The following is a 115,343-nucleotide window of genomic DNA, read 5'->3' as shown; positions in this document are numbered from 1 at the left end:
TTAGGTTGAAAATACCGATAATTTTTGTGGAAGTGTTTTTATTTTATCTTGAAGTGAATCTCTAAACTCAGTACACAAATTATCTCTATTCTTATGTTAGCAACCATAAAAAAATATACATTTCATCCAGTAGTACCTTTTGATTTTCAGAGGGATACCATATATGAAATTGATTTAACAAAAAATAATGCTGATTTAGAGGAATTAAATTTGTCTGATACGGCTTTATTTAGTGAGTACGTTACCGAAAAAATTAAGGAAACAAAGGCTGTATGTGCCGTTGGTGGTTACCTCGAAAATCGTTATATTTATCGTAGAAGCGAACATTTTCAGCAAAGTGGTGAAGGACGCTCTATTCATTTGGGTATTGACATTTGGGCTCCAGCAGGAACACCAGTATTTGCTCCACTAATCGGTAAAGTACATAGCTTTCAAAACAATAAAGGTTTTGGAGATTACGGTCCGACCATCATTCTTGAACATCAATTAGAAGGGAAAACTTTTTATACTTTGTACGGACATTTGAATGAAGAATGTCTTGAAGGCCTCTATGAAGGGAAAAATATTGAAGCAGGTGTACAAATAGCCCTCTTTGGAGATTTTCCTATTAATGGTGATTGGCCCCCTCATTTACATTTTCAAGTAATGACGGATATGCTGGGCTGTAAGGGCGATTTTCCGGGTGTTTGCGAGCCATCCAAAAAGGCTGAATATGCCGAAATTTGTATCGATGGTGCTCACATGTTGGGTATGAAATGATAATTATTTTTTCGATAAAGATAAAGTGGCATATTTATCTGTTTGATTATCAGTAATATAATGTTATATTATGCTAGTTTTAGTTTATTAAATATCGTCAGCACCATATAGCATGACATTTACAACCTCTTTTTAAAACAAAAAATTATCTTATGCGCATAGGCTTTTTAACGATTGATTGGATTGATTTTTTAGATATTTTATTGGTAGCATACATGCTGTATCAGATTTATAAACTGATTCAGGGAAGTATTGCTAACAAAATTTTCTTTGGTTATATTCTTATTTATGGTGTTTACTTGGTGTCTAAAGCACTAGGAATGGAATTCCTGTCTTCTATCTTAGGACAGTTCATGAATATGGGTGTGTTGGCACTATTGATTATTTTCCAACAAGAAATCCGACGCTTTTTGATGATGCTTGGTCGTTCTACTTCTTTCCGTGAAAATCCTTTGCTAAAAAGATTTTACACACCGAAAGTATCCAAAGAGAATTTCTCTACTTTACAGTCGATACTCGATGCGGTAAAAGTTATGGCAACGAATTATACAGGAGCTTTGATTGTGATTGAAAAAGAAGACGATTTGAAAAAGTTTATCGAGTCGGGCGATGTATTGGATGCGGAAGTATCAAAAAGATTATTATTGACTATTTTCCATAAAAACAGTCCTTTGCATGATGGTGCCGTTATCATCAAAGGGGGCAGACTCGCTGCGGCTCGTTGTATGCTGCCCGTTTCTGAAAGTGGTACAATTTCTCCAGCCTTAGGTTTCAGACACCGTGCTGCCTTTGGAATGAGTGAACAGACTGACGCCGCCATCATTGTAGTATCAGAAGAAAAAGCAGAAGTATCATTCGTGAATCACGGTGGTATCTTTAGAAATATGTCTATTCAGGATTTAGAAATAAAATTGAAGGATTATATTTTGAAGGAGTAGATTATAAGACGCTAGAAGCAAGACACAAGATATAAGGCATAAGAATTTTAAGTGTTTGCATGGCTGTTAAATTTTATTCTTATCCCTAGCAAGGGACTTAAGTCCCTCGCTAGGGATATTTATTTTCTATAATCTTTTCTATAATCCCGAAGGGATGAAAGGATTATAGAAAATGAAATGAAAAATGTCTAGATTCTAACCCCGAAGGGGTGACATAAATTTTTAATCTTATACATTTTCACCCGATTGTATCACCCTTTCAGGGTTCTGATTATACCAATTAATTATTTGCTATAATCCTTTCATCCCTTCGGGATTATAGTCTACAAGATAAAAGACACTAGAAGTAAGACAAAAGATTTAGTTTTAATACCTTTCTTTAAGTCTTGTGTCTTTAGTCTTTAGTCTTGTGTCTTTAGTCTATAAAACCCTTCAAAGCCATTTGATAGACAGGCAACACCCGTTTACGTGCAAAGTCATGATTGACGATAGGTGCTGGATAATCGAAAGTATTTAATTCTGGCACCCATTTTTTAATATATTCCAGTTGCTTATCAAACTTTTGTGTTTGTAACGACGGATTGAAAACCCTAAAGTAGGGTGCCGCATCGCAACCGCTCCCTGATGCCCATTGCCAACCGCCATTGTTGGCTGCAAAATCAAAATCTAATAATTTTTTAGCAAAATAAGCCTCGCCCCAACGCCAGTCGATTAGTAAATGTTTGGTCAGAAAAGAAGCTACAATCATCCTAACACGGTTGTGCATGAAGCCTGTGGCATTTAATTCACGCATACCAGCATCTACGATAGGATAGCCCGTTTTGCCTTCACACCAAAGCTCAAATTCCTTTTTATTATTTCGCCAGATAATTTTGTCATACTCTTTCCTGAAAGCTTGTCCTTGCGAAATATGAGGGAAGTGATAAAGAATATTGAAATAAAAATCTCGCCAGATTAATTCATTCAGCCATGTTTCTGATAACGATTGAGCTTTGCGTGCTAATTCACGGATGCTAACTGTACCAAACCGTAGATGAACAGATAACTTAGAAGTGCCTTCGATTGCGGGGAAATCTCGGTTCTCGGCATAGCTACGAATAATACCATCTCGCACTTGTTTACTAGGAAATTTTGCCTTGGCTGCTTGAAATCCCATCATGGCTAAGGTTGGTATTTCAAAAGGCTTTGTTTGAAGAAAATTATCAAAGTACTTCTCGGTAGGATATGACTTCAAATAAAACGTGTTTACCTTCTCTTTCCATTTACGACTATAGGGTGTAAAAACGGTATAAGGCGTTCCTGCACCCGAAAGGATTTCATTTTTCTCAAAAACGACTTGGTCTTTATAAGTACTAAAGCCAACGCCTTCGCTTGTTACAAATTCACGGACGCTCTCATCTCTTTCATGGGCATACAGTTCATAGTCATGATTGATATAAATCGTATCTACGTCATATTCATCAAGCAACACGGGAAAAACTTCTTCAGGCGTACCATATTTTACTAAAATAGTACTGCCCTTAGCCGTTAAAAATGCTTGGATTTCGGTTATCGCTTCGTGAATAAATGCTACTCTGCGGTCATGTTTATCGTCGAGTTTATCCAGAATATTTTTGTCAAAAATAAAGATTGGTAATACTGGCACACCTTTTTTAAGTGCATGGTATAACCCTGCATTATCGTGTAAGCGGAGGTCGCGACGAAACCAAAAAATCGAAATTTTAGACATTTTAATAAAGAATAAGGAAAATAAAAATTGGTTACTCTGAACTAACTATTTCAATCTGAATTTGTTCGATAGATTTATTGTATTCAAAACATAAATCAGTGTAAACTTCTACAGAAAAGCTAGAATATGGATTGAAAACCAAGTGGTTTTGTGATAATTCAGAAAAATATATTACTTATTGAAAAAAATATTGTCAAATATTATAGGCCAAAAAGAGCTATTAAAGAAGCATATACAGGTTTATTTGAAAAAATAACTAAAAGAATCAACTAAAAGTGTAATTTATTATCATATTGTATTGACAAGCCCTATCTGGAAATTGTATATTTGCAAGAATCGTATTGAAGTCATTTATCTATAGGGTGGGAGACTTTAGTATAAAACCAAGATTTTTGTTTTGATTTTATACGATAAAAGCCCTAGTAGCAATCATGTTATCAAACAAAACCGAAGATTAAAACCGTAAGAAATGACTCCAGGCGAAAAAACCGCAAACATTATTAGAATGAAATTATCTGAGTTCAGATTCGACCTCCCTAATAACCTCATTGCCTTGTACCCACCAGAGAACAGAGGTGAATCACGATTAATGGTGGTAAATAGAAAAACAAAAACTATTGAGCATCGTATGTTCACCGACATTTTGGATTATTTTGATGACGGTGATGTAATGGTTACAAACGACACTAAAGTTTTCCCTGCTCGTTTGTTCGGTCAGAAAGAAAAAACAGGTGCAAAAATTGAAGTATTTTTACTTCGTGAATTAAATAGAGAACACCGTCTTTGGGATGTATTAGTTGACCCTGCTCGTAAAATCAGAGTAGGTAATAAATTATATTTTGGTGATAGTGATTTAGTGGCAGAAGTAATTGATAATACTACTTCGCGTGGACGTACTATTCGTTTCTTGTACGATGGTGACCACAAAGCTTTGATGAAAGCGATTCACCAATTAGGCGAAACGCCACTACCAGATGAAATCCGTTTTAAACGTAAAGTAGAAGCGGCTGACGAAGAGCGTTACCAAACAATTTATGCTGAACACGTGGGTGCTGTAGCGGCTCCAACAGCAGGTTTGCACTTCAACAAAATCATCATGAAACGCTTAGAGTTGAAAGGTATCAACTTTACGCCACTTACCCTGCATGTTGGTTTAGGAACTTTCCGTCAAGTAGATGTTGAAGACTTAACAAAGCACAAAACTGATTCTGAAAATTTTAACATCACAGGAAAAACTTGTGAGGTTGTGAATGAAGGAATTGATAACAAAAAGAAAATCTGTGCAATTGGAACAACTGTTTTGAAGGCGTTAGAATCGTCTGTATCTGCGGATGGGCACTTGAAACCTATCGAAGGCTGGACAGATAAATTTATTTTCCCTCCTTACGATTTCAGAATCCCGAATGCATTATTAACTAATATGCACTTGCCAGAATCAATTTTATTGATGATGACTTCTGCTTTTGGTGGGTATGATTTGATTAAGGAAGCTTATCAAATTGCTATCAAAGAGAAATATAAATTCTTTAGTTATGGCGATGCCATGTTGATTATCTAAGATGTACTATATATAATCAGCACTTTTCAGGCGAAAGACATTAGGCAATATTCATAGCTTAGGTCTTTCGCCTGATTGTTTTATGGGTTTGTATCAATTTCATTTTTCGTAATTATTCATGAAAAAATATGCCATTATAGTAGCAGGCGGGAGTGGTAGCCGAATGAAAAGTAATTTACCCAAGCAGTTTATCGAAATAGGTGGATTACCCGTATTGATGCATACTTTAATCCGTTTTCGAGAAGCTTATTCAGATATTACCCTCATACTGGTATTGCCAGAAAGTCAGTTTGATTTTTGGCAGGAACTATGTCTAAAACACCATTTTGAAGTAGCTCACCAATTAGTAAAAGGCGGACAATCTAGATTTCAGTCAGGTAAAAATGGGTTATCGGTAATAGATACAGACGGTATCGTGGCAGTGCATGATGGTGTCCGACCATTTGTAAGTACAGACATTATCCGTGAAAGCTTTGAGGTTGCCCAAACCAAAGGAACAGCCGTAGTCAGTGTGGCTTCTAAAGATTCTGTTCGGGTAAATGGGCAAGCGATAGACCGACAGACTGTTCGATTGATACAGACACCACAAACCTTTCAGGTATCAATCATCAAAAAGGCTTTTGAAACCGAAGAGTTGAGTACCTTTACTGACGATGCGAGTGTCGTAGAATTTGCAGGCTTTGATATTAATCTCATCGAAGGGTCGTACGAAAATATCAAAATCACCACTCCCGAAGATTTGGAGTGGGCAGAAATTATTTTGAAGCGAAATGCTTAAACGCTTATCCATAAAAGAATATACCGAGGGCATTTTGACTGGCAACAGAATGATTCTCAGCAGAGCAATCACGCTGACGGAAAGCAATTTGCCTGCGGATAAAATATTGGCTCAGGAAGTACTCGAAGCTGTGTTACCCCATACGGGAAATTCAATCAGGATTGGTATTACAGGTGTGCCTGGCGTGGGCAAAAGTACTTTTATAGAGGTCTTCGGACAGTATTTGACCAAGCTACCCAAAAAAGTAGCTGTATTAGCGATTGACCCAAGTTCGCCCATTAGCAAAGGAAGTATTTTGGGGGATAAAACCCGCATGGAAAAGCTCGTGAATGACCCACTGGCTTATATCCGTCCTACCCCTACCAGTGGAGGTTTGGGGGGCGTGGCCAACAAAACCCGTGAAGCAATGTTACTTTGTGAAGCCGCAGGCTTTGAAGTAATCATTATTGAAACAGTAGGAGTGGGGCAATCAGAAACAGTAGTGCATGGCATGGTCGATTTTTTTCTATTACTCATGTTAGCTGGTGCTGGCGACGAGCTACAAGGAATCAAGAAAGGCATTATGGAAATGGCCGATTTGATAGCTATTACTAAAACAGATTCGGGCAATGAAACTCAAGCTGATTTAGCTAAAGTAGCTTATCAAAATGCCCTACATTTGTTCCCGCCTAACCAAACAGGCTGGTATCCCGAAGTACTCACCTGTTCGGCGATTACTGAAAAAGGAATGAAGGAAATATGGGAGGTTATTGAAAAGCATCGTGCACTACTTATTGGAAACGGATATTTTCAAGAGAAGCGTAGCCAGCAGAATTTGGAATGGATGTATTATTTTATAAAGAAGTCGCTAGAAGAGAAATTTTATGAACATCCTAGCGTTGACCTTTATAGGAAAGATATTCAGCAGGAGGTATGTGAAGGGAAGAAATTGCCCATTAATGCTGCCATGGAATTGCTGAATTTATTTTATCAAAATAGAAAATGAAAAACTTTTGGCATAATTTAGCCTTATCAATCCTAAAGTATAGACTTTACTACTTATCTGCCGTAATTGCCCTAGCAATTTTCATGACGGTGATGGCTGCTAAAACGCAAGTTTCTAGCGAATTGCCTAAAATTCTTCCTCAATCAGATGAACGCTTTCAGTTATACGAATCTTTCAAAAAAAGATTTGGCGAAGATGGTTCAGTGATGGTAATTGGTGTTGAAACCAACAAAATGTTTCAGTTGGCTTTTTTCCAACAATGGCAAGACTTGGCTAAAGCTATCAAAACCGTAAAGGGTATCAAAGATGTAGTATATGCCGGTAATATTCCAAGAGTCGAGAAAAATGATTCTCTGAAACGCTTTATTACCAAAAGTCTGATAGCACAGAGGGCTACTTCACAAGTTGAGGTAGATGCTGTAAAAGCCAAATTAGATAAACTGCCTTTTTATAAAGGATTCATCATCAACGAAACGGGAAATGTGCATTTGATGATGATTACTTTTGACCAAAGTGCTATTAACGATAAGAGTAGGGTAGAGGCTGTACAAAAGATAAAGAAAATTGCTGGAGAATTTGAAACTAGCCAAAATACGGAGTTACATCTCTCAGGAATGCCTTTTATCCGTACTGAAATGACGGCCCAAATTACTAACGAATTAGGTATTTTCTTGATTTTAGCAATAGTAGTAACTTCCTTGATTTTACTGGCTTTTTTCAGGAGCTTCAAAATAATGCTGGTAGCATTGGTAGTTGTTTTAATCGGAATCGTATCTGCCTTGGGGATTATTGTGATGTTTGGGTTTAAGATTTCTATCATTTCTGGATTGATTCCTCCTCTTGTAGTTGTGATTGGCGTACCCAATGCCATATTTATCGTAAACAAATATTACGAAGAATATGCCTTGCATGGTAACCAAGAGTTAGCCTTGAAAGTAACCATTGAAAAAATTGGACAAACACTTGTGTTGTCGAACCTTACTACTGCTATTGGGTTTGGTGTTTTTGCTTTTACGGGTAGTATCTTTTTAATAGAGTTTGGCATTGTAGCAGCTATCAATGTAATGTTAACTTATGCTGTTTCATTGATTTTGATTCCTGTAATATTTAGCTTTTTAGCACCGCCAGCGAACAAACATACTATTCGTTTAGAGTCTGGTAAAATATCCAAATTTTTACTTGGTATCGACCATTGGGTGAACCACCGAAGGTCGGTTATTTATTTAGTTATTATCCTAATTATCGGCGTATCAGTGTATGGCACAACCAAAATAAAATCAATAGGGTATATCGTAGATGATTTAACGAAGGATAACCCTATCTATACCGATTTAAAATTTATTGAAAAGAATTTCAAAGGAATTATGCCTTTTGAAGTAGCCATAGACACTTATGAACCTGGCAGAGTAATGAATTCCCCAGAGCTTTTGACTAAAATAAAAAGGATGGAGAAGGAGTTTGCCAAGTATCCAGAATTTACCAAACCTGTTTCTTTAGTGACGGCCGCTAAATTTATTTATCAGGGGTATCGTGGTGGTGACCCTAAATATTTTGTATTGCCAGGTATCAACGAACTAGCAAAGCTTAAAGAATACAATGCTAGCTTGTCGGGTAAACAAAATTTTGCCAAAGGCTTTATTGATTCTACAAAGCGTTATACACGTGTAAGTTTTCAGATTGCAGACTGCGGAACGGTGCGGACGAATCAAATAATTAGAGAATTACAACCTAAAATAGATAGCATCTTTAATTATAATGCCGAAACCAACGAGTTTTATAAAAAAGGAGATAAGAAAGGCTATGATGCAGAAATAACTGGTAATAGTGTGATTTATGCTTGGCAAAATGATTATTTGCAAGGTAATTTGGTAGAGAGCACCCTTCAAGCAATTTTTCTGATTTGTATCATTATGGCATTGTTGTTTAGGTCTTGGAAAATGGTTTTTATTTCAACTTTACCAAGCTTGATTCCCCTTCTGATTACAGCAGGATTGATGGGCTATTTTGATATTCACTTGAAATATTCAACTATTTTGATTTTTTCAATAGCCTTCGGTATTTCATCAGATGGAACCATTTATTTCTTGACACGCTATAAAGATGAATTGTTGAATAAAAACAGAACCGTAAAACAAGCCGTTACAGCAACCATTTTGAATACGGGTGTTTCTATGTTTTATACAGCAATCGTATTGTTTACAGGTTTTTTTATTTTTACAGCTTCAACTTTCAAAGGAACACAGTCGTTAGGAATATTAATTTCAATTACGCTGTTGATGGCGATGATTTGCAATTTAATATTACTACCAGCATTCTTGATGACACTCAATAAACGTGAAAGTAAAAAGCTATTTATGTAATAATGAGGGGTGGATATATATGTAGTGATTGTAAATATCTGATAATCAATATTTTATAGTTGTTAGCAGCGGGATTGCCTCCCCATTCTTTTAAGCGAAATAGCTGTTAAGTTCAAACCCTTCCTATTAGCTGGTGACTTAAGTCACTAGCTAATAGGAAATGATTTTGAGGATTATCTTTCCACACTTTGCGAAGCACTACACTACGGCTTGTGTGATGCAATGTTACCTTGCAAAAAATCCCGAACAATCTATCAATACCCTTTCAATAAAAAAGCTTATGCCTTACAGCTTAATGCTAATAGCTACTAATTATCTTTGCGGATGGAAAAACAAACTTCAATATATACTACTCAGTTTTGGTTACTTTGCGTTAGTAATTTTCTTTTTTCAGCGAGTTTTCAAATGATGATTCCCGAACTGCCCGATTATTTAGGTTCGATGGGTGGAAAAGAATACATCGGTTACATTATTGCATTGTTTACGCTTACAGCAGGTTTTGCCCGTCCTTTTTCTGGTAAATTGACTGATACCATCGGTAGAGTACCCGTGATGGCCTTTGGGTCATTGGTATGTTTTGTGTGTGGCGGACTATATCCCTTTGTTCATACCATTGCTGGTTTTCTACTATTGCGCTTTTTGCACGGTTTTTCTACGGGTACCAAGCCAACCGCTACCTCAGCCTATGTGGCAGATATTATTCCAGAAAATCGCCGTGGTGAAGCCCAAGGAATGCTAGGTATTTTTACAGCAACGGGGATGTCTATCGGCCCAAGTATCGGGAGTTACCTTACCAGTTGGATATCTATCAATGGAATGTTTTTTACTTCTTCAACTTTTGCTTTACTCTCTATCTTAATATTGTTGAATATGCGAGAAACGCTTCCAACGATACAAAAAAAGGCTTTTTCTTTTAAATTATTTAGGATAGGTTGGCAAGATGTGTTTGAACCAAGGGTAATTCCAGCCTTCGTTGTGATGATTTTAGTATCGTTCTCTTCGGGTGTATTGCTTACTTTGGTGCCAGACCAAACCAAACTATTGGGGATAAGCAATAAAGGGCTTTTTTTTACTGTTTATACCGTTGCTTCTTTAACAGTAAGGCTATTCTTTGCGAAATCATCGGATAAATATGGTCGGATTCCTATTTTGATGATTTCATCAACTATCTTGGTAATTTCCATGATATTGTGTGCTTTAACTAGCTCTTTTTGGATATTTATTTTATCCTCTATTTTATTTGGCTTTTCTTGGGGATTCAATACGCCCACTTTAATGGCGTGGACAGTAGATTTATCTGACGAGCTTTACAGAGGAAGAGCCGTTGCCACTACTTACATTGCCCTAGAGGCAGGTATTGGCTTAGGAGCATTATTTGCAGGACAAATTTATAAAGGCAAAGTAGAGAACATTGTTATTCCATATTTTCTTGCGGCTTTTTTTGCATTTGCATCTTTGGTATATTTATACTTTAAACAAAAAGAAAGACCTGTTTTGATAGAATCTTAGCAGTTAAGCAGTGATTAGTAAATAGTAATTGGTGATTAGCACACAAATTTTAGGTTATCATTTATTTACTACAAATGACAACATTGCTTTAATTGTATTGATTACTTAACTTAGAGTTTTTAATATTTTCTAGGGTTTAAAAATATTATTTTAGATTAAATAGGTGTAATTTTTCTGAAATTCCGCTGTTTGAGCAAAGCGAAATGGGTCGCCATTACGATTATGAATTTCTTTTCGCTCTTCCATTGCAGTTACTTTCCTTATATTGAGTTGGCACGCATAGTGTGGCACGCATAGTGTGGCACGCATAGCGAAGAAAAGATAATTAGTAGTGAATGGAAATTTTCTTTTCAGATAAAAATCAAATAAAATTCTTAAAAATATTCTAATCTGTCTAGCGTTAGCAAAAAAATGCTACCGAGACATCAGATCATTTACCAATCACTATTTACTAATCACTACTTACCATGGTTTTTGAACAATATCTCGAACAGAAAAATATAGATTCAGAAAAATTTCTTTGGGCAAATCCCGAGGATTTTCAAAGCCTGAAAGTGGTTTTTAACCAAGTAAATCCAGAGAGTTTTACAGCCCAAAAGAAGTTTTTAATTAACAAACTCCGTAGAAAATATCAGTTAAAAACCTTCTAAGTAAATACACTGACTTCGCTTAAATTAGTATCAATGAAATTTAACTGCAAATCAATAAATAGGAATATTTGTAGTATATTTATGATTATTAAAATAAAATAGTCTCACTTCATTTGCTGAAACTCCTTTCTTTTAAACTTTGCCAAGACAAAAATCTAAATCATTGTACTTTTTTAAGAATTAAAATTCATGTCTTCTGTAAAAAACTTAGAAACTTTTTTTCCAACCGAAGCTCAGATTCCAGCGGAATATAATCTCACAGAGCCGATTGAGCAACGTGAGTATTTAGTTAACGGCGAGATGCGTCAGTGGGCTGGAAAGACCCAAGATGTTTGGTCTCCTGTTTATGTTCAGACTGCCAACGGTTTAGAACAAAAAAGAATAGGTTCGTATCCTATCACCAATCCGGAAGATGCGATGGAAATCTTGGATGCTGCCGTAAAAGCTTTCGACCATGGTCGTGGCGAGTGGCCATCCATGTCTGTTGCTCACCGTATAGAATGTGTTGAGAAGTTTACGCAACAGATGATTACGAAACGTGATGAAGTTGTGAAATTATTGATGTGGGAAATCGGTAAATCTTTGGGTGACTCACAAAAAGAATTCGACCGTACCGTTCAATATATTTATGATACTATTGGTGCTTTGAAAGACATCGACCGTAATTCTTCAAGATTTATGATTGAAGAGGGAATTATCGGACAGGTTCGTCGTTCTCCACTTGGTGTTGTTTTGTGTATGGGGCCATTCAACTATCCCTTGAATGAAACTTTCACTACGTTGATTCCTGCGTTGATTATGGGAAATGTAGTAATGTTTAAGCCACCAAAACATGGTACTTTATTGCACTACCCGTTATTGGAGGCTTTCCGTACATCATTCCCTGCTGGGGTAATCAATACAATTTATGGTCGTGGAAATTCAGTAGTTCCTCAATTGATGGAATCAGGCAGAATTGATGCTTTAACCCTGATTGGTTCGTCTAAAGTAGCGGATAAATTGAAAAAAATGCACCCGAAAGTAAACCGTTTGAGAGCTATTTTAGGACTAGATGCTAAAAATGCTGCCATCGTTACTGAAAGTGCTGATTTAGAATTAGCCGTGAAAGAATGTATGTTAGGTTCATTGTCGTTCAATGGTCAGCGTTGTACAGCTTTGAAAATAATGTGGGTACACGAATCATTGGTTGATGCTTTCAACAAACGCATGTCTGAAGAAATCGGTAAGTTGAAATTAGGATTGATGTGGGAGAAAGGAGTAAACATTACGCCACTTCCTGAGCCTAACAAACCAGCTTACTTGAAAGAATTGATTGACGATGCCATTGCACACGGAGCAAAAGTTGTAAATGAAGGCGGTGGAGAATCTTTCAAATCTATTGTTTACCCTGCATTGGTATATCCTGTAAATAGAGAAATGAAAGTTTGGCATGAAGAACAATTTGGTCCTCTTGTTCCAGTAGTAGCTTTCAGTGATATTCAAGAACCAATTAATTACTTAATTGAATCGTCGCACGGTCAGCAAGTATCTATTTTCAGTAAAGATGTTCACCAGATTTCTGAATTAATGGATGTGGCTGTACACCAAGTTTCGCGTGTAAATATTAACTCACAATGTCAGCGTGGACCAGACGGTTTCCCTTTCACTGGTCGTAAAGATTCGGCAGAAGGAACACTTTCCGTAACGGCTGCTTTGCGTTCGTTCTCTATTAGAACAGTAGTTGCTACTAAAGAAACTGCTGAGAACAAAGCTATCGTCAACCAAATTGTAGAAAACCAAGAATCAACATTCCTTTCTACTCGTTTTATTTGGTAGTTTTTTAGCTGTTAGCAGTTAGCCTTGAGCTATGAGCTTATATAACTAAAAATCCTGCAAGAATTTATTTTCTTGCAGGATTTTCTGTATTTACAGTGTGAATTTACCATCGTGTTCTGTGGCACACAGAACACGGTAGAAGAAGAAATAAACGATTATGAGCAAAGTTTAAAAGTATACGTGATTTAAAAGGTGTTATTGATACTGCTTATAATAAAGTGAAATTAGCAGTAGTCAGAAATTTAAAGTCTTTGGAAGTTGATATTACAAAATCAACGAGCATATCAGTTGATGACATTGCCAATTTGTAAATTTTACATTTGGTGACTAATGTATGCTATTAGGTGTGCGGCTGGCAATAATAAAAATTGAGCTAATACAGTGCCTAATAGTCTTGATAGCATCACAAAAATTATATTAAATCGAAAAGTTGTTTCATTTATTTCTTTTCCCATATATTGGTCTGTGAGTATCGACAAATATGGGTCAATAAATACAAACATGATTATTGTAGAAAATCCATTTATTAATGCTGATAAATTACTAGCGGTACTTCTATAATCTGGATTCAAATATCCAGCATATACTGATGCAATTACACCCACAGACAGAATGGCTGTGGCAACGGTATTCAGAATAAATATTTTCCAGGGGTAATTATCTTGTTTAAAAAGTAACTTAATATTTGAATAACTTGGGGAGGTAAAATACAAGAGCGTTTTTTTGAATAGAGAGCCTTTGGACACGAAACTGACAAACATTTTACTGAAAGTTTTGACCTTATAAAACTCCATGATTGCTCTGAAAAATATTCTCTGTGTAGTTGGAGTTAAAAATATTCCTAGTAAAGTGGCGAAAGTATAAGATAATAGGATTAGTCTAAATGTAAAGGTTGTACTTCCCAAATCGCTATGGATAGTTTTTTCAACATAATTAGCTAATAACGGTGCCTGAAATCCATTGGCAGTTCTGGAAATAACATTCAGGATATTGAATAATGAAAAAGCAAGTGCAATTTTTCCTGTTCTAATGCCTGCAATCCTTGCTGCGAAGGAGAGTGTTGCTATAAGGTTTATGATGAGGTTTAAAACTATTAAAATTATAATGACGTTCATTTTTCTTTTTTAACAAAAGCTATACGGTGGTTTGAGGCACAATAATACGGGTGAGCAATTGTGTTCTGTGTGCCACAGAACACGGTGAAGACCACATTGAACTTTTCAAAAGCTGATAGCTCAAAGCTCATCGCTCAAAGCTAACAGCTAATTAAACTTCAACTCATGTTTCAAGCCAGAATACTTTCTAAGGTCTAGAGCCAAAGCACCGATTTTTAAAGAAACCTCTGCTCTTACTGGAATTTTGTTTTCATCATCCGTTACCCACATTTTTACAGATTCCTCGTCTTGAAAGAAATTGTTTTTAGGTAATTGAGGGGTGATTTTAAAAGTGCTGATTTTGCCAAACTTTGTATTGATAGTTTCTTTACCACGAAACTTCAATCGCATATTATACACTTCTCCTTCAAAAAAGAACGTAACAGGTACAGAATCACCTACATTCATTTTTGAAAAGTCAATCGTTCTGATAAAATAATAACCACTTACCACATCCTGAATATGCTTAGGCAGATTATAAGTTTTCTTCTCTTGCGAATCATCCATTTCAAACAATTTCGCAGTATTGTTATTATGGTTAAAAATTATTCTTTGCTCTTTTTTATAATTTCCTTCATGCTTGTTCATATAGAACTGCTGAGGTAAAATCATAGACGCATCAATGTAGGATGTCCAAGTATCACGTACTTTACTAATCCAATCGGTAACGCCCACAGTTCTAGCTACGATGCCAACTTTATAACAAGGTTTACCATTAGCATTTTGTAGTTTGTTATCTACATCCACAATGGCCTCAGCAGCATTCACAAAACCATAATGCACACGGTATTCTATATGTTCGCCAGTAGTAAAACTATCTTGTTCGATTACCCTTTCTTGAAATGATGATTTGAAACTCATCGCTGTAACCAAGAGAATTATTATCAAAAATACTTTTTTCATATATGCGCAGATTACTGATTATATTTTTTTTGCATGGACTTCAAAAAATGTTCGAAGTTCCCTTTATATTGTTTTTGAAAGATTAACTCAAACTCATTTTGTTTAGAATTATACGTTTTAAAACCTATAAAATAAGCATTGTTTGGCAAATCCTTCCTGTCAATTTTAGGTTTAGGTAAAGCCGTTGAATTTTTAAAGATAGTATCTTGACTTATTTCAATTTCCTCAATTAACGCATACTTTAATGAATCCTTGCGTATGTCAGAAAGTTTTTTACCTTCAAAAGTTTTATAGAGACTATCCAATTTCAAAGTGCCTCTGTTTAAGTGCTTTATATATTTGTCTCGCACCTCTTTAGATTGATTTTTCTTTTGGAATTGTGGAGACTCTTTGCCGTATTTATAAATTAAAAAACGTTTTGCCCCATAATCGCCAATGAAGTTGGCAAGATTCTCACTCGTCTCATGATCATCTTTTACAAAAATCGTTCCATGTGTCATTTCGTGAATAATCAGGCTCGCCAATTTGCCATCAGAGTAGTAAAGCATACTGCTTAAGATAGGTTCGGGTAGCCAGCCCAAGGTAGAATATGCAGCCCCTTGTCCCATCTCAGTATCGTAGCCTTGTAGTTTCCAAATATTTTCTTCGTGATAGGCAGCCGTAGAATCAAAGAAACCTTTATAAGTAAAGTTACCAATAAGCGGGAAGTTAAACATTACTGCTTCCATTTTATAACGCTCAGCCACAGTCAGTAAATATACCAAAGGTCGTCCTTGTTGGTCATACAAAGTTTGGTATACCTTTGGGTTGTCCTGTAAGCCCAAAGAATCAATGGCAAAACGCTTTATTTCACCAATCAATAAAATGCGTTTTTTTAATGAATCAGCCACATTTTTATCTTTCAGTACCTCTTCAAGCGGACGAGTATTGAAGGCAACATCCAACCCTCCTCTGGCTTGTTGGTATAGATAAACAACCCAAACTCGTTGCCAAAAAAAGACAATAACCAACACTACGATAAACAATAACCAAAAATTATATTTACGACGAATCTTTAATGCCATGAATTGTATGTTTTAATTTAATAGTGTAAACAAAGGCAAATTATTGAAAATATCTTGGAATATACAGATAGTCTACGAATTTGCCCCTTACAAAAGTATCATGATTTGAATAAATGCCTTAAAACAGCTAATCATTTTGTAACTTGCACAAAATTTCGGGAAACCAATAAAGATACAAATCAACAATGAAACAAATCATCTTCACTGAAAAAGCACCCGCAGCCATCGGGCCATATTCGCAGGCAGTACTCTCTAACGGAACTTTGTATATTTCAGGGCAAATTGCTTTTGCTTTGGCAGAAGCTGGAGCAAGTATTCAGGATGAAACACGTCAAGTAATGGAAAACCTAAAAGCTATTTTAGCTGCAGCCGATATGACTTTCGCTAATGTGGTAAAGGCTTCTATTTTTGTAAAAGACATGAATAATTTTGCAGCCATTAATGCTGTATATGGTGAATATTTTTCAGAGAATCCTCCTGCACGTGAAACTGTAGAAGTGGCACGTTTGCCAAAAGATGTAAATGTAGAGATTTCTTGTATTGCTGTAATTTAATTTTCAAAAAATGTCAAATCAAGTAAGAGTACGTTTTGCACCAAGTCCGACGGGAGCTTTGCACGTAGGTGGTGTAAGAACAGCATTATATAATTATTTACTAGCCAGAAAACTGGGTGGTAAAATGTTACTTCGTATTGAAGATACAGACCAAACTCGTTTTGTAGAAGGTGCGGAAGACTATATCATAGAAGCTCTCAAATGGGTCGGTATTACGATTGATGAAGGAATAAGTGTAGGTGGCCCACATGCCCCTTACAGACAGTCGGAACGTAAGCCTATTTATATGGATTATGCGATGCAACTCATCAATTCAGGAAAAGCTTATTATGCATTTGATTCAAGCGAGGAATTGGATGCAATGCGTCAAACTTTTGAAAGCCAAGGTTCGGCTTTTCAGTACAATGCCGCAACGCGTAGTCGATTAAAAAACTCTTTGACGTTTTCAGAAGAAGAAACACAGGCTAAAATAGCCGCAGGCGAGCCTTATGTTATTCGTTTGAAAGTACCAGCCAAAGAAGAAATTCGTTTTAAAGATATCATCCGCGACTGGGTACATGTACATTCATCAACGATGGATGATAAAGTATTGATGAAGTCGGACGGAATGCCAACGTATCACCTTGCCAACGTAGTAGATGACCACCTGATGGAAATCTCGCACGTCATTCGTGGAGAAGAATGGTTGCCTTCAGCACCTTTACATGTATTATTATACCGTGCTTTTGGTTGGGAAGATACCATGCCTTTGTTTGCCCATTTACCACTGTTGTTGAAACCTGAAGGCAATGGAAAGCTTTCAAAACGTGATGCCGATTTAGGTGGTTTCCCTATTTTCCCCTTGGAATGGAAAAACCCGGATGGCACTATTGCCAAAGGATTCAGAGAAGAAGGTTATTTGAGCGATGCTGTCGTAAACTTTTTGGCTTTCTTGGGATGGAATCCGGGTACAGAACAAGAATTGTTTTCAATGGAAGAATTGATTGAAAGCTTTAGTTTAGATAGAATCAATAAAGCAGGTGCTAAGTTCGATATTAATAAAGCTAAATGGTTCAATCAGCAATATATAAAATTGCGTTCTGATGAAACGTTAGCCAAAGAATATTTACCTAACTTTGAATCGGACAAAGCTTTGAAAATTGTAAGTTTATTCAAAGAAAGAGTTACTTTTCCACAAGAAATCACAAAAGAGGCTGAGGCATTATTCATTGCACCCGTTACTTATGACGAAGCCGTTGTAGCTTCTAAATGGAATGATGATGCTAAAAAAGGAATTACTGCCTTTAAAGATGCTTTACCAGCTTTGGATAATTTTGTTGCAAATGACATTAAACACGTTTTGCATGAAGCATTAGAAAAACTAGGCATTAAAATGGGAAAAGTAATGCAGGCTTTGCGTGTGGCTACCACAGGCGTAGGAGCAGGCCCCGACTTGATGTTATCGATGGAAATCATCGGAAAAGAAGCTGTAATTGCACGTTTAGAGAAGGCTTTGAATACCTTGTAATAATGAGTTGTGAATGGTGAGTGATGAGTAATTAATCTATTGAATGCACTAATTTTGAACCTCCAAATTTTCAAATTCAGATAATGGCAAAGAAAAAAGAAACTCCTAAAAAAGAACTTCCAAAAGTTCATAATGAACTTGATGGATTCGATATTTCAATTAATTCTTTTGGTGAAATCAATAGAAGTATTGACATTGAAAAAATCAATGAGTTTTTGAACAAACACATGGACGATAAAAAATTGAGAGGGAGAGACGAAGCTTAATCTCTCTCTATACATGATAAAGATGAACATAGATAAAGAATTATTACAAAAGATTGCTCATTTGGCTCGTTTGGAAATGCCCGAATCTGCTGAAAAGGAAATAAAGGAGTCGTTGGAGTCTGTACTAAACTGGATGTCTGAGTTAGATGAAATAGATACATCAAACGTAAAGCCATTGACCCACATGAGTTTAGAAATCAATGCTTTGCGTGAAGATAAAGTAGTTCAAAGCATTAGCCGAGAAGAAGGATTAAAAAATGCTCCAAAACAAGACGGAGAATATTTTAGAGTGCCGAAAGTGATGGAATAGTGCCTTCACAGAACAACTACAAAACGTATTTGAGGTGGTTCTTCATGTTGATATCATATATCAACATGAAGAACCACCTCAAAGCGTTAAAACCTAAGGTTTACTAATAAAAGGACTACCCTTTAAATAAAATCGATAAGGCAATTCAGCTCCTTGTGTAATGCCGATTCTGGTAGTTGTAATAATGTCAGCATTGGAATAATCGTTGACTGGAGGAAGTAATTTTAAATCACTTTCCAAAACATGCCAATCGTTCATGCCTTTATGAATGCCCATTGCCTGCACCAACTTCCCTGGACCAGAGCATAAATTCTTCAAAATAGTAGTATTACGCCTCGTTTCCATCAGTGGAATACCTTCAAGAGGCTCTAAAGCTCTTATCAATACGGCCTCGCCTATATCTTTCTTGTTTGTCGAAATATTTACACAAAAGTGCATGCCATATATTTGATATACATATACGGTACCAGGCACACCAAACATGGGGGCATTGCGAACACTCTTTTTCCGATAAGCATGACAAGCGGGGTCGTCTTGTAAATATGCTTCGGTTTCTACAATAATTCCTGCGGTTATCCCTTCTTCACTTTCATGCACTAAGCGATACCCTAAGAGACCTTTAGCAATTGTTAATGTATCTGATGTTAGTAAAAGCATTTTTGCTAAATAATATACGAATGATTGTTTGTAAGTATTTGAAAATTAAACCTTTATCACTAGCTAGGGACTTAAGTCCCTAGCTAGTGATAGGTTGAAATCTCTTATATAGTAGGGCTTGAGGGCAACATTTTAAACCTTATACCTTACCTCAAAAGTGCTTTTAAAAGTACTTATTAATCCCACTACTGGGCCTATTGCCAAAATTAAGTAAACGTATTCATCTGTAATATATTTGGTCGCAAATTGTAAAATTTGTAAACTAATAATGGTAATAGCGAAACCAATACAGTTTACAATGGTGATGGATGATGCTCGATATTCAGGATTGGTATTTTGTGAAATTAAGGCAGAAAATTGTGGTGAGTCGCCAGCTACGCTCATTCCCCAAACCAACATGATGGTAATGAATACAAAAGGGCTGACTTGTGAAAAAGAAACAGAAAAAAGACAACATATTAACGAAAATGACAAGCAACCAAAAGCCAATTTTGCACTTCCGAATTTAGCAGAAAACTCACCTGTAAGTACACAACCTATCAGTCCAGAGGCAATAATTAAGAATGACCATAATGAAATATTGAAAGAATAGCTACTATGCTGATTGTATTGCTGAATAATGATAGGTACATAAGCCCAAAAAGTATATACCTCAAACATATGCCCGAAATAACCAAATGAATAGGTTTTAAAGGAGGAGTTTTTGAAAGATGCTATAATGCTTTTCGGATTAAACCGTCCTGCCTTTTTACGAAAAGGACCATCTTTAATGAATAAAAACATTAATAAAGCCCCAGACGAAGCAATAATTGATGTGGCAATAATGACAGATTGCCAATGGATGCTAAGAGAGAAAAAAGCAATAAAATGCGGAAATGATGTGCCTAATACTAAAGACCCTACTAAATATCCTAAGGCTCTTCCCAAACCTTTGTCATACCAGTCTGCCATGATTTTCATGCCGACGGGGTAGATGCCCGCCAAGAAAAAACCGACAGCAAAACGAATGATAAGCAATTCTTTGAAACTAACAGGTATCCAGACAATCAGCAAATTAAAAAACGCTGCTAACAACGTAGAATAGACAAATACCTTTACAGGCGAAAAGCGGTCGCTGATGGTTAAAACAGCATATATAGCCGTACCAATGACAAAACCCAATTGTACTGAGGAAGTCATGCTACTCAGAAAATTGGATGTGTCTGGATATAATTTATGTAAATCTTTCAACACCGCATTGAGGGCAAACCATAAGGATGTCCCCGAAAATTGTGCGAAAACAACAACTGGAAGTAAATATTTTGGTTTCAATGTGAATAAATCTAAAGGTTTTCAATCACGGCATAGGCCCTGACAGGGAAAGTCCCCATCCCTTTTACTTTGGGAGGTGTTGCCGAAAATTTGAAAGAAGTATCTGTAGGTATTTCGCCTAAATTACACAAATGCTCTACAATCAAAATTTCGTTTTTGAGTAAAATGCTATGCACTGGGCGAGCTTTTCCAGATACATCATCGATATTATGAGAGTCGATACCGACTAATTTTACTCGTTGACTCACCAGATATTCAGCGGCATCGGCCGTTAAAAAAGGATTGCCACTATAATACTCATCAGTTTTCCATTTTTCATCCCAACGAGTATGCACTAAAACGGCTTTTCCTGTTAAGTCTAATCCTTCAAAATACGACTTATCAATACTCAATTGTTCATAGTACGGAACACTTATCAGCACAGCGTCTAATAAAGCAGTTTGTTCAATCAGGATTTGAGACAAATCTTTTCCTTCTTCATATCGATGGAAGGGTGTATCTAGGTAAGTACCGGTATTGGCTACCATTTCAATTTTACCTATCTGAAAAGATGTTCCTTCTTCGTACCAACTTTTTGATTCCTCACGCGTCCAGAAATCACAAATAACAGGTGCAGGCATACCTTTGTAAGTCACTACGCCTTCTTCAATAACATGGCTTAAATCGATAAATTTCATTTCTTTCTAGCTTTTATAATCGCAATAACTGCAATAATTACCCAAACTACATTTACAAAAACGGAAGGGTATGCTTTATGTTCAAGGGTATTAATGATAAAACAGATGGCTCCAAAAAGATTAGCCAATTGGTAATTTATGGAGGTAGACGAAATCTTGTTCAAAGCGTTTAAGGCAAATGCCCCAACGATAAGAATGGACCCAATCCAACCAATAATTTCAACAAAGATTAAGTACATCAATTTTAGGTTTTTACAAAGATACATTGATTTATGAAAGCAAGTAAATGATAATATATCATAACTGCTTAATTATGCAAATACGTTATAGATACAAGCTGTTACGCTGATATTAAGGACTGTTTTTTATGCATAATGATGGTATAATCTTAGGCTTTTTGTCTTGATTATTAGTAATAATTACCAGATGAAAACTAAGTTTTCCATAAAAATTACGACCTTTACCGAAATTTTAAAAAATAATTGATAAAATGGCACAAGCAAAGGCGGGCGATAAAGTAAACGTCCATTACACAGGAAGATTAACGGACGGAACTGTATTTGATAGTTCGGCGGGACGTGAAACTTTAGCGTTTGAATTAGGTACGGGCATGGTTATCCAAGGCTTTGATGAGGGCATCACTGGAATGACTATTGGCGAGAAAAAAACTGTTCATATTCCTGCTGAACAAGCTTATGGACCAGTGAATGCTGACTATTTAGCAGTATTCCCTAAAGCTGAACTTCCTGCTGATATTCCTTATGAAGTAGGTATGCAATTAAATATGCACCAAGATGGATCTGGACAAGTAATGCCAGTAACAGTAGTTGAAGTAACAGATATAAGTATTACTTTAGATGCTAACCATCCTTTAGCTGGGAAAGATTTGATTTTTGATATTGAATTAGTAGCAATTGGTTAATAATCATTGCTTAAATGTGAAAGAGGTCATCTGATAAAGGTGATCTCTTTTATTTTAATCAGCAAGTAGAATATTTTCCCGCAGATTATCGCAGAAAAGGTTCGCTGATTTATGGAGATTTTAATCAGCGAGAGTCAGCGTTTTTTAATCTGTGTAAATCAGCAAGTAGAATATTTTCCCGCAGATTATCGCAGAAAAGATTCGCTGATTTGTGGAGATTTTAATCAGCGAGAATCAGCGTTTTTAATCTCTGTAAATCAGCGGGTAAAAATTCTCGTTAGTTGTGCAAAAACTGTCATTGATTTTATTATTTTTGAGTTGTTTGAAAAATCTATTTCAAATCTGCATCTATTAAATAATAAAACTATATGGAAATAAATGAAATCTCTTATAAAATTAGAGGATGTATTTTTAATGTTTATAATAATCTAGGTCCTGGTTTATTAGAGTCTGCTTATGAAGCTGCTTTGAAATTTGAACTTGAAAAAGCTGGATTAGAGGTGAAATCACAAGTAGCTTTGCCTATGATTTATGAAACTATTAAAGTAGATGTTGGCTATCGATTAGATTTGTTGGTTGAGAATAGAGTAATTATAGAATTAAAATCAATTGAAAATTTATTGGATGTACATCATAAACAAGTAATTACTTACCTCAAATTATCTGGTTTGAAACTCGGGCTTCTAATAAATTTCAATACAGATGATATTTCTAAAAGTATTTTCAGAAAGGTGAATAAGTTTTAAAATCTCTTCAAATATTTTCCCGCAGATTATCACTGAAAAGATTCGAAGATTTACGGAGATTTTAATCAGCGAGCATCAGCATTTTTTAATGCTCTGTTAATCTGCGGGTAAAAAATATTCCCGCAGATTATCGCAGAAAAGATTCGCAAATTTACGGAGATTCTAATCAGCGAGCATCAGCGTTTTTTAATCTCTGTAAATCAGCGGGTAAAAAATATTTCCACAGATTATCGCAGAAAATATTCGCAGATTTACGGAGATTCTACTCAGCGAGCATCAGCGTTTTATAAATCTCTGTTAATCAGCGGGTAAAAAATATTCCCACAGATTATTGCAGAAAAGATTCGCTGATTTATGGGTATTTTTAATCAGCGAGAATCTCCGTTTTTAATCTCTATAAATCAGCGGGTAAAAAAATCACAAACTTTTCAAATGTCTTTCTAACGTTTCTGAGTCTTTTATCAATACTTCTCTCGCTTTAGACCCTTCAAATTGCCCTACAATGCCTGCTGCTTCTAATTGGTCAATTAAACGTCCAGCACGGTTGTATCCTAATTTTAACCTACGCTGAATCAACGATGTTGAGCCTTGCTGATGGGTAACAATTAAGCGAGCTGCTTCATCAAAAAATTGATCACGATTACTTGGGTCAAAATCACTTTTTTCGTTACCACCGCCGTCGCTATCACCTTCAAATTCGGGTAACATGTAGGCAGAATCATAGCCTTGCTGATTGCCGATAAATTCACAGACATCTTCCACTTCTGGCGTATCTACAAAAGCACACTGCAAACGAATAATATCTGAACCCATTGAAAGTAACATATCTCCTTGTCCTACTAATTGTTCGGCTCCACCCGTATCTAAAATCGTTCTAGAGTCAATTTTTGACGTAACTTTAAACGAAAGACGAGCAGGAAAGTTTGCTTTGATAGTACCCGTAATTACGTTTACCGATGGTCGTTGCGTAGCCACTACTAAGTGAATACCAATGGCACGGGCTAATTGGGCTAAACGAGCAATAGGTTGTTCTACATCTTTTCCAGCCGTCATCATTAAGTCGGCTAACTCATCAATAATCAAGACGATATAAGGCATAAAATAATGCCCTTTATCTGGATTGAGCCTTCTGTTGACAAACTTCACGTTGTATTCTTTCAAATTTCTACACCCTGCATCTTTCAAAAGGTTGTAGCGATTATCCATTTCAATACAAAGTGAATTCAGCGTATGAACCACCTTTTTGGTATCTGTAATGATGGCTTCGGCAGCGTTTGGCAACATTGCCAAGAAATGTCTTTCAATCTTATTGAAAAGTGTTAGTTCAACTTTCTTGGGGTCGACCAACACGAATTTTAATTGAGAGGGGTGTTTTTTGTATAGTAAAGAAGTCAAAATCATATTTAAGCCAACCGACTTTCCTTGTCCCGTAGCACCAGCCATCAGTAAGTGAGGCATTTTGGCTAAGTCGGTAATGAAAATATCATTGCTAATCGTTTTCCCTAACACAATAGGTAATTCGGCCGTTGATTTCTGGAATTTTTCAGAGCCAATCACCATTTTTACAGGCACCATCTCACGATTTTTATTAGGTACTTCAATACCAATCGTTCCTTTTCCTGGAATCGGTGCGATAATACGAATTCCTAGTGCTGCCAATGACAAGGCAATATCATCTTCAAGATTTTTGATTTTAGAAATCCTTACTCCAGCATCTGGAATAATCTCATACAACGTAACTGTTGGACCAATAGTAGCTTTGATAGAAGCAATACCAATCCCATAATTAGCCAATGTCTCCACAATTTTATCGGAATTGGCTTTCAATTCTTCTTGAGAAACATTAGGCTTACCCATGTCGTACTCTTTCATTAAATCAAGTGTTGGGTACTTGTAATGAGGCAAGTCTAACATTGGGTCGTATAAACCAAATTTTTTCAATAATTCATCATTCACCGAATCATTTACTTCCAAGACTGGTGCGTCTTCCTCTGTATCTTCAATGACTTCTGGAATGTCCTCAATATTCTCAATGGTCAAAGCCACTGGCCCTTTTACAGCATTTGCTTTTGGAATAGGTGTTTCGATAATAGGAGGAAGGTATGGACGAATATTGGCTTCATCAAAATTGTCTTCACGATTTATGACCAAATCATCTTCAGGTTCCTCGTCAGCTACTATCGTTTCAAAGCTTTCTCTAACTCTTTTGATATTCTTGGCGTCTGCAATATTATCTTTATCCTCTTCTACATTACTCACAACCGTGTCGTGTTCTTCATCAGTTGGTTTTGCTACCAAACTAGTGGTATCTACTTTGTAGTAATACACCACAAAAACAATCAGCACAAAAGTGATTACAAAAAAAGAAGCCCAACCAATAAACCCATACAAGTATTCATTGACAAAATATCCGATACCTCCGCAAAGGCTACTCCATTTTTCTTCTGCTTCTAACATAAAAACAAAAAAACCAAGGAAAGCACTTAGCCAAATCATATAGAATAATGATTGCCAAGTTAATTTCTCTAATGGAAGAATTTCTTTTTTAAAGGCAAGCTTATAGCCAGCAGTCAATAAAATAGGGACAAGCAAAAAGGCAGGCCAGCCGAAAAGTCTAAAAATTAAGAGGTATGCAAGCTTTGCACCATACAAGCCAAATGGATTTTTAGGTTGTTTTTTTAACGGCTCAATCGATGATTGAAGTGGGTCTTCCACTTCACTTTGGTCAGCATCTCCTGTGAAAAGATGTGATGAAAACGAAAAAAACATAAATACTCCTAAGAGTATAAACAGGATACCCAAAACGAAATGTAGTTGTTCGCTTTGGATTATTTTTTTTATATTAAAGTCAAACGAAATTTGCGGGGAAGGGTTTCGTTCTTTGGTTCTTTCTGTATTTTTTGGAATATTTCTTGCCATATTAAAATTGGTTCTCGGCGAGTTACAAATGGTTAAGTATTTGAGGATGGATAGTTTCGCTATTGAAGCTCAAATTTTCATAGCCATTAGCCTTATGCCAAGTAACTGTATTATTCCAAAGTTCGCAATTTTGAGGTATTTTTTGCGAAAAAAATTAAAAATGTTATTTAAAATCCTGATTAACGCTTTTTAGCCTCGTAACTCTTGGCTGATTTTATTACTTACTAAGTAATACTTTTTCGGTAACCATGCCTTTTCCTTCAGCAATTATTCTGATAAAATAAGTACCATTGCTATAATTACTTAAATCGAAAAACACATCTTCGTTCAAACTTGTACTATTTTTCCGAGAGAGTGTTTTGCCTGTAAAGTCGATGAGCTGATATTCTGCTAAATAATTATTTTTGATATAAACAAAATGATTGGTTGGGTTGGGATAAATAACCGCTGTTTTACTTTCTTCGTTGCCAGTAACCGTAAATTTAGTGGTGCCTTTCAAAAATTTTAAACCACCTGCATTGGTACCAACAATAAAGTCGGGAATAACGTCTCCGTCTAAATCACCCACTGTAATCGAAAGCATACCTCCTAATTTTAAATGGGCATACTTGCCTGTAAATTCATCTAACACACCTGAAGAATCCTCCTTAAAAAGGTCTTGGCTTTGTCCAATAATATTTTTGAAAACCTTGAAGGTTCCATCTCTATTGCCAGTAATAAGTTCAGCTTTGCCATCACCATTCAAATCTGCTACTGTCAGCGATACGTTTCCAGAAAGATAATCTGACGTAAGTCCACCGAGTTCTTCTTTTGTCAAAGTATAAATTGGACTTGTACTACTTCCTGTATTTTTATGAAATTCAATTCTACCGCTACCTTTTCCGATTAATAAATCTTTTTTGCCGTCGTTGTCTAAATCAAAAAATAAGGGCGAATCGCCATTGGATAAATTATTGATTTTAGGAAGCGAAACTATTTCAGACAGTTTTAATGAAAAAGCTTGGTTTCTTGCTGCCTTGTTTGGAATATACTGGATAGTCATTCCATTAAAAGTATTGGCCGTAAACCCAAAGTCATCCGTACCATCGCCATTCATATCAGTAACAAATGGTTTGATTTCAAATAATTGTTGCGATTTTGATAAATCCAAAAAGTCAGTTGTTTTCAGTTCAAAAGTATTGTTTCCTTTGTTCTCATAAAGGGTAATATTGGCTCTGTAGCCATTATCGCCACGATTCCCTGCATTGCCCACCAATAAATCTTTATCGCCGTCACCATCAATGTCAGCCAGAACTGGACTAGCATTTTCTCCTACATCTACCATGGTATTTTGCAAGAAATTAGCTTGTTGGAAAGTAAGGTTTAGGTTATTGTTTTGCCCATTATTTTTGTAAAACCATGCAGCATTTTGATAATCTACCGTTTGTAGCGCATTATCATAACCATTCGGAGCGGCAATAATGTCTTTGATACCATCAAAATCTACATCTTCATAAAATATAGCAGGGAAGATAGAGAAGTCAATAGGTTTTGGGTTAGGGAAAAAGTAATCGGCTTTCGTAAAGATGGTTTGATTGCTACTACCATTATTACTCAAAGCAGCTACTCTGTTGGCTGAAATGTGTCCATAAAGGGCATCTTTTAAGCCATCTCCATCTAAGTCCAATACCAATAAAGCATTTCCTGAATGTTCAACCTTTTGACCATTCGCGCCATTGTTTGTACTACCACCCACAGGAACATTCGCCCCACAGTCTTGATTGAAGCGTGCATCATCAAAATGCTCTTTGAAGAAATTTCCCCAACAATCGCCTATTCTTTTGAATTCTAAATGATTATTATCTTTGTAGTTTTCCTGACTGAAATTTTTGTGGAAGAGGAGGAAATTCCCCGAAGAATCAAAGGCTACGATGTCATAGTCGCCGTCGTTATCAATATCAACAATTGCTGGAATATCTGTTGAAGCCGTGTATAAATTTATTTTACCCGAATAACCAGTGCTATACAATGGGTCGGTGATGAGCTCCCACGCTATCTTATCGGTAGAGACATTTCTGTAAACTTTAATTCCTGCGGGTGTATAAGTAAAAATATCTTTTTTGCCGTCAGAATCATAATCTACCAATAATATCCAATGCTGAATAGCTGGGAAAGCCGTTTCGTATTCAGGAGCATATTGCCAATAATATTTACCTGTGTTGTCTTTTTTAGCAAGAAAAGTGCTGAGTTTAGAGGAGGTTCTGTCAAAAATAACTAAGTCTTCAACACCATCATTATCTAAATTGCATGTTGAAAATTGCGGAGCATTTAATCCTCCTGCGAAGGTATTAGGTAAACTTTGTCCATTTTGGACTATTTTAAAACTATTATTGTATTGAAAGGTAAAATTTTGAGCAAAGCTTTTACCAAGATTTGACAGGAATAAAAGTAAAATTAATTTTTTCATGTAATATTTGTCGAAAAATCATGAATCTCGAATTTGAGACACATACATAACGAATAAAATAATGATTTCGCTTACTGAATTATATCAAAAGTATAAAGAATGTTCTAGTGTATCTACAGATACACGTAAAATTGGCGAAGGCTCAATGTTTTTTGCTTTGAAAGGCCCAAATTTCAATGCCAATGCTTTTGCAGAACAAGCATTGGCCAAAGGAGCAAAATATGCAGTAGTGGATGATGCCCTTTATGTAAAAAACGAGCAATATCTTTTAGTAGAAGATGGATTGAAAGCATTACAACAATTGGCTAATTTTCATCGCAAACAGCTAAATATTCCCTTTATTGGATTGACGGGCTCAAACGGGAAAACGACAACTAAAGAGTTAATAAATTGCGTTTTATCAAAAAAATATTGTACTTACGCCACATTAGGGAATTTGAATAATCACATTGGCGTTCCTTTAACCATTTTGGCAATCGACGAAACGATTGAAATTGCCATTATTGAAATGGGTGCCAATAAACAAGGAGATATAAAGGAATTAGTAGGAATTGCAGAACCCACTCATGGCTTTATTACAAACATCGGCAAAGCACATTTAGAGGGCTTTGGAGGGATTGAAGGCGTGAAGAAGGGCAAAGGTGAATTGTATGATTGGCTGAGTGCTAATAATGGAACGGTTTTCGTAAATGTGGCGTCTGAACCTACCTACGATATGATTCAGCGCTATAATTTTAAAGAAACAATCGTTTATACTTCTAATAAAAACCCAACTTTTGAAAATGTCGTAAATATTCTTGAAGAAAGTCCTTTTGTAGTTTTTGAAGATTTATCAGGAAATATCTATAGGTCACACTTAACAGGTATTTATAATTTCCAAAATATTTGTGCAGCCATTAGAATCGGACAGTTTTTCAATATTGAAACTTCAATCGCCTGCCAAGCCGTTGCTGATTATGTTCCTAATAATAATCGCTCGCAATTTATTCAAAAAGGTACTAACATGGTTTTGATGGATGCTTACAATGCTAATCCTTCGTCAATGTCGGCAGCTATTACTTATTTTAATGACCTGAAAGTAGGGAAAAAGATGGTGATTTTGGGCGATATGTTCGAGCTTGGTGAAGAAGCAATTGCTGAACATGAAGCCATAGGCAAATTATTATTAGCTTGTAACTTCGATTATATCCTTTTGGCAGGGCACTTAATGGAAAATGCAGTAAGAGTATTACCGATTATGAAAGTACATTATTTCCCAGATAAATTTGGCTTACACAATTGGTTACAGGATTATCCCGTCAGTGATACTCATATCCTCGTAAAAGGTTCAAGAGGAATGGGCTTAGAAAGCGTCTTGCAATTTCTAGGATAATCATTGGTTTTTAAACAGCTTCATAGTATTCGTCTTTATTTAATCACCGATTATATTGGTAATGAAATATTTAGTGAAAATGTTGTATTATCTTTGACGGATTTTTGAAAACCAAAACATTCTTTTAAAAATTTATCGATTTCATCATGAATAACTTATCAAGCGAAGAATTAACCCCAAAGCCCAATACAAATAATATTTTAAGGGCTGTATTAGTATTGGTAGTTTTGATTGCGGGTTGCTTGGCATACATGCTTTTTGAGTCTAAGGAAACATCGGCTAACCAACAAGAGGTAATCAATACTAAAGTAATGGAACTGGCTGAAACTCGTGTAAAGCTAGATTCAATTACGACGCAATTGGAAGCTCAAATTGAAGAAGTTGAAAAACTAGGAGGGGATGTTTCAGAGTTACAGAAAGCTAAAGTCGCTTTAGAAAAAGATAAAAGTGAGTTAACGAAACGTTATGCAACTTTAGAGAACATCAAAGAAAATTATGCGGATAAGATAAAAAATTATGAGTCGATACTTATTGCTAAAGAAGCAGAACTAGTTCAGTTAAGAGACGAAAATTCAAGTCTGACTAACGAAAATTCTACCCTTAAAAACGAAAAAAATGGCTTGACGAGGAGCGTTGAGGAAGCGAGGGCTCAAAACAAAGAAGTATCTTCTATTAATAAGATTCTTACCGAAAAGGTTACTCGTGCAGCCGCACTTAGGGCAGAGTCTATCAAAATTATTGGTATAACTGAAAAAGGTAAGGAGTTTGAAGATGACAAATACAAGTCTAAAAAATTGGGTAAAATAAAAATTGCTGTTCAATTGAATAGAAATGACCTTACTGAAAAAGGTAAAAAAACTGTTTTAATCAGGATTCTTGACCCTGATGGATATACGCTTTTTGATGCAGATTTAGGCTCTGGCAATTTTGAATACAATGGACAAGATTTGGCTTTTACTATCAGAAGAGATATGACATTTGACAATGAAAATCTACATGCTGATTTTTACTTTGACCGTGGCGCACCTTATCGCCCAGGAAAATATACCGTTGAAGTCTTTACAGAAGGCTTTAAAATCGGAACAGGAGGTTTTGAAGTAAAATAGTAATAGAGAGGCTGGAAGAATTTCCAGCCTCTTTGTTCTTTAGAGGTCAACAGATAAGTTGTATGCTTTCTTTTTATCTTTCCAGTATAACGTCATCTGGTTATTTTTGAATGAAACTACTTTGAATAAATCATTTTTGATTCCCTTTGCTTTGCCTCTTATATATACAAAACCATTTTCCTGATAAAAATCTTCAACAGTAAAACTTTCAGGTAAAGATGGATTCCCTTCTACATCTGTACTATTTCTTCCTGCAAAGAAATTAGCGTTTACTATAAAGGTTTTCTTATTATTGAGAGCTGTAGTTACCTCTTCAACCTTCGGAATATTATTACTATAAACAATACCTGTAAGGGTAGTTTGAGTAGCTCTTCCTGCCTGATACTCGGTACCAAACTGGTTCCCTACAGTATTTTGGTCTAGCATATAAATTACATTTCCCCCCAATAATGCCGCTTGAATTTTTAGCTTTCTAAAGGCTCTTTCTTTTACAGTTGTAATATTCGAAAGCGTGGTGGTTCCTACAGCTTTTGCATATACTTCATCCAATTTATAAAGCCCTTTAACTTCTGATTCTAGGTGTGTTAAACTAACCTTATCAAAATCGTGTGCATAATTTACTTCATTGAGTGCTAATGACTCTTTAAAAAGCTGTACCCTGCCTGAATTAAATCTGATTTTTTGGACATTGTTTTTGTAGATAGCATTCACTAAAGTTTCGGAAGGAAAGGAATATTTGATATAATCAGGGGCGATTTCCTTTACTTCTGCAAGGATTAATCCTTCACTAGTGAAGATAGAGTCTACGGGAATTTGTTGTGCTAATGATGCATTGCTAATACAAGCAATGGCTAAAAGGTTTAAGATTTTTTTAAACATAGCTTTATTTTAATGATTCATATACAAGACAAACTAAAAACTTTTTCCCCTATTATTTATTGTATAAAAACTTTTTAATCAAGTATTTTACGCATTCTTCAAAATACGTAATCAACTATTCCTGTTGGATTATGTAGATAATATTTCTTCATATTTAATTTAAAAAGATATATTATCTAATTTTGTCGAATAAGCAGATAAATCAAAAAAGTTCTTCTGAATCATTTTTAGAATCAAGCATAAAGATGTTAATTTTGTGTTATTCTAAGAAAAAGACTCGTAAAGAGCAAAAAACGAAATTTAAAACATAAGAAATAAATGTCAACTGGAACACAACAGTACGTACCATACAAAGTAAAAGACATTGCTTTGGCAGAATGGGGTCGTAAAGAAATACGTTTGGCCGAAGCAGAAATGCCAGGTTTGATGGCACTTCGTGCAGAATACGGTGAAGCTCAACCTTTGAAAGGTGCTAGAATTGCAGGCTGTCTTCACATGACTATCCAAACGGCTGTATTAATTGAAACACTTACTGCGTTGGGTGCTGATGTTACTTGGTCATCTTGTAATATTTTCTCTACACAAGACCACGCTGCTGCCGCTATTGCTGCTGCTGGAATCCCAGTTTATGCTTGGAAAGGCATGAACGAAGAGGAATTCAACTGGTGTATTGAGCAAACACTTTTCTTCGGAGAAGACCGTCAGCCTTTGAACATGATTTTAGATGATGGTGGTGATTTAACAAACATGGTATTTGATGAATATCCTGAATTGATTGACGGTATCAAAGGTTTGTCGGAAGAAACTACTACAGGTGTTCACCGTTTGTACGAGCGTTTGAAAAATGGTACTTTATATTTACCAGCTATCAACGTAAACGACTCTGTTACTAAGTCTAAATTTGATAACAAATACGGTTGTAAAGAATCATTAGTAGATGCTATCCGTCGTGCTACTGACTTAATGTTGGCTGGTAAAGTAGCGGTTGTAGCAGGTTATGGTGATGTAGGAAAAGGTTCTGCTGAATCTTTACGTGGTGCAGGTTGTCGTGTATTAGTGACTGAAATTGACCCAATCTGTGCTTTACAAGCGGCAATGGATGGTTTTGAAGTAATACCAATGGACGAAGCTGCTACGCGTGCTAACATCTTTGTAACAGCTACTGGTAACTTACGTATCATTCGTGAGCGTCACTTTAAAGCGATGAAAGATAAAGCTATCGTTTGTAACATCGGTCACTTCGATAACGAAATCGATATGGCTTGGTTGAACGGAGCTTATGGAGATACTAAAGAGCAAATTAAACCACAAGTAGACTTATACAACATCGACGGTAAAGACGTAATCGTTTTGGCTGAAGGTCGTTTAGTAAACTTAGGTTGTGCCATGGGACACCCATCATTTGTAATGTCTAACTCTTTCTGTAACCAAACATTGGCACAGTTAGAATTATGGACAAACACAGATAAATACGAGAAGAAATTATATATCCTTCCTAAACATTTGGATGAAAAAGTAGCTCGCCTACACTTATCACACATCGGTGTAAGACTAGAAACTTTGGAAGCTGAACAAGCAGAATATATCGGCGTAACTGTTGATGGACCATACAAAGCGGAACATTATCGTTATTAAGATTTTGGTTTTGTTTTAATATTAAAGCCTCCTCATCAGATTTTTTGGTGGGGAGGCTTTCTGTTTAAGGGTTTTGAGTTTTTGTCAAGTAAGGTAATGTTTGTTTACATTTTGTTATTTTTAGCTCTGTTAAAATATCTCAAAACTAATTGTGCATTTTCAATTTCTGTTTTTCCTCCTTTTGAAAATGGAATAATGTGGTCTACTTCAGAATCTTCAATTGACAAAATACTTTGACCTGATATTGCACAGATTGGGTTTTTATCAAATAACTCTTTTTTAACTTGAAAAGAAAAAGTTCTTTGTTGATAACCATTATTCCCCATAATCTCATCAAGTTTATTTGACCAAATTTTAAATCTTTTTTTCAAAACTTCTCTATTTGAAGTTTGAATTAATATTGAATCTATAAATTCTTTATCTGAGGTCATTAGTTCGAGCATTGCCTCTCTAATAAAATTAGCATTTCTTAATATTTCATTTTTTGAATAGTTTGCAAAACAGCACATTTGAATGTCAAATAATGCCATATTAATCCTTGTTGTTGCCCAGTTCCCGTTTAATTTTTCATTTTCTACTAGAATATATCTACGAAATGCTGTTTCACCAAAAACTACTTTGACTAAATCAACACAATGATAGAATCTTTCTTCATATTCTTTTACTTTTTCAGATGAAAGAAATCTATTGTCTCTCAATTCCTTATTACAGAATTGTTTTATACTTGGTTTGTAGTTCAAATAAGTTTTTTCAGTTAAAGCGAAAAACCTTAAAATCATACCCCTATAAATCATTCTTTTTCTGTAATTATCTTTTTGAACAAGTTTATGGAAAGTATCATTATTTTCAAGCTTAGCTAATAAATTTATGTAATTTCCTCTATATACTGAATTTCTAATTTCATCTTCATTCAATGCTGTTGAACCTGTGTTTAATCTTTCGAAAATCTCAAATTTTACATCTTCATTAGATTCTTTTTTGATAACTATAGTATGTAAAGTTGTTTTTCTGATTTTATTTTGGAACTCTATATCAAGCTCTGTAAAACTTTTTTTATTAAGTTCTTTGAAAACGGAAAGACCTGTTAATTTAAATGTATGTCCATTTGGATATTTACCTGAAAGAAAACTCAAAAATGAAGTTAATCTTTGTTGTCCATCAATTACACTATATTTCCCATCTTTTCCTTCTGATAAATAAATTACAGGAATTGGAACATCCATTATTATAGATTCAATTAATTTACTTGCAATTTTTGGTGTTGTAACATATTTTCGTTGATATTCTGGTTGTAGTTCCAAATCTCCATCTTGTGACATTGACAAAAACTCTCTAATTGAAAAATCTTTAGGTTGCCAAATAATTTTGCGGTTTTCTGTTTCATCAATTATAAGCTCAAGTTCTTCATTTTCAGGTAAGCATTCGATGTCGATTAGTTCATTTTTTAATTCTAATTCAGATGTATCATTCAAGTTTTCTTGTGTCATTTGTTATTTTGATTTTATAGAGTAATATTTCAATCCATTCATAAATATAATTAAATATAAGTTTTTGGGACACTAAAAAATAATATAAATCTACTAATAATATATTTGATTAATAGCAGGCTTGTATTTTCTCCCTTGTTAGTGTTAGTTCTCCAACAAAACGTGCATGAGCAAATCATCAATTATATATTTTACCATATTTCGCAGGTCATCTAGAAAGAGAGTAAGAATATTAATATTCTTTTTTCCCCTCGGATTGTAAATCCTTTTATCTTTACTTCGACTTGGCATTCAGGAATGTCTGTTAGAATATCACAAAGAGCAAGCTTTCAACAAGATAATAAATATAAAATGAAAAAAGTAACAGGCATTGGGGGCATTTTTTTCAAATGCAAAGACCCTAACCAAATGAGGGAGTGGTATAAAACACACCTTGGGTTAAATACGAATGAGTATGGGGCAACTTTTGAGTGGAAAGATGAAGCAGACTCCACTAAAAATGGTTCTACACAATGGAGTCCTTTTGCCGAAACAACAAAATATTTTGAGCCTTCTACCAAAGACTTTATGATTAATTATAGAGTCGCTGATTTGGAGGCATTGGTAGAAGAATTAAAAAAAGAAGGAGTAACAATTCTTGACAACATAGAAACGTATGATTATGGCAAGTTTGTTCATATCCTTGACATGGAAGGAAACAAAATAGAACTGTGGGAGCCTGTTGACTAGAATTAGTACTATAGACAAAATATGCCCTTATTGGTGTTTGATATACTCACTTGTTCAATCAGTAGCAGTTCCAGACAGACGGAATGCTATTTCCCAACCTGCACAAAGCCCTGCTCGTTGGTGGGTACTCAATAAAAAACTCCGATACTCGACAATTTCAACTTTAACAATCAAAATAACAATGGAAGACGAAGACTATCCACTCTATGAACAAATTGCACTTATCTATTACTATGAGCATAAATACCCTGCTTCGATACACTTCTTTTTATTGTGCGTTCTGACTCAAAATGAAAACTCTATGGCGTGGTACGGTTTAGGAGACTCCACTTGTGCTTTGGGAATTGAAGAAAAATCAGATGAAATTTATGACTTAGGAATATCTTTTCTTAGAAAAAGTGTATCACTTGACAGGACAAATCAATATTCTTTATCAATGCTTGCAGTGATGTTTCAAGCACCTCATATTGGAAAAGAAAGAATTGAAAAAATTGCAACATTTGATGTTTCTGATTTGACAGAAATTAAAGAAAAGTATATGCTAAATCAAGAAGTTTTAAATTTAGCTTTCAAAAAATGTTCGAATGAAAATAGAATTAGGTTGGCTATTTTACTCTGCGACTTGGGAGACTTTTTTAGTTTTGAACTACTAAACGAAGTTGTCATTAATGATACAGAGGAACACGTCAGATTAGCGATTATGAAAAGGCTAGGAACTTACTCTGCAAGAACTCAATTAAAACAGACATTTGAATTTCTTGCCACAGAAGATAAATGGAAATCCTATGAGCCTTACTTCTCCAAGACCCTAAGTGAAATTGGTTCTATTTTGACTCAGTTGAATGCTCCTGATCGACCTAATTGGACTAAAAAAGTGTTCAATACTATTCATGGTGTAGTAAATGTAGAAGACGAAGAAATCGTAAATTACACTAATACAGAGAATGAAAATGCTATACCAGAAGTCAATAAACAAAAAAAAGAAGAAGTGTTCTTCAATCCAGCGGACATTGAAAATGAAATAGAAGCTATCTATGCCGAAATTTCAAGTAAACCAATTATAGAAAATGAAGTTCAAATTCAAAAAGAAAACCCTTGGTGGAAATTTTGGTAGTACAATTCGCCCTTGATTTCTTTCCCAAAATTGATAATGCCCATCCTTTATGTTTACTTCAAAATGAGGTAATACAGCAGGATGGTTTGCCATTAAATCAAACTTAATTTGTTGAGCAGTATATTAGAGAAAATCTCGTTGTACATCTTTCAGTAAAAAGCTCTCATTGATTTTCCAAACTTAGTGTATATGGTTCAGCATAATCACAAATCCATATACTTTCACTCGATGATTTTCAACCCAAAATTTGAGGCTATTCAATAATGATTTGTTTATAAGGGTTTCCTCCATAGAATTGTAGCTGTAAAGAACTATACGTAGTGATGATTCATAAGATTAAGGTTTGAAGTATTTTTGTTACTGATACCCGTCTGTTAGAGAGGTACAATTTTATTTTTGCTCTTGTTAGGCTTAGCAAAGAGTTGACTAGGCCAGCGTAGAAGAAGAATATTTGTAACTTGCCAAATATCACGATGGTTTGTTGCTGATGCTCGTTTCGTTGGAGATAATTCCAACGAAGGTACAAAATATAGTTTTTGATGAATTTCTTTGAGATTGAAAATATAGCTTTTGAAATGTTAGGTTATCCCATCAGCTATGTTGAGTTGATAGGAACATTGTTTGGCTTGATTTCGGTTTATTTTGCTTCAGTGGCAAACATTCTTACTTGGACAACTGGAATCGTAAATGAAATTTTTCTTTTCATTTTATTTTTTCAAGTCCAATTGTATGCTGATATGTTTCTTCAAGTTTATTTTTTTATCGTTACTCTTTATGGTTGGTATAAGTGGAATACGAAAGCAAATACAAACAAAATTTCAGCAATAAATTTTAGAAACCGAATAGCCATTGCTATAGTAATTATTATCGGGTCAGTATTTTTTGGGCTTGTTTTCAAAAACATTCATTTGTATTTGCCAACCTATTTTAAAATTCAGGCATCCTATCCTTTTACTGATTCCTTTATTATGGTTTCAAGTATTTTTGCAACAATACTTCTTGCAAAAAAGAAAATAGAAAATTGGTATTTGTGGATTGTAGTTGATATTGTTTGCGTTGTCCTCTATTATAAAAAGGATATTTTTTTCCTCTCGCTTGAATATTTTATTTTTCTTGGTTTAGCATCATTCGGATTTTATCACTGGAACAAACAATTAAAGCATGGTTAAGGCATTTGTATTTGGAAAGTTTTTGCCTTTCCACAAAGGACATCAAGCAATGATAAATTTTGCTTTGAGTAAGTGCGACTTGCTTACAGTTTTAGTTTGTTGTAGCGATAAAGAAAACATTACGGGTACTGTTAGAAAATCATGGATTGAAAAAACTTATACGAGTCAAACAAATATTGAAGTAAAAATACTGGACTATTTAGAAAGCGAATTGCCAAATACCTCTGAAACTTCTGAAGAAGTATCAAGAATTTGGGCAGAGGTTTTTAAAAAACAATTACCCGATTATTCCCTTCTAATTACATCAGAAGGATATGGTAATTTCGTTGCCAAGTTTATGAATATTCAACATATTACTTTTGATATAAATAGAAAGAAAATCGCTATTTCGGCTACTGCTGTGCGCAATAATTTGGTTGATAATTGGAAATACTTGCCTGAAAGTGTAAAACTAAACTTGGTAATTAAGGTGGTAATTCTTGGAACAGAATCCACAGGTAAATCAACATTAACACAAAAACTTGCAAAATATTACAGGTGTGGTGCTGTATTGGAAATTGGAAGAGATTTAATTCCTAATTCCAATGACTTTACTTTTGATGATTTACATTTAGTGGCAAACGAACATGCAAGACAAATTGACATAGCTTCCGTTGGAAGTAGTCCTCTTTTAATAATTGATACAGATATTCATACAACAAAATCGTATTCAAAATTCACCTTTGGGAAAGAGCTTTTAGTAAGCGATGAAATTTACAAAGCTAATAAAGCAAATCTCTACCTTTATCTTAATAACGATGTTGAATATTTTCAAGACGGAACAAGATTGTGTGAAACACAAAGGAATTTATTAGACCTGTCGCATAGGCAGATTTTAATTGACTATGATATTGATATTGTAGAAATAAAAGGTGACTGGGACAAAAGATTTGAAAAGGCAGTTGAACAAATAAACAAATTGATGGCAAGTAATGCAATAAAACACAGATTTAGAACAGATTTTCTAATAGCCTAAGTGTTCGATATTTTTCATAGGATGCCTCGAAATTAATCCTTCCTTTTTATCAGATTGTAAATCCTCTTATCTTTGCTTCGACTTGGTATCGCTGAGATACCTTTCAGAACATCACAATGAGCAAGTTTTAAACCCTATCAATATCATAAACATGAAACAAACGTTCCACCTTATTATTTGTATTCTCTTTACTTTCCCAATATTTGCTTCTCACCTCAAAGGTGGAAATATTCAGGTCACTCAAGTAAATAATCAAGATTTAACGTATGAAATCACTGTAACAATCTATAGTGATTTTGAAACGGGCTTCAGAGCTTATATGGATCAGAAAGATGTTTCGGTTTGCTTTGGAGATGGTAGTTCTGGAATTGCTCCGAGAGTTAATGGTAATGGAAATGGAGAGCAATTCGTTAATAATTTGGGTAAAAGTATTTATAAAATACAGCATAAATATGCTTCAAATCTTACTGCTTATCGTGTATATGTTACTCTTTTAAATAGAAGTCAATCTATCCTTAATATAAAAAATGCTATTAATGAGCCTTTTTATATTGAAACATTATTTAATACGAAAGTAATTAATTCAACGCCAACCCTTACAAATGATATAGGTGTTTTATATGCAAAAGTTAAGCAAGTATTTATTTATAATCCAAAGGCAATTGATTCGGAAGGTGATAGTTTAACTTATCGTTTAACAATGGCAAGAGCTTGTTCATACAATGATTGTAGGGTTTTTGGAGCACCCATTGAAAGTTTTAAACAACCCAATGAAGTAAACAAAGAGGGAACATTTAAAATCAACGAACTCACAGGTGATTTAACTTGGAATGCTCCCACACAAATAGGTGTTTATGTTTGTTGTTTTATAGTTGAAGAATGGAGAAAGGGGGTTAAAATAAGCATTACTGTAAGGGATATGGAAATTGTAGTAAAAGATGAAGTAGGAAATATAGCTACTATTCCTCCTTATGAAGCTGTTGGAAAACTGCCAAATATTAATGAAATAACTAATCGGTCTTTGGTTTTATCTACTGAAAATGAAGCGTTTCCAGCTATTGAACTCAAGGTTTATCCAAATCCAACCACAGAAGTATTTAGAGCCGAAGTCATTGATAATTTGCCTTCAAAAGTTGTTTTTCAACTTTTTGATAATACAGGTAAGCTTTTGCAAGAATTTAAACAAAGTAATTTAGAACAAAAACATAGTCAGGAGTTTAATATAGAGGGATTACCCGAACAAGTACTGATATTAAAAGTAAATAATGGTAAGCATTATATTACTAAAAAGGTTTTAAAAAAATAAATTAGCTATACTTTCTCCATTTTTCGAAGGGCATCTAAAACAACATAAGTGACTTAAGAGTTAAATGAAAACTATAAAAAAACAATATGACACAAGAAATTTTTTGGGAAATCATAGAGTCATCTTGGGCAGACTCTCCTAATCTTTACAAAAAAAGGGCAGATGTTTTAAAGAATAATGACGAAGAAATAATTAGAGAATTATGCATTGAACTTGAGAATACAATTCTTGAATATTATCAAAAGAGACTTCTAGTACTTGATAAAGAAGCCTTTACAAAATACATTCATATTTTAGAAGAACGACTTTATAACATTGACAGACAAGATATTCATGAATATACAGATGGCTCGGATGATGGTTTCTTATACTCTAGATGTTTTGTTATTGGTATGGGACAACAATATTATAATATGATTGACAATAACCCTTCAAAAGCAACAATGGATTTGGACGCAGAATTATTTGGATTTTCAGCATATAAAGTTTACGAAGAGAAATTTGGAGAAGAGTTTGAACGTAATTCAATTTATTGTATAGAAACATGTTCTAATGGGAAAGGATGGTTTTAACCAATAAAAACAGACGTAAATCGACTTAATATAAACCCACATGAACAAACACATTTGTACAAAATTAGCTTTTGGAATATTTACGATTGTAGGATTAATAATAAATTCCTTTGGACAAGTTAATTCAAAGCCAACAATCTCGTTTACTTTTGATGATGGGTCAATTGATGATATAGGAGCATATAAATTAGAGGTCTGGAATCAAATGCTCCTTGATAATTTGAAAAAACATGATTTGAAAGCAATTCTATTTTCGGCAGGAGGGAATAAATCAACTGCTAAGGGTAAGTATGTATTATCTTCTTGGAATAATGCTGGGCATCTCATCGCTAATCATACCATTTCTCATCCCAATTTCAATAGTAAAAATGTTAGCCTCGAAAGTTTTAAGCTTGAGCTTACCCAAAATGATGCTGTCATTAATAAGTATTCAAACTACTTGCCTTACTTTAGGTTTCCCTACCTGAAAGAAGGCAATACGCCCGAAAAGGTTAATGGCTTCAGGAAATTCTTGATAGAAAAAGGTTATAAGAATGGACACGTAACAATTGATGCTTCTGATTGGTATGTTGATAGTCGATTGGTTAAAAGACTTAAAGAAAATCCTAAGGCAGATATTGCGGGCTTTAGAGCGTTTTATAAAGAACACCTCTTAAACAGAGCAGTATTTTATGATTCGCTATCCTATCAGATGACTAATAGACATATCAATCATGTGATATTATTACACCACAATTTAGCAGGTGCCTTATTTTTGGGCGACCTAATTCAATATTTTAAGGATAAAGGTTGGGAGGTAATTGATGCAGACAAAGCCTATCAAGACGCAATTTTTGAAGTTGATGTTGACAATATTCCAGCTGGAGAAAGTTTGATTTGGGCATTAGCCAAAAAATCAGGAAAATTCAACACTGTATTAAGGTATCCTGCGGAAGATGGTGATTACGAAAAACCATTAATGGATAAACTAGGACTTTGATAAAGCTATCTAGCCAAGCAGTTGTCAAAAACTAAAAGCGTTGTAAGTATCATATTTACAACGCTTTTAGTTTTTGATGTTAAAATTGTCACTAAATTATAATCTAGCTAATAATTCAGCTTTTTTGGCTGAGAATTCTTCTTCTGTCAAGACGCCTTTCTTAAGGAGTTCTGCCAAACGATCAATCTTATTGAAGATGTCGTGGTCTTCTGATGTGGGAACTGGAGAAGTTGAGGTAGTAGAATCCTTTGTCTCACTCTTTTGTGGTGCTGGCTTTTCTTGCAATTGTTCTGTAGCCGCAGAAGTTTTTCCCTTTTTAGCGATGTCCACTCCAGAAATCAATGGTAGATTGGATATGTCAACCTTGCCTAACTGACTCGTGAATGCAACAGAGAAATCTTTACCTTGTTGTTGAGATACACCAGATATTTGATGATTTAAGGTATCGTAAACCGATAATTCACCGTTAATTTCAATCGCCAATCTACTAACAGGTGAAGGGAAAAACGCATATTTGATATTATTTTGCGAACCTGATGATGATGGTGAACCTAAGTCTGCAGGCCACCAATTACCTGAAGTAGAAAAACTATTATTTCCTGCTAGTGAATCATCAGTGGCTGTTTCTGAATCAAATACGGGAATATCTTTGTCTAAAATTAAGTTTGCTAAATCCTGACAAAGATTTTGTACAGTATTTTTTAATTTGTTGTTGAACATATCACCAACCATCGTCATACCTCCACGCATCCATTGTGCACTTCCCCCCAATTCGCTAATATTAAATTGAGCCATATTTCCACCACCATTTACAACGGCTTGCAACACGGATAATACAGTATCCTGACTAAGTCCATAACGTGATGCAATTGAATCGATATGTTGTTTGCCTTCTGGCGTAAGTTTTTTTATCGTGTTATTCATAATATTTGAGTAAATCCTCTATTTAATCTGTGTGTTTATTCATTATATACAAGTTACCAAATAAATGTGCAAGTGTGTATTTTTGTTGAAATGAGTACCATAAACTACAATAATGAGTATTAAGCACTACAGAAAAAACGTTTTGCGATGTTTGTAGGATAATATACACTATTTTGATTAGAAATAATACTGATTTTTATGGACTATTTGATAATCCGCTTATACTAGTCAGCCTTTTTTCTAGAAAATAACAACTTCTGTAATAAGCTTTTGATAAACAATTTATAGAACATTCGTATATTTGCAGCCACAAATCAAAAAGACAAATTAATGTAAGATATAATTTCTTTCGAGCGATAGAGGTTGCAAACCACCAAGTGGTGAGCTATAGTCATTCACTTTTTAAGAAGAAATTATGCTTATATTACAAAACATTTCATATATCCATCCCAACAAAGATTTACTCTTTGACAATATTAATCTTTCTGTAAACCGTCATGATAAGGTAGCTTTGATAGGCAACAATGGCACTGGTAAATCTACTTTGCTTAGCATTATTGCAGGTAAGTTGATGCCCTCTGCTGGACAATTTAATGTGGCTACAGAGCCTTATTATGTTCCCCAGATTTTCGGACAGTATAATGATTTAACGATTGCACAGGCACTAAGAATTGATGCTAAACTTGAAGCACTGAAAGAAATCCTAGAGGGAAATGTAACAGAAAATAATCTGAGCTTGCTGAACGACGATTGGACTATCGAAGAACGTTGCAGTGAGGCATTGAGCTACTGGCAATTGACCGACTTAGAATTGACCCAGAAAATGGAAACATTAAGCGGAGGACAAAAAACTAAAGTTTTCCTTGCGGGAATTGCTATCCATCAGCCCGACTTTATTTTGTTGGATGAACCCAGTAATCATTTGGATACAGCAGGCAGACAATTATTGTATGATTTTATCCGCTCTACTGCAAGCACTTTGATGATTGTAAGTCACGATAGAGAATTATTAAACCTTCTGGATGTAGTCTGCGAACTGAGTAAAAGAGGAATTACCGTTTATGGAGGTAATTACGATTTTTATGCAATGCAAAAGCAAATAGAAAATAATGCACTGAATCAGGACGTAAAAAGCAAAGAAAAGGCCTTTAGAAAAGCCAAAGAAAAAGAGCGAGAGACCTTGGAAAGGCAACAAAAGCTAGATGCTCGTGGCAAGAAGAAACAAGAGAAAGCTGGTATTGCCACCATCATGATGAATACCCTAAGAAACAACGCTGAAAAAAGCACGGCTAAAATAAAAAATGTTCATGCCGAAAAAATTGGGGGTATTTCGCAAGAACTACATGAGTTACGTTCGGCATTGCCAGGCATTGATAAAATGAAATTTGGGTTTGATAATTCCGCCTTGCATAAAGGCAAAGTATTATTCAGAGCAACCGACATTAATTTTCAGTATAATAGTCAATTGCTTTGGAAAGAGAACCTAAATATTCAAATTTCAAGTGGTGAACGAATATCGCTAAAAGGGGTAAATGGTTCGGGAAAGACAACGTTGATTAAAATAATCTTGGGCAAACTAGACCCGCAGGTAGGAGAGGTTTACAGGGCTGATAATAAATCAGTTTACATTGACCAAGATTATTCCCTCATTGATAATGCATTGAAGGTTTACGATCAAGCCCAACAATTTAACCTCACTCGATTACAGGAACACGAAATAAAAATTAGACTCAATAGATTCCTTTTTACGAAAGAATATTGGGACAAGCCTTGTAGTGCATTGAGCGGAGGGGAGAAAATGCGCTTGATGCTTTGTTGCCTAACAATTAGTAATCAGTCGCCAGACATCATTATTCTTGATGAGCCAACCAATAACCTAGATATTCAGAACATAGAGATTCTAAGGAATGCTATTAATGAATATCAGGGGACTTTGATTGTAGTATCTCATGATGATTATTTTTTGGAAGAAATAAACATAGAACGTACCGTTAAATTGTAAATCAAAACGCCCTGAGAATCTTATCATCAGGGCGTTTTAGCATATCAAAATCTCAAAAACTTCCTTTAAGCTCAGTCTTTGCTAAAGTTGCCTTCATGGCATTAATTGGTTTGACTAGCAACGAAGGTGGATTATTATGGTCAAAATTAATAGATTCATAGGTTTTCTTAGTAGTCTGTATATTCAACTGAGCAATCATTGCACCATCGTAATAGGATTTTGTACTTGGTCTTTTCAACCTTGAAATACTACTTAATTTAACTTTTTCTAGTGTTTTTAGTATTTTCTTCCACTGATTAGCCTTGGTTTTATAAGCATGCTTTTCGGCATTGATTGTTATAATAGTGCTATCGGCTGAGATAAATAAATGCTTTTGTACACCTCTTGTCTGATAGCTGAGTGCTAGCGAACGAATTGCTTCTGGTTTAAAAGTATTGAATCCTAAGATTAAAAATATAATAAGTAGCTTGTTCATGATAAGGAAAAGATGTTATAAGTTAACAAATATACTGTTAACTCATAATGTCTTTCTTAGGTAAGCTCAAATAAAATATAAGTACCATTTTTGGTTGCACCTTTCCCTTTTTCTTTAAAGCCTTTCTTTCTATAAAATTCAATGGCATTGACATTGTTTGATAAGCATTTTAATCTGATAGGTAAACCAAGTTTTTCAATTACAGCTTCCAGCAATTTACTTCCAATACCATTATTTTGATGTTTTTCGTCAATATATAAATGATGAATAAAGTTATCTTCTTTCCAAACCGAAATAAAGCCGATTACGGTGTTTTCTTCAAAAGCCACTAAGATGTATTCATCTTCGGTTTCTTCTTCAAAATCCGATAGCCTGAATGATGAAGTATCAAGCCAAGTAAAAGCGTTTTGTCGTTCTCTTAAGAATAAATATCTTAATGCATCATTATCTATTTCCCTTCTTTCTATGATTGTTAGCATTGTTCAATATGTTTTTTGAAACTTCGCACTCGTGGATAATAAATGCACCAAGGACGAAAGCTCTTTGCTACTCCACCACAATCTCATCTACAAACAACCAAGGTTTATCTCCTGCACCTGTTGAGTTGGCAGGAATTGTACCAAATGAACGGGCAATAACTTGGATATATCTCACTGTTTTTTGATTGAAAGATAATGTTACCTTCGTTACGCCTTCTTTAGCAGGAACGGCGATATTTTGTGATGAAATCTCCTCAAAATTTACGCCATCCGACGAGCCTAATATTTGTACTTGTGAAGGAATCCAAATCCAGCTAGATGGTTTATGAAAGAAACGGAAAGTAGCTTTTTGGATAGCGGTTTCTTTCCCAAAATCTAACGTTCCTCCAAAATCTAGCCCGTTCCAACCTAACCATTCTTCATCACCAAACTGACTTTCTCCGCCAAACATTCCATTGGTTAATGCCTGAGCACCTCCACGAGTGTAGCGTTTATCAGCAGGTGTTGTTAGGTTAATCAACACGCCAGTAGCTTTGTTGTAGGTAATAGTTCGGGTTATTTCATCAACCAGTTTCCCCTTCATCACTGTCGAGGCCTTCATGGTGGTGCTATTGGTAATGTTAATTGGTTCTTTGTAAATATTAGATGTCAGTGTCGGGCTACTTCCATCTAAAGTATAATAAATAGGAGCATTGCCATTATCACAACTCAGTGCCAACTGAATACTATTGTCTTGCCCTTTCAACATCTTCGTTTTTATTTCAAAGAAATGCTTGGCATAATTTACCTGACGAATATCCATGCGATTGAGGTATGAACCTAGTCGATTTAAAAAGTCATCATAATTTCTTGATGCCTTAGGCGACCAATCTACCTCTGCTAAAGCCACGGCTCTTGGAAATGTCATGTATTCAACATGCGAACTCACAGGAACTTGTTCTGTCCACAAGTTTGCTTGCCCACCCAGAATATAGCTTTCTTCTTCTTTCGTCAGACCTTCTGGGATAGGTTCAAAGCCGTAAATTTTAGGGAGATTAATAAAGCCACTAAATGCCAAAGGCTCGTTAGGGTCTTCGGATTGATAATAATCTAAATAACAATGAGACGTAGGCGAAATAATCGCATGATGCTTTAATTTAGCCGCCGTTCCTCCACTTTCTATACTTCTCCACGCCATTACAGTGGCGTTAGGTGCTAGTCCACCATCCAATATTTCGTCCCAACCAATAATTTGTCTGCCTTTTTGATTAACGTGTTGTTCGATACTTTTGATAAAATCACTTTGTAGTTCATCAATACTTTTCAGCCCTTTATCTTTCATTCTTTGCTGACAATTTGGGCATTTATGCCAAGCCGTTTTCGAAGCCTCATCGCCACCAATATGAATATATTTACTTGGGAAAATATCCATTACTTCATCCAAAATATCGTTTACAAAAGCGATAGATGATTCTTTCGGACAAAACTCCCCTTGTAATAACAATTGTTTGCCTGTGCTATCTAAGCAAGCAAATTGAGGATAAGCAACCAACGCAGCGTTTGAATGAGCAGGCACATCTATTTCTGGAATAATCGTAATGAATCGGTCAGCAGCATATTTTACGATGTCTCGCATTTCAGCTTGTGAATAAAAACCTTCATTGGTTGGCCATTGGGGCGACTTAGCAGTATGTAACAATGGATATTTCTTACTTTCAAAACGGAAAGCTTGTCCATCAGTAAGATGCCAGTGAAAGCGATTGAGCTTTAATGCTGCTAATTCATCAAGGTATTTTTTGATAAAAGTTACAGGCATAAAATGACGAGAAACATCTAGCATAATTCCTCTGTATGGAAATCTTGGCGCATCGTTGATGGTCAGGGACGGCACTTTACAATTGATAGTTGGCACAACAGTACTTTGTTCAATATCAGTAGGTAATAATTGTAGAATGCTTTGTGCAGCATAAAATACGCCCGAAGGATTCAGGGCTTTGATATTTATTTGCGAAGGACTGATTGTTAATACATAGCCCTCAGCATTTTGAAGGCTTTTATCAAATTGAACAACAATGCTATTAGATTTGCTTATTTTTGATTGAAAACTTAATTGAATACCTGCTGATTTTTGTAGTTTTTCAATGAGTGGTTTTAAGGCTAATCGGGTTTCAGCGTGCTTGGTGAGGTCTATGATTTTTGTTGCATTATTGATTTGAAAGAAGCCTTGTCTTTGGGTAATTTGCTGTGGAGCTGGAATAATGTTGATAGGCTCTTGAGCCATTGTTTTACTAAAAATACAAAAGCATGTGAGGAATAAAATAATACGATTCATTTTTAATTGGATTAACAATTTGGATAATAACTGAATAAGAAGCAAAAATCATAAAAAAATACTTAAAGAGTTTTCCTTTGAAGCTAAAATTGTTGGCTTCTGACGATTATCTTTAATTAATTAAGATAGAATCGTATTTTTGTAAACTTTATTTTAATTAATCTATATTGAAAACAGACACTTTACATATTTTACCGCAAGTGAAATTTATTTCGCCCCATTTTGATATTAAGAAAATCAATCAATATCAGCTTGGTTGCGAATTATCAGAAACGCATTTTTATTTTTTTGTAAAAGATTCACTTGATAAGTCATTAATTGCTTTAGAAAGTTATCACTTTCCCGTTGAACCTCATTGTCATTCTTTGATTGCTAATTTAGAAATGATTTTCGGACAACACGATTTCTTGAAATCTTTGAAATGGAAATCGATTAGCATTACGATTGATAATCAGTCGTTTACATTGTTGCCAACAGCTTTATATAAGAAGGAATATATCAATAAATATTTACAATTAGCCAAAGGACAGGTGCTTGAGGCAGACGAAGAAGTAAGGACTAATATTCATTCAGATTTAGCGTTAATCAATATTTATAGTAGCAATCGCCAGTTATTTAACTGGTTTGAAGAGGCTTACCCACTCTTGAATTTACAATATCAACACCTTTCAAGTCAGTTGATTGATTTTGCTCTCACGTCTAGTAGAGCACAAACAGCGTTCTTACATTTTGGCGAAACGGCTTTTACTATGGTGGTTTCTATTAATGGTGTTTTAAAGTTTTGCAATCGTTTTCATTATAAAACCTCTGAAGATTTAGTATATTTTATACTTTTCGTGATGAATGAGCTAGAAATAGAACCCGATGAAATATTTATTAGGCTTTATGGCAACATTGATAAAGAATCAGAAGAGTTTCAGTTATTAAATCAATATTTGCCTAAAGTAAAGGTAGGAGATTCATTAAATGAAAATATAGAGGAAGGGCTGATAGAGAAACATCGCTATCTTTGGCTTTTGGTATAATTTTTTCAGAGTGAATCTTATTAACAAATAAAACATTATTGGGTAACTGTACAGCTGTGGAGGTATCCCAATCCCTCAACATAACTCACCAAACCAACAAGATTGTGCAAAAAAAAATCGCTTTCTTTCCTGGCTCATTTGATCCTTTTACAAAAGGACATGAAGATATCGTAGTAAGAGCACTCTCGTTATTTGATGAAGTGATTATTGGAATAGGGCATAATAGCAATAAAGCGCGTTATTTCCCTATTGAAAAAATGATTAGTTGGATTGAGGAGACTTTTGAAGGCACTCCAGTAAGAGTCGTTTCCTATAATGGATTAACAGCCAATGTAGCTATTGAAATGGGTGCTAATTTCCTTTTGAGGGGATTGAGAAATACAACCGACTTTGAGTATGAAAACTCAATTGCTCAGGTAAATCGCTACCTTGTAGATGGACTAGAAACGGTATTCCTGATTACTTCTCCACATTTAGCACCCATTAGTTCAACCATTATTCGTGATTTACATCGCTATGGAACTAGCATCGACGCCTTTCTTCCTTATAATATTAATAAGTAGAAGGATTAGCATCTGCTAGATTCATTTTCATCATATTTTTATCTGCCGTCGATAAAAGATTGTTCTCATAATTGTTAACAATCACTGATAGAATATCTTTTAGTTGCTCTACTTTCTCAGTACCAATGATTTCTGAGAATTTGTTTTCAATATTAATAGTACATTCTTTCCAATGCAACATCGTATTGATGCCTCTATCGCTTAATTTTACAATAAGGGTTCTGGCATCGCTAGGATGTTTTTCAATCGTCACAAAGCCTTCGTCTTGCAATTCTTTTACCAATTTACTCATTGCCTGTTTGGTTACACCTGCCAAATGAGCCAAATTGTTAATATTAGAACCTTCTAAATCAATATGGATTAAAGCTACCATGTGCCCAACCCTAAAATTTGTATATCCTTTTGCCTGTAAAAACTCACTGGCTAATGCTCGTACTATTCTTTGTGACTTTGAAATCAATCGCCCAAGATGACGATTTTTAGCTTCCTTGAACTCATTGAGTTCCAATAATTTATTATCCATGATTTCCCCTTCAACACGGATTTAACGTGTTTTTGCTTAATTTTTATAATTTTTTGTATTTTCTGTATGTGTGCTAATAGAAATAAATCTACTAAATTTTATACAAAGATAATACAAAAAAAATAATTGTCAATAAACTTGACTAATTTAGTAAACTTGGTTTACCTTTGTGGCATCAAAAAGCAAAATTGCTTGATTATCAGAAGTTTTTTTTCTCTAAAATCAAATTATTCAACGAATTAGCATTCATTATTCCCCTAAAATTTTATAAAAGTATGGCAACTCAGAACTCCATCAAAACTTATCTTCCCCGAATAATACTATTATGTGTTGTAGTACTAGGCTTATATTTCGGATATTCAAAATATAAATATGCACAGTCGCATGAAGATACAGACAATGCACAAGTAGAAACGTATTTTGTGCCAGTGTTACCAAGAATGGCAGGTTATGTAAAATCTGTTTCAGTAAAAGATTATGATGTTGTAAAGAAGGATGAATTAATCCTTGAGATTGATAGTGACGAAGCTAAATTAGCTTTAGATGAAATGGAAGCCGATTTGTTCCAAGCGCAGACAGATGTAGAAAATGCTAAGGCTAATATTACAAACTTGTCTATGAGTATTAAATCTAACGAAGCAAATTTGAAAGCTACTTATTTGCGTAGAGATAAAGCGAAAAAAGATGCCGACCGTGATGCTGCTTTAGTAGCCGAAAATGCGATTACTCGTAAGCAAGGCGATGATAGCAAATCAGCATATGAAGTTTTGGCGGCTCAATACGAAGCAGGTATCGCTGACATTTCGGCAACAAAATCTAGAATGCCAATTTTACAAGCAACCTTGCACAAAGCGGAAGCTACTTTGGCTGTAAAAAGAGTGAAGATTGAGCAACAAAAATTAAAACTTACTTATTCAAAAGTATTCGCACCAACTTCTGGAAGAATTGGTAAGAAAAGTGTAGAGCCAGGTCAATTTATCCAAGCTGGACAACCATTGATGACAATCGTTCAAGATTCTACTTTCTGGGTAGTAGCCAACTTTAAAGAAACACAAGTTGGTCGTTTGAAAATTGGAAGTGAAGCAGAATTAAAATTAGATGCTTATCCTGACAGAGTTATCAAAGGAAAAGTTATTTCTATTGCAGAATCAACAGGTGCTAAAACATCATTGTTGCCTCCTGACAATGCTTCTGGAAACTTCGTAAAAGTTACACAACGTGTACCAGTGAAAATAGAAATCCTTGATTTAGAGAAAAATAAAGATATTCTAAGAGCCGGACTTTCATTAGAGGTAAGTGTAATTGTAAAATAATTAGTGAATGAGTGATTGAGCGAATGAGTGATTTTTTAATAAAGTATTATTCACTAATTCACTCAATCACTAACTCACTAATTCTCAAAAAAGTCGAAACATGGCTGCTAAAACAGGATTTGCAAAATATATAATCGTTATCACGACGGTTTCGGCAGCAATTATGGAATTGCTCGATACCACCATCGTGAACGTTGCACTCAATCAAATGGCGGGTTCTTTGGGCTCTACGATTGAGGACGTTGCTTGGGTGATTACTTCCTATGCCATTGCGAACGTAATTATCATTCCCATGACGGGATTTTTAGGAGAATATTTCGGTCGAAAAACCTACTACTTAACCTCCATGGTACTGTTTGGAATAGCCTCCTACTTCTGTGGTGCGTCTGAGGGACTATGGGAATTGGTTTTCTGGCGTTTTATTCAAGGGATAGGCGGAGGAGCGTTGCTTTCAACCTCTCAAGCTATCTTATTTGATGCTTTCGAGCCAAAAGATAGAGGTATTGCCTCTGGACTATTTGGGATGGGTATCGTACTTGGACCAACATTAGGTCCAGCATTGGGTGGTTATATTTTAGAAACTTATAACTGGTCACAGATTTTCTATGTAAACATCCCGATTTGTGTGATTGCTACGGTACTGACATTAATTTATATTGATAGAAAGGAAGGAGAAGGTGAGCGGAAAAAAGAAATACAAATAGATTACATCGGTATCATGCTGTTGATTATGGGTATCGGTGCGTTACAATTTGTGTTAGAAAAAGGAGAATCTGAAGACTGGTTTGAGTCAAGAATGATTGTTACAGTAAGTTTGATGGCTGTGATAGGTATCATCGGTTTTATTTGGCATGAACTCACTACCGAACATCCTGTAGTAAACCTCAGTATTTTTAAACATAGAATCTTTGCTTTTTCTACTATGTTCAATCTGGTCTCTGGTTTAGGTTTATTTACCTCTGCCTTTGTATATCCAGTATTGGTACAGCGAGTAAACGGCTTTACTCCTTTTGAAGCAGGGGTTTCGCTAGTGGCGCCGACCTTAGCTGCTGTAGTGCTTTTTCCCATTATTGGTAAACGCATGGCTAGTGGAGCATCGCCAATTCCTTTTATGGTGGCGGGTATTCTCTTTTTTATCTTTTTTGGTTTTTATAGTGGTACGGCTACGCCCGATATGGGTAAATGGGATTTCTTCCCTATGCAAATTTGTAGAACCATCGGGATTTCCTTATTGCAATTACCGCTTATCAATCAGGCTGTAGCAGGTTTAAAACCTAAAGAATATCCAGCAGGGATTGCGTTGTCAAACATGATTCGTCAGTTAGGAGGAGCTTTTGGGATTGCCTTGGCCAATAACTTTGCTACCAATCGTGCTGCTCAGCACCGTTCAGACTTAATGGCTAACATGAGTACCGATAATCCGCTATTTAATGAAAGAGTCGCCAATGCTACCAGAAGTATGATAGCAAGCACGGGGGATAGTTTCAATGCTGCCGCAATGGCTTATAAACAGCTTGAAGCCGCTGTGTCACGGCAGGCTTATTATTTGGCTTATTTGGATACTTTCAGATTGATTTCTATCTTTTTTATCTGTTTGCTTCCTTTTGTTTTCTTGCTAAGAACCAAGAAAGTAACGCCAGAGGAAGCCGCCGCAATGGCGAAAGCCGCTGCTGAAAGCCATTAAGAGTGAGGAGTTTGGATTGCGGAGTGAGGAGTATTTTCCTTAAATTTTTCTATCATGAACTTGATTAATTTTTGAAACAATGAAAATAAAATATAATTATATTATTTCGCTTTTATTACTTGCCGACCTCTTCGTTGGGCAAGAAGTATTAGCTCAAGATAAAACCGATGAGTCGCTTAAACAGTTGGTACGTGCTGCCATTGAGTACGCTCCTAAAATTAAGGAGCAACAGCAAATGATTACCATTGGTGATTATCGTACTAAAATACAAGAGTCAGCTTTGAAACCTCAGATTCAGTCTGAAATTGGGGTAGTCAGAATCGACCCTGTTGCTAAAGCTTCGTTTGCTTTTGGATCAACTACGACCAATTTGCAGTTTCAACCCAACATGAATTACAACGCTAACATTGGTGCTAACTATGTGTTGTACGATTGGGGCAAGCAAAATATCAATATCGAAAAGTCAAAATTAGAAACAGAACTTTCTAGAACTGGTGTTGAAGGATTGAAAAATATATACGCTTATCAAGTAGCTAATTTGTATTATGGCATTGTATATACCCAGAAAGCCATAGAAGTACAAAAAGAGCAATTGAAACTGGTCGCTGATAACGGGAAAATTATCAGCGACCGCCTAAAGCAAGGTGATGCATTAGATTATGACCAAGTGTCGATTCAGGTAAGATATAAAAATGCTGAGACTAGATTATCAGACTTACAAAGCCAATTAGAACGTCAATATATTTACCTTTCTTCGTTAATTGGTAAAGATGCACATGGGACTATTTCGCCGAATGCTGATTTTAATTTAGGACTTACTGCCTTGAGTGTAGAGGAGGCATTGAATCAAGCACAGACTAGTAATACAGATTTGAAAACCTTGAAGGATAGAGATTTGATTGCTGAGCGGGAAGTGAAAATTGCAAAAATGGGTTCTGCCCCTTATATTGCAGCGAATGCTTCGTTAGGGCTTAAAAATGGATATTTGCCTAGAATTAACGGCGAAGTTCCTCCCATTTCTGAAGACTTTAAGTTTGGTAGTACAGTAGGATTAAAGCTTACTATTCCTGTATATTCTGGTAACAAAACGGCTCATCAGACCGAAGTAGCTAGACTAAACCGCGAGATGTTGAAATATACTGCAGAAGTAACGAATCAAAACTTAAAGAGAGATTTAGAAGCCGCTCAGAATGATTACAACGCTGCTAAAAACAAACTAGATTTATCAGAACGTAATGTTTTTCAAGCACAATATGCCTTGAAATTAGCAAACGCACGTTTTAAAAATGGCGTAATTACCAATGTGGAAATAGAGGCTTCGCAAACAGCTTTAAGAGAAACTCAGTTAACACAATTACAATATCAGTACCAAATGGCCATTGCCCAATTAGAACTTAATCGTTTGACGGGCATTAAGTTTTGGTAAAAAATATGAGGCTGACTACTATGAATAGTCAGCCTCAAACTCAATGAAAAAACAACTACTCTGTTACTTCTTCCTATTATCTTTTTTTCAGAGCAAAGCTGCTGAAACTGATTCTACATCCCTATCTAAAATTTCACAATCCAAAATCGTAAAATTCTTTACAGGTCACAAATACCTTGTTTCTCCTTTTGTTTTTTATATGCCTGAAACCAGTTGGGTACTTGGCGGAGGAGTAAAACGCTTTTTTAATGGCGGAGGAGAGGGCGATTCGCTCACTAGGGTTTCTAATACTGCTATTTTCTTACAATATTCCTTGAACAGTCAGATAATGTTTGAACATAATTATCAGATTTTTACGAACAAGGAAAAATATTACATCGTTGGTTATTATGGTTTTAGTCGCTTTCCAGTGCTTTTTTATGGCGTAGGAGCAGAGGCAAAGCCAGAGAACGAAGAGGCTATCACTTTTGATTTAATCAGGTTTGATAATTTAACCTACCGCAAAATTGCTAATCATACTTTTGCAGGATTAGGCTGGCGATACTTCAAAATGTATAATGTGCAAGGTAAAAGCAATGGAATATTAGAGAATGGAAATGATGTCGTCGGTCGCAAGGGGTCTACTGTTTCTGGTTTAAATGTCTCAGTACAGTTTGATAATCGAGATAACGTGTTGACTACATCACATGGGTCTTTTTTACAACTAGAATATTCAGCCCATGAACATTGGACAGGCAGTACGCAGTCATTCCATCGTTGGCAACTAGATGCCAGAAAGTTTTTGATGCCGTTTGCCCAACGTAAAGATGTGCTTGCTTTCCAAGCTTTTGCTTTTTTAACGAATGGCAATGTACCTTTTCATGAATTAGGTTTGTTGGGTGGAGATATGATTATGCGAGGATACTATGTTGGCTCACGCAGGGATAAAGATTTATTAGCATTTCAGACAGAGTATCGTTGGCAAGCCTTGAAGCGTTGGGGATTAGTAGGTTTTGGCGGTTTGGGTTGGGTAAATAACAAAATCGGAGACATGAATATGACCAACATTCTGCCAAGTTATGGTGCTGGGCTACGCTTTAAAATAAACCGTAAAGAAAATGTAAATGTTAGGGTAGATTACGGTTTCGGAAATGGTCAGCAAAACTTGTATTTCTTTATTGCGGAGGCGTTTTAGGGAGTTTGGAATTGAGAGTTTGGAGTGTTGAGTTTTAAATTTTCACATAAAAATACCTACTTCTTTACCTTCCAAATGGAGAGGCATCGTTTAATTACTTGGTGCGTTGCTTTCGCACAAGTTGTTGGTGAAAAAACACCAACAACAGCAAAACGGCAAATTTGTCCAATCTTCTTTAGACTCCTTTAAATTAATTACGATTTCATAAAATATGTTAAAACGCACCTAATATCTACTTACTTTAAAGCTTCCTGCAACGCTTTTTTTCTTTTACTGGTCATAATGATAAATGATTTTGGATGGTACGTCCATTAAAACACCAATATAACAATCATTAATTATGACCAAATACAAATTAATCTATCTACTATTAGTGCTTAGTACAATCGGATTTGTAACTAGCATCTTATCTTGTAAGACAGCTTCTGAGGAAGAAGTCATTATCACTCCAGTTGTAATTGATGGAGACTTTGATACCAAAACTAAGGATACTACTTTTGCCAATGCCGTGGTAATCAAGTATTCTGGCACTACTGCAACCGTTACAAATCCATTTGAAAGTTCAGGCGTAAAAGTAAGCGTGACGAATGGAAATGTAGTGGTAACATCTACCACCACTACTACCGAGGTAAACTATGTACTTTCAGGCTCGACGACAGAGGGTAGTTTAAAGCTTTACAGTGATTATAAATTTAATCTTATCATGAATGGCGTTAGTATTATTCATTCTAGCGGACCTGCTATTAATATTCAGTCGGGGAAGAAAGTATCTGTTAATTTACTAAGCGGAACCAATAACCGTTTGGTAGATGGTACTGCTTATGCTACTAACACAGAAGACCAAAAAGGAGCGTTCTTTAGCGAAGGACAATTGAATTTTGCAGGTACTGGTGCTTTGACTGTGATTGCGAATTACAAACATGGTATTTGTAGCGACGATTATATTGCTATTAAAGAAGGGACAATCACTGTTACACAAGCCGTTTCAGATGGCATACATGCCAATGATTATTTCAAAATGGAAGGTGGAACATTATCAATAACCTCATCTGGAGATGGAATTGATTGTGAAGAAGGCTATGTCGCGCTATCAGGAGGAAATATTATTGTAACCAGTGTTGACGATGGAATTACAGCATCTTATGATGGAACAGATACAAGTATCACTCCTTATGTATCTATCACAGGCGGAACGATAAATGTAACAACCACAGGAGAGAAAGGCAATGCGATAAAAAGCGAAGGATATACGACAGTAAATAATAGCAGTGCTATTACCCTGAAAGTATCAGGTAGAGCATCAAAGGGTTTTAAAACAACGGGAAATTTAACGCTTACCAATGTTAATACTAGTATCACTACCTCAGGAAATGCCTTTTATGATACCAGTGATTCAGATATAGCTTCGGCAGCAGGAATTAATTGTGATGGTAATTTTGTCATGCAACAAGGAACAGTTACAATCAATAGCACTGGAACGGCAGGAAAAGGAATCACCGTTGATGGCACTTCGATGATTAATGGTGGTACAATCAATATCACTACTACTGGGGCGGCCTTTACTAGTAATAACCAAGATAGTGAGGCAAAAGGCATTAAAAGTGATGGGGCTTTGGTCATCAATGATGGAACTATTACTATTTCGGCAGCGGATGATGGTATCAAGTCGGATGCTTCGATAACCTTTAATAAAGGTGATATATCTATTACAAAATCAACGGAAGGAATTGAAGCACCGAAGATTACGGTAAACAATGGTACTATCAATGTATTATCATCCGACGATTGTTTTAATTCAACCAATGGGAATGGCGGAGAATCTAATGATGGTAGTTTGATGACATTTACAGGTGGGGTAGTAACGGTAAGTTCAACAGGAGGGGACCCCTTGGATAGTAATGGAAGTATCAGCATGACAGGAGGAACCGTAGTGGCTCAAGGTCCACCATCGCAACCAGAAGTAGCGATAGACTATAATGGAACGTTCAATATTTCTGGCGGTTTACTGATTGCATCAGGGCCAAGTGCTAGTAGGATGGCTCAGGCTACCAGCACTACCTCAGCACAGAATACAGTATTTGTTAAGTTGAATAGTGTACAAGCTTCTGGTACTTTATTTACCGTTCAAGATGCCTCTGGTAATAATTTGGTTACTTACGCACCTGCTCGTGCAGCAGGATATTTTGTATTTTCATCGCCTAGTCTTGCTACGAATGCTACGTATAAAGTACTTACAGGCGGTTCTTATGCCAATGGCACAAATACAGGAGGCTATTATTCAGGAGGTAACTATACAGGCGGTACACAAAAAGGAACATTTACAGTTTCTAGTAAAGTAACTACGGTAACTTATTAGTGAATAGAGTTAAAAACATGAGTCATCCCTAATTTAAGAATCACAAAAAAGCGGTCGAAAAACTAATTTCGACCGCTTTTCTATGATTGATGGTTAATGAATTCCTACTGTTTGAGCGAAGCGAGTTTAGGAATTCTTGATTTTTTTGTTACTTTTTGCATCAAGGCAAAAAGTAAGGACGAGTATAAATCGTAAAACTTATGTAATCTTCTAAAAATCAATATTTTAAGAGAAGATTCAGAATGACCAATGTTTAATCTATAAATTATAAAACGCTTTCAAGAGGTGAAAGTGCTAAGCCCCAAGCATCTGATACGCCTTTATAAACGATTTTACCAGCTACTACATTCAATCCTTTTTTCAATTCTTCATTATCAGCACAAGCTTTCTTCCAACCTTTATTTGCTAATTGAATGGCATAAGGTAAAGTAGCATTGGTTAATGCCAACGTTGAAGTATAAGGTACTGCACCCGGCATATTAGCCACACAGTAATGCACTACGCCATCGATTTCAAAAGTAGGGTTTTCATGTGTAGTAGGGTGACAAGTTTCAATACAACCACCTTGGTCAACGGCTACGTCTACTAACACTGTACCTTGACGCATTTCTTTCAACATTTCACGGGTAATCAAATGAGGTGCTTTAGCCCCCGGAATCAATACCGCACCAATAATCAAGTCAGATAATTTAATAGCTTCACGAATGTTATATTCATTAGACATCACAGTATCTACATTGGCAGGCATTACATCTTCTAAATAACGTAAACGAGGCAAGCTAATATCCATAATCGTAACGTTTGCACCCAAACCTGCTGCCATTTTTGCAGCCTGTGTTCCTACAATTCCACCACCTAACACCAATACATTAGCTGGCTTAACACCTGCAACACCACCTAATAAGATACCTCTTCCACCCATAGGTTTTTCTAAGTATTTTGCTCCCTCTTGAATAGCCATTCTACCTGCTACTTCCGACATCGGTACTAATAAAGGTAAAGAACGATCTGTTTTTTCTACTGTTTCATAAGCCAAACAAATTGCTTTGCGTTCAATCATGGCATGAGTCAACGGTTCTGAAGAAGCAAAGTGGAAATAAGTAAATAACAATTGGTTTTCTTTAATCAAAGAATATTCAGAAGCGATTGGCTCTTTTACTTTGCAAATCATCTCTGCAATAGCATATACTTCTTCGATAGTGCCCAAAATGCTAGCGCCTGCTTTTACATATTCTTCATCCGAAAAGCCACTGCCCGTACCAGCTTGGGTTTGTATATAAACAGTATGTCCATTTTTCTTAAATTCTGCTACGCCCGCAGGAGTTAGTGCTACACGGTTTTCGTTATTCTTAATTTCTTTGGGTACACCGATAATCATGGCTTGTTGGGGTTTAATACCTGCTTTCCTGTTATTGAAAAACTTTATTCAATAACAGATCCACAGATAGGGTTTGTAAATGAAGATGTACAAAGTTAGTGAAACAGAAAATAGTTTTATATTTTCGAGATAAATAAGGAAAAACCATGTATATTTATACTATTAAAGGGAAAAATTCCTGTATTATGTGAATATTACTATTCTGTAAAGTAAATTTTTCTTTATGACTTTAGATGCAACAGATTTGCGGATTCTTCAATTGTTACAGGAGAATGCCCAACTCACAATCAAAGAAATCTCTAAGCAGATTAATCTTTCCATGACTCCCACCCACGACCGTATCAAAAGATTGGAACAGGAAGAGATTATTGAGAAATATGTCACCATTCTGAATAAGAAAAAACTGGGTAATCCACTCGTGGTGTATTGTAGTATTACATTAGATAAGCAACAGAAAAATCATTTCGAAGAATTTGAAGAAGCTATCAAAGAGTTCCCTCAGGTGATAGAATGTAGTGTGGTATCGGGAAGCTATGATTATTTAGTGAAAATCATAGCGCGAGATATGGAGGCTTATAATGAATTTTATCAAAAGAAGTTATCAGCCCTTCAAAGTGTAGCGCATATTAGTAGCTCGTTTGTCATGTCGGAAGTTAAGAATACAACTGTTTTGCCAATTTGATTGATGAAAAAGCAAAAAAGGTATTTTGAACATGAATCAAATGTTCAAAATACCTTTTGTTATCATTTATAGCTACTTTATAGAAGTGCTGCACCAAAAACCCCAGCACTATCACCCAATATTGGTTTTACGATAGGTGTTGATATTTTTTTATTATTAAAAATATACTTTTTTATTCTTTCATAGCCTTCCGTATAGAGCAAATCTATATTGCCTACGCCACCGCCAATAATAATTAAATCGGGGTCAAGTACATTGATTAAAGTAGAAATGCCTTTGCCATAAAACTCTAGAAGCCTATCAATCGTAGCTGTCGCAAAAGCATCGCTATTAGCTAAATAGCGTGCTAATATTTCTTTCAATCCTAAGGCTGTCCCACTAATTTTTTGATAATACTTTTCAAGGGCAGGTCCTGCAATTACTTTTTCTACACAGCCAGCTTTTCCGCAATAGCACGGCTCGCCACCTTCTTCAATAATGTTATGTCCCCACTCACCGCCAATGCCATGATGCCCCGAAATTACTTTACCATGTACGACCAATCCTCCTCCGACACCCGTGCCCATGATTACGCCGAAAACTAATTCGGCATTTGGATATTTTTTGCCAGCACCCATCAATGCTTCAGCCAAAGCAAAGCAGTTAGCATCATTTGCCAGTTTTACAGGTACTCCTAACGCTTTTTCTAAATCTTGATGCATAGGCTGCCCGTTCATGCAAACGGTATTGCTATTTTTCATCGTAAACGTTGCGGGGTCTAATACGCCGGGTGTTGCAAAACCAATTTGGATGGGTTGTTCTCCTATTTCATCTATTACTAACGATACCAACTTAACAATCTGACTAATAATATGTTCATATCCTTTGTCGGCCTCAGTTGGGATACGCTTTCTAACTATTACGGCTAAGTCATTCTCCTTATCTAATACGGCACATTCAATTTTTGTACCTCCTAAATCAATACCCCAAAGGTGTGTAGGATTTGTAATTGATGGTTTCAAATTTTTGGATTTATTTAATTTACAGTTTACTAATTTTAACCACTGCAAATTAACTATTTATTCTTACTTTTGGAAGGAAATCATCTTTTACACTTATTTACCCTGAGAACTGAACAATCTTCCCCAAATGAGTATTTTTTTACTCATAATTTATATTTTTTATTGATTTTTTGAGGAATTAAAATGAATTCCTAGTCATTATTCATGGTATAAATTTTTTTGAGTTGAAAACAAAGAAAATCTTATTTCAACATTAAACATTTATAACTATGATACGCTGGTCAATCACATTCCTCGTTGTTGCTTTAGTTGCTGCTATTTTTGGTTTTGGCGGAATTGCCTCTAGTGCAGCTTATTTTGCTAAAATATTATTTTTTGTAGCATTAATACTCGCCGTTTTCAGTTTTCTAAGAGGCGATAGAAACCTCTAATTTTTATAATTCTTACATTTTCAACAATCAGACTATTTTAATCAACTATCTAAACTTAACTTAGATTAGAATAAAAGCTAAAATCATGAGACTTCAAATAAGTTGCCAACTTGATTACGAAGCTTACTCGACTACCCCATTAATCCTGATGCTCAGACCAAGAAGTGGTGCTGGGCAGTGGATTATTAAGGAAGAGTATATTCTTGAACCAAGTGTTCCTATTACTGAATACACCGACATGTATGGAAATTTATGTCAGCGTTTATTAACTCCAGTAGGAAAGTTTAATGTACTTACTTCTTCAATCGTGCAAACGCCTGATGAAATTGATGTAGCCCCTGGTGCTGATTTTGTATTAATTGAAGACTTACCCCCTGAAGAACTTATTTATTTATTACCAAGTAGATATTGTGAGTCTGACCAATTAGGAAATCTAGCTTTTCAAATTGTTGGAAATGCTTATCCTGGTTATGACCAAGTAGAGTTAATCCGTAAATGGATTCACCAAAATATATTTTACCAATACGGCTTTAGTAATGCTTCTACTTCTGCAAAGGATACTGCTGCCGCCAAAGTGGGCGTTTGTAGAGATTTCTCTCATTTAGGAATTGCCTTGTGTAGAAGTTTGAGTATTCCTGCCAGAATGGTAGTAGGTTATTTACATGAGTTAGATCCAATGGATTTACATGCATGGTTTGAGGCCTTTGTTGGTGGAAGATGGTATACTTTTGATGCTACCCAAGACTCACCAAAAGGCAACAGAGTAGTACTGGCCTATGGTCGAGATGCCGCAGATGTAGCTTTGGCTACTCAATTCGGAAGTATTTATTTATCAGATATGCGTGTTTCTGTGTCGATAGCAGAAGAAGTATCCTCTATTTTATAGAAGATTATCTTCTGTTATCATCATCACTCATCATGCTTAAATAACTGTTGTATCTGCTTTCAGCTATTGTTCCTTCAGCTACAGCTTCCAACACAGCACATTTTGGCTCGTTGATATGCTTGCAATTATGATATTTGCATTGCCCCAACAATGCTCGCATCTCTGGAAAGAAATGTGATAGCTCTTGTTTATCAATGTCAATTAAGCCCAATTCTTTGATGCCTGGTGTATCAATGATAAAAGTGTTTTCCTCTAATTCAAACATTGTTGCAAATGTAGTGGTGTGCACACCCTTATTAGCAAACGTTGAAATTTCCGTTGTTTTTAAATCCAAGGTAGGGGCAATCTGATTTACCAATGTAGATTTGCCAACGCCTGAATGCCCCGATACTAATGAAATTTTATCTTTAAGAATATCATTAAATGTCTTTATGCCAATATTGCCGACTGCCGATGTAAATACGCAAGGGTAACCTATTTCTTCATACATCGCCGCTAAATCGGCTAAATAATCTTTTTCTTCTTCCGAAAGTAAATCTATTTTATTAAAAACAATCGTCGTAGGAATTCTAAAGGATTCTGCTGAAACCAAAAAACGGTCGATAAATCCTAAGGATGTTCTAGGGTAGTTTAAGGTAACGATAATAACAGCCTGATCAAGGTTGGCAGCTAAAATATGCCCGTGGGCAGTTTTATGAACAGATTTACGGATGATATAATTTTCACGGGCACCTATCTTAAAAATGGTTGCCATGTTTTCTGTTTTATCTTCAATCTCAAATTCTACTCTATCTCCAACCGCAATCGGATTAGAGGTTTTTAACCCTTGAATCTTAAACTTGCCCTTTAAACGACACTGCCATACGTGCTTGTTTTCGTCGAGCACCTCATACCATGAGCCTGTTGATCGTAATACTAATCCTTTCATTCTTGTATCAGAATATTGATAATTCCTTGGTAAATGTTATTATTTTGTCCGTGCACCCCAAATTCTCTTTCACATACTCTTCAATAATTGTTGATTTTTCTTTTCTTAAATCAACATCAAAATATAATGGCTCAAAACTATTTTTAAATTGAGCGGTATCGGCAATCACAAAAGCACCGCCAATACGGATTAAATCCATGGCTTCCTGAAATTTCTGATAATTATTATTGCCAAAAAAGATAGGTAAGCCAAAAGTGGCGGCTTCTAACGTATTATGCAATCCTTTGCGATAGGCACCTCCAACCCAAGCAAAATCTGCATATTGATACAAGGAAGAAAGCATACCTATATTATCAATAAAAAGCGTATTTGTTGTTGCTATCTCAGTATCAGTCAGGTGTTGAATCTCTGAAAATTTGATAGAGTTTTTTTTCAACACTTTCTGCCAAGCGGTGATTTCCTCGTCATGAATTTCGTGGGGAGCAATGATTACTTTTAAATCATGCTCAAACTCATTCAACATAGGTGCTATTACTTCAAAATCTTGTTGCCAGCACGAACCTACAATTAACAAAAGTTTGTTATCCTTAAACTTTTCGACTACTTCAATTTCTTTTTTGGCATCCGCAATTTGTTTTACCCTGTCGAAACGGGTATCTCCGCCAATGCTAATGTGTTGAATATTAATACTTTTTAGTAATTCAAACGAGTTCTTATTCTGTACAAATATATGGGTAAAATAAGCAAGAATGTTTCTATAGAAGCCTCCGTAGCTCTTAAAAAATACTTGGTTTGCTCTGAAAATAGTAGAAAATGACATCACAGGAATTTGTTTTTCAGAAAGTATTCTCAGATAATTATACCAAAATTCGTATTTCACAAAAAAGGCAACTGAAGGCTGAAACATCTCGATAAACTCGCGTGCATTCTTTGCGGTATCGATAGGTAAATAACAAATAAAATCTACTCCAGTATAATTTTTACGAATCTCGTAACCAGAAGGCGAAAAAAAAGTAAGTAAGATGAGATGTGACGGAAAGTTTTCTTTATACTTTTCTATGACTGGTCTGGCTTGTTCAAATTCACCCAACGAAGCACTGTGAAACCATGCAAGAGGTGCTGATGAAGTACTTCTTTTTATCCAAAACAGACTTGAATAAACTTGATTTTTAAAGTCTTTTCTCCCTTGAATCCAAAGTTTGGCTTTCGTGTTAAAAGGACTCACTAACCAGACAAAAAACTGGTAAGTATAAATTGAAATATGATAAAGTAGCTTTGACAAATGAAATTTGAATTAATTTTGAATCAAAATTACAGCTAATTAGTTTCATATTAAAACAACGTACTACCATTTACATCATTAGAATAAGCGAAAAGACGCTAAATAATTAAAATGAACTGGAATCAATTAACAGATTTATCTCAATTAGAGGTTATAAAAGAGGAATCGAAACAACAACCAATCTTGATTTTGAAACATAGCACAACGTGTTCAATTTCATCAACTGCCTTAAATCGCTTGGAAAGAAATTGGAAACAAGAGAGCGTGGGAGAGTTAAAGCCTTATTACTTAGATTTATTAAAGTATCGCCCGATTTCTAGTGCTATTGCTTCAACTTTCGGAGTAGAGCATCAATCTCCGCAGGTATTAATCATTCAAAACGGTGAATGTATCTATGATGCCTCACACTTTGAAATTTCATTTGCTGAATTAGCAGAAACGGTGGGATAGTTGTGATTGAGTGAGTTAGTGAATTGTGATTGAGTGATTTTTATATATCTTATAAAATATAATCACTAACCCACTCAATCACAATTAAAATAACTCATGGCATCTAAATTAGGTACTAATTTTTTAGTTGTGAGTTGGGGAATTGTGAGTTAGTGATTGTATTTTTTTAGTTATTTAGTATAATATATAAAAATCACTCAATCACAATTCACTAACTCACAATTAATTTACTTCCATTCAAAACTTACAACTTGTTCTAAGTCTGGATGGAGGCTTAGAGAAACTGGACATTTATGTGCCGTGTTTTCTAGTTTTTGAATTTGTTCTGCTGTCAGGACAATATTTGTCTTCATTTTTAAGTTAATTTCCAAACGAGCTACTTTTCTTGGAGGTGTTTGAGACATGATTTTTGAGACCTCTACGCTTGAGCCCGACAATTCAATTGCATCACGTTGAGCAACAATTGCCATTGTCGTTAGCATACAAGTACCAGTAGCAGTAGCCAATAAATCCGTAGGAGAAAAGGCTTCTCCCTTACCCATATTGTCTGTAGGTGCATCCGTAAGTAATTGTGTACCAGATTGCAAATGCGTTGATTCTGTGCGAAGTTCGCCTAAATAAGTAGTTTTTACAGTTGGCATTATGTTGTTGTTATGTGTTAAATATTTGATGATTTTTGTCCTAAATTTAAACAAATAGCACCATATTACGTATTTTTATTGTAATTATATACTTTAAACCGAAAGTGATTCCTAATTGGCAAACACTCTGTCGGAATTGTTGCGTGAATATCAATATTCATTGTATGGTTATTTCATTCATATAAAATTTTTGATTAAAGCATTGTGAAAAAACTACTAAATACATTCATATTCTTCATTTTTGCTTTGTTATCGTTTTATTCGATAGAAGCTCAGCGTAGAAATTCATCACCGACTACTGCTACTAAGCCTGCCGCTAGTAGGACTATACAACAACCCCGTGAGGTAGTGGACGAAGAAAATTATCATTCTATTTTGTCATTTGGATTAACTACTAATACCAATTCTGGTTTACTAGGAGGGCTGATGGCTCGTAAAGAAGTTTTGATTGAGAACAACTCTTTGCATCGTCAGTTTCATTATTTCAACCTTGAAATCGTGAATGTAAATCATCCTAGAGAAAATACCCTTAGCTTATTAGGAAATGGAGGAAGTTATGTAGAAGAAAAGCAAAACTATCTTTTTGCGATTCGTCCACAGTATGGTCGCGAAATAAATTTATTCCATAAATCATCTGACGGAGGCGTAAATGTAAATGGTATTATCGCGGGTGGACCAACTATTGGGGTTGTAAAGCCTTACTATGTGCAGGTTTTTTATGGCAGAGGAGTTATCAGAGACGAAGCTTATGACCCAAGCAAGCATACTATCAATAATATTTATGGAAGCGGAGGTTTTTTTGAAGGCATCGGACAGTCGACGATAGTACCCGGAGTGAATTTAAAAGCAGCCTTAAATTTTGAATTAGATGCTTTTCGCCAGTCGAACATTAGCTTAGAAATAGGCTTTTTAGCAGAGGCATATACTAAAAAAGTAAATATTTTGGCTAAAGGAGATAATAAAAGTGTGTTTACTTCAGGCTATTTAACCATCTTTTTTGGAGGAAAAAAATAGTTAATGCCATGATTTTAGAAAAGATAAGCGTTTCATAAAGGCTTATTATTGATAAATAATACCCGTTATTTAAAAATAGCGTCAGGAAAATGTAAACCAATTTCATTTTCCTGACGTTTTTATTTTATTAGCATTTAACTTTGTAGTGTAATAGCGTTTTGTACAAGGAATAGACAGAAAATGATAGAACTTCCAGTAATAGCTCCGAAAGCGGAGACTGCCTCAAAGCATTCTAAAAAACCAAGTTGGTTAAGAGTAAAACTGCCGATTGGTCAGGAATATGCAAGGGTACGTAATATTGTAGATGAATATAAATTACATACCATTTGTCAGTCAGGAAATTGCCCAAATATGGGTGAATGTTGGGGTGCAGGTACGGCAACCTTTATGATTTTAGGAAATGTGTGTACTCGTTCTTGTACATTTTGTGCAGTAGCGACGGGTCGCCCGAATGAATATGATGCAGATGAGCCACGCAGAGTAGCTGAAGCCATTAAATTAATGGGCGTGAAGCATGCTGTAATTACTTCGGTAAACCGCGACGAACTAAAAGACCGTGGAGCTGAGGTGTGGTATCAGACAGTAGTACAAGTAAAGGAGGCATCACCAACAACTACGATAGAAACCTTGATACCTGATACTAAAGGTAACTGGGATGCGCTTTACAGAATGATTGAAGGCGGGCAAGAGGTAGTGTCGCATAATATGGAGACGATAGAACGTCTTTACAGAAATGTGCGTCCACAAGCTAAATATGCTCGTTCTTTAGAACAAACCAAACGTACCAAAGAATTTGGAAAAAGAACCAAATCGGGTATTATGTTGGGCTTAGGCGAGACGCAAGAAGAAGTATTTAAAGCAATGGACGATTTAGTAGAAAATGGTTTGGATGTATTGACATTAGGACAATATCTTCAACCTACTAAAATGCACCATGAAGTAATAGAATGGGTACATCCAGATACTTTTGCGATGTATAAAGAAGAAGGATTGAGACGTGGATTGAAATATGTAGAATCAGGAGCGTTAGTTCGTTCTAGTTATCATGCTGAGAAGCATATTTAAGGATAAAATCTTTTTAAAATTTACCAAAGCCTCAGTTTTGCTGGGGCTTTGGTGTTTTTTAGGCTTGTCGTTTTTATAGGCTGGAAGCCTAATGATAGTCATCACTCGTTGGAACGAGCGACTGCTTTAAATGATAGGACAAATTAGAGGGTTTAGAATAAGTCTCTCAAAATATTTTGTAAATTCGTTCTCTTTCAATTAAATATTATAAAGAAGCTGTTTAAACTTTCCCTTTCGGGTTAAACTAAGTCTTTTAGCATAGCTTGTTCCAAAATTTACTCAACGTAGCGATGCTATGCTTCGCAAATGTTGAAAAAATCAATTCAAAAATACAATACTTTCACCTCAGAAACCGAAAGTTTAAACAGCTTCAAAAAATTAACATAAGTATCTACCATGTCAAAGAATGTAAATATCACTCCTAGTGGAATAAAAAAAGTACTTAAAAATTATGATGCAAAACTTGCCATTGCTGAATTTATCTGGAATGGTTTTGATGCAAAAGCAGATACGGTTCACTTGAATTTTGAAGTTAACGAACTTGGTACAGTTGAAACAATTGAAGTAGCCGATAATGGTTATGGTATTAATTTTGAACAATTAAACACCAAATTCGATTTGTTTTATTCATCTGAAAAAGCCATAGAGGTTAATTCAAGAGACGAGAAACATATTTCTACAATCCACGGGAAAAATGGCATAGGGAGATTGACCTTTTTTACTTTTGCTCAAATCGCTCAGTGGAAGACAACCTTCCAGAAAAATAGGTTATTATTAGACGGAGAGATTACAGTTAACACAGAGAACATTAATAATTATAATGCTTCAGAGGTAACGAAAAGCCAAAAGGATAAAACAGGTACAAGTGTTAATTTTTACAATATTACTATCAGCAAAGAAGAATTAGAAGGAGACATTATTCCCTTTTTAAAAAGTGAATTTTGTTGGTTTTTGGAATTAAATAGACCTAAAGGCTTTTCAATTATCATTAATGGTACTCCTCTGGACTATCAGTCGTTTATAGAGGATTCGGAGAGCTTTACGCTTACTTATGAAGAAAGCAACACAAGTTTTTATTGTAAATACTATCAATGGAATAATAAACCGCATAAAGAATTATCAAGATTTTATTATCTCAATGCAAGTCATGAAGAAGTGTATAAAGATTATACTACGCTAAATAATAAAGGGGATGAGTTTTATCATAGTGTGTATATTACAAGTAGCTTTTTCAATGATTTTGATTTTCAATCCAAAGAAAACAATCAGCAAACAAACCTTTTTAGTAAAGTAAAATATTTGTCTGAGTACAAATTTCTTCATAATAGTTTAAATGAATTCCTTCGTAAAAAAAGAAAGGATATTCTTCATAAAACATCAACTAAGCTCATTGAAAAATACGAACAAGACGAAATTTTTCCTAAGTACGAAAACGATTTTGATAAGTCTCTGCTTGAAGAAACATTAGTAAATCTTTATGAAGTACAACCAAGGTTATTTATTTCGCTTAACGTTGAGCAGAAGAAATTTTTTGTACGGCTTTTAAATTTACTACTAGCCTCAGATGAGCGTGAACATATCTTAGAAACATTAGAGGGAATTATTGAAATGAATGCAGAAGAAAAAGAAAGTCTTTATCAGTTACTTCAAAAATCAAGCTATGCCCAGTAGCGGCAATCCCTTGCGGTTGCCGTTTTACCACAAGACGGTAACCGCAAGGGTTACCGCTACTTTTTTCAAGGTTCTTTTTTAGGCTAGAAGCCTAAAAATAGTCGTCACTCGTTAGAAACGAGCGACGACGTGATGCCATCACTAGCGAGTGACTTAAGTCACTCGCTAGTGATTTTTGGTATATTTGCTTAACGAATGATTGCTTCGATTTACTTTAAATGTTTATTTAAAAAGTCAATAATTTCCTTTCTAAGATATTCAGCATCAAACATTTCACCATAATGTGGTGCGTCTTTTACGATAAATACCTGATTCTCTATACCTGAAAGCTTTAACCACGAGCTTAGTAAAACAGATTGTGAATAAGGTACAGACTGATCTTTTTCACCATGAATGATGAGGAACGGAGAATCATTTTTATCGACATATGTTACTGGACTAGCCCATTTGGCTAAATCTGGTCTTTGCAATGGGGTAGCTCCTAATAAAATACTTTCTGATGTTTTAACAGCTCCTGCTGGTTCAAGGTTTTTGGGAATAGCCAGAAAGTCTGAAGGACCGTAAAAATCAATAACTCCCTTTATTTTAAAAGACACCTTATTGTCTTTCGCATAAAAATCCTTCACCTTGTTATTATGTGATAATGCCAACAGTGAAGCCAAATGTCCACCCGCCGAAAACCCGACTAACACAATACGATTTTTATCTAATGAATACTTTTCAGCATTTTGATATAGAAATTCAATCGCCTGATTGCAGTCTTGTATTTGTGCTGGAAATATTGCCTGAGTACTATAGCGATAATCGATAGATGCCAAAGCATAACCATTTTCTACGATAGTACGAATGGTATTTTTCATATAACTCATGTCGGCATACTTGTCATTCAACATCCATGCACCACCATGTATCCAAACGACTAATGGCGTGTTGGGCTTGGCATTAGCAGGCAGGTAAATGTCTAAAAGATGATGTTTGGAAGTATCCTTAGCATAAGGCACATTTCCATAAAGTGTAGTATTGGCAGGAAAATAGCCTAGCACTCTGTTGGTAGTTTGTCCGATAGCTTGGTTTGTAAAGTATAATAATACAAAGAAGAGGACTGATGGATAATATTCATTTTTCATGTTATAAGGGAGGATAATATTAGCATATAAGCTCCAAAGATTTTGGATAATTAGCAAGTAAAATATTACCTTAAAAGTAAGGTAATTGGAAGGGGTACTTATCCTTTTTAGCCTGCTTTACATTGATTGCAAGTGTGTTCTATAAAATTAACGCATAAATAAGGAAAGTAATTGAGGAAAACGTGCATCTTTGACATGATAAAAACACCCCGCGCAAAAAACCTAAAACAGCAAAGAAATGTCTAATATCAAATTAATCATCGAAGAACGACCAAGTAATATTGGAAATTTTATGGTGGGTCGGTTATTACCTTTCAGAGAAAAAAGAATGGTAGGTCCATTTTGTTTTATAGACCACATGGGACCTGCACAACTAAGTGACCATGAAAATTTAGATGTTGGGCCACACCCTCATATTGGGCTTTCTACGTTAACCTACCTTTTTGAAGGAAGCGTAATGCATAAAGATAGTCTGGGAACAGAGATGGAGATAAAGCCTAATCAAGTAAACTGGATGACTGCTGGCAATGGCATTGTGCATTCTGAAAGAACCCCCGAATATTTGCGCCATTCAGATAAAACGTTGCATGGTTTACAAATTTGGGTAGCGTTGCCGAAAGAACTAGAACAAATGCAACCTAGTTTTGCACACGTAACAGAGGAGGAGATTCCTACATGGGAAACGGATGGTATTGCTTTTAAATTAATAGCTGGCGAGGCATTTGGCAAAAAATCTGCCGTACCAGTATACAGTCCTTTGTATTTTATTGAAATCAAAAACACTAGCCCTCAGACTGTAAATATCGGGAATGATTTATTTGGTGAAAGTGCCTTGTATATTTTAGAAGGAAGCATCAGTAGCGAAGGACATACCTATGAGCCTAAACATATTCTGATAGCTAATGATAGCAAGCTGTGTAGCTTTGAAATGGCAGAAAATACAACAGTGTATATTTTTGGAGGAGAGCCTTTTCCAGAAGAAAGATTCATTTATTGGAATTTTGTCGCCTCTACCAAAGAACTCATCGAAGATGCCAAGACTAGATGGATAGAGCAGTCTTTCCCGAAAGTAGCAGGCGAAACAACATTTGTACCCCTTCCACAACCTTATAGAAAATAATGGAAATCGTAAACGCACATATAGGCAAAGAACTATATAAAACTACTATTCAGACAGCCACTAATACCATCATCTCGGATGAACCAGAAGAGGTAGGAGGAAAAAATTTAGGCTTTAATCCTAAAGAACTTTTAGCTGCTGCACTATCAGCCTGTACTTCGGCCACTTTAAGAATGTATGCAGATAGAAAAGGTTGGGATTTAGCAGAGGTGAAGGTAGAAGTACAGCTTGAAAGAGATATGAAAGAAAACAAATCTTTTATCACCAGAAAAGTTGAACTCTTGGGTAATTTAGATGAGGAGCAGCGAGCAAAATTGTTGGTGATAGCCAACAGTTGCCCCATTCATAAAATATTAACAAACCCCATAGAAATTACTACGTCGTTGGTTGAAGATGGTTTATAAAAATTTTAGTATGTATTTATCAAATAAGTATAATAACTAATTTTTATCTTGGAATATTAACTCAAATTTTACTATTAGCTGGCGACTGAAGTCGCCAGCTAATAGTAAAATTTGAGTTATCGTTTTTATACAATAACCTTTAGCACGTTTACTTAAAATAGTTTTGCAAACAGCTATTTTAAACAGATTATTCATATATTTATATGGATTTGATTATTTAAATAAAACTAAAAACCATCACTACCTTTAATTAATATCAACAAATGAAAAAACAATTACTAACACTTGCAGGATTATGCCTGTTAAGTACTGCCTCTTTTGCTCAAAAAACACTTATCCATTGTGGAACACTTATCGATGGTGTTCAGAATGAAGCTCAAAGCCAAGTAACAATTGTAGTAGAAGGCAAAAAAATAACCGCTATTCAGAAAGGTTTTACAGCACCTTCTGGAACTGATAAAGTAATTAATCTGAAAACTCAAACTGTAATGCCGGGGCTTACTGATATGCACGTGCATTTGGAAAATGAAACTAGCAAAGGCGGAGAATTGAAAAGGTATCAACAAAACCAAGCTGATGTAGCTTTCGATGCTGCCAAATATGCCAAGACTACCTTGATGGCTGGCTTTACTACAGTTAGAGACTTAGGTGGTTCTGGCGTAAATATTGCGCTACGCAATGCTATTAATAAAGGCACAACCATTGGCCCAAGAGTATTTACTTCTGGCAAAACTATTGCTACTACTGGTGGACACGGTGACCCTTCAAATGCTTTGGCAGATAAATTAAGCCTTGACCCACAGTATTTAAGTGGAGTGGTCAATGGTGCAGACGAATGTCGTCAGGCTGTTCGTCAACGTTATAAAGAAGGTTCAGATTGTATCAAAATTACCGCAACAGGGGGAGTATTGAGTTTAGCAAAAAGTGGTAAAGCACCACAGTTTACAGAGGAAGAAATTAAAGCCATTGTAGAGACCGCAAAAGACTATGGTTTCCATGTAGCTGCCCATGCTCATGGGGCAGAAGGGATTAAAAGAGCCATCAGAGGAGGCGTAACCACTATTGAACATGGTACATACATGGACGATGAAGCCATAGAATTGATGAAAAAATATGGTACTTATTTTGTACCTACTATTATTGCGGGTAAAACCGTAGCTGATTCAGCAAAAATCCCTGGCTATTATCATCCCTTGGTAGTTCCAAAAGCGCTAGAAATTGGGCCACTGATTCAAGCTACTTTTGCTAAAGCTTATAAAGCAGGCGTGAAAATCGCTTTTGGTACCGACTCTGGTGTTTCTATTCACGGCTACAATGCTTATGAATTTCAATATATGGTAGAGGCTGGTATGCCAGCGATGGAAGCTATCAAGGCTGCTACGATGACTCCTGCTATCATTATGGGAACTCAGAAAGAAGCAGGTTCTATTGAAACTGGTAAGATTGCCGACATCATTGCTACTGATGGAAACCCACTACAGGACATTAAAGTAATGAGAAAAGTATCGTTTGTGATGAAAGATGGCGTAGTATATAAAACGCTGTAAGCATAAACAAGGATTGAATAATTGACTAAAATGATTAATTTGCGAGCCAAATAAAACAATACTATTATTTCAATTCATAGACATGAAAAACCTTTTTGTAATCATTACGTTGGTATGCGCTTCGTTATCAACAATTGCACAGAAGCCTAATACCTTGACTTCTCAAGAAAAAAAACAAGGATGGAAACTTCTTTTTGGTGGTAAAACGTTGAACGGTTGGAGAAATTTTAACAAGAAAGACCTTGGACCAGCTTGGAAAATTTCGGATAATGCCATTATGTTGGACAATAGCGAAATGGATGGTTGGAATACTAAAGGTGGCGGAGAGTTGACTACTGATGGTATTTATGAGAATTTTATCTTGGCTTGCGACTGGAAAATCTCTGAAGGAGGAAACTCTGGAATTATTTTCAATGCACAGGAAGACGATGCTACAAAACATCCTTATTCGTGGTTTACGGGCCCTGAATTTCAGGTATTGGATAACGACGGACATGCTGATGGTAAAATCGACAAACACAGAGCAGGTAACTTGTATGATTTGATCAAATATGAGCCTGAAAATGTGAAGCCAGTAGGAGAGTGGAACAAAGTAATGATTGAACAAAAGAACGGTCATGTAAAATTGTATATGAATGGCAGAATGGTGATTGAATATACTATTGGTAGCGAAGAATATAAAAAATTAGTTGCCGCGAGTAAATTCAAGGGAATGGAAAACTGGGGAACTTATACGAAAGGTCATATTGTATTCCAAGACCATGGTAATAAAGTTTGGTTCAGAAATATCAAAATAAAAGAATTATAGTTTAATACTATTGATAGTATCAAGCAAAAACTGTAAGTACATGAAAGCATGTCACTTACAGTTTTTTGCTTTATAACACTTTTATTTTCTGTATATTGCACCCTTATATATTAATGATATCACGTTTTCTAAACAATTATATAATGTTAAAATCAATGACTGGTTTTGGCAAATCGGTGATAGAAGCTCCGCATCTGACCGTCACTGCCGAAATAAAAACCTTGAACTCTAAGTTTACAGATATTTATTGTAGAATTCCTAAAAGTCTATCTTTCAGAGAAATAGAAATTAGAAACCTGTTGACACAGAATTTAGAAAGAGGTAAAATTGAACTCAACCTAAGTACAAACTATACAAACGTTGCTAGCTCAGGAACAAGTATCAACCGCCCTTTAGTGGAGGCTTATATGAAGGATTTGCAGGATACGGGTAGTGGGTATGGTGTAGATGATACAACTGAGTTGTTCAAAATAGCTCTTTCTTTGCCTAATGCTTATAATACTGAAACTGTTTCGGAAGAACAAGCGGAAGAGGAATGGAAAATAATTTTATCGGCTGTAAATCAGGCAATTAGCGAATGTACTAAATTCCGTTTGCGTGAAGGAGCTATCGTTACTGGAAAATTCATAGAATACATTGATAAAATTGGCGAACTATTGAAAGAAGTTGAAGAGCAAGATAAACTTCGTATTCCTGCTGTTCGTGAAAGATTAAGAAGGTCAGTAACTGATTTATTAGAGGCGGATGATTTTGATAAAAATCGCTTTGAGCAAGAGCTAATTTATTACATCGAGAAATACGATATTTCAGAAGAAAAAGTACGTTTAGGCACACACTTAGTCTATTTCAAAGAAGTATTGAAAGAAGGAAACGGTAAAAAATTAAATTTCCTTTGCCAAGAAATCGGTCGTGAAATCAATACCATCGGTTCTAAAGCAAACGACGTGGTGATTCAAAGAATGGTCATCAATATGAAAGATGAATTAGAGAAAATCAAAGAGCAGACTTCTAATGTTCTGTAATAATTAACTTACTCTTAGGGTGTGACTTAAGTCACACCCTAAGAGTAAAGCTACTTCATACTGACCAAAGTAACGCCCGCGCCTCCTCTATCAGCGTGTTCGTCTTGTGTACTCGCTACTTGTTTATACCCTCTGAGATGTTGACGAACTAAATTTCTTAAAATACCATCTCCCTTGCCATGCACAATCCGTAGTTCATTATAGCCTACCATGATGGCATCGTTCATAAATTTATCTACTTCTACCAACGCTTCTTCGCCACGTTTGCCTCGTAAATCAAGGTTGAATGAGAAATTCATCAACTTATCATTCATATCCACGCCAACAATTTTGGTAACCGACGTTGTTCTTTGTTTGAATTCTTTCCGAGATATTTTCTCTAAACGATTTATTTTCACCGTAGTTTTCAAATCACCAATTGCAATTTCAGCATCTTTTCCACGTAGACTTAATACTTCGCCCAAAGCTTCCTGTCCTTTAATTCTTACTAAAGAACCTACTGAAATTTCGCCCAAAATTACTTCAATCTCCTCACGTTCTTCTTTCTCTTTTTCTTCTTTTGGACTTGGCTTTTTAGCTGCTACTTTTTCAAGGACTAAACTTTCCTGAAAATCGACTAAATCTTGCCTGATTTCTTTCGTAGCTAGTTTTTCAGCACCTTGTTCGCGAATTTCTTTGATAGTCGCTTCAATCTTCTGGTTGGTATTCTTGATTAACTCCTTCGCTTGAACCTTCGCCGTATTCAGAATCGTTTTCTTTTCTGTGTCCAGATACGTTTTCAAAGAGTTATACTGTTCTAGCAATTGGTCGAGCTTGCGTTGTTTCTGAGCATTCTCCACATTTTTATCTGCAAAAACTTTCTTTTCAATTTCTAGTTCTTTAATCAACTTCTCGAAACTAACTTGTTGATTACCAATTTTTTGCTTCGATTTATCAATAATTGCTTTTGGTAAACCAATTTTATAGGCAATCTCAATGGCAAAAGAGCTACCGGGCTTTCCTATTTCCAGTTCATACAAAGGCTCTAGGTGTTCGGCGTCATAACGCATAGCACCATTTACCAGACCTTTGGTACGGTCAGCAAAAGTTTTTAGATTAGTATAGTGCGTATTGATAGCACCATAAGCGCCTGAACGATTCAAATCTTCTAGGATACTCTCGGCAATGGCTCCGCCCAAAGTTGGCTCTGTCCCTGTCCCAAATTCGTCAATTAAAAACAACGTTTTTCTATCTGAATTAATCAGGAAATACTTCATATTGGTGAGGTGCGAAGAGTAAGTACTCAAATCATTTTCAAGACTTTGCTCATCGCCAATATCAATAAAAACACTTCTGAAAATACCGATAGTTGAATGTTCAGCCATTGGCACTAACAATCCACATTGATACATATATTGCACCAACCCTAGGGTTTTTAATGTAACTGATTTACCACCTGCGTTAGGGCCTGATATTAATAAAATCCTTTGGTCAGAATCTAATGTAATACTGAGGGGTTGTACTTTTTTCCCTTGTTTTTTGAAAGAAAGAAAGAGTAGGGGATGCACCGCATTTTTCCAATCGACAATTTGACTGTTCAAGCTCAATGGAGCTATTCCATTAATTTCGATTGCTAATCGTGCTTTGGCACGGATAAAGTCAATAATCCCTAAAAATGTATAAGCTTTGCGTAATACTGGCACATGCGGACGTACTCGTGTCGTTAATTCCATCAAAATTCTGATGATTTCACGTCTTTCAGCAGATTCCAATTCCCTAATTTCATTGTTGGCTTCCAATACTTCGGTTGGTTCCATGAATACTGTTTTACCAGTATCAGATTCGTCATGAACAAAGCCTTTTATCTTACGTTTGTGTTCGGCAGCGATTGGAATGACCATTCTACCTCCACGTAAAGTCAAAGAAAAGTCATCCGAAATCCAGCCATTTGAACGTGCCATCTTTAAGATACTTTCTAATTTTTTACGTAAGTCTATTTCTTGACTTTGAATTCTACGACGAATAGCTTGTAATTCTGGACTGGCATTGTCTTTCAACTTACCACGGTCGTCGATTACCTTATCCAGAGAGTCCAGAATTTGACGAAGGTTCAAGTCAGCCGAGAATGCCGTGCCAACTAATTCTCTTAATTGTGGATAAGCCTCAGGTTCTTTGTTATCAAAAAAACGAAGGCATTCTTGTATCGTTCTTAATGAAAGTTTTAAGTCAAAAAACTCTTCTTCAGTCAGGAATGCTCCTTCAATGGCAGCTTTAGAAAGTTGATGATTGACATCAAGATAATTTTGAGCAGGGAAAGCCTGTGGCTCAAACTGCAAAATATCTTTCATTTCGGCTACTTGCCGAATCATCTTTTGAATTAAATCGTAATTATCGGCAAAACGGATTTTATTGACGAAGGCTCTTCCCAGAGAACTCACACACAATTCATTGAGGTGTTCTCGGATGCGGTCAAAGCCTAATTTTTGTTCTATATTTTGTGGGTATAACATGTCATATTGATTGCGGAATTTAGAGTACGAATTGTAGCGTTAACAAATGGTCGTCACATTGTTATTCGATTGATACTGTAGATTCAGCAGGATTACTAAATTATTTAAATAAATATATACTCATTTATAAAACCCTTGAACACAACACAAAGTTCTAAGGTTTAAATACATTGATAACTGACTATTTAGCCGTGAAAGTAAAGGTGCCGTCTGGATTGGGCAGTAATTCTTCAACTTTTAAAATAGCATCTTTGTTCAGTCTTCCGTATAAATGCGGAAACGTATCAGCATTACGAACAGTTTCAAAACGAAGTTCAGCACTCAATTTGTCCATGTCAAGATGAAGTAACAATAGCTGGGCTTTACCTACAAAATAATTGTTTAGGGTACCTTGTACTTGTCCTGAAGTAGAAAGATGAATAAATTTTTCTACTGAAAGTGTTTCTGATTCATAATAATCTAAATCCGAAAACTCAGCCCACCATTCTGGACTCACGATGTGATAAAGTGTTGGTTTCATTGTTTAAATTTACTACATTGTTGTGAGCTAATTGGTAAAAAAATAAAATTATGTATGATATCATCGTCGTTGGCGGAGGGTTGGCTGGTTTGGTTAGCAGTATTTTGCTCTCCAAAGCTGGCAAAAAAGTACTATTGATTGAGAAGAAACACTACCCTTTCCACCGTGTTTGTGGCGAATATATTTCTAATGAAACACGTCCGTTTTTACAACAATTAGGACTTGATTTTAGTCAATTAGATACTAAAGACATTACAAGGTTTCAATTTACCTCACCCTCAGGAAAAGTATTAGAAACAACCCTTGATTTAGGAGGTTTTGGTATTAGTCGCTATGCTTTTGACGAAGCTTTATATCACTTAGCTCAACAAAATAATGTTCATTGTTTATTAAATAAAAATGTCGAAAATATTGATTTTCATCATGACCAATTTACGGTAAGCACCTCTAATCAAACTTTTGAAGCCCGTTATGTGATTGGGTCATTCGGAAAAAGAACAAAACTAGATGCCACTTTAAACCGTAGTTTTTTTAGCAAAAGAAGCCCGTATATTGGGGTGAAATATCATATCAAAACAGACTTTCCACAAGATTTAATAGCCCTTCATAATTTTAAAGATGGCTATTGTGGTATCTCTGCTATCGAAGACGATAAGTATTGCCTGTGTTACCTTACGACCAGAGAAAACCTAAAAAAGTATGGTGCTATTTTCGAAATGGAGAAAAATATTCTTTGGAAAAACCCACACCTTAGAAAGATATTTACAGAATCAGTTTTCCTGTACGACAAGCCCGAAGTAATTAATGAAATTTCTTTTACGCCGAAAACAACCATCGAAAACCATATTTTAATGATAGGCGATTCGGCAGGACTGATTACACCTTTATGCGGAAACGGAATGGCTATGGCTATCCACGGAGCTAAAATTTTATCCGAACACATCCTACAACATTTCGACGACAGGACGTTGCTAGAACAAAATTACCAAAAAGCATGGAAAAAAGCTTTTGCCCAAAGACTTTGGGTAGGCCGAACAGTCCAACAACTATTTGGTAACGAAGTGCTTTCTGAAATAGCCTTATTAAGTTTGAAAAACTTCAAATTTGCCCTAAAAGCCATTATCAAAGCCACTCACGGAGATGTGTTTTAAACCAGCAATGATATTCAAAAAATGCCTATTTCCTAAACACAATAGATTTGACAGGCTCGATACGGGTAATGACAAAAGTTGGAATAATTAATACGAACAGCACCAAAGAAATAGTAGCTAAATTAAGTAAAAGAATTACGGACCAATTCATCATTATCGGAACGGTATTCATGTAATAATTCACAGGGTCGAGCGGGAAAATTTTATAATGTTTTTGCAATAAACAAATGCCTATGCCCAACAAATTTCCATAAACAAGTCCCCTAAATATCATAGAAAAACCACTCCACAAAAATATTTTCCTAATTTGCCAATTACTTCCTCCCAATGCTTTTAAAACGCCAATCATTGGTGTACGCTCTAGCATCAATACCAACAGAATAGAAATCATATTAAAGGAAGCAACAAACAAAATTAAGCTTAAGAAAATAACCATGTTTCTATCCAACATACCCAGCCAGTCGAACAACCCCATATAAGTAGTTGTTACTTTCTCCAATTTCATATCTGGTTGGATTTTACGCTGAATCTTCTTGGCAACAGCGTCTAATTGGGTAAAGTCGCTGATATAAATTTCATAACTACCCACAGAATCCGCACCCCAATTATTCATTTTTTGAATAAGCCTGATATCGCCAATGATTAAATTCTTGTCAAACTCTTCCATTTGGGTTTCATAAATACCGTTCACCACTAATTTTCTAGGGCGGTCGGGGGCATTCAAAAAATACATAATTACATCATTGCCAACGGCTAAACTCAATTTATCGGCAATTACTTTACTAATAAGTATTTCCTTTGAATATCCACTGGTATCAAAGCTAATCTGTTTGCCTTGAATGATATTTGGTTCAAACCTTTTGAAATCAAAATCACGATTGATGCCTTTCAAAACCACACCTAAAATATCCTGACGTGTCTTTAGAATGCCAGCTTTTAAAGCCGAAGTCTGGAAATGACTAATTTCCTTAATACTTTTATGGTTTCTGAAAAGATCACTTTGTTGTGTGATAGGATTCTCTTCATACGATTCATTGGCAGAAAACTTAGAAATTTTGATGTGTGGTGTAAGACTAAATAATTTTTGATGAATGGCATCTTTAAAGCCAAACAACACCGCAAAAGCAATAATCATTACAGACAAACCAATTGCTATACTTCCCACACCGATTTTAGTGACCGTACCCGAAAAAGAGGTAGTTTTAGTATTTTGAATGCGCTGAGAAATGAAATAAGGGAAATTCATGCAGTATTTTGTAATTTTGTTTCTTGACTACAAATTAAGTAGTTTTTACTGGTAAATTGATTAATGAGTCGATTTTCGTGCGATGGAATTTAGTAAAGACCTTGCTTTTATGTCGAAGCTGTTTAAATTTTCCCTTTTGGGTTAAACTAAGTCTTTTAGCATAGCTTGTTCCAAAATTTACTCAACGTAGCGATGCTATGCTTCGTAAATTTTGAAAAAATCAATTCAAAAATACAATACTTTCACCTCAGAAACGGAAAGCTTAAACAGCTTCATCTTTTAAAATGAAATAACGGGTGCAAAAAAACAAAACTCATTACTCAAAACTCATAACTTGCTTTATGCTTCATTCAACAAAAATCGTTTTTATCTTAACAGGCTTATTGCTTATTTCTTGTATAAGCAGTAAAAAAAATACAATCGCTACCCTACAAACAGGAGCAGAGCAGACAGCAATATACCTGCCCCTTTTGAAAGATAAAACGGTAGCTTTGGTGGTAAATCATACTTCGGTAATAGGCAAAACACATTTGGCTGATTCCTTAATTAGTTTGGGCGTAAAGATAAAAACGATTTTTGCTCCAGAACATGGCTTTAGAGGAACAGCAGATGCAGGCGAACATATTGCGAATGGCATTGATAAAAAGACGGGCTTACCGATAGTATCCTTGTACGGTGCCAATAAAAAACCTAGCCCTGCACAATTAGAAGGCATAGATGTCGTAATTTTTGATATTCAGGATGTAGGAGCAAGGTTTTATACGTATTCTTCTACCATGCACTATGTGATGGAAGCTTGTGCCGAAACAGGGAAAGCGGTATTAGTGTTAGATAGACCAAACCCTAATGGACATTATGTAGATGGCCCAGTGTTAGATAAGAAATTTGCATCATTTGTAGGGTTAAACCCCATCCCGGTAGTGCACGGTTGTACGGTAGGCGAATTAGCACAAATGATTAATCAGGAAGGCTGGCTAAAAGATGGCGTGAAGGCTAACTTAACGGTTGTAAAATGTTTGAATTACCATCATTCAATGGTTTATGCACCACCAATTGCCCCTTCGCCTAATTTGCCTAATTTACAGTCAATCCTTTTATACCCTTCTATCTGTTTTTTTGAAGGAACAGACGTAAGCGTAGGTAGAGGAACCGACAAACAGTTTCAGGTGATAGGTTCGCCTAATCAAGCTAACAGAACTTTCACTTTTACACCTGAAGATAAGCCTGGGGCTAAAAACCCGCCTCAAAAAGGTAAATTGTGTTATGGGTTAGATTTAAGCCAAATTGATGCTCGCAAACAAGGCTTTACCTTAAAATATGTATTAGACTTTTATCAGCAATCAGTCGATAAAAATAAGTTTTTTAGTGATAACGCTTTCTTTAATCTATTGGCAGGGTCAGATGTTTTAAAAAAGCAAATTATAGAAGGGAAAACAGAAGCAGAAATTCGAGCGTCTTGGAAAAAAGACCTAGACCAATATAAAGCAATCAGAAAGAAATATTTATTGTATGCAGAATAGTATTTTGATGATTAACTCTAACGTAATAACATTATAAAATCACATATTTTGAAATTCTTAAAGTTTATACTAAAACTATTTTTGATTGGTTTTTTACCATTGTTAGCCATTGATAGTGCCAGAAAATTAGATTTAATTTTCGACCCACGCTCACACAATGCTTACATAGCTACGATTATCGATAAAACAAAAATGCTAGCAACTGTGCCAAGTCCGAGATTAGTTTTGATGAGTGGTTCAAGCATGGCATTTGGGATAAATAGCGATATGCTAGAGGATGAAATCGGTTTGCCAGTAGTGAATGCTGCTTTGCATTTCAATTTCGGAAGTAAGTATATGATGGAAGAGCTGAAAACTTATTTGAAAAAAGGAGATGTGGTGTTGATAACGTTAGAATATATGGTTAGGTCTGAAGGAAAATATGAAGAGCAATTGATTGCCGCAGATTTTTATCCTCCTTCACAAAAATGGATACACTTTCCATCTATTACTGAAAAAATAAGCAGTTATACTACTCATCGATTAACTGATTGTAGATTGATGATTGGTGAAGCTCTAAACCATTCGAGAAGCAAACCGATAAGTATAGCTGATACAACTTCTATTTTCTATCGAAATTGTTTTTCATCTAAAGGAGATTTGCTTTGCCATTTGAATAATCCTCCCACTAAAATTGCCTATCCAACAATACCATCTGACCAAGATTTCAGCCAACAAATAAAGGATTTAAACGATTTTTATGCTTTTGCCCAACAGAAAGGAGCTAAAGTGTTTTTTACCTTTCCTTGTTTAGCACAAAAAAGTTTTGAAGAAAATGCTAACATTATTAAAAAAATCAGTGCGCAGATAAAGAGGCATCTCAAAATACCAATATTAGGTACACCCCAATATGCTTTGATGGACGATACTTTGTTTTATGATAATGCTTATCATCCAAATGATAAAGGAAGGGAAATATTTACAAAAAGAATACTGACATTATTTGAAAATAGTGATAAGTTTCAGAAAAGTATCCAATCAATCAGGACGAAAAAGCAAGAGCCTTTAGCGAACAATATTAATAGTAAAAACAAATAAAATAAATCTTGTCTGTTTCAACGCTTCCATAAGTAATAGAACAAGACTGATTTTTATCACTATGTTATTTAATTCTATAGAATTTCTAATCTTTTTTCCCATCGTTACGATACTCTATTTCTTAATGCCCTATCGTTTTCGTTGGTTATTATTATTGGTAGCGAGTTGCTATTTCTATATGGCTTTCGTTCCCATTTATATGCTTATTTTGGGTTTTACGATTGTAATAGACTATTATGCAGGTATTTATATAGAACAGTCGGAAGGGAAAAAAAGGAAATTGTTCTTGACGATGAGCCTTATTGCTAACATTGGCGTTCTGGCAATTTTCAAATACTATAATTTCTTGAACGAAAATATAGGCTTTCTATTAAAAGGTTTTGCCCTTGAAAACCCTATTCCTTACCTTAAAATTTTACTACCAATCGGACTGTCTTTTCACACTTTTCAGGCGATGTCTTATACGATAGAAGTATATAGAGGTAATCAGAAAGCTGAACGACATTTTGGAATTTACTCGTTATACGTAATGTTCTATCCACAATTGGTAGCTGGTCCTATCGAAAGACCACAGAATGTATTGCATCAATTCTATGAAAAATTTGATTTTGATTATCAGCGCGTAACGGATGGCTTGAAACTAATGGCTTGGGGGATGTTTAAAAAAGTAGTCATCGCCGACCGTCTTGCAGTGATGGTAAATCAAGTGTATGACCACCCCTTTGAACAAAAAGGAATTCCTTTGATAGTCGCTACTACTTTATTTTCAATTCAAATTTTCTGTGATTTCTCTGGGTATTCTGATATTGCCTTAGGTTCGGCACAGGTAATGGGTTTTGATTTGATGAAAAATTTTGACCGCCCTTATTTTTCAAAAACTATTTCTGAATTTTGGCGTCGTTGGCATATTTCACTTTCCACTTGGTTCAGAGATTATCTGTATATTTCTTTAGGAGGAAACAGGGTGTCTAAATGGCGAAGAGAATACAATCTTTTTATCGTTTTTCTGGTTTCGGGTATTTGGCATGGTGCTAGTTGGAACTTTGTTATTTGGGGAGCTATGCACGGATTTTACTTGATTTTTGCGAACCTTACCGTTGATTTTAGAAACAAGGTAATAGGCATAATAGGTTTGAAAAAATTGCCATTGCTTTATAAAATCATCCAGATTCTTACCGTTTTCTGTTTAACAAGTTTCGCTTGGATTTTCTTCCGTGCAGTTGATTTTAAATCGGCATACCATATTGCTACGCATTTGTTTTCGGGCATTGGTGAACAACTTTCACAACTTACTAACAGAAGCTTTATTGATAAAAATATTTTCTTAGGACAAGGCTTTGCTAATTTTGCTATGGTTGTTTTCTCTTTGTTAGTCATGGAAACGGTACATTTTTATCAAAGAGGGCAGCGTTTAAGAACAGTTATAAGCCAAAAACCAGTATTGTTTCGTTGGGTACTTTATTACGGAATAGTATTAGCGATACTCTTTTTAGGAATGTTCGACGCTCCAGCGCAGTTTATTTATTTCCAGTTTTAAAAACACTGAAGAGATATTTTTATAAAAAAGTAAAATTTATTACTTCAAAACCGCAAATTTTCCCGAAATTTGCGGTTTATTTTTTAGCATAGTTTTCGGAAGGCTCAATTTTGCAATCCGAATTCAGCAATCCGAAATCGAAAAATGTCCGAAAAAATTCTTATCCTCGACTTTGGTTCACAAGTCACTCAATTAATTGCCCGCAGAGTTCGTGAACTTAATATTTATTGCGAAATCCATCCTTACAATAAAATCCCATCAATTGGTGAAGATGTAAAAGGCATAATTTTGTCTGGTAGCCCATGTTCTGTACGTGATGAAGACTCGCCAAGAGTTGACATGAGTCTTTTTAGAGGTAAACTGCCTGTATTAGGTATTTGCTATGGTGCACAACTATTGGCTTATATGGGAGGCGGAGAAGTATATAATGCTGGACATCGTGAATACGGAAGAGCTAAATTGCAAAAAGTAGCTGAAAATCCGTTGTTAAATGATGTTTCTGAAAACAACCAAGTATGGATGTCGCACGGAGATACGATTATGTCGATTCCAGAAGATTTTGAAATCATTGGTTCAACGGAATCTGTAAAGATTGCCGCTTTTCATATCAAAGGAGAACAAACTTACGGCATACAGTTTCACCCAGAAGTGACGCACTCATTAGAAGGCAAAACGATGTTAAAAAACTTCGTTGTTGGCGTTTGTGGATGTTCACAAGACTGGACGGCTGACTCATTTGTTGATACTACCGTGGCTGAATTGAAAGCACAGTTAGGGGATGACAAAGTAGTTTTAGGACTTTCAGGTGGTGTAGATAGCTCAGTAGCAGCGGTATTGATTCATAAAGCAATTGGCAAAAACCTTTATTGTATTTTTGTTGACAATGGTTTGTTGAGAAAGAACGAGTTTGAAGACGTACTTGAGTCATACAAAAACCTTGGCTTAAATGTAAAAGGAGTGGATGCTAAAGATCAGTTTTATACAGCATTAGCTGGCTTGACTGACCCAGAAGCAAAACGCAAGGCCATAGGTAAAGTATTTATTGATGTATTTGACCAAGAGTCACATTTGATAGAAGACGTTAAATGGTTAGGTCAAGGTACCATCTATCCAGATATTATTGAATCTGTTTCGATTAAAGGCCCATCAGCTACGATTAAATCTCACCATAATGTAGGCGGTTTGCCAGATTATATGAAATTGAAAATCGTTGAGCCACTAAAAACACTTTTCAAAGATGAAGTACGTTTAGTAGGTAGAACACTTGAAATTCCTCAGTTTATACTAGGCCGTCACCCATTCCCAGGACCAGGTTTAGGAATTAGAATTTTAGGAGATATTACGGCTGAAAAAGTACAGATTTTACAAGAAGTAGATGCCATCTTTATCAATGGCTTGAAAAATAAAGGCTTATACGATAACGTTTGGCAAGCAGGAGCGATGCTTTTACCGATACAGTCAGTAGGGGTAATGGGCGACGAACGTACCTATGAAAGAGTAGTAGCATTAAGAGCGGTTTCGTCTGTAGACGGAATGACGGCCGATTGGTGTCATTTACCTTATGAGTTTTTAGCAGAAATTTCAAACGAAATTATCAATAAAGTAAAAGGAGTAAACAGAGTTGTTTATGATATTTCGTCAAAACCACCAGCAACGATTGAGTGGGAGTAAGCATACAAATGAAGTATAAATAGAAAGCTCGACTACTAATCGAGCTTTCTAGCTTTAATTTAGTACCATTTAATAAGTTTTGAGTTTTATTATTTGACATATTTCTTAAATTTAAGTCTTGAACGCTAAAAAATTATCCTAATGAAAAAAATCGCCTTATTCATCATCACATTGATTTCTATCCTTTCTTTTACTGCCTGCCAAGAAAAGTTTGGTTCTGACGTCGTTCCGCAAGCACCCGTGAGCATTGTAGGTAAATGGTCAATTTCAGGTTTTGGAACCATTACAAATATTAAAACTTATGAAGCAACACTGCAAGAAATTAAACGTACTCCTAAGATTGATACAACAATGGTTAATGCCCTTGCAACTGGTGTTTCATTTGATTTTAAGCAAGATGGTACTTATGCTGCTGGTAAAACTGTAGGTACTTGGAAAACAAAAGATAGTAACAAAACAATCGACTTAATTACTAAAGATAATACTGGAAAAGAATCTGTTCAGACATTTTCAGTGTTGGAATTAACTGCAAATAGTTTAAAATTAGGTTCAAAAAAATTTACTAAAAATGCTAGTGGTAACATCGAAGCTGGAGACTTTAGTGATTTGCCTTTTATGTTATTGGGCTCTTTGGCTATTGGAGTAAAAGGTTCTCAAAAAGAATTTGATGATGCTACTTTTCTTCAAGGTACATTGATTTTTAAACGATAATGTCAAAAAAGAGAGTATTTAATTACTTCTACGTTTTGATAAATATACTTTCTTGCTAAGAAATCGTTATATTTCTCTAAGAAATGCAGTTATAATATTTTAACAACTCTAATAAAGCCCAATGAAGATTAAATTCCTGATGTTTTTGGCATTGACAATATGCCTTCCAACTTTCGCCCAGAAAGTTACTCAAAATGCCAATTACCAGTTTTTTATTGATTTAACAAAAGTTCAAAACGATAAATTAGAAGTAACACTGACTACTCCTAAAATCTTGAAAGATGAAATAGTATATAATTTTCCTAAAATTGTTCCTGGCACTTATGCCAACTATGATTTTGGCCGTTATATCTCTGCCTTAAAAGCTTTTGATGATAAAGGAAAAGAATTGACTGTCAATAAGATTGATGCTAACAGCTATAAAATAAAAGGAGCAAAGAAACTTAGTAAAATCACGTACTTAGTAGATGATACTTGGGATTCACCAGAAATTTCGGGTGAATATGTTTTTGAACCTGCCGGTACTGATATTGAAGAAAATAAGCTTTTTGCCATTAATACGCATGGCTTTTTTGGTTACTTTGATGATTTAAAGCGTAGTACTTACGAAGTGACCTTTACAAAACCAACAGGTTTTTATGGCGCATCTTCATTAACGGCTACTAAATCAGATGATACAAAGGATTTTTTCAGTGTTTCAAATTACAATGATTTGGTAGATGCACCTATCATGTATTGCAAACCTGATACAACTATCTTAAAAGTAGGAGGGGCAGATATTTTAATTTCGCTTTATTCGCCTAATAAAAAAGCTACTTCTGCTGAAATTGCTGAGAATGTAAAAACATTGTTGGAAGCTCAGAAAGAATATTTAGGGGGGACTTTACCCATTAAAAAATATGCCTTTGTCATTGTGCTTTCAGATAATTTAAAAAATGGAAGCTATGGTGCTTTAGAACACTCATACTCATCTTTCTATTATTTGCCTGAATCTTCATCAGACGAGCTGGCACAAACAGTAAAAGATGTTTGTTCACATGAGTTTTTCCATATCGTTACGCCGCTTAGTATTCATTCAAAAGAAATAGGTGAGTTTGATTTTAACCATCCGAAAATGTCTAAGCATCTTTGGATGTATGAAGGAATTACAGAATATGCAGCGGGACACATGCAAGCAAAATATGGTTTGATTGAATTGCCAATGTATATGAATATGCTTCGTTCTAAAATTGGCAATATGTATGACCGCTATAAAGATGATATCCCTTTTACAGTAATGTCGGCTGATGTATTGGAAAAATACAAAGACCAATACCAAAACGTATATGAAAAAGGAGCATTGATAGGGCTTTGTTTGGATATTAAGCTTCGTCAATTATCAGGAGGGAAATATGGAACACAGAATTTGATGAAAGACTTATCTAAATATTATGGTAAAGATAAATCTTTCAACGATGATGAGCTTTTCGATAAGATTACTGAAATAACTAAATTCCCAGAGATTCGTCAGTTTTTTGCTAATTATGTAGAAGGAAAACAACCTTTGCCTTTAATAGAAACCTTGAATAGTGTAGGTATCAACTTCCAAAAAACTAACAAGAAACTAGAAAAAACATTAGGCTTTTCGGTCTATAACTTAGGAATCAATCCTGAAACAAAAGGTATTTTTATCATTGACGATGAAGGAATTGATGCCTTCGGTGCAAAAATTGGGTTTAAAGCAGGTGATGAGCTAGTTTCTTTAAATGGAAAACCATTAGACCTGAATGGTTTTAGAAATACTCGTTCTGATTTTATCAACAACACTAAAGAAGGTGATAATGTTGAATTTGTTGTGCTTAGAAAAAATGGAGATAAGAAAGTAGAAGCCAGACTTTCATCTAAAATCTTTATTCCAGAAGTAATTGAGAAAAATCTGCTTTCTCCAGCAGAGAATCCAACAGAAGCACAGATTGCTCTTCGCAAAGCTTGGTTAGTACCAGCAGACGAAAAATAAATCAGAAATAAAATTTAAAAGCCAGTCAGGAATTATTCCTGACTGGCTTTTAAATTTTAAACAGCTTCTTTATTATCATGCAACTGAAAAACACCTAAATTTGTCTAATTATTAGCTAACTATATCTGGCCAATAAGATTGAATAAGAACAAGTTTTATCATGAAGATTATGGAAAAGATGAATACTAATCACATTACTGTGAAACTTATAATATTGAGTGTGTTCTTCGCTTTGAGTTTCCTAGTTCATCCATCCGTAAATGCTCAAACTTTGTCAGCAAAGTATCTTTTGGTTTTTAAAGATAAAAGTAACTCACCTTATTCTGTTTCCCAACCTTTAGCCTACCTATCCCAACGTTCAGTCAATCGTCGTCAGAAACAAAATATCGCTTTGACAACGAAAGATTTACCCGTAAATCCAGCTTACATAGGTGAAGTAAAAAAGAAAGGCGCAAAAGTAATTTATACTTCTCGTTGGATGAATGCTGCCTTGATTGAATGTACCCCAACAGTTTTGACAAGTGTTTTACAATTATCATTTGTAAAAGGGCTAGAAATTAATACTTCAATTGATAATCCAAGTACTAGAACAGCCAGAAAAACAACTAAGTTTGAAAGCTTAGGTACAGAAGCCTTGAGCTATGGTTTATCTAAAACCCAAATAGAAATGATTGGGGCAGACAAAATGCACGACCAAGGGTTTCATGGAGAAGGAATGATGATAGGCGTATTGGATGCAGGGTTCAATAATGCTAATAATATTGCCGCATTAAAACCACTTTTTGATGAAAAAAGGATAGTGGGTACTTACGACTTTGTGAAAAATGAAAAGAACGTTTATGAAGACGACTCACATGGAACTGAAGTTTTATCATGCATGGGCGCTTATCTAGACGGACAGTTGATAGGTACTGCTTATAAAGCTTCTTTTTTATTATTACGTTCAGAAGATGCTGCCTCAGAATACCTTATCGAAGAAGCCAATTGGCTGTTTGCCGCTGAATATGCAGATAGCATAGGCGTAGATTTAATCAACTCATCTTTAGGTTATTCAGAATTTGATGATGCTAGTACCAGCCATAAATATGCAGATATGAATGGCAAAACCACCATAGCGGCTAGGGCTGCCAGTTGGGCAGCTTCCGTAGGAATTGTTTGTGTAATTAGTGCAGGTAATGAAGGAAATGCTGCATGGCGTTATATTGCTACTCCTGCTGATGCTGATTCTGTTATCACTGTGGGAGCAGTCGATGCGCTAAAATCGTATGTAAGTTTTAGTTCTATTGGTCCTTCGGCTGATGGTAGAGTAAAGCCTGATTTAGCAGTAATGGGCAGGAGTGCGGCCATTATTACGCCTAATGGCAATGTATCAACCAGTGATGGTACTTCTTTTTCTTCCCCTATTTTGTGTGGTATGGTAGCAGGTTTTTGGCAAGCCAACCCTACTTTAACAGCCATGACAGTGATTGATAGAATGCGGAAATCGGGTAGTCAGTATCAAACCCCAGATACACGATTAGGCTATGGGATTCCTGATTTTACCAGAGCCAATAGCCCAACGGTATTATCGACTGAAAACGAAAACAATCAACTATTTAACGTATATCCGAATCCTACCACTTCAGAAATTACCATTCAACTTAACGATAAGAAGGTTAATAATTACTTTACCAGTTTAATGGATATTTCGGGCAAAACACTTCTTTATCAGCCCATCAATAGCCTATCTTTCAAATTATCACTGATTCATTTAAATGCTGGTACTTATTTTTTACGTATTGGCAATGAGCGTAAAAGTGCGTTGGTGAAGGTTTTGAAAATAGAGTAAGGTTTTATTTTGTAACCCAAATGGTAACGAAACGGTAACCGCAAGGGTTACCGCTACTGATACTAGCCGTAGGTTTTCCTAAGACTCAAAATGGGAAAGAGCGTCACAATTGTATGTATATAAATTTTGCAGTAGTTGGAGTTATTTCGGTGATAATAATTTGAATGAGTTGAGGGGCAGTAACCAACCTAACATCATTACAAAACTAATTCTAGGAATCAATTGATAATTTTGCTTCTTAACCCATTATCTTCGGTTCTTAAATCTTCAAACAAGCACATCATTGATGAAAAACTTTTTAGCCTGTATTTTATTAGGTTTGATAGCCATCCTACAAACAACAGCCTATGCCAGTACCGATTTGGATTATCATTTTGATATAAAGCCAAAAGTGATGCACGTAACCTTAAATTATCGTCCTGTTCTTCGAGATAGTACTGTTTTTCAATACGGAAACGAATATTATGGCGGTATGAAAGACTTACTAAAAGGCTTAATCAATATTCAGAGTTCTGTAACATTCAAGGTCGATTCAGCAAAAAGTCAGCTTACTTTTTATCATCCCCAAAATACCCCGATTCAGATGCAATATGATATTATTGATACCCATACTCCCAAGCAAAAGGTGCGTGGTGAAATGTTTCGACCTATTATTACCGACAATTACTTCTTTTCGCTTTCACACTCACTCTTTTTGAATCCGCAATTAGATGAAAAACTTCAGGCAAGTATGATGATGTCGGTAACCCTAGAAAAAAAACCGACTTTCCCGATGTACTTTAGCTTTGCCCCAACACTAACAGCAGGCAAAACGGTAACGATAAAATTCTCAGAAGGTATGAATGCCTTGGTAACAGGTGCATCCGACCTCCGCATCGTCAAACGAAAGTTAGCAGGCATCCAAAACTATGTAGTGCTACGCATTAATCAGAAGAATCCGTATAACCTCAAACGTTTTATGGACTATTTTGATAAATTTCTACCTGCCATGACCGACTTTTGGGGTAATCTCAATGGGACTTATTATTCATTAATTGCCTCGCCTTTTCTTGATATTAAATATCATAATATCTCAGGCACGGCCTTCAACTCAGGCTTTCATGTAAAGTATTCGGGCGATACCATTTTAGCCAATGAAGAAGTAGTCACTACGATTTCTCATGAAATCATGCACCGCTATATTGGGGCGGGCTATGTATCAATGGGCGAAAACAATCAATGGTTTGATGAAGGTTTTACTGATTATACCACTTGGTACTTGCTGGCAAAAGCGGGGATTTTCTCAGAACAGAAATTAGCCAAAATGGTAAAAGACACCTACCAACAATTGTCTGCCAACCCCGTAAAAAATACAGCCAATGAAGACATCCTAAAGCACTTCTGGGAAAATCATAACTACGAAAAAATACCCTATCATCGAGGAGCATTGTTTGCTGCCTACCTCAACAAAAGGATTACCGAACAAAGCAAGGGGACTAAAAGCTACCAAGATTTTCTAAGAAGCCTAAAAGCTTTAGCCGAACAAAAAAAGCAATTGCTAACGATAGAAGACTTTATCAAAGTAGCCTCCAACTATATCCCAAAAGCCGAAATAGAAGCCTCTATTCAACAGTATATTATTAAGGGAGAAATGATAGAGGAGGAGAGGGTTTGGTAGCCCTCGTCGGAGAAATTTCGTGGATGCACGCCAATAGTTCAAGTCTAGGACTTGGACTATAATTCATTAAACTTACGATACTAGAGACCGATATACCGCATAATAAAAAAAGTTAAAATTTTCATTCTCTTTTTATATCTCAATCATAATTTTATTTATGTTTGTTTTTTTGCGTTCGATTTATTTCAAAGTGTAAATCGAATGCCAGATAACAACGTTTTTGAACGTTCAGGCTTTTATGGTTTTGGTTTGTTTTTTAGCAAAACTCTCATTTGTCTTTTAGAACAAGTAGAAGAGTAAAGATACTTGGATGGGCAAAAAACAATTTCTTACTATAAATTATAACAAGTTAAACAATTAGTTAAACATCTATTATATGTTTTTTGGGACAATGTATTCAGGAACTCTAGAAGAGTTTGACGGACAATCAATACAAACTAAATTTTTGGTAATAGGAGTTCCTTTATTACCCACTGGTACTATTTATAGAGTAACGCCAAATCAAGGATTTCCTATGGGACTCAGTATGAAAAGCATATTATTTGGCTATTTTAGAACTACTTTTTTTGCATTAGGTTTTATAACACTATGGTTACAGGATATTTGGCATATAGAAATAGATATTTATCCGCCATTTTATCAATACAGTAAATATGGTTCTAATCTAATGATTTTTATTGGTGTTATTGCTTGGTTAAAATATCTTTTTGACGCTCTAAAAGAAAATAAAACTCGTAAAATATTAGCCAAAGCAATTGATTATAATATGAATCCCAAGTACTTAAATCATGATATTGTAAGTTCAATCTATATGATAGCACTAGAGAAATATAAAGATAAGTTTGATAAGAAAGAGTGGGAATTAGAAGTTGAAACGGGGAGAATAAATGATGATAATAAAGATATTCTTTTTGCTCTTGCAATTTATGCTTTCAAACTATTACCAAATGATAGATATCTAAATATTTATCAGATTATGTGTAATTATCTAAACGTTAACACAAATGGCTAATACAATACACATGAATGAACGAGACATTCAGACATTAACTTTTAGATTAGATTCAAAAAAGGAGTCATTGCAAAAACTCATCAATTTTGTTATCGTGCTTACACTTTGTTGTGTGCTTTTTGGAGTATGGGAAGCGGGCGAAATTTCATTTGTAGGATGTTTAGTTCCTATATTATTTGGACTTTTTTTAGTTGTTATTTTTTGGTATACTTCAATAAAGCCAATTAAAAATGATTTAGTTGAGCAAAAAAAATACGTCATTCAAGTTAAAGTTTTGGATAAAATTCATCATGATGAATTTGGTGTGGAATCATGGAAGATTAGAGCTAGTGAAAATGAATTTGGAATAACAATAATTGATATTCCAAATAGAGTGTATGATGATATTATATTATTTTCTCAAATTGAAGTTACTATAAGTAAAAAATCTAAAGAAATCTTAGATTATCAACAAATAAAACTTCTTTAAAGTTAATAGTAACTTTCTGTCAACTATTCTAATCATTAGAGTATTGCTTGTGTTCATCTTCTGCGTGACATAGTGTTTCAGAATATCTTGTGTCAGGCATTCTTAGAACGCTCGTTTGTCTAAGTGTTTATTCACTTAGACTCAAACAAAAGCAGTCTGTGAAGCATCCTTGTTCCACGATAAATAATAACGTTCTTTGTACGTTCAGGCATTTATCTTTTTGGATTGAATCCTATTTGTCAAAGCTTTCACTTGTCTTTCAGAACAGGTAAAAGAGCCTAATTGAAGCAATAAGTTTGAACTTATAAGAGCGAATTACAATAACTAAACATCTAAGAATAAAAAAAAAGACTATGAATAAAATATTTGATGAAAGACTAAGTATATTATATTTAGAGATAAGAGCTTTAAAAACATATGAAGAAAGACTAAATAAATGGGCTGAATTTACTGTTGATTATTGTGATAATGTTGCTAAAACTAAAATAGATAGAAGTTTTTACGCATTTCAATCCGAACCAAAACATGAGCCAGATATTTTAATTCTAGGTTTAAATCCTTACGGGGTATATAATTATGAAAACCAATTTTCTAATGAAGGATGGGGAGTGAAACAATATGGTAAAATGATTCCTGACGTATTTATTCATCAAAACCCTTGGTATATAGGAGGTAAAGAAGCTGACAAAATTGAAAATGGAAAGAAAAAGAAAGAATGGAATATCCTTAGAAATCTTAATAAAACAATCAATATCCATCCTGAATTTAGAAAATGTTTTGATAATATGGTTTATATGAATATTTTATTTTTCAATTCCAAAGACTTTAGTGAATTCAAAAAAAGCTTCAAAAATGAATGGTTAGAAGTGTTTGATAATTGTGTTAAGTTGTCATTACTTTTAATTTGCGAAGTTATAAAGCCTAAAGTAATATTGTGTTTAGGAGTTAATCATTGTTTTAGACCTTTTATAGGCAGAAATAAAACAGAAGAAATGTTGCCTAAATCATTATACAAATCTACAATCGATGGATTTAGAATTTATGGAATGACGCATCCTTCTGCACGAATCAGCAATTTCAAAAGAGAAGAAATTGGTAGGTGTTTATTTAAAGAATGGTTGAATATATCGACTTCTCCAATCTAACTATTTTCACTTAGTCTCTCTAATAATTATAGTCTCTGATTGCACCCTTGCTTTGAGTCACATCGAGTTTAAGTTCATTAAAAAAAGACAACTGTATCTAAAAATAACCTCAATATGCGTTCTATTAACATTACGTTTCAACACGGGCATATCTACAATTCGGATACGAAAGAGCGAATAATCGTAGAAGAAAACATAAATTATATTCTAATTTTTGAAAGTGAAAATCATGTCAAACTTGGAAAGTTTGACAAACCAGAAATAATCCGTACTGAAACTGAAATTTATAACGAAATATATGCCGACCCTAACGTAACTCATATAAAAAAATTGAAATCTGCGGGTACAGACCTCTATTTTTTCATTACGGAAGAGAATGAAAATAAAGATGAAAAAACTCACAAACATTCCTGTTTTAGAGTAAAGCTACTCGAAGACTTGTTTCTTTACACGAGTAATAATTGGAAAAGTAGCGACTTAACAGAAGGCGGTAGACTGGCAGATTGTGCTTGCGTAGTAGTCGAGAGTACTGAAAATAAACTTCCATTTTTTGAAGATATTTATGCAAAATCAGTAACTTCTGCCTATAAAAAAACTCATGTTCACTACTTTGGTAATGCAGGAAGTCCGAGCAAAAACTCTTTTGACTGCATCTACTTATCTATAAATAAAGATAAGAAAAACCTTTTAGAAACTTTAAGGGGATTTAGTGAAAAAGACAGAGTAAGACTGAAATAAAAACAATCATTTACTCAGCATATTATGAAATCGGTACTTAAATTTATTATTTTTGATATAGTGGTATTGTTTTTTCTTATTGTAGTCTGGTATTTTTCTTGTTTTTCATTGGGGTACGCAAGTAATAGCAATCATCAGTTTGAGATTTGGATACTTTATTGTGCAACTGTGTTGTTACATTTTATTTTATCGATAATAATTATAAGAAGATTCAAGGGCTTAAAGGTTTTTTATCTTTTGTTTAATTTACTATTATATATAATTGCAACAGCATATATCTATAACTACACTTAATAGATTTTAGGTGGTGTAAAGCCCTCTTCCAAAACAAGCGAAGAACTAAAAACAACATTGAAAATAACCTAAACATATATTTTGATTTAAAACCCCAAAGCTATGACGACGAATGCTTATAACACTTTTTTTGCCCCAGAGCTTTATATCAATAATGGAGTAAAGGATATATCGTTCTATAAAAATGCTTTTGGAGCAACAGAGAATCTATGTTTTAGAAATGAAGATAATACTATCCACGTAGCAGAACTTTGTATATATGGTGCTATTTTTCATGTTCATGAAATAACCTCTAAGCTTTTTTTTTCTCCTGATACACACAATGGCTGTACCTGTTGCGTTGGATTGTTTGTGCCAGATGTAGATGCCGTAATGAACCAAGCAATCATTGCGGGAGCCATAGAAATTAGCCCTGCCGAAGATTATGATTATGGCTACAGACAAGGAACAATAAAAGACCCTTTCGGGCATTATTGGCAAATTCAAAAAAAGATAGGATAAGGCTGATTTCTTATGTATGATTTATTTTGAAAGGTAATAAGAACGATTGATAACTACCTTTCTCTGAATGTTTAGGTATTTATATTTTTGGATTAAATGCTATTTTATCTAACCTTCTTCCTCCTTAAAGTCTTTAAGTCTCCACTAGTTCAAGTTATCGGCTGGAAGCCCAACAATAGTCGTCACTCGTTAAAAAACGAGCGACTGCGGGCGTCTCAAAGTTTAATGTCTAAAGTCCTAAAATCCTCCAATCTTAAAGTCCTAAACATTACGATTGGTCATTTGTTGAACGTATCAAGCTGATTCCTGAAGAAAAGAAAATAAAGCCAATAATTCCATAAGTAATAAGAGCCTTCGTATTGTGTCCACCTGATTTATTGACAAATAACGTGGCAGCATAAATAAGTCCGATAACACCTAATAGGGTGAGTAAAGCCCCGAAAATTCGTTTTATGTTCATAAAGTTTTGTTGTTATATTGATAAAAATTATCTTGTAGTATGTAAATTGGGTATTAAATAAGGTGATGCAAAAAGAATTTTATGTGTCATCAAAGGTAAAATACTACTTTACCTAATGTGTTAAATAATTGTGCCAACGACTTACACTGTTTAACCTGTTCGATTTATTCCGAAAAGAAAATCGAACGATATGTAACAACAAAGTTTTCTGAAAGTACAAATGTTTAGATTAAAGTCCTATTTATCAGGGCTTTCACTTGTTTGCTGAACAAGTAGAAAAGTTAACCAACCTTATTTTACAGTCAGCAATTTAAACCTATACTTACCCGAAATGGTAGCGGTGGTTGTTGATGGTAGCTGCTGTCCTTTACAGCTATATTCGCCTTCTACCCAATATATTTGTTTTCCATTTTCAACATCACCTTTGGTAATAGATTTTATGTTATGCGTGTGAGTAGCTTCAGATGGAGCCAATCCATAAAAATAATCGGTGCCTCCAGTGGTTTGCGGTACTTTTACACTTATGTGCATGGCTATGCTATTTGCATAGTTTACAAATTCGGTATACGCCAATAATGGATGGCTTCCAGCTTTTACGGTATCCAAAGCCGATGCAGCACCATAAAAAGCATAAGTAAAAGTAGCTTTTGTAGAAGCAGAAGTTGCAACAATTACCTTAACCGAACTGCCACCACTAGTAGCTTCAAACTGGATTGCACTGCAATCGATATGCACAGCACTTGCATTGTTGATTTTATATTCAAAATAAGGTAAAGTTGTGCCACCAGGGGTTGGAGTAACGGATGGGTCATTTTCTTTAGAACAACTAACGAAACCCAGCACAAATAGTGCTAATAGTAAGATAGGGAGGTTTTTCATGATAGAGATAATTTAAGTAGCATAATATTACATCATTTTTTAAAAAAGACATCACAAAAAAGAGCTTTAAATACCCTGATTAAGGATATTTTTATTTTACGGTTATTATATTGAAGCTGTTTAAACTTTCCCTTTCGGATTAAACTAAGTCTTTTAGAATAGCTTGTTCCAAAATTTACTCAACGTAGCGATGCTATGCAAATGTTGAAAAAATCAATTCAAAAATACAATACTTTCACCTCAGAAACGGAAAGTTTAAACAGTTTCATGGTATGTTCTACTTTTTTGACAATTAATCCTGTAAATAAAATATTCTCTGAATACATAAATTTTTTAATTAAAAACCTATCTTAGCAAAGCTTTCATTCGTCTTTTGGAACAAGTGGAAGAGTACGAGATAATGAAAAATATAGTTATCCAATAATGATAAAACTTACTACCGCTGTTTTTTATATGTCCCATTTATCATTGTATGCTAGCCTAAAAAAAATCTCAGCAATTAATGGTCATAAGACATATAAAATTAGAATTGTAAATAAATATGCTTAATTTAACTTTATAAAAAAATCACTGATTAACTTATAATAAATACCCTCAACAAAAGAATATTTTATGGCTATTGGCTTTCCACCTAAACACATTCACGAACTACTTCTTGACAATATCACTCCTCAACAATTTTTAGCAATAGCAATTGAATCAGCGACAAGACTCGGTTGGAGCATTTCTTATGCAAGTGAAACAGGATTTATTGCATTTACAAAGATATCCTTTAGATCGTGGGGAGAAGAAATTACTGTGAAAATTAGTGACCACACCGTAAACTTACGAAGTGAAAATCAAGGTTCAGGTTTAATGGACTGGGGGAGAAATGAGCGTAATATTGAAGGACTTATTGCTCAAATTGATGAACTAAAATCAATGTTGTCGCCAGAAAAAATAGATAATATGGTGGTTGAATTAAGTCCCAATTTAATACCAAAAGAAGATGATATTTTAAGCAAAGAACCTACTAGTTTAAAAGAGAAATTTAACGAATTCCTTAGTGTTTTCATCCCAATTGATGGCTATTTTGTCACACCGATTCTTTTAAATATCAATATTCTTATTTTCATAATAATGGCACTTACTGGTGTTAATATTATTGCACCTGATGGTGAAAGTCTGATAAGATGGGGAGCGAATTTTCGTCCAGTGACATTAGAAGGAGAAGGTTGGCGACTCTTGACAAATTGTTTTCTGCATATTGGTATTTTTCATTTAGCCATGAATATGTATGCGTTGGCTTATATAGGTCTACTTTTGGAGCCACACTTAGGGAAAACAAGATTTATTTCAGGTTATTTATTAACAGGAATTACAGCGAGTGTTGCAAGTTTATGGTGGCACGATTTAACAATTAGTGCAGGAGCATCAGGAGCTATTTTTGGATTGTATGGTGTTTTTTTAGCAATGTTAACAACAAGCTTAATTGAAGAAACAACTCGTAAGGCACTATTAACAAGTATTACACTTTTTGTAGGGTATAATTTAGTCATTGGACTAAAAGGTGGTATTGACAATGCCGCTCATATTGGAGGGTTGTTGGGGGGAATAGTTATTGGGTATGCTTTTATTCCAAGTTTAAAACAACCTGAATCTGAGCATCTCAAATTATCAACAATTGCTTTATTAACAGCGCTGATTTTTTCGGGTTCATTCTTTATATACAAGAACCTCCCCAATGATATAGGAGAATATGATAAAAAGGTTAGGCAATTTGTCTCAATGGAATCAATGGCATTGGAGTTTTATAGTTTGCCTGCCGATACTCCTAAGGATAAAAAACTTTATGCTATTAAAGACAGAGGTATTTACTATTGGCAAGAAAATATAAAACTCATAAACAGTTTTGAGAAATTGGATTTGCCAGTTGAAATAAAAACTAAAAACAACCTCTTAAAAGATTATTGTGAACTTAGAATTAAAAGCTATCAATTAATATACAAAGCAGTAGCTGAGGAGACAGATAGATATGAAGGTCAAATTAATGCTTTAGATAAAAAAATAGAGACTGTGATTAATGATTTAAGGGCTTTACAAGAAAAATCAAAATAAAGAGTTTATTATCGGCTTGAAGTCTGATAATAGTCGTCACTCGTTAGAAAACGAGCGAAAGCGGGAGATAATTATGATACTCAAAATACAATTCTTTCGTTGAGCTGAATTGATAAAATAAATATGGATTGAAGATTGATAGATTGTCAATTAACCACCTTTGTATTTAAACTTTAAATATTTTCTATAAAAACCACTAAAAATGATTGTACAACACAATGTTAACACAGCAACGAGACTTGGCTCTATGATACTCGACCATTTCATCATGACAATGATTGCCACTGTATTTTTTATACCAATGATGATAGTAAATATTTCAAAGGCTTTAAATGCTTCAGTTACGCATGAACAAGAAGATATGGGGATAGGTTTTGACGGACCTCTATTTTATGTTTCTTTAGTTGGTTTTGCACTGTATTTCTGTAAGGATATTATTAAGGGAAGAAGCTTAGGAAAAGTAATAACTAAAACTCAGATTGTTGATAACAATACAGGGCAAGTTGCTTCGCCGTTGAAATGTTTTATACGAAATATTTTTTGTGTGATTTGGCCAGTAGAAGTCATTATTACATTAACAAGCCCAAGTAGAAGGCTAGGTGACAGAGTTGCAGGAACAAAAGTGATTACCTACGACCCAATAAATGTAGAACAGCCAAAATTTAACATAGCTGAGGCAATTGTACCATTAGTAATTTCCTACGGACTTTTACTTTTGTTAGTATTACCTTTTCAAGCATTTGAATCTACTAATGCGAAAGTTAAGTATGTGGAAAGTAGTTTTAATGATGCAGAAAGTAAAGTACTTGAAAAGCTTTTCGCTGACAGTCTTGGGCAAAACTTAACGGCAAGTGTCAAGGTTTTTGATAAAATAGAAGAGAATAAGAACCTAAAATATATTTCTGTAATTTATACGCTTAAAGAAAACTATTTAGAAGAGGAAAGTAGGAAAGGACAATTAAATCAAATTACTGACGAACTTTTATATTCAAAATACCCAAGAATAACTTTTATAGGGCAGGCAAAATATGTTTTTAAGACAAGCGGAAGTATGGAAATAAATACGAAGCAAATAGGGGCTAACGTTAATGAGATGTATTACAACGAGGCAAAAGAATAGATATCAACGTACTAATAGTTAAAAACGAGCTACTGTTGGATGCTCAAAGTCCTCAAGTCTAAATATCTTTAAGTCTTGTTTCTTATTTATCGGCTTGAAGCCTTATAATAGTCGTCACTCGTTAGAACGAGCGAATGCGGAGGGGGCTTCCTTCTTAAAGTCCCCAAGTCTTACATCCTAAAGTCTTTTTTCTTATTATCGGCTTGAAGCCTCCTAATAGTGGTCACTCGTTAGAAAAGAGCTACTGCTGGGGAGGCTTCTTTCTTCTTAAAGTCCTCAAGTCTAAATATCTTTAAGTCTTGTTTCTTTTATCTTCCAGTCTTAAAGTCCTAACATCCTAAAGTCTCCAACAAAAAAACCGTCATTTTGGCTTAAACAATTCAATTTTTTGCGCAAAAATATGCCATTTTTTCCGCAAAACTAGCTTGGCTTAGCTTTTGATAAAATAGTAGTATCAACGATTGAAAAACAGAAAATCATTTATACGATGAATTTTAATAAATATACAACCAAGACTCAAGAGGTAATCCAACATGCCGCTTCGATTGCCTCAGCAAATGGCCAACAAGCTATTGAAACGGGCCATTTGCTAAAAGCCATCATCGACGAGGAACCCAATACTTCAGAGTTTTTGATGAAAAAGTTACAAGTGAATCAAGCAATTTTTTCATCGAAACTGGAAAATATAGTAAATGGCTATCCTAAAGTTTCTGGTGGAGGTCAGCCCTATTTAGCAAACGATGCTGCTGCTGCTTTTACCAAAGCAGAAAATTTATTAAAGGAATTTTCAGACGAATTTGTATCCATAGAATTATTAATATCGGGAATCCTGTTAGGGAAAGATGCTGTGGCAAGTTTGATGAAAGAGAGTGGATATAAGGAAAAAGAATTAAAAAGTGCCATAAAAGAACTAAGAGGAAACACAACCGTGAAAGACCAAAATGCAGAAGCAACCTATCGTTCATTAGAACGGTATGCTCGAAACCTAAATGAATTAGCCAAAGCTGGGAAAATTGACCCTGTGATTGGCAGAGATGAGGAAATACGCAGGGTATTACAAATATTATCACGACGCACTAAGAATAATCCTATGTTGGTCGGTGAGCCAGGGGTAGGTAAAACCGCAATTGTAGAAGGATTAGCACAAAGAATAGTAATGGGTGATGTACCCGAAAACCTGAAATCTAAGCAGATTTATACGTTAGATATGGGTTTGTTGATTGCTGGAGCGAAATATAAAGGCGAGTTTGAAGAAAGACTTAAAGCCGTTATCAAAGAAGTAACAGATGCAGAGGGAGAAATCATCATGTTTATTGATGAGATTCATACCTTGATTGGTGCAGGTGGTGGCGGAGATTCGGCGATGGATGCCGCTAATTTATTGAAACCAGCGTTGGCTCGTGGAGAATTGCATGCTATTGGTGCAACGACTTTGAAAGAGTACCAAAAATACATTGAGAAAGATAAAGCCTTGGAACGTCGTTTCCAGATGGTAGTAGTTGATGAACCAGATATTACTGATGCCATTTCTATCTTAAGGGGGATTAAAGATAAATATGAACTACACCACGGCGTAAGGATTCAAGATGATGCTGTAATTGCAGCTGTAGAATTATCGAGTCGTTATATTTCAGATCGTTTTTTACCAGATAAAGCCATTGACTTGATGGACGAGGCTGCCGCAAAAATGCGGATGGAAATAGATTCTGTTCCTGAAGAGATAGATGCTTTGAAACGTAGAATCATGCAATTGGAGATTGAACGTGAGGCAATCAGACGTGAAAATAATAAAGAACGCGAAAATATTATCAGCCGAGAATTAGCAGAACTTACCGATAAGAAAAGTGGTTTGATGGCGAAATGGGAAGGGGAGAAGTCTGTTTTGGATGAAGTTCGTAAAGAAAAAGAAAATATTGATCGCTTGAAATTGGAAGCTGAACAAGCTGAGAGAGCTGGCGATTATGGTAAAGTAGCAGAGATACGTTATGGTAAATTAGTGGAGGCTGAAAATAGGCTGAAACAATTGCAAAACGTAAAAACTGCTGACAAAAATGGCGAAACGCCGATGTTGCAAGAAGAAGTAACCCCAGAGAACATTGCAGAAGTAGTAGCTAAATGGACGGGCGTACCTGTATCAAAAATGATGCGAGCTGAACAAGAAAAATTACTACATCTAGAAGTTGAATTAGGTAAAAGAGTAGCTGGACAAGATGAGGCTATTGAGGCTATTTCTGATGCCGTTCGTCGTTCTCGTGCAGGAATGCAAGACCCTAAACGTCCGATTGGTTCGTTTATTTTCTTGGGAACTACGGGAGTTGGTAAAACTGAATTGGCAAAGGCCTTAGCAGATTATCTGTTCAATGATGAGAATGCGATGGTGAGAATTGATATGTCGGAATACCAAGAACGCCATGCAGTAAGCCGTTTGGTGGGAGCACCTCCGGGATATGTTGGGTATGATGAAGGAGGACAATTGACTGAGGCTGTTCGTAGAAAACCATATTCTGTCATTTTGTTAGACGAAATTGAAAAAGCTCATCCAGATGTTTGGAACATTTTGTTGCAGGTACTTGATGATGGTCGTTTAACGGATAACAAAGGTAGAATTGCTAATTTCAAGAATACGATTATCATCATGACTTCTAATATTGGTAGCCATATCATCCAAGAAAAAATGGGAGAAATGGAAGGTTGGAACAACCATATCGTAATGGAGAAAGCCAAAGAAGAGGTAATGGTTTTATTGAAACAAGTAGTAAGACCAGAATTCTTGAACCGTGTGGATGAAATTGTGATGTTTGAGCCATTGTCTAAAGATAACCTTAGCCAAATCGTTAGAATTCAGTTCAGACACATTCAAGAACGTTTACGAGAACAAGGCATCACTTTGGAAAGCACAGATGAGGCACTTGTGAAACTTGCCGAAGAAGGTTATGAACCAACGATGGGTGCAAGACCTTTGAAACGTGTAATGCAAAGAAGAATTTTAAATGAATTATCTAAACAAATCCTTGGTAATTATATTAATAAAGATTCGGTAGTGATGATGGAAGTAGATGAAGAGGGCTCTATTAAGTTTGAGAATGTAGGGAAGTTGGAGGTAGAATAAGCCTTAATGTACCGAATAATAAATATAAGATAAATTATTGTAAGCCAGCCTTTTAAAGGGCTGGCTTTTTTGTTAGGTTTGAATAACCAATTTAACTTATATAACCATGAACTTAATTTGTAATGCTTTGGCATTGTTGATAGTCTTCAGTGCAATTTCCCTTTCGGTCAAAACAAAAATCCTCAAAGACATCTGTGTGATTGATTCTGATACTGGTCCTGTAGAAACCTATAGCTTTGCCCGTACACAAGGATTATGGTGGACTACCATAATAGGTGCCTGTTTTGTGATTGGCTTTGGTATCAGAGGCGAAGTAATACCACTCAATTCAACTTGTTTGGTTTTACTGGGCATAGGCGTTGGTACTACTGCTGTAGCGAATATCATCGATAGCAGTACTACTCCCCCAACTGTTGCTGTAGATAGTCCGAAGACTGATAGTGAAATGCCTCCTAAACTTAGAAAACCCATTAATTTTTTCACTCAAATACTTTCAGACTCAACAGGGATTACTGTTTATCGCTATCAAGCCCTAATTTTCAACCTTATCTTTAGTGTTGTTTTTTTAGTAGTTTTTTTCAAGAAAATGGCACATGGAGACAGAGATTTCCCAGAATTTAGTCCTGAAACCCTAGGTTTGATGGGTATTAGTGCCACTACTTATTTAGGTATGAAAGCTACTGAAAAATAAAAAACTTACCTTAAACTTTACTACGATGAAAAAAGTCTTAACTTTAGTTTTAGCCCTCTTCTTTAGCGAAGACAGTATTGTTGGTCAAACTACTTGTGAAAAAGTCGATTTAAAACTTTCTTATCCTAAAAATCCAACTGCGAAAGTTTGGAAGATTAATAATGCGGTTATTGGCTATGTATCTGAAATGACAATTGATGTTGATGGGTCGCCTCAAGCTTATCATCCTCAGAATATTGGCTTGGACAATCTTTCTAGTGCTGGAGGAGTTGGTAATTTAAGTCCGAGTGTTATTGTATTTGAGAGTAACAAGCCATATATACAAAAATCTTCTGACCCATTCCCTGGATATTACCTTGCCCAGACTTCTTTGGTAGATGCTACTAAAAAGGTAACAGACTATAGAAGATATGTAAATTCCGAGGAAATTCCTTATATCGCTATCCCTCCTAATTTGATAGCGAAAGGTGTCAAAAAAGGTGATTTGGCTTATGTATTTAATCAAAAAACAAACAAAGGAAGTTTTGCAATTGTTGCAGATACGGGTAATAACAAACACATAGGAGAAGGTTCTGTAAAGTTATCTGAAAGGTTAGGTATTAAATTGATTTATAAGAAGAATTTGAAGCAAATTATTGCTTCAGATTCTGACAAAGGAATTGTTTATTTAATCTTCCCTAATTCTGGCAACAATAAACCATTGACCTTGGCAGAGATTGAGGCTAAATCTCAACAATTTGATAAAGCTGAAATTAAGAAAATGATTGCGTGTTTGTAATAGTGGTAGGGACGAATTGCATTCGTCCTTGTGTACGAACCAATAGGACGAATGCAATTCGTCCCTACGTGTTATTTTTAGTTCAAGTGATGCTATTGGGATTTGTTTAGAAATTTAGGTACTTTGCTGTCAATAAAGGACATAAAAAATATTGAATGATAGCAACTGAAAGACCAAACATATTGGTAGTTTGTGGAAAAAACAAAAAGCGTAGCAGAACAGCAGAGCATATTTTTAAAAATGATAATCGCTTTAATATTCGGTCAGTAGGATTGAGTCCTAAGAGTGTAAGGAAAATTTCTGAAAGCGATTTGAACTGGGCTGATTTTGTTTTTGTAATGGAGACTGACCAAAAAGCAAAAATCAAGGAGATTTATAGTTTTCTGGAATTACCCACTATTGAAAACCTAAATATTCCAGACGATTATGAATTTATGGATGATGAACTTGTAGAGATACTGACTGATAAAATCAATGATACCTTAATGGATGTTTATGAATTATAAGACGTCCGTAGCCTAAGGTAGCGGTAATCCCTTGCGGTTGCTTTTTTACAGATATAAAACAACGGTAACCGCAAGGGTTACCGCTACTTTTTAAAAGCTTATTTTAGAAAAGGCTGGTAGCCTTTTGAGAGTAGTCACTCACTTGGAAAGCGAGCGACTGCTAGGTATATTAATCAATCTTTATACTGTCAAGTGCTTTTGCCATGGCAAAATCCTTCACATTTGGCACTTTTAATCCTTCAGCTCGGTAAACGGTTAAATCTGTCATCCCTAAACAACCAAGGAAAGCACTCAAATAGGGTGCGACAAAGTCGTTGGCTTTACCAGGGCCTTCTGAGTAAATACCCCCAGATGACATGGCTACATAAACTTTTTTCCCTGTCACCATTCCAACAGGCCCATCGGCATTATACCCAAAAGTTATTCCTGCCCTAGTGATATGGTCAATCCAAGCCTTTAGCGAGGTATGGATAGTAAAGTTGATAAGCGGTGCACCGATTACAATGATGTCTGCCGCAAATAGCTGTTTCACCAGTCTATCAGATAAGCTAATAGCTTCTTTTTCTTCTTCGTTCAGTTGATCTTTAGGAATAAAGAAGGTGCGAAGTACAGTAGGGCTAAGATGCGGTATTTCAAAATCGACCAAGTTTAATTCTTCAAGTTCATTGTCAGGATATTTTTCCTGAATTTTTTCAACTATTGCATTGCCTAGCTTAATGCTATAAGACTCTTTGCCTAGTAGGCTAGATTTTAAATGAAGGATACGTTTCATAAATGTTTTATTGATTAATTTAAAATTCCGAGATTGTCAGATGTCCTTTTAAAAGGTTTTTTCTCTCGAATTGTCAAGGACAAAGGTATTGTCTTGAAGTATACAAAAGTTAGCAGTTACCCAAAGGAAAGCAGTTACTTTTAGGAAAGTTAGTATCTTTGTGATAATGAAAACAATTGAAAATAACATGCTTACGAGCAAGGCAGAATGTGCTGGGTCGCTCAAAAACGTCATCGATGCGATGTATGTTCTTAATGGAAAGTGGAAACTTGCTGTGATACTTTGCTTGGTACAATCACCAAAACGTTTTAGTGAGATTCAGCATGAAATCACAGGCATATCTCCCAAGGTATTATCAAATGAATTGAAAGATTTAGAATTAAATTACCTTATCACACGTAAAGTATATTCCACTACTCCAGTGACTATTATTTATGAAGCAACTGAATATAGCCATACTTTAAAAAGTTTATTAAATGAATTGAGTATTTGGGGAGAACAGCACAGAAAAAAGATTAAGGAATAAGAAATAAGAAATAATAGAGACACACAGTATTCGTCCCGTTGGATAGAAATAATGAGTATTTTTATAGACCAATTAGCAATCAATCAAAAACAACATCTCAATAAAATGAAAACAATATGCTCATTTATCTTTATTGTTAGCTCATTTTCAACTTTTTCCCAAGCAAATTGTCATAACGATATTTTGAATGGAGAGAAGATTTATGAAGAAAACAAAAAAAATGTATTTCTTCCTTACGACTTTTCGGATTTGTGGAGCAAGACAGATAATTATAATGTATTGGGTGTGCTAGGAGATGATTTTCAACGTATTAAGGTAAAGGTTCTAACTGTTGTTAAAAATACCAATAATCCCGAAGAGTATTTTGTTTATGGGAAATCAAATGTAAAAGGAAATGTCTGCGATTTTATTGGTAAAATAATCGTGGAGAAAATTCATGAGACCAAGCGAGAGCAATTTGGTGTGGATAATCAAGCCAAGGATGCAGGCATTAGAATACAAGGGCTATTAATCGCTAAATATGAATTTTTTGAAAATAGAAATCAATCCCATACAGGTGTTTTTACAGGACAATTACGCACAAAATGGTATATTAATAAAGATAACCAAGTGAAGTATGATGATATCAACTTGCTTTCAGATGGATATTTTAATAATGCTTTTGAAGGTTCTTGGACAATGTATAATGCCCCAAAATCTAAAATTTGTAAATGGGCAGACTATCGCGTACCTAATATTGCCTGTGACTTTGATTTAGGAGCAGGAGAGTTTAGTCCTAACGAAAAATATTTTGATAAAGGATGGTTGAGTTATGCGAAGGCTTTTCTATCAAACGATGAGCAATATAAAAATGAGGAGTTTGCCGAATGGTGGAAATAAATGTTAAGCTAAGGTGTTCAAGTAATATAAATTGATAGTAAATTGTATTAACCTATTGTAACTTTAGTCATTACTCAGATGAGTACGTCATTACTACAGCTCGATATTATTCAAATTGTTATTGCTACCTTAGCACTGCTTATTGCAGGTATCGCTTTGTGTAACGTTGTTTCTTTAAGTTTTTCTAAGAAATTAGCATGTTTTGAAGCTACTGTCTATTTAATTCCGCTGTTTTTATTTAGCTCTTCCAGAATATTGTTAGCCATAATCGTCATGTTCTTTTTATTCATTGTTTCGTTTACAAAAATGATAATACCTGTTTTGTATTTTGGCGAAAACTTACAAATACTATTACAACCCCAGCCCGTTCCTAAATGATAGATAGTGCTGTTTTCTTCATCCAATCGCCATGCTAATGCCATTGTATTATTATTATCTTCAAAGGTTTTCTGGTGCGATAATTTTATAGCCTCGTTGATTGCCAAGATATTTGCTTGGATATATTTCAGCATATTGCCGGTAGTACTGCATAAACCTGGGCCTGTAGTCATGTCTTCAATGCTTTTTGTATGGCTCACAATTGCCGCATCTTGCTTCCCGAAAGCATAGTTTCCCCATTCCGTAGTATTGAGTAACTCTTTTGTAGTACTAAGGTGTAAGGGTTTATTGATGTATTGGTTAATCAGTTCTTGGAAAGGCTTTTGATACACATTTTCGAGAATTAATTTTAGGAGTGTCATTCCACTTCCAGAATAAATGTATTTATAGCCAGGTAAAGTGTCAAGTTTAATAGTATGTAAATCTTTATAGAATTCCTCACGATTATATCGCTGTTTGAATACATATTTTTCTTCTTGATTCATGCTTTGCCAATTACTTGGGAATTTACAGAGCGATTCTGGTAGCCTAGCTGTATGGTTAGCCAGATGAACCAACGTAATAGGATTATTATTGAATTCGAGGTTAGGGTAATTGCCTTTTAGGTATTTTCTAATATCATCCGTTAACTGTACCTTGTTATCCTTTACAGCTTGGGCTAGTAGTATTCCAACAAATGTTTTAGCAATAGAACCCATTGCATAAATGGTTTTGTTAGTCGGCGATTCATTCTTCCCCTTTTTTACGAGCCCATAATTATAAAAATATTTTTTTCCGTGCTGAATAATACCAACAGATAATCCTACCGCATTAGAATCACTCATATAGACATTTGCATATTTATTAACAATAGCTTCTAATTGATTTTTGGATAATTGGGCATTTACCCTAGTAAGGCAAGACATTAGCAACAGTGTTATTAAGGGTGTTTTTTTCATGATGTTGATTAAAGTATTGAGATACATTATTTCCAAATGGGTACTTTGATAAAGCTATCATTATACCATTTTATTTTTAGGGGTTCTTTGGCATCAGCTATTGTTTCATCACTCACATCTTTCCCTGTTCCATAATTGATTTGAGCAAAGGAGTTTTTATCAATGTTCAATACTACTAGCAATCTACTACCTTTACTTAACTGACGACTTACCAAACGAGTATTGGAAAATGGAATGCCCTCTATTTTGTTAGGCGTTAAAAGGTTTCTTGAAGTAATGTCTTTGGCATAGCTTGCTCTGCCTAAAAAGTATGATAATTCAAAAAACTCGCCATTGGGCATTACCTCGTATAGTACGACCCCGATATCCATGTCTTTCTTATTGATACTAGCTTTTATTTCCCCACTGAATGCCCCAGCAATTGAAATAGTTTTTTTGAATGGGTCGCTTAAAAAGAAAAAACCATTAGACTTATCAAGCTCTTTGCGGATAATTGGGTCGGGATAATAGTCGTTATTACTGGTAGTTCTGTCGGCTAAATCTACTTCTTGGGAAAGGTAAGCTTGTTTGCTAGGCTTTCGTTGTGTTAGTTGTTGATAGTCTTTGCCTGCTTTGATATTGGTTAGATATAATTGTAGGTAGTTATTACTCATTTTTTCTAACGAAGGAACATGTTTCCATTCGTTAGCCCCCATTACTTCATAGTTTATTTTATCCTTTAAGATTTCTGGCTTTTTGCCATCTTTAAGAATATAATCAAGCCATTGGTAAGTAATTTGTTTGGTATTAATTAATGCAACCGAGTCTACTTGATAACCTTGCAAAACAGCTTCACCGCCTTTTTGAGCCCCAAAATGGCTATACGGACCAATAATTAAATAATGATTAGCATTTTTATTGTATTTATAATGCTCCTTCACATAATACAATCCTGAAATCTGGGAGTCATTATAGTAGCCATCTATCGATAAAACTGGGATGTTGATATGAGCAAATTCGTCTTTATAGGGAACCATATCTTGCCAATATTTATCATAAGCAGGATGTTGTAGCCATCGTTGTAAATATTTATTAGGAGTACCCTCTAAACTATCTATTTTTCGGTATGCCACACCGCTTTCCCACCATTTATTTTGCATGGCTCGCCAGCGAGTTCTATTATTTCCTACAAGCGTATCAAGGTATTTGTTGTTGGAAACATAAAATGCCCATTCGTAATTGGCATTCAAGAATACATTATTTTCCATCGGCAAACCCATTCCCGGTCGGTTGGCTACATACGGCACAATGGTTTTTAAGGCTGGATGCATTTGTTTAGTAGCTGCCCACTGACTAAAGCCATTATAGCTCCCACCATACATTCCGATTTTACCATTACACCAAGCTTGGTGACTAATCCAATCAATTACATCATAAGCATCTCTACCGTCGTATTCATAAGGTGTTACTTCATCGGGACTAAATCGTTTTCCCCTCGTATAAGCCATTACACCTACATAACCTTTATCTGCTGCTTCTTTAACACTTTTTATATCTCTGCTACGAGCATAAATCGTGAATTGTAGTATAACTGGCTGAGGTTTGTCATTATCTTTTTTGCGGACAATAATGGCTGAAATAAAAGCACCATCTCTGGTTTTTATTAACACACTGTCCTCTATATGATATACGTTGTCGACTAAATTTGTTTGGAATGCGGATGATTTAGCACCTATTAGCAATAAGAAAAGGATGATAAAAATATGTCTCATTAAAGTCGTCGGTTTAGGGAGGTAAATATGCTAGCTATTTAAAAGGAGTAACATACCAATAAATGATTCATGTTACACAGAAAATGTTGCATGAAGGGGAATTATCTCAAGTCCAAGTGACGCTTTGCTTAACAATGAACTAGCGGGGCAAATCCTTTATCCCTAACGAGGGAATTAATTCCCTCGTTAGGGATAAATATGAATTGCGCTAATCTGTCCTCAAACCGAACAGTCGTGTACTAAAACCGTACACCTTGCTAATAGGCTAAAAATGTTAAGTGTCTGATAGTTAATATTTTACATTTTTTGGCACAGTTCTGTTAATACTATTAGCATAATCAGAAAGATTAATCTCAGAAAATTTAATTTAAATAAACAGGAAATTTTAATTTCTAAACAACAAAAAAATGAAATCAATAGTAAAAACTTTCGCCATTGCTTTATGTTCAGTATTGTCATTCTTTGCTAATGCAGCAGACAAAAACGAAGCTACTAATATTCAGAAACCTTTTGCAGTAGGGATGTATCAAACAATTAATACATTACAAATGAATATATTGATTGAAAAGCTTGAAGGTAAAAATTTGTCAATTTCTTTGAAAAATGAAAAAGGAGAAGTTTTAGTTAACGAGTATGTTGGTAAAAAGGGAACTACGTATCGTGGCAAATTTGATTTAAGCGAATTGGAAGATGGTAAATACAGCTTTGAAATTACCGACGGTGCTACTAAAATTGTTAAGACTGTCAATGTAGGTACGGTATCACCAGTACCAGCTTCAGCAGATCGCTTTATTTCGATGAATTAATAGCAAAGCTTTAACAAAAGACATAGCTGAAACCTCTAAACTTCAATAAATATACATGAGTCATCCCGGATTTTTCCTAAAATTATGCGTTTTGGAGACAATTTGAGAGGTTTTCTACTTAATTATCGTCTAGTCCTTACTTTTCTTTCCTTGATGAAAGAAAAGTAACAAAAGAAAATCAAGAATTCCTAAACTCGCTTCGCTCAAACAGTAGGAATTCGTTGAACATCAATCATAAAAAAGCGGTCTAAATTTATTTTTAGACCGCTTTTTTATGATTTTGAAATTCGGGATGACTCATGTTTTTACGTTAGATAACTGCATGGTTACAGAATGGATGCATCTATCAGTAAATCTTTCCTCCAGAAAAACCTAATACTTCTTGCGTTATTTTAAGCAGGTATTTGCAATTTTTGCAAATACCTGCTGTTTTTACTATGGAATTATCTATTTTTCTGCTTTTATTGCGGTGTTTTTAGTGGAATTAGGGTTTTAATATTGATTTCTTATAAAAAAGGATATAAAATATCTATTTAATCACTATTTTTCCTACTCGATTCAATAATACTCTTCAACCCAAAAAATCATTTAATAAATGCTGGACTTTCAAATTAAGGAACAATCAACAGTATATGATGTCGTTATCATTGGCTCGGGTGCGGGCGGTGGAATGGCAGCTTATGAACTGACCAAAGCAGGTGCAAAAGTTTGTGTACTAGAAGCAGGTCAATATTATGACCCAGCCGACCCAAAATATATTACACAATTAAAAAGTCCTTGGGAATCTCCTCGTCGTGGAGCCTCTTCTACGCGTGCTTTTGGTGATTTCGATGCTGCTTATGGTGGCTGGGATATTGAGGGAGAACCTTATACTCGTAAAGATGGTACTAAATTCGACTGGTTTCGTTCTAGGATGTTGGGAGGAAGAACCAATCACTGGGGTAGAATTTCCCTTCGCTTTGGTCCTGATGATTTCAAAAGAAAATCTATTGATGGTTTAGGAGAAGATTGGCCAATTGGTTATGATGATGTAAAACCATATTACGATTATGTAGATAAACTAATTGGTGTGTTTGGTACTAACGAAGGCAGAAGAAATGACCCAGATGGTTATTTTTTACCTCCTCCGAAACCACGTTTGCATGAATTAATGCTTAAGAAAAGTGCTACGAATATTGGTATTCCAGTAATTCCGTCGCGTCTTTCAATCTTGACAAAACCTATCAATAAAGAGCGTGGACAGTGTTTTTATTGTAGCCAATGTAATAGAGCTTGTCAGGCTTATGCCGATTTTTCTTCTTCATCAGTATTGATGATTCCGGCCATTAAAACAGGGAACTGTACGTTGATTACTTACGCAATGGCTCGTGAAGTATTGACAGACCCAACTACAGGTTTAGCTACGGGCGTATCGTATGTGGATACTCGTACGATGACTGAAAAAGTTGTAAAAGGTAAAATTGTAATATTAGCAGCCAGTGCTGGCGAAACAGCTCGTTTGTTGTTGAACTCAAAATCTGCTCGTTTCCCGAATGGATTGGCTAATTCAAGCGGTATTGTAGGTCGTTATATCAATGACTCAACGGGAGCTTCTCGTTCAGCAATTATTCCAGCATTGTTTGATAGAAAACGTTATAATGAAGACGGAGTAGGAGGGATGCACGTGTACACACCATGGTGGGGAGATAATAAAAAATTAGATTTCCCAAGAGGTTACCACATTGAATATGGCGGAGGTATGGGTATGCCTGCTTATGGTTTTGGATGGGGTATTGAAGGGATCAATGAAAAATTCCCAACACGTGAAGGTATCAAAAAAGCAGCGGGTGGCTATGGAGCTTCTTTAAAAGAAGATTATCGTCGTTTCTACGGAGCTTATATCGGTATGGCTGGTCGAGGAGAACCTGTACCTGATTATAACAACTATTGTGAAATAGACCCTACTGTCGTAGATAAATTTGGTATTCCTGTATTACGTTTCCATTATAAATGGTCGGACTACGAAATTAAGCAAGCAAGACACATGCAGGATACTTTTGAACAGATAATTACTGAAATGGGTGGTACACCGCTTGGTAAAAAGCCAGATGCAAGTACAAACTATGGCTTGGCTGACCCAGGAAGAATTATCCATGAAGTAGGAACTGCCAGAATGGGTAAAGACCCTAAGACGTCGGTATTGAATTCAAATTGTCAGGCACATGATGTGAAAAACTTGTTTGTAGCTGATGCTGCACCTTTTGTTTCTCAGGGAGATAAAAATGCAACTTGGACAATCTTAGCTTTATCGGCTCGTACTTCAGAGTTTATTATTAACGAAAAGAAAAAAGGAAATTTGTAAGGGTAGACTAACCTCACCCCCAACCCCTCTCCTCCAGAGAGCAGGGCTGTTAAGTTCTGGGATTTTATTAATTTTGACCAAATAATATTTTGTAATGGAGCTTAATGATTTTTTTAAAAGCCTTTCTGACCCTCGTAGAGGTCAAGGTCAACGCTATC

102 protein-coding genes are annotated in these 115,343 nt (G+C 35.3%); 70 read left to right on the top strand and 32 right to left on the bottom strand.

The annotated features are described in order from the left end of the window. Window positions 1-93 precede the first annotated feature (93 nt). On the top strand, window positions 94-759 hold the full coding sequence (locus VB264_RS07370) for a peptidoglycan DD-metalloendopeptidase family protein (RefSeq protein WP_323248073.1): 666 nt from the start codon (window positions 94-96) through the stop codon (window positions 757-759). 152 nt (window positions 760-911) lie between these two features. After that, window positions 912-1,697 (top strand): diadenylate cyclase CdaA, encoded by a 786-nt coding sequence (gene cdaA / locus VB264_RS07365; protein WP_323248071.1) that lies wholly within the window; start codon window positions 912-914, stop codon window positions 1,695-1,697. A gap of 415 nt (window positions 1,698-2,112) precedes the next feature. Here cdaA and VB264_RS07360 read toward each other — a convergent pair whose 3' ends face one another. After that, window positions 2,113-3,426: a cryptochrome/photolyase family protein gene (locus VB264_RS07360; protein ID WP_323248070.1), complete on the bottom strand. Its 1,314-nt coding sequence runs from the start codon at window positions 3,424-3,426 to the stop codon at window positions 2,113-2,115. A gap of 505 nt (window positions 3,427-3,931) precedes the next feature. Between VB264_RS07360 and queA the strand changes: the two genes are divergently transcribed. From queA to VB264_RS07335, 5 genes are all read left to right on the top strand, one after another. After that, window positions 3,932-4,984, top strand: coding sequence for a tRNA preQ1(34) S-adenosylmethionine ribosyltransferase-isomerase QueA (gene queA / locus VB264_RS07355; protein ID WP_323248068.1), 1,053 nt, complete (start codon window positions 3,932-3,934; stop codon window positions 4,982-4,984). Between the two features lie 118 nt (window positions 4,985-5,102). Continuing rightward, on the top strand, window positions 5,103-5,762 hold the full coding sequence (locus VB264_RS07350) for a 2-C-methyl-D-erythritol 4-phosphate cytidylyltransferase (RefSeq protein WP_323248067.1): 660 nt from the start codon (window positions 5,103-5,105) through the stop codon (window positions 5,760-5,762). Then, complete coding sequence (gene meaB, locus VB264_RS07345) at window positions 5,755-6,747, top strand: methylmalonyl Co-A mutase-associated GTPase MeaB (RefSeq protein ID WP_323248065.1); 993 nt, start codon at window positions 5,755-5,757, stop codon at window positions 6,745-6,747. The genes VB264_RS07350 and meaB overlap by 8 nt, the downstream gene beginning before the upstream one ends. Next, entirely contained in the window at window positions 6,744-9,107 is a 2,364-nt protein-coding gene (locus tag VB264_RS07340; protein WP_323248063.1) for an efflux RND transporter permease subunit, read from the top strand. The genes meaB and VB264_RS07340 overlap by 4 nt, the downstream gene beginning before the upstream one ends. Window positions 9,108-9,431: 324 nt before the next feature. Continuing rightward, window positions 9,432-10,616, top strand: a complete 1,185-nt coding sequence (locus VB264_RS07335; protein WP_323248062.1) for an MFS transporter — start codon at window positions 9,432-9,434, stop codon at window positions 10,614-10,616. Between the two features lie 150 nt (window positions 10,617-10,766). Here the strand turns inward: VB264_RS07335 and VB264_RS07330 are convergent, their stop codons facing one another. Next, a complete protein-coding gene (locus tag VB264_RS07330; protein WP_323248060.1) occupies window positions 10,767-10,925 on the bottom strand; it encodes a hypothetical protein in 159 nt (52 codons plus the stop codon). A 158-nt stretch (window positions 10,926-11,083) separates the two neighbouring features. Here VB264_RS07330 and VB264_RS07325 point away from each other — a divergent pair, with 158 nt between their 5' ends. Beyond that, entirely contained in the window at window positions 11,084-11,266 is a 183-nt protein-coding gene (locus VB264_RS07325; RefSeq protein WP_309923113.1) for a hypothetical protein, read from the top strand. A 189-nt stretch (window positions 11,267-11,455) separates the two neighbouring features. Continuing rightward, on the top strand, window positions 11,456-13,081 hold the full coding sequence (locus tag VB264_RS07320) for an NADP-dependent glyceraldehyde-3-phosphate dehydrogenase (RefSeq protein WP_309923111.1): 1,626 nt from the start codon (window positions 11,456-11,458) through the stop codon (window positions 13,079-13,081). Between the two features lie 314 nt (window positions 13,082-13,395). On the opposite strand, the gene VB264_RS07315 is transcribed toward VB264_RS07320, so the two are convergent. The 3 genes from VB264_RS07315 to VB264_RS07305 form a co-directional block, all read right to left on the bottom strand. Continuing rightward, window positions 13,396-14,196 carry a lipid II flippase family protein gene (locus VB264_RS07315; RefSeq protein ID WP_323248059.1) on the bottom strand — a complete coding sequence of 267 codons (801 nt, stop codon included), beginning with the start codon at window positions 14,194-14,196 and terminating at the stop codon, window positions 13,396-13,398. Between the two features lie 147 nt (window positions 14,197-14,343). Continuing rightward, window positions 14,344-15,138 (bottom strand): DUF3108 domain-containing protein, encoded by a 795-nt coding sequence (locus VB264_RS07310; RefSeq protein WP_323248058.1) that lies wholly within the window; start codon window positions 15,136-15,138, stop codon window positions 14,344-14,346. Window positions 15,139-15,149: 11 nt separating this feature from the next. Further along, window positions 15,150-16,202 carry an aminopeptidase gene (locus VB264_RS07305; RefSeq protein WP_323248056.1) on the bottom strand — a complete coding sequence of 351 codons (1,053 nt, stop codon included), beginning with the start codon at window positions 16,200-16,202 and terminating at the stop codon, window positions 15,150-15,152. 185 nt (window positions 16,203-16,387) lie between these two features. Between VB264_RS07305 and VB264_RS07300 the strand changes: the two genes are divergently transcribed. The 4 genes from VB264_RS07300 (at window position 16,388) to gatC (ending at window position 18,839) form a co-directional block, all read left to right on the top strand. Next, window positions 16,388-16,756, top strand: coding sequence for a Rid family detoxifying hydrolase (locus VB264_RS07300; protein WP_309923099.1), 369 nt, complete (start codon window positions 16,388-16,390; stop codon window positions 16,754-16,756). A gap of 10 nt (window positions 16,757-16,766) precedes the next feature. Then, entirely contained in the window at window positions 16,767-18,263 is a 1,497-nt protein-coding gene (gltX, locus tag VB264_RS07295) for a glutamate--tRNA ligase (RefSeq protein WP_323248053.1), read from the top strand. Window positions 18,264-18,346: 83 nt separating this feature from the next. After that, window positions 18,347-18,529, top strand: a complete 183-nt coding sequence (locus VB264_RS07290; RefSeq protein ID WP_323248051.1) for a hypothetical protein — start codon at window positions 18,347-18,349, stop codon at window positions 18,527-18,529. Between the two features lie 22 nt (window positions 18,530-18,551). Beyond that, on the top strand, window positions 18,552-18,839 hold the full coding sequence (gene gatC, locus VB264_RS07285) for an Asp-tRNA(Asn)/Glu-tRNA(Gln) amidotransferase subunit GatC (RefSeq protein WP_309923093.1): 288 nt from the start codon (window positions 18,552-18,554) through the stop codon (window positions 18,837-18,839). A gap of 93 nt (window positions 18,840-18,932) precedes the next feature. On the opposite strand, the gene VB264_RS07280 is transcribed toward gatC, so the two are convergent. The 4 genes from VB264_RS07280 to VB264_RS07265 all read right to left on the bottom strand — a co-directional run bounded on the left by VB264_RS07280 (window position 18,933) and on the right by VB264_RS07265 (window position 21,723). Beyond that, window positions 18,933-19,496: a DNA-3-methyladenine glycosylase gene (locus VB264_RS07280; RefSeq protein WP_323248050.1), complete on the bottom strand. Its 564-nt coding sequence runs from the start codon at window positions 19,494-19,496 to the stop codon at window positions 18,933-18,935. 132 nt (window positions 19,497-19,628) lie between these two features. Continuing rightward, entirely contained in the window at window positions 19,629-20,807 is a 1,179-nt protein-coding gene (locus VB264_RS07275; protein ID WP_323248048.1) for an MFS transporter, read from the bottom strand. 11 nt (window positions 20,808-20,818) lie between these two features. Next, a complete protein-coding gene (locus VB264_RS07270; protein WP_323248047.1) occupies window positions 20,819-21,484 on the bottom strand; it encodes a cyclase family protein in 666 nt (221 codons plus the stop codon). Continuing rightward, window positions 21,481-21,723, bottom strand: coding sequence for a CBU_0592 family membrane protein (locus VB264_RS07265; protein ID WP_309923085.1), 243 nt, complete (start codon window positions 21,721-21,723; stop codon window positions 21,481-21,483). The genes VB264_RS07270 and VB264_RS07265 overlap by 4 nt, the downstream gene beginning before the upstream one ends. A gap of 251 nt (window positions 21,724-21,974) precedes the next feature. Between VB264_RS07265 and VB264_RS07260 the strand changes: the two genes are divergently transcribed. The 3 genes from VB264_RS07260 (at window position 21,975) to VB264_RS07250 (ending at window position 23,152) form a co-directional block, all read left to right on the top strand. Further along, window positions 21,975-22,406 carry an FKBP-type peptidyl-prolyl cis-trans isomerase gene (locus tag VB264_RS07260; protein ID WP_323248044.1) on the top strand — a complete coding sequence of 144 codons (432 nt, stop codon included), beginning with the start codon at window positions 21,975-21,977 and terminating at the stop codon, window positions 22,404-22,406. A 111-nt stretch (window positions 22,407-22,517) separates the two neighbouring features. Further along, window positions 22,518-22,784: a hypothetical protein gene (locus VB264_RS07255; RefSeq protein ID WP_323248042.1), complete on the top strand. Its 267-nt coding sequence runs from the start codon at window positions 22,518-22,520 to the stop codon at window positions 22,782-22,784. Continuing rightward, complete coding sequence (locus tag VB264_RS07250) at window positions 22,775-23,152, top strand: GxxExxY protein (RefSeq protein ID WP_323248041.1); 378 nt, start codon at window positions 22,775-22,777, stop codon at window positions 23,150-23,152. The genes VB264_RS07255 and VB264_RS07250 overlap by 10 nt, the downstream gene beginning before the upstream one ends. A gap of 417 nt (window positions 23,153-23,569) precedes the next feature. On the opposite strand, the gene VB264_RS07245 is transcribed toward VB264_RS07250, so the two are convergent. Next, complete coding sequence (locus tag VB264_RS07245; RefSeq protein ID WP_323248040.1) at window positions 23,570-26,071, bottom strand: FtsK/SpoIIIE family DNA translocase; 2,502 nt, start codon at window positions 26,069-26,071, stop codon at window positions 23,570-23,572. Window positions 26,072-26,288: 217 nt separating this feature from the next. Then, window positions 26,289-28,517 (bottom strand): FG-GAP-like repeat-containing protein, encoded by a 2,229-nt coding sequence (locus VB264_RS07240; RefSeq protein ID WP_323248038.1) that lies wholly within the window; start codon window positions 28,515-28,517, stop codon window positions 26,289-26,291. Between the two features lie 61 nt (window positions 28,518-28,578). Between VB264_RS07240 and VB264_RS07235 the strand changes: the two genes are divergently transcribed. After that, window positions 28,579-29,889 carry a UDP-N-acetylmuramoyl-tripeptide--D-alanyl-D-alanine ligase gene (locus tag VB264_RS07235; protein ID WP_323248037.1) on the top strand — a complete coding sequence of 437 codons (1,311 nt, stop codon included), beginning with the start codon at window positions 28,579-28,581 and terminating at the stop codon, window positions 29,887-29,889. A gap of 146 nt (window positions 29,890-30,035) precedes the next feature. Then, window positions 30,036-30,995: a hypothetical protein gene (locus VB264_RS07230; protein ID WP_323248036.1), complete on the top strand. Its 960-nt coding sequence runs from the start codon at window positions 30,036-30,038 to the stop codon at window positions 30,993-30,995. Between the two features lie 39 nt (window positions 30,996-31,034). Here the strand turns inward: VB264_RS07230 and VB264_RS07225 are convergent, their stop codons facing one another. Beyond that, entirely contained in the window at window positions 31,035-31,874 is an 840-nt protein-coding gene (locus tag VB264_RS07225) for a hypothetical protein (protein WP_323248035.1), read from the bottom strand. A 318-nt stretch (window positions 31,875-32,192) separates the two neighbouring features. On the opposite strand from VB264_RS07225, the gene ahcY reads away from it, so the two are divergent. Further along, on the top strand, window positions 32,193-33,509 hold the full coding sequence (ahcY, locus tag VB264_RS07220) for an adenosylhomocysteinase (RefSeq protein ID WP_323248034.1): 1,317 nt from the start codon (window positions 32,193-32,195) through the stop codon (window positions 33,507-33,509). Between the two features lie 104 nt (window positions 33,510-33,613). Here the strand turns inward: ahcY and VB264_RS07215 are convergent, their stop codons facing one another. Next, window positions 33,614-34,996 carry a GmrSD restriction endonuclease domain-containing protein gene (locus tag VB264_RS07215; protein ID WP_323248033.1) on the bottom strand — a complete coding sequence of 461 codons (1,383 nt, stop codon included), beginning with the start codon at window positions 34,994-34,996 and terminating at the stop codon, window positions 33,614-33,616. 351 nt (window positions 34,997-35,347) lie between these two features. On the opposite strand from VB264_RS07215, the gene VB264_RS07210 reads away from it, so the two are divergent. The 7 genes from VB264_RS07210 to VB264_RS07180 all read left to right on the top strand — a co-directional run bounded on the left by VB264_RS07210 (window position 35,348) and on the right by VB264_RS07180 (window position 41,880). Beyond that, window positions 35,348-35,725 carry a VOC family protein gene (locus tag VB264_RS07210; protein WP_323248031.1) on the top strand — a complete coding sequence of 126 codons (378 nt, stop codon included), beginning with the start codon at window positions 35,348-35,350 and terminating at the stop codon, window positions 35,723-35,725. Between the two features lie 181 nt (window positions 35,726-35,906). Next, window positions 35,907-36,839: a hypothetical protein gene (locus VB264_RS07205; protein ID WP_323248029.1), complete on the top strand. Its 933-nt coding sequence runs from the start codon at window positions 35,907-35,909 to the stop codon at window positions 36,837-36,839. 539 nt (window positions 36,840-37,378) lie between these two features. Then, the gene (gene pnuC / locus VB264_RS07200) at window positions 37,379-38,008 is read left to right on the top strand and encodes a nicotinamide riboside transporter PnuC (RefSeq protein WP_323248028.1); all 630 of its coding nucleotides are present in this window, start codon (window positions 37,379-37,381) and stop codon (window positions 38,006-38,008) included. Beyond that, entirely contained in the window at window positions 38,001-39,023 is a 1,023-nt protein-coding gene (locus VB264_RS07195) for an AAA family ATPase (protein ID WP_323248026.1), read from the top strand. Before pnuC ends, VB264_RS07195 begins: the two co-directional genes overlap by 8 nt. 151 nt (window positions 39,024-39,174) lie before the next feature. Next, window positions 39,175-40,329 (top strand): T9SS type A sorting domain-containing protein, encoded by a 1,155-nt coding sequence (locus VB264_RS07190; protein WP_323248024.1) that lies wholly within the window; start codon window positions 39,175-39,177, stop codon window positions 40,327-40,329. Between the two features lie 86 nt (window positions 40,330-40,415). Continuing rightward, window positions 40,416-40,901 (top strand): DUF4240 domain-containing protein, encoded by a 486-nt coding sequence (locus VB264_RS07185; protein WP_323248023.1) that lies wholly within the window; start codon window positions 40,416-40,418, stop codon window positions 40,899-40,901. Between the two features lie 40 nt (window positions 40,902-40,941). Continuing rightward, window positions 40,942-41,880 (top strand): polysaccharide deacetylase family protein, encoded by a 939-nt coding sequence (locus tag VB264_RS07180; protein WP_323248021.1) that lies wholly within the window; start codon window positions 40,942-40,944, stop codon window positions 41,878-41,880. A 96-nt stretch (window positions 41,881-41,976) separates the two neighbouring features. Here the strand turns inward: VB264_RS07180 and VB264_RS07175 are convergent, their stop codons facing one another. After that, window positions 41,977-42,804, bottom strand: coding sequence for an SHOCT domain-containing protein (locus VB264_RS07175; RefSeq protein WP_323248020.1), 828 nt, complete (start codon window positions 42,802-42,804; stop codon window positions 41,977-41,979). Between the two features lie 415 nt (window positions 42,805-43,219). Between VB264_RS07175 and VB264_RS07170 the strand changes: the two genes are divergently transcribed. Then, window positions 43,220-44,806, top strand: coding sequence for an ABC-F family ATP-binding cassette domain-containing protein (locus tag VB264_RS07170; protein WP_323248019.1), 1,587 nt, complete (start codon window positions 43,220-43,222; stop codon window positions 44,804-44,806). Between the two features lie 52 nt (window positions 44,807-44,858). On the opposite strand, the gene VB264_RS07165 is transcribed toward VB264_RS07170, so the two are convergent. The 3 genes from VB264_RS07165 to VB264_RS07155 form a co-directional block, all read right to left on the bottom strand. After that, entirely contained in the window at window positions 44,859-45,281 is a 423-nt protein-coding gene (locus VB264_RS07165) for a hypothetical protein (protein WP_323248017.1), read from the bottom strand. A 56-nt stretch (window positions 45,282-45,337) separates the two neighbouring features. Further along, window positions 45,338-45,760, bottom strand: coding sequence for a GNAT family N-acetyltransferase (locus VB264_RS07160; RefSeq protein ID WP_323248015.1), 423 nt, complete (start codon window positions 45,758-45,760; stop codon window positions 45,338-45,340). A 67-nt stretch (window positions 45,761-45,827) separates the two neighbouring features. Continuing rightward, window positions 45,828-48,071 carry a beta-N-acetylhexosaminidase gene (locus VB264_RS07155; RefSeq protein ID WP_323248013.1) on the bottom strand — a complete coding sequence of 748 codons (2,244 nt, stop codon included), beginning with the start codon at window positions 48,069-48,071 and terminating at the stop codon, window positions 45,828-45,830. Between the two features lie 167 nt (window positions 48,072-48,238). Between VB264_RS07155 and VB264_RS07150 the strand changes: the two genes are divergently transcribed. Together VB264_RS07150 and coaD are read left to right on the top strand one after the other, a co-directional pair. Then, on the top strand, window positions 48,239-49,096 hold the full coding sequence (locus VB264_RS07150; protein WP_323248011.1) for a DUF3822 family protein: 858 nt from the start codon (window positions 48,239-48,241) through the stop codon (window positions 49,094-49,096). A 104-nt stretch (window positions 49,097-49,200) separates the two neighbouring features. Then, entirely contained in the window at window positions 49,201-49,659 is a 459-nt protein-coding gene (gene coaD / locus VB264_RS07145) for a pantetheine-phosphate adenylyltransferase (protein ID WP_309920629.1), read from the top strand. On the opposite strand, the gene VB264_RS07140 is transcribed toward coaD, so the two are convergent. Then, on the bottom strand, window positions 49,649-50,182 hold the full coding sequence (locus VB264_RS07140; RefSeq protein WP_323248009.1) for a MarR family winged helix-turn-helix transcriptional regulator: 534 nt from the start codon (window positions 50,180-50,182) through the stop codon (window positions 49,649-49,651). The genes coaD and VB264_RS07140 overlap by 11 nt on opposite strands. A 275-nt stretch (window positions 50,183-50,457) precedes the next feature. Here VB264_RS07140 and VB264_RS07135 point away from each other — a divergent pair, with 275 nt between their 5' ends. From VB264_RS07135 to VB264_RS07115, 5 genes are all read left to right on the top strand, one after another. Then, entirely contained in the window at window positions 50,458-51,495 is a 1,038-nt protein-coding gene (locus VB264_RS07135) for an HlyD family secretion protein (RefSeq protein WP_323248007.1), read from the top strand. Window positions 51,496-51,595: 100 nt separating this feature from the next. Further along, window positions 51,596-53,179 carry a DHA2 family efflux MFS transporter permease subunit gene (locus VB264_RS07130; RefSeq protein WP_323248005.1) on the top strand — a complete coding sequence of 528 codons (1,584 nt, stop codon included), beginning with the start codon at window positions 51,596-51,598 and terminating at the stop codon, window positions 53,177-53,179. Window positions 53,180-53,258: 79 nt separating this feature from the next. Then, window positions 53,259-54,605, top strand: a complete 1,347-nt coding sequence (locus VB264_RS07125; RefSeq protein WP_323248003.1) for a TolC family protein — start codon at window positions 53,259-53,261, stop codon at window positions 54,603-54,605. Between the two features lie 43 nt (window positions 54,606-54,648). Beyond that, a complete protein-coding gene (locus VB264_RS07120) occupies window positions 54,649-55,779 on the top strand; it encodes a BamA/TamA family outer membrane protein (RefSeq protein ID WP_323248001.1) in 1,131 nt (376 codons plus the stop codon). Between the two features lie 340 nt (window positions 55,780-56,119). Further along, entirely contained in the window at window positions 56,120-58,135 is a 2,016-nt protein-coding gene (locus VB264_RS07115; protein ID WP_323247999.1) for a carbohydrate-binding domain-containing protein, read from the top strand. A 265-nt stretch (window positions 58,136-58,400) separates the two neighbouring features. Here VB264_RS07115 and ald read toward each other — a convergent pair whose 3' ends face one another. Next, window positions 58,401-59,513: an alanine dehydrogenase gene (gene ald, locus VB264_RS07110; RefSeq protein WP_323247997.1), complete on the bottom strand. Its 1,113-nt coding sequence runs from the start codon at window positions 59,511-59,513 to the stop codon at window positions 58,401-58,403. 223 nt (window positions 59,514-59,736) lie between these two features. Here ald and VB264_RS07105 point away from each other — a divergent pair, with 223 nt between their 5' ends. After that, window positions 59,737-60,195, top strand: a complete 459-nt coding sequence (locus tag VB264_RS07105) for an Lrp/AsnC family transcriptional regulator (protein WP_309920610.1) — start codon at window positions 59,737-59,739, stop codon at window positions 60,193-60,195. A 77-nt stretch (window positions 60,196-60,272) separates the two neighbouring features. On the opposite strand, the gene VB264_RS07100 is transcribed toward VB264_RS07105, so the two are convergent. Next, the gene (locus VB264_RS07100) at window positions 60,273-61,196 is read right to left on the bottom strand and encodes an ROK family protein (protein ID WP_323247994.1); all 924 of its coding nucleotides are present in this window, start codon (window positions 61,194-61,196) and stop codon (window positions 60,273-60,275) included. Window positions 61,197-61,465: 269 nt separating this feature from the next. Here VB264_RS07100 and VB264_RS07095 point away from each other — a divergent pair, with 269 nt between their 5' ends. Together VB264_RS07095 and VB264_RS07090 are read left to right on the top strand one after the other, a co-directional pair. After that, complete coding sequence (locus VB264_RS07095) at window positions 61,466-61,627, top strand: DUF1328 domain-containing protein (protein WP_309920606.1); 162 nt, start codon at window positions 61,466-61,468, stop codon at window positions 61,625-61,627. Between the two features lie 85 nt (window positions 61,628-61,712). Beyond that, a complete protein-coding gene (locus VB264_RS07090) occupies window positions 61,713-62,513 on the top strand; it encodes a transglutaminase family protein (RefSeq protein WP_323247991.1) in 801 nt (266 codons plus the stop codon). 4 nt (window positions 62,514-62,517) lie between these two features. Here the strand turns inward: VB264_RS07090 and rsgA are convergent, their stop codons facing one another. After that, the gene (rsgA, locus tag VB264_RS07085; RefSeq protein WP_323247989.1) at window positions 62,518-63,441 is read right to left on the bottom strand and encodes a ribosome small subunit-dependent GTPase A; all 924 of its coding nucleotides are present in this window, start codon (window positions 63,439-63,441) and stop codon (window positions 62,518-62,520) included. A 7-nt stretch (window positions 63,442-63,448) separates the two neighbouring features. After that, a complete protein-coding gene (locus VB264_RS07080; RefSeq protein WP_323247987.1) occupies window positions 63,449-64,723 on the bottom strand; it encodes a 3-deoxy-D-manno-octulosonic acid transferase in 1,275 nt (424 codons plus the stop codon). Window positions 64,724-64,834: 111 nt separating this feature from the next. On the opposite strand from VB264_RS07080, the gene ytxJ reads away from it, so the two are divergent. Beyond that, the gene (gene ytxJ / locus VB264_RS07075; protein WP_323247985.1) at window positions 64,835-65,173 is read left to right on the top strand and encodes a bacillithiol system redox-active protein YtxJ; all 339 of its coding nucleotides are present in this window, start codon (window positions 64,835-64,837) and stop codon (window positions 65,171-65,173) included. 227 nt (window positions 65,174-65,400) lie between these two features. Here ytxJ and VB264_RS07070 read toward each other — a convergent pair whose 3' ends face one another. Then, window positions 65,401-65,814, bottom strand: coding sequence for an OsmC family protein (locus tag VB264_RS07070; RefSeq protein ID WP_323247983.1), 414 nt, complete (start codon window positions 65,812-65,814; stop codon window positions 65,401-65,403). Window positions 65,815-66,018: 204 nt separating this feature from the next. On the opposite strand from VB264_RS07070, the gene VB264_RS07065 reads away from it, so the two are divergent. The 3 genes from VB264_RS07065 (at window position 66,019) to VB264_RS07055 (ending at window position 69,564) form a co-directional block, all read left to right on the top strand. Further along, a complete protein-coding gene (locus VB264_RS07065; RefSeq protein ID WP_323247982.1) occupies window positions 66,019-66,828 on the top strand; it encodes a hypothetical protein in 810 nt (269 codons plus the stop codon). Window positions 66,829-67,008: 180 nt separating this feature from the next. Next, window positions 67,009-67,893 (top strand): lipoyl synthase, encoded by an 885-nt coding sequence (lipA, locus tag VB264_RS07060; RefSeq protein ID WP_309920586.1) that lies wholly within the window; start codon window positions 67,009-67,011, stop codon window positions 67,891-67,893. 396 nt (window positions 67,894-68,289) lie between these two features. Continuing rightward, entirely contained in the window at window positions 68,290-69,564 is a 1,275-nt protein-coding gene (locus tag VB264_RS07055) for an ATP-binding protein (protein WP_323247981.1), read from the top strand. Between the two features lie 209 nt (window positions 69,565-69,773). Here the strand turns inward: VB264_RS07055 and VB264_RS07050 are convergent, their stop codons facing one another. Continuing rightward, window positions 69,774-70,691 carry an alpha/beta hydrolase gene (locus VB264_RS07050; protein WP_323247980.1) on the bottom strand — a complete coding sequence of 306 codons (918 nt, stop codon included), beginning with the start codon at window positions 70,689-70,691 and terminating at the stop codon, window positions 69,774-69,776. 238 nt (window positions 70,692-70,929) lie between these two features. Between VB264_RS07050 and VB264_RS07045 the strand changes: the two genes are divergently transcribed. The 5 genes from VB264_RS07045 to VB264_RS07025 all read left to right on the top strand — a co-directional run bounded on the left by VB264_RS07045 (window position 70,930) and on the right by VB264_RS07025 (window position 75,592). Then, window positions 70,930-71,811: a pirin family protein gene (locus VB264_RS07045; RefSeq protein ID WP_323247978.1), complete on the top strand. Its 882-nt coding sequence runs from the start codon at window positions 70,930-70,932 to the stop codon at window positions 71,809-71,811. Continuing rightward, on the top strand, window positions 71,811-72,215 hold the full coding sequence (locus VB264_RS07040) for an OsmC family protein (protein WP_309920574.1): 405 nt from the start codon (window positions 71,811-71,813) through the stop codon (window positions 72,213-72,215). The genes VB264_RS07045 and VB264_RS07040 overlap by 1 nt, the downstream gene beginning before the upstream one ends. Window positions 72,216-72,478: 263 nt before the next feature. Then, window positions 72,479-73,762 carry a metal-dependent hydrolase family protein gene (locus tag VB264_RS07035; protein ID WP_323247976.1) on the top strand — a complete coding sequence of 428 codons (1,284 nt, stop codon included), beginning with the start codon at window positions 72,479-72,481 and terminating at the stop codon, window positions 73,760-73,762. A gap of 82 nt (window positions 73,763-73,844) precedes the next feature. After that, window positions 73,845-74,570 carry a 3-keto-disaccharide hydrolase gene (locus VB264_RS07030; protein WP_323247975.1) on the top strand — a complete coding sequence of 242 codons (726 nt, stop codon included), beginning with the start codon at window positions 73,845-73,847 and terminating at the stop codon, window positions 74,568-74,570. A 143-nt stretch (window positions 74,571-74,713) separates the two neighbouring features. Then, complete coding sequence (locus tag VB264_RS07025; protein WP_323247973.1) at window positions 74,714-75,592, top strand: YicC/YloC family endoribonuclease; 879 nt, start codon at window positions 74,714-74,716, stop codon at window positions 75,590-75,592. Between the two features lie 50 nt (window positions 75,593-75,642). Here the strand turns inward: VB264_RS07025 and VB264_RS07020 are convergent, their stop codons facing one another. Beyond that, window positions 75,643-78,081, bottom strand: coding sequence for an endonuclease MutS2 (locus VB264_RS07020; protein WP_323247971.1), 2,439 nt, complete (start codon window positions 78,079-78,081; stop codon window positions 75,643-75,645). Window positions 78,082-78,262: 181 nt separating this feature from the next. Then, window positions 78,263-78,601, bottom strand: coding sequence for a DUF952 domain-containing protein (locus VB264_RS07015; RefSeq protein WP_309920560.1), 339 nt, complete (start codon window positions 78,599-78,601; stop codon window positions 78,263-78,265). 50 nt (window positions 78,602-78,651) lie between these two features. Here VB264_RS07015 and VB264_RS07010 point away from each other — a divergent pair, with 50 nt between their 5' ends. Continuing rightward, complete coding sequence (locus VB264_RS07010; protein ID WP_323247969.1) at window positions 78,652-79,752, top strand: NAD(P)/FAD-dependent oxidoreductase; 1,101 nt, start codon at window positions 78,652-78,654, stop codon at window positions 79,750-79,752. Window positions 79,753-79,777: 25 nt separating this feature from the next. Here the strand turns inward: VB264_RS07010 and VB264_RS07005 are convergent, their stop codons facing one another. Next, window positions 79,778-80,998 (bottom strand): ABC transporter permease, encoded by a 1,221-nt coding sequence (locus VB264_RS07005; RefSeq protein WP_323247967.1) that lies wholly within the window; start codon window positions 80,996-80,998, stop codon window positions 79,778-79,780. 341 nt (window positions 80,999-81,339) lie between these two features. On the opposite strand from VB264_RS07005, the gene VB264_RS07000 reads away from it, so the two are divergent. The 13 genes from VB264_RS07000 (at window position 81,340) to VB264_RS06940 (ending at window position 97,154) form a co-directional block, all read left to right on the top strand. Beyond that, window positions 81,340-82,518 (top strand): exo-beta-N-acetylmuramidase NamZ family protein, encoded by a 1,179-nt coding sequence (locus VB264_RS07000; RefSeq protein WP_323247965.1) that lies wholly within the window; start codon window positions 81,340-81,342, stop codon window positions 82,516-82,518. A gap of 48 nt (window positions 82,519-82,566) precedes the next feature. Next, a complete protein-coding gene (locus tag VB264_RS06995) occupies window positions 82,567-83,595 on the top strand; it encodes a hypothetical protein (RefSeq protein WP_323247963.1) in 1,029 nt (342 codons plus the stop codon). A gap of 61 nt (window positions 83,596-83,656) precedes the next feature. Continuing rightward, window positions 83,657-85,132, top strand: a complete 1,476-nt coding sequence (locus tag VB264_RS06990) for an MBOAT family O-acyltransferase (protein WP_323247961.1) — start codon at window positions 83,657-83,659, stop codon at window positions 85,130-85,132. Between the two features lie 144 nt (window positions 85,133-85,276). Beyond that, entirely contained in the window at window positions 85,277-86,803 is a 1,527-nt protein-coding gene (gene guaA / locus VB264_RS06985) for a glutamine-hydrolyzing GMP synthase (RefSeq protein WP_323247959.1), read from the top strand. A gap of 141 nt (window positions 86,804-86,944) precedes the next feature. After that, the gene (locus VB264_RS06980; protein ID WP_323247957.1) at window positions 86,945-87,514 is read left to right on the top strand and encodes a hypothetical protein; all 570 of its coding nucleotides are present in this window, start codon (window positions 86,945-86,947) and stop codon (window positions 87,512-87,514) included. A 121-nt stretch (window positions 87,515-87,635) separates the two neighbouring features. Then, window positions 87,636-89,510 carry a M61 family metallopeptidase gene (locus VB264_RS06975; protein ID WP_323247956.1) on the top strand — a complete coding sequence of 625 codons (1,875 nt, stop codon included), beginning with the start codon at window positions 87,636-87,638 and terminating at the stop codon, window positions 89,508-89,510. Between the two features lie 199 nt (window positions 89,511-89,709). After that, complete coding sequence (locus VB264_RS06970) at window positions 89,710-91,338, top strand: S8 family serine peptidase (protein WP_323247954.1); 1,629 nt, start codon at window positions 89,710-89,712, stop codon at window positions 91,336-91,338. Between the two features lie 286 nt (window positions 91,339-91,624). Next, entirely contained in the window at window positions 91,625-92,995 is a 1,371-nt protein-coding gene (locus tag VB264_RS06965; protein ID WP_323247952.1) for a M1 family aminopeptidase, read from the top strand. A gap of 376 nt (window positions 92,996-93,371) precedes the next feature. Then, window positions 93,372-94,007 (top strand): hypothetical protein, encoded by a 636-nt coding sequence (locus tag VB264_RS06960; RefSeq protein ID WP_323247950.1) that lies wholly within the window; start codon window positions 93,372-93,374, stop codon window positions 94,005-94,007. Then, complete coding sequence (locus VB264_RS06955; protein WP_323247948.1) at window positions 94,000-94,476, top strand: hypothetical protein; 477 nt, start codon at window positions 94,000-94,002, stop codon at window positions 94,474-94,476. The genes VB264_RS06960 and VB264_RS06955 overlap by 8 nt, the downstream gene beginning before the upstream one ends. A 353-nt stretch (window positions 94,477-94,829) precedes the next feature. Further along, window positions 94,830-95,621, top strand: coding sequence for a hypothetical protein (locus VB264_RS06950; protein WP_323247945.1), 792 nt, complete (start codon window positions 94,830-94,832; stop codon window positions 95,619-95,621). 114 nt (window positions 95,622-95,735) lie between these two features. Next, window positions 95,736-96,359, top strand: a complete 624-nt coding sequence (locus tag VB264_RS06945) for a hypothetical protein (protein ID WP_323247943.1) — start codon at window positions 95,736-95,738, stop codon at window positions 96,357-96,359. Between the two features lie 396 nt (window positions 96,360-96,755). Beyond that, window positions 96,756-97,154, top strand: coding sequence for a VOC family protein (locus VB264_RS06940; RefSeq protein WP_323247941.1), 399 nt, complete (start codon window positions 96,756-96,758; stop codon window positions 97,152-97,154). A 268-nt stretch (window positions 97,155-97,422) separates the two neighbouring features. Here the strand turns inward: VB264_RS06940 and VB264_RS06935 are convergent, their stop codons facing one another. Both VB264_RS06935 and VB264_RS06930 read right to left on the bottom strand, forming a co-directional pair. Continuing rightward, window positions 97,423-97,614, bottom strand: a complete 192-nt coding sequence (locus tag VB264_RS06935) for a hypothetical protein (RefSeq protein ID WP_323247939.1) — start codon at window positions 97,612-97,614, stop codon at window positions 97,423-97,425. A gap of 291 nt (window positions 97,615-97,905) precedes the next feature. Next, a complete protein-coding gene (locus tag VB264_RS06930; RefSeq protein ID WP_323247937.1) occupies window positions 97,906-98,493 on the bottom strand; it encodes a hypothetical protein in 588 nt (195 codons plus the stop codon). A 612-nt stretch (window positions 98,494-99,105) separates the two neighbouring features. On the opposite strand from VB264_RS06930, the gene VB264_RS06925 reads away from it, so the two are divergent. The 6 genes from VB264_RS06925 (at window position 99,106) to VB264_RS06900 (ending at window position 106,794) form a co-directional block, all read left to right on the top strand. After that, window positions 99,106-100,590, top strand: a complete 1,485-nt coding sequence (locus VB264_RS06925; RefSeq protein ID WP_323247935.1) for a rhomboid family intramembrane serine protease — start codon at window positions 99,106-99,108, stop codon at window positions 100,588-100,590. 202 nt (window positions 100,591-100,792) lie between these two features. Then, window positions 100,793-101,710, top strand: coding sequence for an RDD family protein (locus VB264_RS06920; RefSeq protein ID WP_323247933.1), 918 nt, complete (start codon window positions 100,793-100,795; stop codon window positions 101,708-101,710). 487 nt (window positions 101,711-102,197) lie between these two features. Further along, on the top strand, window positions 102,198-104,819 hold the full coding sequence (gene clpB, locus VB264_RS06915; protein WP_323247931.1) for an ATP-dependent chaperone ClpB: 2,622 nt from the start codon (window positions 102,198-102,200) through the stop codon (window positions 104,817-104,819). Window positions 104,820-104,925: 106 nt separating this feature from the next. Further along, window positions 104,926-105,510: a hypothetical protein gene (locus VB264_RS06910; RefSeq protein ID WP_323247929.1), complete on the top strand. Its 585-nt coding sequence runs from the start codon at window positions 104,926-104,928 to the stop codon at window positions 105,508-105,510. 25 nt (window positions 105,511-105,535) lie between these two features. Continuing rightward, a complete protein-coding gene (locus tag VB264_RS06905; RefSeq protein ID WP_323247927.1) occupies window positions 105,536-106,288 on the top strand; it encodes a glycoside hydrolase family 75 protein in 753 nt (250 codons plus the stop codon). Window positions 106,289-106,443: 155 nt separating this feature from the next. Then, entirely contained in the window at window positions 106,444-106,794 is a 351-nt protein-coding gene (locus VB264_RS06900; protein ID WP_323247925.1) for a protein-tyrosine-phosphatase, read from the top strand. A 169-nt stretch (window positions 106,795-106,963) separates the two neighbouring features. Here VB264_RS06900 and VB264_RS06895 read toward each other — a convergent pair whose 3' ends face one another. Beyond that, window positions 106,964-107,566, bottom strand: a complete 603-nt coding sequence (locus VB264_RS06895; RefSeq protein WP_323247923.1) for an FMN-dependent NADH-azoreductase — start codon at window positions 107,564-107,566, stop codon at window positions 106,964-106,966. Between the two features lie 166 nt (window positions 107,567-107,732). Here VB264_RS06895 and VB264_RS06890 point away from each other — a divergent pair, with 166 nt between their 5' ends. Together VB264_RS06890 and VB264_RS06885 are read left to right on the top strand one after the other, a co-directional pair. After that, window positions 107,733-108,092 carry a winged helix-turn-helix transcriptional regulator gene (locus tag VB264_RS06890; RefSeq protein ID WP_323247921.1) on the top strand — a complete coding sequence of 120 codons (360 nt, stop codon included), beginning with the start codon at window positions 107,733-107,735 and terminating at the stop codon, window positions 108,090-108,092. 105 nt (window positions 108,093-108,197) lie between these two features. Continuing rightward, a complete protein-coding gene (locus tag VB264_RS06885; RefSeq protein WP_323247920.1) occupies window positions 108,198-108,971 on the top strand; it encodes a hypothetical protein in 774 nt (257 codons plus the stop codon). Window positions 108,972-109,186: 215 nt separating this feature from the next. Here the strand turns inward: VB264_RS06885 and VB264_RS06880 are convergent, their stop codons facing one another. Further along, window positions 109,187-110,287: a serine hydrolase domain-containing protein gene (locus VB264_RS06880; protein WP_323247919.1), complete on the bottom strand. Its 1,101-nt coding sequence runs from the start codon at window positions 110,285-110,287 to the stop codon at window positions 109,187-109,189. Window positions 110,288-110,313: 26 nt separating this feature from the next. Next, window positions 110,314-112,038, bottom strand: coding sequence for a CocE/NonD family hydrolase (locus VB264_RS06875; RefSeq protein WP_323247918.1), 1,725 nt, complete (start codon window positions 112,036-112,038; stop codon window positions 110,314-110,316). 407 nt (window positions 112,039-112,445) lie between these two features. Between VB264_RS06875 and VB264_RS06870 the strand changes: the two genes are divergently transcribed. Next, the gene (locus VB264_RS06870; protein ID WP_323247916.1) at window positions 112,446-112,844 is read left to right on the top strand and encodes a hypothetical protein; all 399 of its coding nucleotides are present in this window, start codon (window positions 112,446-112,448) and stop codon (window positions 112,842-112,844) included. A gap of 595 nt (window positions 112,845-113,439) precedes the next feature. Then, window positions 113,440-115,185, top strand: coding sequence for a GMC family oxidoreductase (locus VB264_RS06865; RefSeq protein WP_323247914.1), 1,746 nt, complete (start codon window positions 113,440-113,442; stop codon window positions 115,183-115,185). Window positions 115,186-115,343: the final 158 nt, after the last annotated feature.

It is taken from the genome of Arcicella aquatica (assembly GCF_034928825.1).
Classification (GTDB): Bacteria; Bacteroidota; Bacteroidia; order Cytophagales; family Spirosomataceae; genus Arcicella; species Arcicella aquatica.
The sequence above is the reverse complement of the archived record's forward strand: the minus strand, read 5'-3'. Positions and strand labels throughout refer to the sequence as shown.

Bases quoted from the DNA above. Each gene is read 5' to 3' on its own strand.
- VB264_RS07130 (WP_323248005.1), top strand. From the start codon at position 51,596: ATGGCTGCTAAAACAGGATTTGCAAAATATATAATCGTTATCACGACG.
- VB264_RS07360 (WP_323248070.1), bottom strand. From the start codon at position 3,426: ATGTCTAAAATTTCGATTTTTTGGTTTCGTCGCGACCTCCGCTTACAC.
- ytxJ (WP_323247985.1), top strand. From the start codon at position 64,835: ATGAACTGGAATCAATTAACAGATTTATCTCAATTAGAGGTTATAAAA.
- VB264_RS07170 (WP_323248019.1), top strand. From the start codon at position 43,220: ATGCTTATATTACAAAACATTTCATATATCCATCCCAACAAAGATTTA.
- VB264_RS07225 (WP_323248035.1), bottom strand. From the start codon at position 31,874: ATGTTTAAAAAAATCTTAAACCTTTTAGCCATTGCTTGTATTAGCAAT.
- VB264_RS07090 (WP_323247991.1), top strand. From the start codon at position 61,713: ATGAGACTTCAAATAAGTTGCCAACTTGATTACGAAGCTTACTCGACT.
- VB264_RS07255 (WP_323248042.1), top strand. From the start codon at position 22,518: ATGGAGATTTTAATCAGCGAGAGTCAGCGTTTTTTAATCTGTGTAAAT.
- VB264_RS07195 (WP_323248026.1), top strand. From the start codon at position 38,001: ATGGTTAAGGCATTTGTATTTGGAAAGTTTTTGCCTTTCCACAAAGGA.
- VB264_RS07120 (WP_323248001.1), top strand. From the start codon at position 54,649: ATGAAAAAACAACTACTCTGTTACTTCTTCCTATTATCTTTTTTTCAG.
- VB264_RS07190 (WP_323248024.1), top strand. From the start codon at position 39,175: ATGAAACAAACGTTCCACCTTATTATTTGTATTCTCTTTACTTTCCCA.
- VB264_RS06875 (WP_323247918.1), bottom strand. From the start codon at position 112,038: ATGAGACATATTTTTATCATCCTTTTCTTATTGCTAATAGGTGCTAAA.
- VB264_RS07230 (WP_323248036.1), top strand. From the start codon at position 30,036: ATGAATAACTTATCAAGCGAAGAATTAACCCCAAAGCCCAATACAAAT.
- VB264_RS07320 (WP_309923111.1), top strand. From the start codon at position 11,456: ATGTCTTCTGTAAAAAACTTAGAAACTTTTTTTCCAACCGAAGCTCAG.
- VB264_RS07030 (WP_323247975.1), top strand. From the start codon at position 73,845: ATGAAAAACCTTTTTGTAATCATTACGTTGGTATGCGCTTCGTTATCA.
- VB264_RS07280 (WP_323248050.1), bottom strand. From the start codon at position 19,496: ATGCTTTTACTAACATCAGATACATTAACAATTGCTAAAGGTCTCTTA.
- meaB (WP_323248065.1), top strand. From the start codon at position 5,755: ATGCTTAAACGCTTATCCATAAAAGAATATACCGAGGGCATTTTGACT.
- VB264_RS07155 (WP_323248013.1), bottom strand. From the start codon at position 48,071: ATGAATCGTATTATTTTATTCCTCACATGCTTTTGTATTTTTAGTAAA.
- VB264_RS06945 (WP_323247943.1), top strand. From the start codon at position 95,736: ATGCGTTCTATTAACATTACGTTTCAACACGGGCATATCTACAATTCG.
- VB264_RS06910 (WP_323247929.1), top strand. From the start codon at position 104,926: ATGAACTTAATTTGTAATGCTTTGGCATTGTTGATAGTCTTCAGTGCA.
- VB264_RS07040 (WP_309920574.1), top strand. From the start codon at position 71,811: ATGGAAATCGTAAACGCACATATAGGCAAAGAACTATATAAAACTACT.
- gltX (WP_323248053.1), top strand. From the start codon at position 16,767: ATGTCAAATCAAGTAAGAGTACGTTTTGCACCAAGTCCGACGGGAGCT.
- VB264_RS07000 (WP_323247965.1), top strand. From the start codon at position 81,340: ATGCTTCATTCAACAAAAATCGTTTTTATCTTAACAGGCTTATTGCTT.
- VB264_RS07335 (WP_323248062.1), top strand. From the start codon at position 9,432: ATGGAAAAACAAACTTCAATATATACTACTCAGTTTTGGTTACTTTGC.
- VB264_RS07300 (WP_309923099.1), top strand. From the start codon at position 16,388: ATGAAACAAATCATCTTCACTGAAAAAGCACCCGCAGCCATCGGGCCA.
- VB264_RS07035 (WP_323247976.1), top strand. From the start codon at position 72,479: ATGAAAAAACAATTACTAACACTTGCAGGATTATGCCTGTTAAGTACT.
- VB264_RS07135 (WP_323248007.1), top strand. From the start codon at position 50,458: ATGGCAACTCAGAACTCCATCAAAACTTATCTTCCCCGAATAATACTA.
- VB264_RS06980 (WP_323247957.1), top strand. From the start codon at position 86,945: ATGAAAAAAATCGCCTTATTCATCATCACATTGATTTCTATCCTTTCT.
- rsgA (WP_323247989.1), bottom strand. From the start codon at position 63,441: ATGAAAGGATTAGTATTACGATCAACAGGCTCATGGTATGAGGTGCTC.
- VB264_RS06940 (WP_323247941.1), top strand. From the start codon at position 96,756: ATGACGACGAATGCTTATAACACTTTTTTTGCCCCAGAGCTTTATATC.
- VB264_RS06905 (WP_323247927.1), top strand. From the start codon at position 105,536: ATGAAAAAAGTCTTAACTTTAGTTTTAGCCCTCTTCTTTAGCGAAGAC.
- VB264_RS07235 (WP_323248037.1), top strand. From the start codon at position 28,579: ATGATTTCGCTTACTGAATTATATCAAAAGTATAAAGAATGTTCTAGT.
- VB264_RS06900 (WP_323247925.1), top strand. From the start codon at position 106,444: ATGATAGCAACTGAAAGACCAAACATATTGGTAGTTTGTGGAAAAAAC.
- VB264_RS06885 (WP_323247920.1), top strand. From the start codon at position 108,198: ATGAAAACAATATGCTCATTTATCTTTATTGTTAGCTCATTTTCAACT.
- gatC (WP_309923093.1), top strand. From the start codon at position 18,552: ATGAACATAGATAAAGAATTATTACAAAAGATTGCTCATTTGGCTCGT.
- pnuC (WP_323248028.1), top strand. From the start codon at position 37,379: ATGAATTTCTTTGAGATTGAAAATATAGCTTTTGAAATGTTAGGTTAT.
- VB264_RS07205 (WP_323248029.1), top strand. From the start codon at position 35,907: ATGGAAGACGAAGACTATCCACTCTATGAACAAATTGCACTTATCTAT.
- VB264_RS06950 (WP_323247945.1), top strand. From the start codon at position 94,830: ATGAATAAAATATTTGATGAAAGACTAAGTATATTATATTTAGAGATA.
- VB264_RS07270 (WP_323248047.1), bottom strand. From the start codon at position 21,484: ATGAAATTTATCGATTTAAGCCATGTTATTGAAGAAGGCGTAGTGACT.
- VB264_RS07185 (WP_323248023.1), top strand. From the start codon at position 40,416: ATGACACAAGAAATTTTTTGGGAAATCATAGAGTCATCTTGGGCAGAC.
- VB264_RS06930 (WP_323247937.1), bottom strand. From the start codon at position 98,493: ATGAAAAACCTCCCTATCTTACTATTAGCACTATTTGTGCTGGGTTTC.
- VB264_RS07015 (WP_309920560.1), bottom strand. From the start codon at position 78,601: ATGAAACCAACACTTTATCACATCGTGAGTCCAGAATGGTGGGCTGAG.
- VB264_RS07210 (WP_323248031.1), top strand. From the start codon at position 35,348: ATGAAAAAAGTAACAGGCATTGGGGGCATTTTTTTCAAATGCAAAGAC.
- VB264_RS06890 (WP_323247921.1), top strand. From the start codon at position 107,733: ATGAAAACAATTGAAAATAACATGCTTACGAGCAAGGCAGAATGTGCT.
- VB264_RS07050 (WP_323247980.1), bottom strand. From the start codon at position 70,691: ATGAAAAATGAATATTATCCATCAGTCCTCTTCTTTGTATTATTATAC.
- VB264_RS07005 (WP_323247967.1), bottom strand. From the start codon at position 80,998: ATGAATTTCCCTTATTTCATTTCTCAGCGCATTCAAAATACTAAAACT.
- VB264_RS06865 (WP_323247914.1), top strand. From the start codon at position 113,440: ATGCTGGACTTTCAAATTAAGGAACAATCAACAGTATATGATGTCGTT.
- VB264_RS07025 (WP_323247973.1), top strand. From the start codon at position 74,714: ATGTTAAAATCAATGACTGGTTTTGGCAAATCGGTGATAGAAGCTCCG.
- cdaA (WP_323248071.1), top strand. From the start codon at position 912: ATGCGCATAGGCTTTTTAACGATTGATTGGATTGATTTTTTAGATATT.
- VB264_RS07240 (WP_323248038.1), bottom strand. From the start codon at position 28,517: ATGAAAAAATTAATTTTACTTTTATTCCTGTCAAATCTTGGTAAAAGC.
- VB264_RS07055 (WP_323247981.1), top strand. From the start codon at position 68,290: ATGTCAAAGAATGTAAATATCACTCCTAGTGGAATAAAAAAAGTACTT.
- VB264_RS07350 (WP_323248067.1), top strand. From the start codon at position 5,103: ATGAAAAAATATGCCATTATAGTAGCAGGCGGGAGTGGTAGCCGAATG.
- VB264_RS07160 (WP_323248015.1), bottom strand. From the start codon at position 45,760: ATGCTAACAATCATAGAAAGAAGGGAAATAGATAATGATGCATTAAGA.
- VB264_RS07125 (WP_323248003.1), top strand. From the start codon at position 53,259: ATGAAAATAAAATATAATTATATTATTTCGCTTTTATTACTTGCCGAC.
- VB264_RS06965 (WP_323247952.1), top strand. From the start codon at position 91,625: ATGAAAAACTTTTTAGCCTGTATTTTATTAGGTTTGATAGCCATCCTA.
- VB264_RS07010 (WP_323247969.1), top strand. From the start codon at position 78,652: ATGTATGATATCATCGTCGTTGGCGGAGGGTTGGCTGGTTTGGTTAGC.
- VB264_RS07340 (WP_323248063.1), top strand. From the start codon at position 6,744: ATGAAAAACTTTTGGCATAATTTAGCCTTATCAATCCTAAAGTATAGA.
- VB264_RS07325 (WP_309923113.1), top strand. From the start codon at position 11,084: ATGGTTTTTGAACAATATCTCGAACAGAAAAATATAGATTCAGAAAAA.
- VB264_RS07370 (WP_323248073.1), top strand. From the start codon at position 94: ATGTTAGCAACCATAAAAAAATATACATTTCATCCAGTAGTACCTTTT.
- VB264_RS07175 (WP_323248020.1), bottom strand. From the start codon at position 42,804: ATGAATAACACGATAAAAAAACTTACGCCAGAAGGCAAACAACATATC.
- VB264_RS07115 (WP_323247999.1), top strand. From the start codon at position 56,120: ATGACCAAATACAAATTAATCTATCTACTATTAGTGCTTAGTACAATC.
- VB264_RS07330 (WP_323248060.1), bottom strand. From the start codon at position 10,925: ATGCGTGCCACACTATGCGTGCCACACTATGCGTGCCAACTCAATATA.
- guaA (WP_323247959.1), top strand. From the start codon at position 85,277: ATGTCCGAAAAAATTCTTATCCTCGACTTTGGTTCACAAGTCACTCAA.
- VB264_RS06880 (WP_323247919.1), bottom strand. From the start codon at position 110,287: ATGAAAAAAACACCCTTAATAACACTGTTGCTAATGTCTTGCCTTACT.
- VB264_RS07140 (WP_323248009.1), bottom strand. From the start codon at position 50,182: ATGGATAATAAATTATTGGAACTCAATGAGTTCAAGGAAGCTAAAAAT.
- VB264_RS07260 (WP_323248044.1), top strand. From the start codon at position 21,975: ATGGCACAAGCAAAGGCGGGCGATAAAGTAAACGTCCATTACACAGGA.
- VB264_RS07105 (WP_309920610.1), top strand. From the start codon at position 59,737: ATGACTTTAGATGCAACAGATTTGCGGATTCTTCAATTGTTACAGGAG.
- VB264_RS07310 (WP_323248058.1), bottom strand. From the start codon at position 15,138: ATGAAAAAAGTATTTTTGATAATAATTCTCTTGGTTACAGCGATGAGT.
- VB264_RS07265 (WP_309923085.1), bottom strand. From the start codon at position 21,723: ATGTACTTAATCTTTGTTGAAATTATTGGTTGGATTGGGTCCATTCTT.
- VB264_RS06975 (WP_323247956.1), top strand. From the start codon at position 87,636: ATGAAGATTAAATTCCTGATGTTTTTGGCATTGACAATATGCCTTCCA.
- VB264_RS06960 (WP_323247950.1), top strand. From the start codon at position 93,372: ATGTTTTTTGGGACAATGTATTCAGGAACTCTAGAAGAGTTTGACGGA.
- VB264_RS06870 (WP_323247916.1), top strand. From the start codon at position 112,446: ATGAAATCAATAGTAAAAACTTTCGCCATTGCTTTATGTTCAGTATTG.
- VB264_RS07290 (WP_323248051.1), top strand. From the start codon at position 18,347: ATGGCAAAGAAAAAAGAAACTCCTAAAAAAGAACTTCCAAAAGTTCAT.
- VB264_RS06920 (WP_323247933.1), top strand. From the start codon at position 100,793: ATGATTGTACAACACAATGTTAACACAGCAACGAGACTTGGCTCTATG.
- VB264_RS06955 (WP_323247948.1), top strand. From the start codon at position 94,000: ATGGCTAATACAATACACATGAATGAACGAGACATTCAGACATTAACT.
- VB264_RS07070 (WP_323247983.1), bottom strand. From the start codon at position 65,814: ATGCCAACTGTAAAAACTACTTATTTAGGCGAACTTCGCACAGAATCA.
- VB264_RS07305 (WP_323248056.1), bottom strand. From the start codon at position 16,202: ATGGCATTAAAGATTCGTCGTAAATATAATTTTTGGTTATTGTTTATC.
- VB264_RS07315 (WP_323248059.1), bottom strand. From the start codon at position 14,196: ATGAACGTCATTATAATTTTAATAGTTTTAAACCTCATCATAAACCTT.
- VB264_RS06895 (WP_323247923.1), bottom strand. From the start codon at position 107,566: ATGAAACGTATCCTTCATTTAAAATCTAGCCTACTAGGCAAAGAGTCT.
- VB264_RS06990 (WP_323247961.1), top strand. From the start codon at position 83,657: ATGTTATTTAATTCTATAGAATTTCTAATCTTTTTTCCCATCGTTACG.
- queA (WP_323248068.1), top strand. From the start codon at position 3,932: ATGAAATTATCTGAGTTCAGATTCGACCTCCCTAATAACCTCATTGCC.
- VB264_RS07215 (WP_323248033.1), bottom strand. From the start codon at position 34,996: ATGACACAAGAAAACTTGAATGATACATCTGAATTAGAATTAAAAAAT.
- VB264_RS07165 (WP_323248017.1), bottom strand. From the start codon at position 45,281: ATGAACAAGCTACTTATTATATTTTTAATCTTAGGATTCAATACTTTT.
- ald (WP_323247997.1), bottom strand. From the start codon at position 59,513: ATGATTATCGGTGTACCCAAAGAAATTAAGAATAACGAAAACCGTGTA.
- VB264_RS07095 (WP_309920606.1), top strand. From the start codon at position 61,466: ATGATACGCTGGTCAATCACATTCCTCGTTGTTGCTTTAGTTGCTGCT.
- VB264_RS07245 (WP_323248040.1), bottom strand. From the start codon at position 26,071: ATGGCAAGAAATATTCCAAAAAATACAGAAAGAACCAAAGAACGAAAC.
- VB264_RS07250 (WP_323248041.1), top strand. From the start codon at position 22,775: ATGGAAATAAATGAAATCTCTTATAAAATTAGAGGATGTATTTTTAAT.
- lipA (WP_309920586.1), top strand. From the start codon at position 67,009: ATGATAGAACTTCCAGTAATAGCTCCGAAAGCGGAGACTGCCTCAAAG.
- VB264_RS06925 (WP_323247935.1), top strand. From the start codon at position 99,106: ATGGCTATTGGCTTTCCACCTAAACACATTCACGAACTACTTCTTGAC.
- VB264_RS06935 (WP_323247939.1), bottom strand. From the start codon at position 97,614: ATGAACATAAAACGAATTTTCGGGGCTTTACTCACCCTATTAGGTGTT.
- VB264_RS07020 (WP_323247971.1), bottom strand. From the start codon at position 78,081: ATGTTATACCCACAAAATATAGAACAAAAATTAGGCTTTGACCGCATC.
- clpB (WP_323247931.1), top strand. From the start codon at position 102,198: ATGAATTTTAATAAATATACAACCAAGACTCAAGAGGTAATCCAACAT.
- ahcY (WP_323248034.1), top strand. From the start codon at position 32,193: ATGTCAACTGGAACACAACAGTACGTACCATACAAAGTAAAAGACATT.
- VB264_RS07045 (WP_323247978.1), top strand. From the start codon at position 70,930: ATGTCTAATATCAAATTAATCATCGAAGAACGACCAAGTAATATTGGA.
- VB264_RS07180 (WP_323248021.1), top strand. From the start codon at position 40,942: ATGAACAAACACATTTGTACAAAATTAGCTTTTGGAATATTTACGATT.